Below are 110,395 nucleotides of genomic sequence, written 5' to 3' on the forward strand. Positions count from 1 at the left end.
CTTCAACGTCTCCGCCCGTCGGCCGCTGACTGCCAGCACCAGCGGCCCGGCGGCGCGCATCTCGGCCAGCCGTTCCGCCGCCAGCGTCTCGACCGAGGCCAGGATCAGGCCGCCCACCGCGACCGGCAGGCCGACGCGCAGGTCGGCCCGCGCGCGGGCGGCCAGTTCGGCGGGCGTGGGCGACAGCATGGCCCGGATCTCCTGTAACAATCGGAACCGCGGCGCGGCCCCGGTGCTTCACATATGAAACAAATCGCCGCTTGGCGACACGTCGGCGTGAGTCGGGTGCCAAATCGCTTTGAAACGACGCAGGCCGCGCGGACACTCGGGCAAATGGCTTCAACTTCCGGGGGACACCATGGCCACCACAAAGAAGATCCTGCTCGTCGACGACGACGACGACCTGCGCGATGCCCTGTCCGAGCAACTGGTGATGACCGAGGAGTTCGACGTCTTCGAGGCCGATTCCGGCGCCTCGGGCATGAGCCGCGCAAAGGAGCAGCTCTACGACCTCATCGTCCTCGATGTCGGCCTGCCCGACACCGACGGGCGCGAACTTTGCCGCCTGATGCGGAAGCAGGGGGTGAAATGCCCCATCGTGATGCTGACGGGCCACGATTCCGACAGCGACACGATCCTGGGGCTGGACGCTGGGGCGAACGATTACATCGCCAAGCCGTTCAAGTTTCCCGTGCTGCTCGCGCGTATCCGCTCGCAGCTTCGCACGCACGAGCAGTCGGAGGACGCGGTGTTCCAGCTCGGGCCCTATACCTTCAAGCCGTCGATGAAGGTGCTGCTGACCGAGGACGACAGGAAGATCCGCCTGACCGAGAAGGAGACGAACATCCTCAAGTTCCTCTACCGCTCGAACGACGGCACGGTGCCGCGCGATGTCCTGCTGCACGAGGTCTGGGGCTACAACGCGGGCGTGACCACCCACACGCTCGAGACGCATATCTACCGCCTGCGCCAGAAGATCGAGCCTGACCCGTCCAACGCGCGTCTTCTGGTGACGGAATCGGGGGGGTACCGCCTGATGGCGTGACGTTCCGGGCACATCCGTCGATGAAAACGTGTCGCGCCGTCCGTTAACCTTACGTTAACCTTCGTCGCGCATTATCGTTAGCATACCGGCGCATCTGCGGGACGACACAGATGCAACCTCCCTGTTGGACTTGCCCGGGCCTCCGTGCCCGGGTGTCTTTTGTCCGGCGAAAGCCGCACCGGGTGGGTGCATTGACTCGGGCGCGAAATGCCATAGCCCTCGACCGGCCGAGACAAGCCCCGAGGATCGACGCCATGCCCTTCACCCTCGCCACCTGGAACATCAATTCAGTCCGCCTGCGCGAGGATCTCGTGGCCCGCTTCCTGCGCGAGGAAGGGCCCGACGTTTTGTGCCTTCAGGAGTGCAAGTCGCCGGTCGACAAGATCCCGCGCGACCAGTTCGCGGACCTGGGCTATCCGCACATGGTCGCGCGGGGGCAGAAGGGTTACAACGGTGTGGCGATCCTGTCGAAACTGCCACTGGAGGAGGCGGGCGCCGAGGATCATGCCGACCTCGGCCACGCCCGCCATATCGCCGCGCGGCTGGAAAACGGCGTCGTCGTCCACAACTTCTATGTGCCCGCCGGCGGCGACATTCCCGACCGCGAGGCGAACGTGAAGTTCGGGCAGAAGCTCGACTACCTGACCGCGATGCGCGACGCCTTCCACGCCGACCGGCCGGCCCGGTCGATCCTGGTGGGCGACCTGAACATCGCCCCGCGCGAGGACGACGTCTGGGATCATCGCAAGCTCCTGAAAATCGTCAGCCATACCCCGGTCGAGGTGGAGCATCTGGCGCAGATGCAGGACGCAGGCGCCTGGGTCGACATCACGCGGCAGGACATTCCCACGGGCAATCTCTACAGCTGGTGGTCCTATCGCTCGCCCGACTGGGACGCGGCGGACAAGGGGCGCAGGCTCGACCACGTCTGGGCCACCGGGGACATCGCGGGTGCCGCCCATTCCAGCCGCGTGCTGCGGCACGTGCGTGGCTGGGAGAAGCCGTCGGACCATGCGCCGGTGCTGGCGACCTTCGACCTGTAGCACCCTTGGAAAACGCCGCCGCGGCGCGCATATGACACGCCAGCAGACGAAAGGTGCCCCATGCTCGAACTCGGCCAGTCCCAGCCCGCCCCCGCCTCCGACCTTATCCGCGACGTCACCGAGGCCGATTTCATGGCCCAGGTGGTCGAGGCGTCGATGACGGTTCCGATGATCGTCGATTTCTGGGCCCCCTGGTGCGGCCCCTGCAAGACGCTCGGCCCGCAGTTGGAAGCAGCCGTGACCGACGCGGGCGGCAAGGTGCGGATGGCCAAGGTCAACGTCGATCAGGCCCAGCAGATCGCCGCGCAGCTTCGCATCCAGTCGATCCCCACCGTCTACGCCTTCTGGCAGGGCCAGCCGGTCGACGGATTCCAGGGCGCCGTCAGCCAGCCGGAGATCCGGGATTTCGTCACCCGCGTCGCCGCCATGGGCGGTGCGGAGGACGACGGCGGCCTGGCCGAGGCCGTCGCCGCCGCCGAGGAGATGCTGGCCAACGGCGAGGCGGTGGATGCCGCGCAGACCTTCGCCGCCGTCTTGGGCGAGGAGCCGGAGAATGCCGCCGCCTATGCCGGACTGGTCCGCGCGCATGTCGCGCTGGATGAAGTCGATCAGGCCGATGCGCTGATCGCCGCCGCGCCCGAGGCCGTCGCCGCCGCCCCTGAGATGGAGGCCGCGAAGGCGCAGGTCGCGCTGGCGCGTCAGGCCGCGAACGCCGGACCGGTGGCGGACCTTCTGCAGATGGTGGAAGCGGATCCGGCGAACCATCAGGCCCGCTTCGACCTGGCCGCGGCGCTTCAGGCGACCGGCGATACCGAAGGCGCGGTCGAGCAACTGCTGGAGCTGTTCCGCCGCGACCGCGAGTGGAACGACGGCGCCGCGCGCGCGCAGTTGTTCACGATCTTCGATGCGTTGAAGCCACAGGATCCGATCGCGTTGAAGGGGCGTCGCAGGTTGTCGTCGATGATCTTTGCCTGATCGCCCGCGCGGCCTAGATCGATGAAGATGTACCGCATATCGGACATGCCCCGAACGATCCCGGTCTTCCCGTTGCCCGGAGCGCTGCTGCTGCCTCGGGCGCGGCTCCCGCTGCACATCTTCGAGCCACGCTACCTCCAGATGATCGACGATTGCCTGAAGACGGAACATCGCCTGATCGGCATGATCCAGCCGCGGGCGCAGAAATCCTCGTCGGGACGCGCCATGCAGGCCATCGGCTGCGCCGGACGCCTGACCCAGATCAGCGAGACCGAGGATCGCCGCTACATGATCACCCTGTCGGGCGTCTGCCGGTACCGCATTACGCGCGAGGTGTCGGGCTTCCAGCCGTACCTTCAGGCCGACGTGTCCTGGGACGGGTTCGAGCGGGACCTGGGGCGCACCGAGAAGGACGAGGCGTTCGACCGCCCGGCCTTTCTGGATCTGCTGCACCGCTACTTCGAATCCCAGAGCCTCTCGACCGATTGGGACAGCCTGAAGGACGCGGAGGAGGAGCTTCTCATCAACTCCCTGTCCATGCTCTGCCCCTTCGACCCCGAGGAAAAGCAGGCGCTGCTCGAGGCGCCGTCGCTGGCAACCCGCCGGGAAACCGTCGTCACCCTGATGGAGTTCGCCATGCGTGGCGGCGCGGGCGAGGAGATATTGCAATGACCGACAAGAGCACGGAGCCGTCGCACGACCGGCGGATGCTGGAATCGCTGGTCTGCCCGCGGACGCACGGTCCGCTCAGCTACGATGCGGAGGCGCAGGAACTGGTGTCGAAGTCGGCTCGCCTCGCCTATCCCATCCGCGGCGGCATCCCGATCATGCTGGTGGACGAGGCGCGCAAGCTCGACTGACTTTCGCGTTCAGCCCCGCATCAGGTCGGGCAGGTCGCCTGTCAGGCCCGCCGCCTCCCGGATGAAGCGCCTACGCGCGCCGGGCCAGGCCGAGATCGCACCCATTCCCACGTCCCTCGCCAGCCGCAGGGCCGGATTGTCGTTCGAGAACAGCCGGTTCACCGCATCCGTCGCGAACCCCATCATGCCGGTGTCGAAGCGGCGCCAACGCTGATACCGGGCCAGAACATCCGGCGCGCCGGGGTCTTCGCCCCGCGCGCGTGCATGGTCGAGCACATGCGCCAACGCCGCCACGTCCTTGACGCCGAGGTTCAGCCCCTGCCCCGCGATGGGGTGGATGCCATGCGCCGCATCACCCACGAGGGCGATGAGCGGCGCCGTGAAGGCATCGGCCAGCGTCAGGTTCAGCGGATAGGTATAGCGCGCGCCGGTCAGCGCGATCTGCCCCAGGAAGCTGCCGAAGCGGGGCCGCAGCACGTCGAGGTAGTCGTCGTCGGAGAGGGCGTTCAACTCGGCGGCGACCTCGGGCGTCTCGGTCCAGACGATGCTGGAGCGGTTGCCGCGGAGCGGAAGGATGGCGAGCGGGCCGGGGGGCATGAAGAACTGATGCGCGATGCCATGATGCGGCAGATCGTGCGAGAGCGCGCAGACCAGCGCCGTCTGGCCATAGTCGCGCCCCACCCGCCGGATGCCGGCGCGCTGCGCCACGCCGCTGTCGCGTCCGTCGCAGCCCAAGAGCACCCTGCCGGTCAGGTCGGACCCGGCGGCGACGCGAACGGAGGCCCCTTCGACCGACTGGTCGGTCACGGCCACGCCGAAACGCATGTCGATGCGGTCCGAGGCGTCGCAGGCGGCCAGCAGCGCGGGCCGCAGGTGCCGGTCCTCGATCATCTGGCCCATGAAGGGCTCACCGATCTCGGCCGCATCGAAAGCCAGATGCAGGGGTGAGGCCCCTTCGCCCGCACGGCCGTCGCTGGCGCGGATTCCGGTGATCGGCTGCGCCACATCGGCCAGCGCACCCCAGAGACCCAGCCCCTGGAGGACGCGGACGGAGCCGAGCGCCATGGCGTAAGCGCGGCCATCGAACGCCGCGTCGTCGAAAGCGGCACGCGGGCGGGCGTCCAGCACGATGCTGGTCAGCCCCGCGCGGGCGAGGGCGAGGGCGGTCAGGGGGCCCGTCAGCCCGCCGCCGACGATAAGGGCGTCTGCATCCATGGCGCCAGATATGACCGTCCGGGCGCCATTGTCCAACGCCACGGCCATCTCTAGCGTGGCCCGCGACGAAATGCCGGAGGATGCGATGCGGGACTGGGTGTGGAAAAGCGCGGGCGACCTGGGGCGCGGCATCGCGGCGGGCGACATCGATCCGGAGGCGCTGTGCGATACCTTCCTGTCGGCCATCGCGGACAATCCGCACCGCGACGCCATCTATGCCCGCACCACCGACGACCGCGCCCGGGCCGAGGCCGCGGCGGCGGCAAGGCGCGCGCGGGCCGGGAACCGTCGCGGCCCCCTCGACGGCGTGCCGATCAGCTGGAAGGACCTGTTCGACAGCGCGGGCGTCGCGACCGAGGCGGGGAGCGCGCTTCTGAAAGGCCGGGTGCCGCAGGACGATGCGGCCGTGCTGGCGGCGGCCACGATGGGCGGCGCCGTCTGTCTGGGCAAGACCCACATGAGCGAGTTGGCCTTCTCCGGCCTCGGACTGAACCCGATCACCGCGACACCGCCAAACGTCCGCGACGCGGACCGTGTGCCGGGCGGATCATCGTCCGGGGCGGCGGCTTCGGTGGCCTTCGGGCTGGCGCCCCTGGCCATCGGGTCCGACACGGGGGGGTCGGTCCGCAACCCCGCCGCCTGGAACGATCTCGTGGGCCTCAAGACCACGCTGGGCCGCCTGCCGTCGCGCGGCACCGTCCCCCTGGTCGAGACGATGGACACCATCGGCCCTTTGGCTCGCACAGTCGAGGACGCGGCGCTGGCCCTGGCCTTGATGGAGGGCGGACACGCGGCGGACCTGACGGGCGCCACGCTGCGCGGCGCGCGCCTTCTGATCCTCGCCGACTATGCCGACAGCAGCCGCGACGCCCCCCGCGCGGCCTTCGAACATGCGGTGAAACGGTTCCGCGACGGGGGCGCGCACGTCGAACGGGCGGAACTGGACCCCGTGAAACAGGCAATGGATCTGACACCGCTCCTGTTCGCGCCCGAGGGATATGCCATCTGGCGCCGCCGGATCGAGGAGGCGCCGCATCTGATGTATCCGCGCATCCTCGCCCGCTTCCGGCAGGGGCGCGACGCCTTGGCCGCCGACGTGCTGGACGCGCATCGCAAGCGTGCGGCCGCGGAGGCCGAGTATCTCGAGCGGACGGCAGGCTACGACGCGGTGATCCTGCCCACGTCGGCCATCCTGCCGCCCGACCGTGCGCGCCTCGAATCGGATGACGACTACTACGTCTCCGAGAACCTGATGGCTCTGCGGAACACCCGCGTCGGCAACGTGCTGGGGCTCTGCGGCCTGACGCTGCCCACGGGCGTGCCCATGTGCGGCGTAATGGCGCTGGCCCCGCCGATGCAGGAGGAACGGCTGCTTCGGCTGGGCGCGGCAATGGAACTCGCGCTGGCCTGAAAGCCACACATCGCGCCAGTGCGCCCTTTTCGTTGGACCCTGGGCCGATCCCTTTGCTATCGTAGCCGAAATGGGGCCGTCAGAGCACCCGGATCGAGGCTACAGGCATGAATTACCCGCAGCGGTTCTCCGAGCTGCCCGAATATGCGTTCCCGCGCCTGCGGACGCTGCTGGGGGAGTCCGAGCCCGGCGGCAATCCGCCCATCCAGATGACCATCGGCGACCCGCGCCATGCGCCCCCCGATTTCGTCGGCCCGGTGATCGCGGAACATGCCGCGGGCTTCATGCCCTATCCACCCAACGACGGCACGCCGGAACTGCTGTCGGCCTGCGCCGGCTGGCTGAAGCGGCGCTACGACCACGATGCCGACCCGGAGCGGGAGATCCTGGTGCTGAACGGCACGCGGGAAGGGCTCTACAACGCCTCCATGGCGCTCTGTCCCGAGGCGAAGAACGGTCGGCAGCCGGTCATCCTGACGCCCAATCCTTTCTATCAGGTCTATGCCGTCGCCTCCCTGTCGGTGGGGGCCGAGCCGCGGTATGTCAACGCGACCGAAGCCACGGGCTTCCTGCCCGATTTCACGGCACTCGACGCGGACCTGCTGGACCGCACGGCCATTCTCTACGTCTGCTCGCCCGCGAACCCGCAGGGGGCCTGCGCCACGATGGCCTACTGGTCGGCGCTTCTGGCGCTGGCCGAGAAGCACGATTTCACCATCTTCGCCGACGAATGCTATGCCGAGATCTACCGCGGCGAGCCCCCCGTGGGCGTGCTGGAGGCCGTGCGCGCGACGGGCGCCGACCCCGAACGCGCGGTCGCGTTCCACTCCCTGTCGAAGCGGTCGAACCTGGCCGGGTTGCGCTCCGGCTTTGCGGTCTCCGGGCCCGGCAACATCGCCCGCATGAAGCAGCTTCGCGCCTATGCAGGCGCGCCGCTTCCCCTGCCGTTGCAGATGGCCGCAGCACGGGTCTGGGCCGAGGATACCCATGTGGAGGAGAACCGCAGGCTCTATGCCGAGAAGTTCGCCGCCGCCGCCCGCATCCTGCCCGACCAGCGCATCCCCGAAGCGGGGTTCTTCCTTTGGCTGCCCGTCCCCCCGGCGGTGGGCGACGGGGAACAGGCCGCGCTGAAGCTCTGGCGCGAGGCGGGCATCAAGGTGCTACCGGGCGCCTATCTGGCGCGCACCACCGAAGCCGGGAACCCCGGCGCAGACTTCATTCGCGTGGCCCTCGTCGGCCCGCTGGACGAGACGATCGACGGCCTGACCCGGCTGCGCGATTGTCTCTACACGTAAGAGGACCCCCGATGGCGTATCAGGTGCGACAACGCGACCCCCTGCTGGACAGCAACCTCCAGATCAGCCTCGCCCGCCGGGGACGCGAGGGGCTGGGCGTGCTGATGGTGGTGCTGGGCGCGGTCGTGGCTGTGATGCTGCTCAGCTATCATCCCGACGATCCGAACTGGCTGGCCGCGACGGACGCTCCGCCGCACAACTGGCTGGGCGTCTTCGGCGCCTCGCTGGCCGCGCCGCTCTACCTGATCCTTGGCAAGGGCGCCTTGGGCATTGCGGCCGCGCTGGCGGTCTGGGGGTTGCGCTTCGCGCTGCATGCCGGATCGGAGCGGGCCCTGCCGCGCGTGCTGTTCGTGCCGGGATGGGTTCTGATCCTGTCGCTCTACTGCGCCTCGATGGTGCCGGGGCCGGAGTGGACGCACGACTTCGGCCTGGGCGGCCTGTTCGGCGACACCGCCATGGGCGCGCTGCTGTCGATCCTGCCGATCCACGCGGCCGTGGGGCTCAAGCTCCTGTCGCTGCTGATCGCGGGCGGGGCTGTCGCGTCGGGCGCCTGGGTGCTGGGCTTCACGCGTGAGGATCTGGCGCGGGGGATGGTCCTGTTCCTGCACGGGCTGGGCAATGCGATGCACATCGGGCGGCTGGCCACCGGCACCGCCGCGCGCGGTGCCGCGGTCGGCACCCGGCGCAGCGCGGAGGCCTTGCGTCAGGCCCGTGCCGCGCGAGCGGCCCGCGCGGCCCCCGAGGACGGCGACCTGCCCGACGAGGAGGACGCCGCCCCCCGGCGCAGCCTGATGTCCTGGCTGCCCCAGCGTAGCATGACCGATCCGCTCGACGAGGACGACGAAGCCTATGACCGCGACGATGCCCCGGACGAGGATCGCGTTCGCGCCCGGATCGCCAGCGCCGTCCGCTCCCGCGTGCGCCGCGCGACGATCACCGCGGCGCTGACCCCTGCGCCGGCCATGCCCCGAAGTGACGCCGCACGTGTCGAACCTGTCCTGACAGGCGCCACCGCGCGACCGGAGCCCGCCGAAGCCGAGGACGAGATGCTCATCGAACCGGCGGCCCCCGCGCCGCGGACCGTGGTGCAGCCCGCGGCGCGGCCTGCAGCCCCGTCGCGCCAGGCGCGGGCCGAGGCGCAGCCGACCCTGAACTTCACCGAAACCGCGTCGTCCTACGAAATGCCGCCTCTGTCGCTGCTCACCGATCCCTCCACCGTGGAACGCCATCACCTCTCCGACACGGCGCTGGAACAGAACGCCCGGATGCTCGAATCCGTGCTCGACGACTATGGCGTGAAGGGCGAGATCACGTCGGTCCGCCCAGGCCCCGTCGTGACCATGTACGAGTTGGAGCCCGCCGCCGGCCTGAAGGCGTCGCGGGTGATCGGCCTGGCCGATGACATCGCGCGGTCCATGTCGGCCCTGTCGGCCCGTGTGTCGACCGTGCCCGGCCGCACCGTCATCGGCATCGAACTGCCAAACGAGCGGCGCGAGAAGGTCGTCCTGCGCGAGATCCTGTCGGCCCGCGAATTCGGCGACAGCAGCCAGTCTCTGCCGCTGGCCCTGGGCAAGGACATCGGCGGCGCGCCCGTGGTGGCGAACCTGGCCAAGATGCCCCACCTGCTGATCGCGGGGACGACCGGGTCGGGCAAGTCCGTGGCGATCAACACGATGATCCTGTCGCTGCTCTACCGCCTGTCGCCGGAAGACTGCCGGATGATCATGATCGATCCGAAGATGCTGGAACTGTCGGTCTACGACGGAATCCCGCACCTCCTGTCCCCCGTCGTCACCGACCCCAAGAAGGCGGTCGTGGCGCTGAAATGGGTCGTGGGCGAGATGGAGGAACGCTATCGCAAGATGTCGCGCATGGGCGTCCGCAACATCGAAGGCTACAATGGCCGGGTGAAGGATGCGCTGTCGAAGGGCGAATTGTTCAGCCGCACCGTCCAGACCGGCTTCGACGACGACACCGGGGAACCCGTCTTCGAGACGGAGGAGACGGTACCCGTCAAGCTGCCCTACATCGTCGTCGTCGTGGACGAGATGGCCGACCTGATGATGGTCGCGGGCAAGGAGATCGAAGCCTGCATCCAGCGCCTCGCGCAGATGGCGCGGGCGAGCGGAATCCACCTCGTCATGGCGACGCAGCGGCCCTCGGTCGACGTCATCACCGGCACGATCAAGGCGAACTTCCCGACCCGCATCTCCTTCCACGTCACCTCCAAGATCGACAGCCGCACCATCCTGGGCGAGATGGGCGCCGAACAGCTTCTGGGCATGGGCGACATGCTCTACATGGCCGGGGGGTCCAAAATCACGCGCATCCACGGGCCCTTCTGTTCGGACGAGGAGGTCGAGGAGATCGTCAACCACCTCAAGTCCTTCGGGCCGCCCGACTATGCCGCCTCGGTCCTCGACGGGCCGGACGACGATTCGGCCTCCGACATCGACGCGGTGCTGGGCCTTACCGGCGGCAATACCGGGGGTGAGGATGCGCTCTACGATCAGGCCGTGGCCATCGTCGCGCGGGATCGCAAGTGCTCCACCTCCTACATCCAGCGCAAGCTGGGCATCGGCTACAACAAGGCCGCGCGCCTGGTGGAGCAGATGGAGGAGAACGGCGCCGTCACCGCCGCCAACCACGTCGGCAAGCGCGACATCCTGCTGCCCGATCCGAACGGCTGAGGCGCACCGGGCGGGCGGGGGTGGTGCCCTGACGTTGTGCGGCCCCCTGCCCGCAAGGAACCGCCTGACGGGTCCGCGACATTGGATAACGCGGGGCATTTCGGCAGACGGTGCCTATATGTCCCCGAAGATCCACGATCGGAAAGACCGCCTGATGCACAGCTTCGTCCCCGCCTTCGTCCTTGCCGTAACCATCGCCGCGCCCGCCGTCGCGCAGATCCCGGTGAACGAGATCAGCCGATATCTCAACAGCTTCACCACCGCGCGCGCCGATTTCACGCAGGTGAACGGCGACGGCTCGATCTCGACGGGTGAGCTGTCGATCCGGCGGCCGGGCCGCGCGCGTTTCGACTATGCCGCGCCCAACGACGGCCTCGTGATCGCCGGCGGCGGGCAGGTCGCCGTCTTCGACCCGGTCAGCAACACCCCGCCCGAGCAGTACCCGCTGTCGCAGACGCCCCTGTCGCTCATCCTGGCCGAGAACGTGAACCTGGGCCGGTCGGGCATGTTGGTGCGCCACGGCGGCGACAACACGCAGACCTCGGTGACGCTGCAGGATCCGCAGCATCCGGAATACGGCAATATCCAGCTGGTCTTCACGCCCAACCCCACGACGCTGCGCCAGTGGGTCATCACCGACGATGCGGGGGCGCAGACCACGGTGATCCTGGGCGACATGCAGACGGGGGCGAACCTGGGCGGCGGCCTGTTCAACATCCCGCAGGAGATGCAGCGCCGCGGCATGTCGAACTGACCGGCGTCAGAGCGTCGCGGCGAGCCGCACCCCCTGGTCGATGGCGCGCTTCGCGTCCAGCTCGGCGGCGACATCCGCGCCGCCGATGACGTGGCAGGGCACGCCCGCCGCCTCCAGCGCATCGGCCAGCGACCGTTCCGACACCTGACCCGCGCAGAGCACCACGGTATCCGCCTCGATCAGCATGGGTGCGCCCTCGCCGTCGCGCACCAGCAGCCCCTCCGGCGTGATCTTTTCATAGGCGACGCCGCCCAGCATCCGGACATCCTTCATCCGAAGGCCGGCGCGGTGGATCCAGCCGGTCGTCTTCCCCAGCCGCTTGCCCGGAGCCTCGGCCTTGCGTTGCAGCAGGGTCACGGCCCGGGCCGGGCGGTCGGGTCGCGGACCCTCGGGCGACAGGCCGCCGCGATGCGCCTCCGGGTCCGACACGCCCCAGTCGCGCATCCATTCCAGCAGGTTTTCCGTCGCGGAATGTCCGTCGTGGACAAGGTAATCCGACACGTCGAAGCCGATCCCTCCCGCGCCCACGACGGCCACACGCGGCCCCACGGCCCCATCGTCCCGCAGCACATCGACGTAGCTCAGCACGTTGGCGCCGTCCTGTCCGGGGATGGCGGGGTCGCGCGGGACGACACCGGTGGCGACGACCACCTCGTCGAAGCCGGTGAGCATCTCGACGGTCGCCTCGGTATCGAGGCGCAGGTCGACGGCCACCTCCTCCAGCATCCGGGCGTACCAGTCGACGAAGCCGATGAACTCCTCCTTGCCGGGAATGACCTTCGCCATGTTGAGCTGCCCGCCGATCCGGTCGGCACGGTCGAACAGGGTGACGCGGTGGCCGCGTTCCGCCGCCGTGATCGCGGTGGAGAGGCCGGCGGGACCGGCCCCCACGACGGCGATCCTGCGGGGCGTGTCGGCAGGGGCGATGACAAGCTCCGTCTCGTGGCAGGCGCGGGGGTTGACGAGGCAGGTGCTGATCTTGCCTGCGAACGTATGATCGAGGCAGGCCTGGTTGCAGGCGATGCAGGGCGCGATGGTCTCGGCCCGCCCCGCGGCCGCCTTGGCGACGAAATGCGGGTCGGCGAGGAACGGCCGCGCCATCGACACGAGGTCGGCGCAGCCATCCGCCAGCACCCCCTCGGCCACGTCGGGCATGTTGATCCGGTTCGACGTGACCAGCGGGATGCCGACCTTGCCCATCAGCTTCTTCGTGACCCAGGCGAAGGCCGCGCGGGGAACCGAGGTGGCGATGGTGGGGATCCGCGCCTCGTGCCAGCCGATCCCGGTGTTGATGATGCTGGCCCCCGCCGCCTCCACCGCCCGGGCAAGCTGCACCACCTCGGCGTGGGTGGAGCCGTCGGGGATCAGGTCGATCATCGACAGGCGGTAGATCAGGATGAAGTCGGCGCCCACCGCCTCGCGGCAGCGGCGCACCACCTCGACCGGCAGCCGCATCCGGTTCTCGTAGCTGCCACCCCAGCGATCGGAGCGCTTGTTGGTGTGGGTGACGAGGAACTGGTTCAGGAAATACCCTTCGGACCCCATGATCTCGACGCCGTCGTATCCGGCCTCGCGGGCACGCGCAGCGGCGGTGACGATGTCGGCGATCTGCCGCTCGATCCCCTCCTCGTCCAGCTCCTTCGGGACGAAAGGGGAAATGGGCGACTTGATCGGGCTCGGCGCCACGCATTCGGGGCCGTAGGCATATCGCCCGGCGTGCAGGATCTGCATGGCGATCAACCCGCTGGCATCGTGCACGCGGTCGGTGACGATGCGGTGGTTGGCGATGTCGCCGTCCGAGAACAGACCCGCCGCGCCGGGAAACACCCCGCCCTCGCGGTTGGGCGCCATGCCGCCCGTGACCATCAGGCCGACGCCGCCGCGCGCGCGCTCGGCGTAGAACTCGGCCACGCGGTTCCAGTCGCCCGTCTCCTCCAGCCCCGTATGCATGGACCCCATGATGACCCGGTTGGGCAAGGTCACATGCCCGAGGTCGAGCGGGGCCAGCAGATGCGGATAGGCGGTCATGGGGGTCTCCTCACTCGGGCGCGGCCCGCAGCGTCGGACAAGCCGCCCCCTCTCGCAAGGGCAGGCGTCCCGTGTCGTTGCGTCGCGGCGGTCAGGGCGTGGCGGGCACCATCGCCTTGATCGCCGCGACATGGGGGGCCGTGCCGGGCGCCAGGTCCCGTGCGGCGGCGACCGGATCCTCTGCGATCCGGTCGATCAGACCGAAGGCCAGCGCCTCTGCGGCGTCGAGCTTCGCACCTCCCGCCAACAGCAGCTTGGCCCGCGCGGGTCCGACCAGTGCCGCGAGGCGCAGGGGGTCCGACGGTTGCGGCAGGAACCCGAGCCGCGCGACCGGATAGAAGAACGACGCGCCCGACACGGCGATCCGGATGTCGCAGGCCAGCGCCATGCCCATCGCCCCGCCCGCCAGCGTGCCGTTGAGCGCGGCCACCGTGAGGCAGGGCAAGGCCGCGATGGCGCCCGACAGATCCTCCCAGAGCGGAGAGGTGGCGAGGCCCGCGCGCGCCTCGTCCAGATCGGCGCCGGCGCTGAAGACGCGGCTGCCTGCGCCCGTCAGGATCAGAAGGCGCAGGTCCTCCGCCCCGGATACATGGCCGATCAGGTCCGACAGCATGGCGCCCGTCAGCGAATTCGCCCGGTCGGGGCGGTCGATGGTCAGCAGAAGCGCGTCGCCGTCCCGGGCGGCCCGGATCACCGCCGCACCCTCAGGCCAGGCCGATGCGGGCGCGCAGCCCCTCGTCGCGCAGCGAAAGCTCGGTGCCGCGCAGGTCGTCCGCCTCCGGCCCGCACATCCAGACCAGCGTGCGGGCCACCCATTCGGGCGGGATGTGGTCCGACCAGTCGAGTTCCGCGACCGGGCCCACGCCGCTCTGCTTGATTTCGCGCTGCATCTGCGTGGCCACCGTGCCCGGCGACAGGCCCATGACGCGCAGGAACTCGCCGTTTTCGGCGTGCAGCGCCTCGGTCAGCATCTTCGCGCCGGCCTTGGATGCGCAATAGGCCGACCAGCCCGGCAGCGCGCGCGAGGCGGCGCCGGAGCTAATGGTGATGACGGTTCCCGACCCTTGCGACAGCATCTGCGGCAGGGCCGCGCGGATGCCGTGGTAGACGCCCTTGAGGTTCACGTCGACGGCCGTGCTCCAGGCGTCGGGGTCGGTGTCGGAGAGTTGCGCGATGGGCTCGATCACGCCGGCGTTGTTCACCACGACGTCGAGCGATCCGAAGGTTCCGACGGTCGCATCCACCGCGCGCGCCATTTCGGACCAGCGGGCGACATCGCAGGGGATGGCCAGCGCGCGGTCGCCGATGTCTCCGGCCAGGTCGGCGATGGCATCGGTGCTGCGCGCCAGAAGCGCGACGCGTGCGCCTTCGGCCGCGAAGGCCCGCGCGGCGCTTTCGCCGATCCCGCGCGAGGCGCCTGTGATCAGTACGGTCTTTCCATCAAGATGAGACATGGTCTTCCCCCCGTTGACCCCGGGGTCGGGGTCCGATTTGGTGTCGGCAACCATGTTAGAGGAACCGATCACATGCTGAAACCAGCCATTGCGGGTGCCTGCGCCCTGCTGCTGACCACTGCGCCCGCGGCCTGGGCGGAAATCGACGCACCGACGATCTGGTCCGACTGGCAGGAGGTGTCCTCCAGCTTCGGCGCGAGCCTGTCCGCCGCCTCCGAGGATTACTCGAACGGGACGCTGACCCTGACCGACGTCTCCGTCGAGACGACGATGGGCGACGTCACGAGCACCACATCCTACGGCACGATCGCGATGGTCGAACGCGACGACGGCACGGTCAGCATCGAATTGCCCGAGGTCATCGAATCCACCGGCACGACCGTCGACGAAGGGGTCGACGTCGAACAGAAGATGACGATCACCAGCGACAACCTCTCGACCATCGTGCGCGAGGAGGACGGCGTTCGCACCTACGACATATCGGCCGACGCCTATACCATGACCATGACGCAGGAAGGCGTGGAGGACGCCCCTCCGACCGAGGTGACGATGCGCCTGGCCGACCTCGTGTCCGAATACAATTCCGGATTGGGCGATGACGGCCGGGGTTTCGACCAGACGGCCACCGCCACCGAATTCGAAATGGCCATCGCGGTCGAGGCCCAGGGGGAAGACCAGGAGCCGGTGACGATCACCTATGTGATGAAGGACATCACCTCGGAAGCGGAGGGCAGCTATGGCGAGATGCCCGAAGGTCCGGTCGAGACGCTGTCTGACATCAATGCCACCTATTCCGGCGTCATCCGCCACGACGGCAGCGTGCTGACCGTCGCGGGGGCGAACCCGCAGGGCGACTTCTCGGTCGACGGCACCTCCGAGAACGGGCTGATCGAATTCTCGCTGGGCGAGGACAGCATCGCCTACACCCTCAGCTCGACGGGCGGCAACGTGGTCGCGGCCGTGCCGACCTTCCCCGTGCCGATCAATTTCTCGATGGAGGAGCTGACGACCGCTTTCACCATTCCCTTCGGCGAGATCGGCAGCGAAAAGCCCTTCGGAATGAAGCTCGCCTACCGCGACATCGAGATCGACGACGCGCTCTGGGCATTGTTCGACCCGACCGGGCAACTGCCGCGCGATCCGGCGACGCTGGTCGTCGACCTGACGGGTTCGGCCAATCTGACAGCCGACATCTTCGGCGACCCGGAGGCCGTGGCCGCGATGGAGGGGCCGCCGATGGAGGTGACGGAACTCGTGATCGACGAACTCCTGCTGAAGCTCGCGGGGGCCACGCTGACGGGATCGGGCGACCTCGACTTCCCCAACCCCTCGGCTGAGGTGCCGGAGCCTGTGGGCACGGTCGACCTGGCGCTCGATGGAGGATTCGCACTGGTCGACAAGCTCGTGGCCCTCGGGTTCATTCCGACCGAACAGGCGGCCTTCGTCAAGGGGATGGCGGGCGCCGTGGCGACGAAGACGGGCGACGACCGGCTGGAATCGACCATTGAGTTCACGCCCGGCGGCGGCATCACCGCGAACGGCACGCCCCTGCGCTAGCGGCAGAACGAAGGCGCCCCCGACGCGGGCGCGCCCGGCCCGGCCTTGTGGGGCCGGGCTCCGAGGGCTACCTGCGGGAGCGACGCCCCGAGGACGAGCACCCCATGACCGATCTTTCGCATCTGACCGAGACGCTTCTGCACGTCGCTCGCAAGGCTGGGGCCGACGCGGCGGATGCCATCGCAATCGACGGCGCCTCGGTCTCGGTCGACGTACTGAAAGGGCGGCTCGAACATGCGGAACGCTCCGAAGGGGTGGAAGTCGGCCTGCGCGTCCTGATCGGGCGGCGGCAGGCCTGCGTCTCGGCATCGGACACCGGTCGGCAGACCATGGAACAGATGGCCGAACGCGCCGTCGCCATGGCGCGCGAGGCACCCGAAGACCCGCACGCCGGACTGGCCGACCCAAGCGAACTGGCGCGCGACTGGGACATCGACGCGCTCGACCTCGTGGACGACAGCGCCCCGCTCGACCCGGCGGCGCTTCAGGACATGGCCGCGCGGGCGGAGGCCGCGGTGTTGGCCGTGCGCGGTGTGGCGCAGGTCGGATCGGCCGGGGCGGGCTACGGCGACCGCCGGGTGCATCTGGCCGCGACGAACGGGTTTTCCGGCGGCTACCGGCGGACGGGCACGTCGCTGTCCTGCGTGGCCATCACCGGCGAGGGCACGGGGATGGAGCGGGATTACTACGGCGACAGCCGCGTCCACCGCGCCGACCTCGACACGCCCGAGGACGTGGGCCGCATCGCCGGCGAGCGCACCGTGGCGCGGCTGGGCGCGACCAAGCCGCCGACGGGGGCCTTTCCGGTCGTCTATGACGAACGGGTGGCCGGGCAGTTGGTCGGGCACCTGCTGAGCGCCATCAACGGCAGCGCCGTCGCCCGCGGCGCGACCTTCCTGCGCGACGCGCTTGGCCAGCCCGTCCTGCCCGCGGGTCTTTCGCTCATCGAAGACCCGACGCTGCCACGCATTTCGGGCAGCCGGCCCTTCGATGGCGAGGGGCTGCCCACGGCGCCGCGCGACCTCGTGACGGACGGCGTGTTGCAGGGCTGGGTGCTGGATTTGTCGACCGCGCGCAAGCTGGGAATGGACAGCACCGCCAACGCCTCGCGCGGGACGTCCGCGCCGCCGCAGCCGTCGGCGGGCAACGTGCGTCTGACGCCGGGCGACGCCAGCCGCGAGGAGCTGCTCGCGCGGATGGGAACGGGGCTGCTCATCACCTCCATGATCGGCTCCTCCATCAATCCGACGACGGGCGACTATTCGCGCGGAGCCTCGGGCTTCTGGGTCGAGGGCGGGCATATCGTGCGACCGGTCAACGAATGCACCGTCGCGGGCAACCTGCGCGAGATGCTGATGACCCTGGTGCCCGCCAACGACGCGCGCCTCCACGTCGGCCGCCAGGTTCCGTCGCTGCTGGTCGAGGGGCTGACGATTGCCGGCGGATGACCTGACGCTGCTGGCTGATGCGGCACTGGCGGCGGGCGCCATCGCGCGGCGGCATTTCGGCAACGGACCGCAGACCTGGGACAAGGGCCTGGGCCAGGGCCCCGTGACCGAGGCCGACCTGGAAATCGACGCCATGCTGCGCGACACGCTGACAGGGGCGCGCCCCGACTACGGCTGGCTGTCGGAGGAGACGACCGACGGCCCCGGCCGCCTGACCCGCGACCGGGTCTTCATCATCGACCCCATCGACGGCACCCGCGCCTTCATCAACGGCGAGGCGAACTTCAGCCATTCGCTCGCCGTGGTCGAACGCGGACGCCCGGTGGCCGCCGCGGTCTACCTGCCGATGAAGGACCGCCTGTATCTTGCTGCCGCCGGACGGGGCGCCACCCGGAACGGTGCCGCCATTGCGCCTTCCGGGAAGGTGACGCTCGACGGGGCCACGGTCCTGGGGTCGAAGTCCAACTTCAACGACGTCTTCTGGCACGGCGGCCGCCCTCCGGTCAGGCCGCAGTTCCGGTCCTCGCTGGCTTACCGCCTCGCGCTGGCGGCGGAGGGGCGTTTCGACGCCATGATCACGCTGCGCGACGCGTGGGAGTGGGACATCGCCGCCGGTGCCCTGCTGGTGGCCGAGGCCGGGGGCACCATCGTCGACCGGCGCGGCGGGCCGCTGCGGTTCAACAACGCGCGGCCCCTGCTGGACGGGGTCGTCGCCGGCACGCCGGGTGTCGCCCGCGCGATCCTGGACAGGCTTGTCTGAGGTTCACGCCGGGCGCGCGACGCGGTAAGGCACCCGCGACAGTCAACAGGAGGTCCCCATGGTCCAACGCCTTCACCTCGTCTTCGGGGGCGAGCTGGTCAATCCCGGCTCGACCCAGTTCGCGGACGTCGACGCCATCGACATCATCGGCATGTATCCTGATTACGCCAGCGCCTACGACGCCTGGAAGGGGGCGGCGCAGCGCACCGTGGACGACGCCCACATGCGGTATTTCATTGCCCATATCCACCGCCTGCGCGACGAGGAATCCGCCGCCTCGCCCACCGAGGAGCTGGGCTGACGGCCATGGCCCGCCCCCCCCTTCTGGGAGGATATTTCCTGCTGACGGGACGCGAATCCTTCGGTGAACGGATGCTGCGGCGCAGGCTCGCGCGCGGCAAGGAAGACCCCGCGCGCTTGGACGAGCGGCGCGGCATCGCCTCGGTCGCGCGGTCCGACGGGCCGCTGCTGTGGCTGCACGGCGCGAGCGTGGGCGAATCCGTATCGCTCCTCGAGATGATCCGCAGGATCGGCGAGGAACGCCCCGACCTGTCATTCCTGCTGACGACAGGCACCGTGACCTCGGCGCAGGTGCTGGCCGACCGGTTGCCGGCGCGCTGTGTGCACCAGTTCGTGCCCCTTGATATCCGGCCCTGGATGCAGCGGTTCCTCGACCATTGGCAACCCGATCTGGTGGTGCTGGCCGAGGGGGAGATCTGGCCCGTCCTTCTGGACGAGACGGCGCAGCGCGGCATCAGGGTGGCGATGATCAACGCGCGCATGACCGGCCGCGCGCATCGACGCTGGCGGCTCGCGCGACGCACGGCCGCAGCCCTGCTGGCCGGGATCGCCCGCGTGCAGGCGCAGGACAAGGTGACGGGCAATCGCCTGATCTCGCTCGGCCTGCCGCCCGAGCGCCTCGAAGTGACGGGAACGCTCAAGGAAGGCTCCGCCGCCCTGCCCCACGACGAGAACGAGCGTCTGCGACTGGCCGGTGCCTTGGGGGGGCGGCCCTGCTGGCTCGCCGCCTCCACGCACGATGGCGAGGAGGTGATGGCAGCCGAGGCCCATTCGCAGGCGATGCGGTCGTGGCACAAGCTGCTACTGATCATCGCGCCCCGCCACCCCGAACGCGGCCCCGCCATCGCCGCCGACCTGCGCGCCCGCGGCGACCGGGTGGCGCTGCGGTCGGCGGGCGAGGAGATCACCCCCGAGACACGCATCTACGTGGCCGATACCATGGGCGAGATGGGCCTCTGGTATCGTCTCTGCTCGGTCAGCTTCGTCGGCGGCTCCCTCGTGCCCATCGGCGGCCACAACCCGTTCGAACCCGCGGCTCTGGGCAGCGCCATCCTGCACGGCCCCCATGTCGACAATTTCGCCGATATCTATTCGCGCCTGTCGTCCAACCAGGCCGCGCTCACGATCAAGGAAGCGACGTTCGGATCCTCGGTGGCAAGCGTTCTCGAACCTGACGAGGCGGCGCGCATGGCCCATGCCGCCTGGACGGTCTGTTCCGAAGGGGCGGACGTGACGGAGCAGGCGATGGACCTGCTGATGGCGATGCTCGACAGGGTCGACTGATGCGCGCGCCCGCCTTCTGGTCGCGCCCGCCGGGCCTTCTGTCGGTGCTGCTGTCCCCCTTGGGCGCGATCTATGCGGCCGCCACGGCGCGGCGCGTCGCGCGGGTCGGGGTGCGGGTCGGCGTGCCGGTGATCTGCGTGGGCAACCTGACTGCCGGGGGCACGGGCAAGACGCCCACCGTCATCGCGCTGGCCGAGCGTCTGTCGGCCCGCGGGGTCGCCGCGCATGTGGTCACGCGCGGCCACGGCGGGAGGCTGGAGGGGCCGGCGCGGGTCGATCCGGCGATCCAGGAGGCGGGCGATGTGGGGGATGAGCCGCTGCTGCTGGCGGCCTTCACGCCCACCTGGGTCGCCCGCGATCGGGCTGCGGGGGCACGGGCGGCGGTCGCGGCGGGAGCGCGAGCGGTCCTTCTGGACGACGGATTCCAAAACCCCGCGCTGGTCAAGGACCTGTCCATCGTGGTGGTGGACGCGGGCGCGGGGTTCGGCAACGGGCGCGTCCTGCCCGCCGGGCCGTTGCGCGAACCCGTGGCCGCGGGTCTTGCGCGCGCCGACATGACCCTGACCATCGGCGACGGGCGCGTCGATCTGCCGGAGTCGCCCACGCGCCTGCACGGGCGGCTGGAGCCGCTGGCGACGGGGATGGACTGGCAGGGCCTGCCGGTCTTCGCCTTCGCGGGCATCGGGCGGCCGGGCAAGTTCTTCGACACCCTACGCGATCTGGGCGCCGACATCCGGGGAACCGAGGCGCTGGCAGACCATCAGCCGCTGACGCCCGCCTTGCTGCGGCGCCTGGGCGACAGGGCCGCGCGACTGTCGGCGCAGCCTGTCACGACCGAGAAGGACGCCGTGCGCCTGCCCCCGGCGCTGCGCGGTCGGGTGATGACGGTGCCCGTCCGCCTGCGGCTGGACGATTGGGCCCCGCTCGACGCGGCGCTCGACCGGCTCGGGCTCTGACACGAGAAAGGCCGCCCGCGAGTAGCGGACGACCCTTTCGCGAATGCCGAACGTCTCAGCTCGCCTCGTCGACCAATGCACCGATCTGGGCGAGGCTCAGCGAGCCGGTGTGCAACTGGCCGTCGATCAGGAAGGAGGGCGTGGCCCGGATGTTGTCGCGCGCGGCATTGGCTTCGTACCAGGCGACCAGATCGGACGCCATGTCGGCATCGGCGAGGCAGGTGTCGAGCTGTTCCTGCGACAGTCCGGCCTGCGCGCCGATGCGCTTCAGGCTGTCGGCCACGACCGCCGGGTCGCCCTGTCGTGCCCAGTCGCCCAGCGTCGAGAACAGCACGTCGGCCACGCCCATGTAGCGGTCCGGCCCCGCGCAGCGCGCGACCATGGACGCCCAGAGGCCGTAGCGGTCGAAATAGACCTCGCGGAAGGTGAACTGCACCTTGCCCGTGTCGATATAGTCGCGCTTGAACGGCTTGAACGTCTCGGCGTGGAAGCTGGCGCAATGGGGGCAGGTGAAGCTCGCGTATTCCACGACCTTCACCGGCGCATCGTCGGACCCCAGCACGATGTCCTGGATCGCCTCGCCGGAGCCCTGCGCGTTCGCCGCGCCCAGACGCGCCAGTCCGGGGGCGTTATCGCGGCCGGACAGGCCATAGCCACCCGCCGCGACCAACCCGAGGGCGGTCAATGTCAGGGCCTTGCGTCGTGTGATCATCGGAATCTCCTGTCGGGCGCCGGGTCAGGCGCGTTGCTTCGATATGATGTTGGCGGCCAGCCGTTCAAGCGACTGGCGCAGCCCTTCGTCGCCCACGTCCTGCGTCGTGGCGCGGGCGCGGGCCTGCACTTCGGGCGAGGGCTCCGGGCGGGTGGTCGGCCGGGCCTCGAACGCGACCTGACCTTCGGCAAAGCCGGTGGGCGCCGTCTGGGTGATGTCGATGCGGCTGATCGCGCGATAGCCGTAGCAGGCGTTCACCTGCTCGATGATCCGAGGCAGGCGCATCTGCAGGATCGGCGCATGCGCCCCGGTGGTCAGCAGCGTCAGCACCGCGCCGAAGCCGCCGCGCGGAAAGCCCACGCGGACAGGGCGGCAGATGGCGGCGACGTCGGCGCCCGCGATCTCGGCCCAATGCGTCAGCAGCCTTGTCTCGGCAAAGCCGCGCTTTTCGCCCAGGCGTCGGATGTCCCTTTCCACGAGGGTCGACACGCGGCGCGCGGCTTTGCGAAAACGGGTCATGGCGGGCGGGGTTCCTTCGCTTGCCCGCGCATCCTACATCACGGGGGGCGACAGGGAACAGGGGCGACCTCAAGGATGCGTGATCCACGGACCGAGCGGCTGGCCGCATGGTACGGCGCCAATGCCCGCGACCTGCCGTGGCGGGTGCCGCCGGGCGATCCGACGCCGCCCGACCCCTATCGCGTCTGGCTGTCCGAGGTGATGCTGCAACAGACGACGGTGGCGGCCGTGCGGGACTATTTCGCGCGGTTCACGACGCTCTGGCCCACCGTGCACGATCTCGCGGCGGCCGAGGATGCGGCGGTGATGGCCGCATGGGCGGGTCTCGGATACTATGCCCGCGCCCGGAACCTGCTCAAATGCGCGCGGGCCGTGGTGTCGGACCACGGCGGGCGCTTTCCCGACACCGAGGCGGCGCTCCTGACCCTGCCCGGCATCGGCCCCTATACCGCCGCCGCCATCGCCGCCATTGCCTTCGGGCGGCCCGCCGTGGTCGTCGACGGCAACGTGGAGCGGGTGATGGCCCGGCTGGGCGCAATCCAGACGCCGCTGCCGGCCGCGAAGCCCGAAATCCGCGCGCTGGCCGCCTGCCTGACGCCCGAGGTGCTGCCCGGCGATCACGCGCAGGCGGTGATGGACCTTGGCGCGACCCTTTGCACCCCGCGCAAGCCGACCTGCATGCTCTGCCCGCTGGCGGACGGTTGCGAGGGCCGCAGGCTGGGCGTCGCCGAAAGCCTGCCGCGCAAGGCGCCCAAGGTGCCGAAGCCCGAACGCTCGGGGTTCGTCTATCTTGCGCGGCTGGGCGATCTCTGGCTGGTCGAGACGCGGCCCGCCAAGGGTCTTTTGGGCGGGATGCTGGCCTTTCCGACGTCCGACTGGGGTGCCCACCCCGCCTCCGACCCGCCCTTCGACGCCCCGTGGCGCGAGGTCGGGCAGGTTCGCCACACCTTCACCCACTTCCACCTGACCCTGACGGTCATGACGGCGGAGACCCGCGCAAACCCCGACCGGGGCAACTTCGCCCCCCTCGACCCCGATGCCCTGCCCACCCTGTTCGGCAAGGCCCACGCCCTCGTGACGCAGGGTTCTGCCGCCACCGCTTGAGCGGACGGCCCACGGTGCGGTAACATCCGGTGCAATCCGGGAAAGATCGCCATGACCATCACGACCATCCCCGACGATCAGGTCCGCAGGCCGCTGGCCGCCCTGCCGTTCTGGATATCGTTGACGATGATCCCCGTCGTCTGGACCGGCGCCCTGCTGGGCGGTCTCTGGGTCATCGCGACGCCGGTCTACGCCTGGGTGATCTACGGCCTTCTCGACCTGCTCGCCGGGCAGGACGAGCGGAACGCCGACCCTCTGATGGATCGCTCCGGGCTGGGCTGGTACCGCGCCATCACGCTGGTCTGGGCGCCGGTGCAGTTCGTGACGCTCTTCGCGTTGATCTGGTACGTCACCCGCGCCGACCATCTGTCCCCTTTGGAGATGTGGGGGCTGTTCTTCGGCATGGGCGTCGTGTCGGGCACCATCGGCATCAACTATTCCCACGAGTTGATGCATCAGCGACAGCGGATCGACCGCTGGATGTCGGACATCCTGCTCGCCATGGTCCTCTATTCCCATTTCCGCTCGGAACACCTGCTGGTGCATCACCGCTATGTCGCGACGCCCCGCGATCCGGCGACGGCCCGTTATAACGAGGGCTTCCACCGTTTCTTTCCACGCGTGCTGCGGCAATCGCCTGTCTCGGCCTGGCGGGCCGAGGCCGCGATGCTGGCGCGCAGGGGTCTGCCGCCCGCGCATCGGTCCAACCCGTTCTGGCGCTATGGCCTGCTGCAACTGGTCATGCTGGGACTGGCCCTTGCGATTGGCGGCTGGATCGGGCTCGTCCTGTTCCTCGTTCAGGCCTTCACGGCGATCTGGCAACTGGAGCTGGTGAACTACGTCGAACACTACGGGCTGACGCGGCGGTATCTGGGCGATGGCAAGTATGAGCCCGTGCGTCCGCATCATTCGTGGAACAGCGCGCACAGGATGTCGAACTGGCTGCTCATCAACCTGCAGCGCCATTCGGACCACCACTACAAGCCCGACCGGCCGTTCCCCCTGCTCCAGACCTATTCGGATGCCGAGGCGCCGCAGCTTCCCACGGGGTATTCCGCGATGACGGCCGCGGCGATGATCCCGCCCCTCTGGCGCCGGATGATGAACCCCAAGGTGCGGGCGTGGCGCCGGCAGCATTATCCCGACATCACCGACTGGTCGGCCTACAAGACGGCATCGAATCCCGCGCCGCGCTAGGTCCGGGACGTCTTGCGGCCCTTGCCTCGGATCAGACGCCAGAGATAGGTGCCCACCAGCGCCCCGATGACCACCCATGTCACGGGGTCGAGCCAGCCCGACACCTTGTCATATTGCGATTGCAGGACATAGCCCAGCCAGGCCAGCGCCGCCGTCCAGAGCGCGCTGCCCGCCGTGCTGTATGCGAGGAAGGGCAGCATGGGCATCCGCGCCACCCCCGCGGGGACCGAGATGAAGGTCCGCACGCCGGGAATCATCCGCCCGAAGAACACCGCCGCACCGCCGTGCCGCTGGAACCAGCCGGTCGCGCGGTCGATGTCGCTGCCGTCGATGGTCAGCCAGCGGCCGTGCCGGTCGGCGAAGCGGTGCAGCCGGTCCGACCCGACCTTGAGCCCGATCCAGTACCACAAAAGCGCGCCGGCCACCGACCCCGCCGTGCCCGCCACGATCGCAACCCACAGGACCATGTCGCCCCGCGCCGCCGAGAACCCGGCAAGCGGCATCACCAGTTCCGAGGGGATGGGCGGAAAGACGTTTTCGAAGAACATCAGGAACGTGACGGCGAACCAGCCGCCCGTGCCCATGGCGTCCACGATGAAATCGAACATGCCGTCCCCCTTCGCTTCCCACGCAACGCGGCGGGGCGGGGATCAGTTTCTCTTGCGCAGGTCGTCGAAGGCCCGAAGGTCGCCGATCAGCGCCTCCATCCGGTCCACGGGGATCATGTTCGGCCCGTCCGAGGGGGCGTTGTCGGGGTCCTCATGCGTCTCGATGAACAGGGCCGACACACCCACGGCGCAGGCCGCGCGCGCCAGAACGGGCGCGAATTCGCGTTGCCCGCCCGACGTGGTGCCCTGCCCCCCGGGTTGCTGCACCGAATGGGTGGCGTCGAAGACCGTGGGATAGCCGGTGCGTTCCATGATCGGCAGGCCGCGGAAATCGCTGACCAGGGTGTTGTAGCCGAAGCTCGTCCCCCGGTCGCAGAGAAGGATGTTCCCGTTTCCGGTGCTCGCCACCTTGGCGGCCACGTTCTCCATGTCCCAGGGGGCGAGGAACTGGCCCTTCTTGATGTTGATGGCCCGACCCGTCCGCCCCGCCGCCAGCAGAAGGTCGGTCTGGCGCGACAGGAAGGCGGGGATCTGCAGCACGTCGCAGACCTCGGCCGCGGGGGCGCAATGGTCGGGCAGATGCACGTCGGTCAGGACGGGACAGCCGAACTCGGTACGAACGGCGTCGAGAATGCGCAGGCCCTCCTCCATCCCGAGCCCCCGCTGGGTGCCGATGGAGGAGCGGTTGGCCTTGTCGTAGCTCGCCTTGAAGATGAAGCGCGTCCCGGTGGGGGCGCAGGCCGCCGCGATCCGCTCGGCCATCATCCGGGCGTGGTCCAGCGACTCGAGCTGGCACGGCCCGGTGATGAGCGCGAAAGGGTTCATCCCGCCCACCGGGATATCGCCGATGGTGACGGTACGGGTCTCGATGGGGTCCATGGTCAGCCCTCCCGGAGCACGGCTTCGATGCGGGGCACATCCGCCGGATTGTTGAGTTCCCAGAACACCCGGCCCCGCGCCTCGACCTCGACGCAGGCGACGCGGGCGCCGTTTTCAAGAAAGCGCAGCTGTTCCAGCCCCTCGCGCCGTTCCAGCTCGCCCTCGGGCCAGCGGGCATAGGCGCGCAGCGCGTCGGGGCGATAGGCGTAGACGCCGACATGGTGGAACACCGGGACCGGGTCCGGCACCTTGGCCGGATCGATCCAGGGGATGACTTCCTTTGAGAAATAGAGGCCGTGCAGGTTCCGGTCGAAGACGGCGGTGGTGCCGCCGACGCGGCCCGCCTTCCGATCCTCGATGAACATGTCGTAGGTGCGCCGGTCGCAGCGCAGCACGGGCGTCGCCACGGCGGCGTCCGGGTCGCGGGCCATGCGGTCTATCAGCGCCTCGACGAACCAGGGCGGCGTCAGGGGCGCGTCGCCCTGAAGGTTCACGATCAGGTCGGCCTCCACCTGCGCCAGCGCCTCGGCGCAGCGTTCGGTGCCGTTCGCCGCCTCGGGCGAGGTCATCAGGACCGATGCACCGAAACCCTCCGCCGCGTCGCGAATGCGCGCATCGTCGGTCGCGACATGGATGGCGTCGATGCCCCGCACCTGCTGCGCCGCCTCCCAGGTCATGCGGATCAACGATTTCACGCTTCCGTCCTTCTGGCGCAATTCGGCCAGCGGCTTGCCCGGATAGCGGGTGGAGGCGTGGCGGGCGGGGATCAGAAGGATTGTTTTCATGCGACACCTGCCCGCAGAAGGTCGTGGATGTGCAGGATGCCGACGGGCGCGCGCCCCTCGCAGACCACCAGCACGTTGATCTTGCGCTCGTTCATCACGGCAAGCGCGCTGGCGGCCAGCATGTCGGGTGCCGCCGTGACCGGATCGCGCGTCGCCACGTCGCGCGCATGCCGGTCCAGCAGGCCCACCATGTTGCGCCGCAGGTCGCCGTCGGTGATGACGCCAAGCAGGTCGCCGCCGTCGACAACCGCGGCGATCCCGAAACCGCCCGACGTCATGGTCAGCAGCGCCTCGGACATGGGCGTGTCCGCGGCGACCAGCGGCAGCCCGTCGCGGTGCATGATCTGCGACACCCGGGCCATCTGCGCGCCCAGCTTGCCGCCGGGATGGAAGACGCTGAAATCCTCGGCCCGGAAATTTCGCCGCCGCAGGAGCGCCACGGCCAGCGCGTCGCCCATTCCCAGCGTGAGGGTGGTGGAGGTCGTGGGCACCATGCCGATGCCACAGGCCTCCGGCAGATGCGGCAGGGTCAGGCGGTGATCCGCCGTCTGCATCAGAGTCGAGCCTTCGCGCGACGACAGCCCGACCAGCGGTACGCCGAAGCGGCGGGTGTGGGCGACGATGTCGCGCAACTCCGTCGTCTCGCCCGAGTTCGAGATGGCCAACACCACGTCGCCGTCGCCGATCATCCCCAGGTCGCCGTGGCTCGCCTCCGCCGGGTGGACGAACAGCGCGCGCGTGCCGGTCGAGGCCAGCGTCGCGGCGATCTTGCGCGCGATGTGCCCCGATTTGCCGATTCCGGTGACGATGACGCGGCCGGTGGCGGCGGCGATAAGATCGACCACCGCGTCGAAATCCGCGGGCATTGCGTCCGCCAGCGTCCGCAGCGCCGCGGCTTCGGTGCGAAGGACCTCGCGGCCGGTATCGAGTGCGTCGCTCATGGCCCCGCAGATAGGCGGTGGCGCGATGACGCGCAACTAGAGGGTGATCGCGCGGTCGGGTGGCACCAGCGCATTGATCCGCGCCACCTGGCGCGGCAAGCAGCGGGTCAGGAAGTCGTATTCCGCCACCACATGCGTCCGGGCCGCCGGTCCCAGATGCGCGTGGCGCGGGGGGTCGGCCAGCACCTCGATCACCTGTGCCGCCAGCGCGGCGGGGTCGAGGAAATCGACCAGCAGGCCGGTTTCGCCATGCGTCACCACCTCGCGCACGGGGGGCACGTCGCTGGCCACGATCGTCGCCTCCATCGCCATGGCTTCGAGCAGCGACCAGGACAGCACGAAGGGCATGGTCAGGTAGATGTGACAGCGGCTGATCTGCACGACGCGGCGGAAATCGGCATAGGGCACCTGTCCGAGGAAATGGACCCGGTCCCAGTCGACCAGATGGCCGACCTCCCGCTCCAGTTCCGCGCGGAAGCCGCCTTCGGCCTGGCTGGCGCGGCCATAGCTGGTGCCGGAGCCGCCGACGATCAGGACGCGCGCCCGGGGCCGCGCCCGCTGGATCGCCGGCAGGGCGCGCATCAGGATGTGGAATCCGCGCGTGCGTTCCATGTTGCGGGCAACGTATGTGAAGATCTCGCCCCCGCGGTCGATGCGCCCCACCCGGCCGAGGTTCAGCGTGACGTCGGGGTCGGGGCCCAGCCGGTCGGTGCGGATGCCGTCGTGACAGACGTCGATCCGGTCACGGAAGGAGGCGGGGAAGGTGTCGCGCTGCCACCGCGTGGGGGAAATGCCCCGGTCGACCGCCTCGATGGCGCTGTTCGGCACGGCGTTGCGCGCGGCCAGAAGGAAGGGCGTCGCCTCCGACGGCGGGTCCTCCGGGTCGAAGCCCACGGGGCCGCCCTCGGCCCGGTAGTAGTATTCGAAGAACCCGAGCACCGGCACCTGGGGCAGCACCTGCTTCATGAACAGAAGCTCGCCCCAGCCTGTGTGACCCAGGATGATGTCGGGCACGAAGCCCTCGTCGCGCAGCGCCGCCGCCGCTCGCGCCGCGCCGTAGCCGTTGCCTGCCGCCTCCTCCCAGGGGCGCGACAGGCCATAGGCGTCGGCGGCAGGCTGCCGGTGGGGGCGATAGACGACCTTGCGGACGCCTGGCAGGTCGGGAAAGTCCCGACGCTGCGTCAGGAAGACAAGCTCGTGCGTCCCCTGCGAAGCCAGCCAGTCCAGCAGTTCGCGATACTGGCCGGGCATGTTCTGGTGGACGAGGAGGATCTTCACCGACGGTCCCGTGCGTCAGCGGCCCACCGCGTCATATCCGGTGAAGCCCGCCGCCTCGGCATCGGCGCGCGAATAGATGTTGCGCAGGTCGGCCATCCGGGGCGTCGCCATCACCTCGGACAGGCGCTTGAGGTCGAGGGCGCGGAACTCGTTCCACTCCGTCAAAAGGACGATCAGGTCGGCATCCCGCGCGGCCTCGTAGGGGTCGTCGAGCCATTCGACGCCTGGCAGCAGCGCCTCCCCCTCCCGCAGGCCCTCCGGGTCGACGACCCGGACCCGCGCGCCGCCGCCCACCATCGCGGGCACGATCGTCAACGACGGCGCTTCGCGCATGTCGTCGGTGTTGGGCTTGAAGGTCACGCCCAGCACGACCACCGTCTTGCGGTTGAAACTGCCATCGCAAAGATCGCGCAGCTTCTCGACCATCCGGCCCTTGATCGATTCATTGACCTGCATGACCGTCTCGGTGATCCGCATGGGCGTGGCGTGATCCTGTCCGATCCGCGCGAGCGCGGCGGTGTCCTTGGGAAAGCACGACCCCCCATAGCCGGGCCCCGCATGCAGGAACTTGTTGCCGATGCGGCCGTCCAGCCCCATCCCCCGCGCCACCGTCTTGACGTCGGCGCCGACCCGTTCGCAGAGGGCCGCGACCTCGTTGATGAAGGTGATCTTGGTCGCCAGAAAGGCGTTCGCCGCGTATTTGATCATCTCGGCCGACTCCAGGTCGGTCGTCATGATCGGAAAGTCCCGCAGATAGAGCGGGCGGTAGATGTCGGACATGACCTGCGCCGCGCGGTCCGACTCGACTCCCACGACGACGCGGTCGGGGCGCATGAAATCGTCGATGGCCGCGCCTTCGCGCAGGAACTCGGGGTTCGAGGCCACGTCGAACTCGGCGTCGGGGGCCGCGGCGCGGACGGCCTCGGCCACCTTGCGGTTGGTACCCACGGGGACGGTCGATTTCGTCACGATCACCGCATATCCGGTCAGGGCCTGGGCGATCTCGGTCGCGGCATCCATCACATAGGTCAGGTCCGCGTGGCCGTCGCCCCGCCGCGTCGGCGTGCCCACGGCGATGAAGACGGCCTCCGCGCCCGCGACGGCCTTCTTCAGGTCCGTCGTGAAGGACAGCCGTCCCCCGGCCACGTTGCGGTTCATGAGGTCGTCGAGACCCGGCTCGAAGATGGGAACCTCGCCTGCGTCGAGACGGGCGATCTTGGCGGGATCGCGGTCCACGCAGATCACATCGTGGCCGAAGTCCGAGAAGCAGACCCCCGATACGAGGCCCACATAGCCGGTGCCGATCATCGCGATACGCATTGCAGACCTCTCAATCCTGTCGATCGGCGGGCTTTTCGCCCCTGCGCCGGCCCGGCGCAAGGGCGGGTTGCGCGATAGATCAGCCCTGTGCCTCGGGCGCGCCGATGACAAGCCTCACGTCCGTCAGCCCCTCGATCCTGCCGGTCAGGACATCGCCCGGTATCACCGGGCCCACGCCCGCTGGCGTCCCCGTCAGGATCAGGTCGCCGGGGGCCAGGTGATAGAAGCGCGACAGGTCCGCCACGATGGCCGGGACGTCGTGGATCATGTCCGACAACCGGGCGTCCTGCCGGACCGCGCCGTTCACGGACAGATGGATGCGGCGGTCGCCCGGCAGGCCGAAGTCGGCCGCCCGCGTCAGGGGGGCGAGGATGGCCGATCCTTCGACGTCCTTGCCCAGATCCCAGGGGCGACGCTTGTCCTTGGCCCGCGCCTGCAGGTCGCGCCGCGTCATGTCGAGACCGCATCCATAGCCGAAGATCACCCGCTCCGCCTGCGCGGGCCCGATGCGGAAGGCCGGCGCGCCGATGGCCACGGCCAGTTCCATCTCGTGATGATAGTCGTCCGTCTGGGGCGGATAGGGCACCGTCGAGCCCGAGGGGGCCAAAGCGAAGGGCGACTTGGTGAAGTAGAACGGCGCCTCGCGGTCCACCTCGTTGCCCATCTCGGCGGCGTGGGCGGCATAGTTCCGGCCCACGCAGAAGATGCGGACGACGGGGAACACGTCGCCGCTGCCGGTCACGGCCAAGCGCGGCAGGGCGGGCGGGTCGAAAAGGTCGGGCATGGCGGTCCTTGGATGCGGCGATCAGATGCAATTGTCGGCGCGGTACCAGTCGACGAAGGCGCGCACGCCCTCCTCGATCGGGGTGCGGGGAAGCGGCCGCCCCAGCAGTTCGGCCAGCAGCGTCGTGTCGGCCCAGGTCGCGGGGACGTCGCCGGGCTGCATCTCCATCAGGTTGCGGCGGGCCGTGCGGCCGGTCGCGGCTTCGATTGCGGCGATGAAGCGGTCGAGTTCTACCGTCTCGCCGTTGCCGATGTTGACGATCCGATGGGGCGCTACCGGCGAAAGGCTGTCGCGGTCCGACACCGGCGCATCGCCAGGCGGAACGGCGATCAGATCGACGATCCCGCGCACCAGATCGCCCACATAGGTGAAGTCGCGGCGCATCCTGCCGTGGTTGTAGACGTCGATGGGCTCATCGCGCAGGATCGCGCGCGTGAAGCGGAACAGGGCCATGTCGGGCCGCCCCCAGGGACCGTAGACGGTGAAGAACCGGAACATGGTGATCGGCAGGCCGTAGAGATGCGCATAACTGTGCGCCATCGCCTCGTTCGCCTTCTTGGTGGCGGCATAGAAAGACATCTGCGCGTCCGTCTTCATCGTCTCGCGGTAGGGCATGTCGGTGCCCGCGCCATAGACCGACGACGTGGAGGCCAACAGCATGTGCGCGGGCGGATGGGCGCGCCCTGCCTCCAGCAGTTCGTGGGTGCCGACGAGGTTGGCATGAACGTAGTCGCGCGGCGCGTCGATGGAATGGCGCACCCCGGCTTGCGCGGCGAGGTGGATGACGGCCTCGGGTCGATGTTCGCCAATGAGCTCGGTCAGAAGGCCCGGTGTCGCGATATCGTCGATCACCGGAGTGAAACCGCGCCCGAGCCGCTCGTGCCGGCGGCGTTTCAGCTCGGGATCGTAGTAATTTGACAGGTTGTCGATGCCGACGACGTTCCACCCCTCCGCGAGAAGCAGGTCGCAGAGGTGATAGCCGATGAAACCGGCCGATCCGGTGACGAGTGCAGTGCCCATGCGACCGTGGTGTCGCAAGGGGAACGGCCTGTCAAATGCGGACTTCGGTCGGTCTCAGCCTTCCGCGGCGGGTGCCATCGTCGGCACACCTGTGGACGTCGCCGGCACCTGCGCGTCGCCCATCACCTTGCGCGAGATTGCATCGACCGCGATGGAGGCATCGCCAGCCGCCATCCCGCGTCGCAGGGCGTGGAGGATCTCGGCCACCTCGAACTCGGAGAGCCCCGCTTCCCGGAGCCGGAAGATCTTGCGATGCGCGGTGGGTTTCTCGGAGCCGTCGAAGAACAGCTCCTCGTGGAGCTTCTCGCCGTCGCGCAGGCCGATGAACTCGATCCCGATATCACCCTGGGGGTTCGCTTCGGATTGAAGGGAATAGCCCGCCGCCTCGATGGCCTGAACCGCCAGATCCTGGATGCGGACAGGGTCGCCCATGTCGAGGACGAAGACCTCCCCCCCCTCGGCCATCGACCCGGCCCGCAGGACGAGCCGCGCCGCCTCGGCGATGGTCATGAAGTACCGCGTCACATGGGGATGCGTCACGGTGACGGGCCCGCCGCGACGGATCTGATCGTTGAAGATCGGCACGACCGATCCGGAGGAGCCGAGGACATTGCCGAACCGCACCATCGACAGGACTGGTCCGCCCTGTGGCACGCGACTGGCGATATCCTGTACCACGAGTTCCGCCATCCGCTTCGACGCCCCCATGATCCCGCGCGGGCGGACGGCCTTGTCGGAGGACACGAGGATGAAGCGGTCCACCCCCGCCTCGACCGCCGCCTTGGCCAGCGTCTGGGTGCCGAGGACGTTGTTCGCAAGACCCGCCAGCGGATTGAGCTGCACCAGCGTGACGTGCTTGTAGGCCGCGGCGTGAACGACGACCTGCACCCGCGCATCGGCCATCACCTGCCGGACCTGACGCGGATCGGTGACCGACCCGAGGATGGGCACCAGTTCCACGCCGTTCTCGGTCGCCTGCGCCAGCAGATCCCGGTGCACGGTGAACAGGGCGACCTCGCTCAGCTCGAACAGCACAAGCCGGCGGGGACGGCATTCCAGCAGCTGCCGGCACAATTCGGACCCGATGGACCCCCCCGCGCCCGAAACCATGACCGACTTGTCGCGGTAGGAGTCGGAGCCTTCGGACAGGGGCGTCTTCACCTCGTCCCGGCCGAGGAACATCTTCGGGCGCAACGTCTCGAGCCGGTCGATGAGCGCCTCGGTCCCGATGAGTTGCGAGAAGGACGGCAGCGACTGTACCTCCAGCCCCAACCGGCGCAGCCTGCGGACGATCTGCGCCTGCCTGGGCGGGCTGAGCGAGGGTGCGGCCAGAAGGACGCGGTCGATGCGCCTGCGGGCGGCGATCTCGGCTATCCGGGCAGGGGAATGAACCGGCAGTCCCGCAATGGTCAGTCCCTGCAGCGCCGGGTTGTCGTCCACGAAGGCCACGGGCTCGATCTCACCGTGGCTGCGGAAGGCGTGGGCCAGCTGCATCCCCGTGGTGCCGGCGCCGTAGATCAGCACGCGCGTCATCGGCGCCCGGCGGCGATAGGCAGCCGTCACCACCCGAAGAAGGATGACGCGCGACACGGTAATCGCCAGAAACAGCGTCGTCGCGAAACCAGCCGGCACGGCGACCGGAAGCGCCAGCCCGAAGACCCATGACAGGACCGACGCCCCGGCCGCGAGCAGCATCGCGAAGGAGGCGGTCCGCAGGATGGCATGGCCATCGAATTCCGCAAGCCGCAGCGCGGGAACGCCCAGAACCATCAGCAGCCCGGCGGCGACCGTGACGACATAAGGTACGGAGACGGCCAGCAGGGCCGGGACGGGCGGCGACCCCGCGGGCAAGGGGCCGGTCGCCAAGGCAAGGGCCAAGGTCGAGACCACGAAGCAGAGGTCGAGCGCGAGGAAGACGCCGTACTTCTGCCGTCTTGTCAGGGACATCAAGAAGACGTCCCCGAAATACCCCCGCTTCGATTTCATTTTCGTCCGTTCCCCGACATCTTGTCCGTTCGCCAGGGCAAAACCGGGCCCAATGCCCGACGTCCCGATCCGTGATTCGGACCATCGGGGCGATATCCTTAAGAACTGGTTAAGGTCTCGGACGGACGGACGATTTTCCCGCTGCGTCTCCCGGCATGCATGGCCGCGGGGACCACGGACCACCCGGCCGCCGGGTCACTACAGGCGTGCCGCCAGAATCCGGCCCGTGCCTTCGCGCCAGTCGGGTCTCTCGATGCCGAACGCCGCCCGTAGCGCGGAGCAGTCCATCCGCGAATTGGCCGGCCGCGCCGCGGGCGCGGGCCAGGCGGAGGCGGGGATGCCCTCGACCGTACAGCACATTCCCGCGGCCTCGAAGATGCCGCGCGCGAAATCGGCCCAGCTGACGTCCGGCGTGCCTGCGAAATGGTGGATGCCCGACGGCGCGCCGTCCCGCAGCGCGTCCTGAACCTTCAGGCAGGCGGCGGCGATGGCGTCAGCGGGGGTCGGTCCGCCGATCTGATCCGCGACCACGGTCAACCGCTCGCGCTCCGCACCGAGACGCAGCATCGTGAGCAGGAAGTTCCGGCCGTGACCGGAGAAGACCCAGCTCGTCCGCAGGATGACATGGGCACACCCCTCAGCGACAACGGCTTTTTCCCCCGCCAGCTTGGACCGTCCATAGGCGCCCAGCGGCGCGGTCGCGTCGTCGGGCGACCAGGGTGCGTCGCCGGACCCGTCGAAGACGTAGTCAGTGGAGATGTGGACCAGCGGGATGCCCAGATCGGCGCAGGCGCGCGCCATCTCACCCGGGGCGGCACCATTGATGCGGGTGGCGGCCTCCTCCTCGGCCTCCGCCGCGTCCACGTCGGTCCAGGCAGCGGCGTTGATGACGGCGGCGGGCCGGATCGCACGGATCGCGGCGTCGCAGGCCCCGGGCACCGACAGGTCGGCTTCGGTGCGGCCCAGACAGCGGACATCGTCCGACGCCGCGGCCAGTTCGCGGGCGACCTGCCCCGTCCGCCCGAAAACAAGGATCATGCCGTGACCCCCAGCCGGGCGCCGACGCCGTCGCGGTCCAGAAGCGGGCGCCACCAGTTCTCGTTGTCGAGATACCAGCGCACCGTCCGCTCCAGCCCTTGCTCCAGCGTGACCGAGGGGCGCCAGCCCAGTTCGGCGCGGATGCGCGAGGGGTCGATGGCATAGCGGGCATCATGGCCCGGACGGTCGGTCACGAATTCAATCAGCCGGTCATGGGGCGCACCTTCGGGATGCATCCGGTCCAGCAGGCCGCAGATCGTTCGGATGAGGTCGATGTTGCGCGCCTCGTTCTCGCCGCCGATGTTGTAGCTTCGGCCGAGTTCGCCGTTTTGCAGGACGCAGAGCAGGGCATCGGCATGATCCTCCACGAACAGCCAGTCGCGCACGTTCTCGCCCGCGCCGTAGACCGGGATCGGCTTGCCGTGGAGCGCATTCAGGATGACAACTGGCACCAGCTTTTCGGGGAAATGGAACGGTCCGTAGTTGTTCGAGCAGTTCGACAGGACCACCGGCAGGCCGTAGGTCTCGCCCCAGGCGCGGACCAGATGGTCGCTGGCGGCCTTGCTGGCGGAATAGGGGCTGCGCGGATCGTAGGGCGTGTCTTCGGTGAACATGCCCGTGGGGCCGAGCGAGCCGAACACCTCGTCGGTCGAGACGTGGTGGAAGCGGAAGCCGTCGGGCTTGCCGGCCTTCGTCCAATACGCGCGGGCCGCCTCCAGCAGAGTGTAGGTTCCGGTCACGTTGGTCTGGATGAAGGCGCCGGGACCGTCGATCGAGCGGTCCACGTGGCTTTCGGCGGCAAGGTGCATCACCGCGTCCGGGGCATGGTCGGCGAAGACGGCATCCATCGCGGCGCGGTCGGTGATGTCGGCCTGCACGAAGGCATAGCCGGGCGCATCCGCGACCGAGGCCACGTTGTCGAGGTTCGCCGCATAGGTCAGCGCGTCGAGGTTCACCACCTCGAACCCGTCGCGCACCGCCTGCCGAACCACCGCCGAACCGATGAAGCCCGCACCCCCCGTCACCAGGATCTTCATGCCGTCGTCTCCATCTCGAAGGGGCTGTCGAAGTGGTCGAGCGTCGGTGCCTCCGCGTCCTTGGCCGACAGGATCGGCGCGCCGTCGAACCGCCAGTCGATCCCGCAGCCGTCCCATCGCAGCGCGCCCTCGGTCTCGGGCGCGTAGAAATCGGTGCATTTGTAGACGATCTCGGTGCCCGGTTCGCGCGTCAGGAAGCCGTGGGCGAACCCCGCCGGAACCCAGAGCATCCGGCCGTTGTCGGCGCTCAGCTCCGCGCCGAACCAGCGGCCATATGTGGTCGACCCCCGGCGGATGTCGACGGCCACGTCGAACAGCGCACCGCGCCCGCATCGCACCAGCTTGCCCTGCGCGTGCGGCGGCGCCTGGAAATGCAAGCCCCGGATCGTGCCGGGCTTTTCCGAAAGGGAATGGTTGTCCTGCACGAAGGTCGCGTCGATGCCGATCTCTGCGAAGGTCCGCGCGTTCCACGTCTCGGCAAAGAAGCCGCGCTGGTCGCCAAAACGGCGCGGCGTCAACAGCTTGAGCCCCGAAAGTCCAGTATCCTCGATGTGCATGCGCGTTCCCCGGCCGGTGTCCGCGCTCTCCCTATCGGGGGTGGGGTCAGAAGCGCAACCGGTCGGCGTGCGTGGCCCCGACGGCATCGGTCGCGGCGATCAGCCGTTCGGCGATCCCCGCCTCCGACAGGGCGTGACCGGCGAAGGGCGCGACGTCCAGCGTGGCAGTGGGCCAACCCTCCACCAGCAGATGCGCGGAGCGGGGCGGGCAGATCATGTCGTAGCGGCCCTGCACGACGTGGCCGGGCACATCCGCGATGCGCTGCAGGTTGTCGCGGATCCAGCCGTCGTGTTCGAGAAAGCCGCTGTTGACGAAATAGTGGTTCTCCAGCCGCGCGAAGGCGCGCGCGTATTCGGCGGCAGGCTCCCCCGACCGGCCCTGCGATCCGACCGAGGCCAGCGCGTTTTCCCAGGCCGCCCAGGCGCGGGCGAAGCGGATCTGCTGGTGCGGGGGCGAATCGAACAGGCGGCGGTGGTAGGCCGCGATCGGGTCGCCCCGCTCCTCCGCCGGCAGCAGGTCGAGAAAACGCTCCCACTGCTCGGGCCAGAAGACACCCGCGCCGCCGCCGTAGAACCAGTCGAGTTCCCGGCGCTCCATCAGGAAGACGCCGCGCAGGAACAGATGCGCCGCCCGGTCCGGGTGCGTGATGGCATAGACCAGCGCCAGCGTCGCGCCCCAGCTCCCGCCGAAGACGGCCCAGCGGTCGATGCCCAGAAGGGTGCGGATACGCTCGATATCGTCCACCAGATGCCAGGTCGTGTTGTCGGCCACGCTGGCATGGGGCCGCGACCGTCCGCAGCCGCGCTGGTCGAACAGGACGACGCGCCAGATGGCGGGGTCGAAGAACCGGCGCATCATCGGGCTGCATCCGCCCCCGGGACCGCCGTGCAGAACGACGACCGGAAGGCCGTCGGGGTTGCCGCATTGCTCGACATAAAGGTGATGGCCCTGCCCCACGTCGACCGTGCGCTGGTCGAAGGGGTCCAGGGGGGGATAGAGCGCGCGGGCGGGCGTTTGATGCGGGTGTCGATCCATTTCGAACCTATATAGTCTGGCAAGGCGCGGTCGCCATCGGTTTCCGCGCCGCCCCGAACCACAGCCGGAGAGAGCCATGACGACGACCATCGACGACGCCGAAATCGCGAAATTCCAGGCGATGGCCGCCGAGTGGTGGGACCCGGAGGGCAAGTTCAAGCCGCTGCACATGCTCAACCCCTGCCGGCTCGACTACATCACGACGCAGATCGCGGGGGAGTTCGACCGCGACCTGCGCACCGACCGGCCGTTCGCGGGCCTCCGCATCCTCGACATCGGCTGCGGCGGGGGGTTGCTGTCGGAGCCGATGGCGCGGCTCGGGGCCGAGGTGGTGGGCGTCGATGCGGCCGAGCGCAACATCCCCGTTGCGCAAGCCCATGCCATGCAATCGGGGCTGGAGATCGACTATCGCCACACCAGCGCCGAGGCCCTGATCGAGACGGGCGAGCCGCCTTTCGATGTCGTGCTCAACATGGAAGTGGTGGAGCATGTGTCCGACCCGCTGGCCTATCTGACGGCTTGCCAGCGGCTTCTGCGGCCCGGTGGGCTGATGATCTGCTCGACGCTGAACCGGAACCCGAAAAGCTATGTCATGGCGATCATCGGGGCCGAACACGTCATGCGCTGGCTGCCCAAGGGCACGCACGACTGGTCGAAGTTCATCACCCCGGACGAGCTTTTCACCCTGTTGGGCAAGGCGGGGCTGGACCCGGTGGACCGGATGGGCTTCGTCTTCAACCCCATCGCCTGGACGTGGCGCCTGTCGGAGCGCGACCTGTCGGTCAACTATGTCACCGCCAGCGTGAAACCTCAGACGCCGTAGCGCGCCATGAAGGTCTCGACCGCGCCGTCGATGACGCGGCGGCGCTCGGCCTCGGTCGCGGATTTGCGGATGCCGAACACGAGCTCGGGAAACAGGCTCGCCTTGCAGAGCTCGGCGAACTGATCGGCAGCCAGCTCGAAATCTTCTATGGCCAGCGTGCCCTGCGTCACGGCGTCGCGCAGGTATGCGACCATCCGCGCCCGCAGAAGGCCCGGCCCGGTGTCGTAGAACTGTCGTCCGAGGTCGGGGAATCGGTCCGCCTCGGCCACGAACATCCGGAAGATCGACTGCCCGAAATCCGACAGGAAGAAGGCGAGCATCCGCTCGGCCGCGGCGCGCAGGACTTCGGCCGGGGCGCTGTGGCCGGCGGTGATGGCCTCCGCCTCGTCCATCTGCAGGCAGCATTCGGACCGCGCCACTTCGATGAACAGTACGCGCTTGTCGGGGAAATAGCTGTAGAGCGTGGCCTTTGATACGCCCGCCGCGCGGGCGATCGCATCGACGCTGGCCCCGTCGAACCCCTCGGCCATGAAGACATGCCGGGCGCCTTCGAGCACCTGGTCGAACTTCCGGCCCTTCTTGATCGGCGTGGCGTCAGTCATGGTCCGGTCCCCCCGTTCCGAGATATAGAGATGGGGAAAATCGGCACAAGCATGGGCTGCGCAGGGAACCGCGGGCGGAAAACTCGCCGAAAACCGCCCGCGGGACCGCGCCGCCCGCGAGGGGACGACCGCCGCGGCCATGACCTGACCCTGCGCCCTTTGCGCCAGACGCGCAATTCGCGGAAGATCGCCGTCGGCGCCCGGTCGCCCGGGCTTGCGCGCAATCCTGCCAAGGGTATCGTCGCTGCCATGATACCCGGCTTCTCCACCCGCCGCCGTTTCCGCGACCTCTCCGAACAGGAGGTTCTCGCCCTGGCCATTTCGTCGGAGGAGGACGACGCCCGTATCTATCGCCTCTATGCCCAGCGTCTACGGGAGGATTTTCCCGAGACGGCCGCCCTGTTCGAGGAGATGGGTGCCGAGGAGGACGAGCATCGCCGGCGCCTGATCGACCTGCACGCCGCGCGCTTCGGCGACGTGATCCCCCTGATCCGGCGCGAACACGTCGCGGGCTTTCCCGCGCGGCGCCCCGTCTGGCTGGTCGAGAACCTGGGGCTGGAGCGCATTCGCGCCGAGGTGGCCGGCATGGAGCAGGATGCGCAGCGGTTCTATGAAAGTGCCGCCGCCCGCGCGTCCGACCCGGCCATCCGCAAGCTTCTGGGCGATCTTGCCGCCGCCGAGGCCGCGCACGAAGCCCTGGCTCAGCGGACGAGCGAGGCCATCCCCGAAAGCAGTCGACAGGTCGAGGAGGACCGCGCCAAGCGTCAGTTCCTCCTTACCTGGGTGCAGCCCGGGCTTGCGGGACTGATGGACGGATCGGTATCGACGCTGGCGCCCATCTTCGCCACGGCCTTCGCCACGCAGCACACCTGGACGACGTTCCTCGTGGGCCTCGCGGCCTCCGTCGGGGCGGGCATCTCCATGGGCTTCACCGAGGCCGCGAGCGACGACGGGGAGCTGTCGGGCCGCGGCAGCCCGGTCAAGCGCGGCCTGTCGTCGGGCGTGATGACCACGGTCGGCGGCCTGGGGCACGCCCTCCCCTATCTCATCCCGCACTTCTGGACGGCGACGACGATCGCGCTGATCGTCGTGGTGGTCGAACTCTGGGCCATCGCCTGGATCCAGAACCGCTTCATGGGCACGGCCTTCTGGCGGGCGTCGCTGCAGGTGGTGGCGGGCGGCGCGCTGGTGCTGGCGGCGGGCATCCTGATCGGATCGGGATGACCGCGCCCCTCCGTTCGCGATGCACAGGGTAGCGCGTCGCCATGCTGGCCATCTTTCTGAAGACGCTGCCCTTCTTCGCCCTGATCGCGCTCGGCTACGGTGCGGGGCGGACGCGGTTCTTCACGCCAGAGGCGACGGCCTATCTCACGAAGTTCGTCTTCTGGTTCGCCCTCTCGGCGATGCTGTTCAACTTCGCCGCGAACCTCTCGCTGGCGCAGGTCTTCGACCCCCGCTTCATCGCCGCCTACCTTCTGGGCACGGGCGCCGTCTATCTGATCGCCACCGGCGCCGGCCTCGCGCGCGGCCTGTCGGTCGCGGAATGCGCGGTCGAGGCGCAGGTCGCCGTCATCGGCAACGTGGGATTCCTCGGCATCCCCATGTTCGTCCTGCTGCTCGGGCCCGCATCCGCCGGGCCGATGCTGATGGTTCTGGCCACGGACCTCATCGTCTTCTCGTCGCTCATCGTCATCCTCATCACCGGGTCGCGCGACGGGCGGGTGACGTGGCGGACGCTCAGAACCGTGGGCCTGGGGCTTCTGGGCAACCCCATGATCGTGTCTATCGTGCTGGGCATCGCCTGGTCCTCCACCGGCCGCGACCTCTGGCCGCCGGTGGCGGAGTTCATGGCGATCCTCGGCGCCGCCGCCACCCCCGGCGCGCTGTTCGCCATCGGTGCGTCGCTGGCAGGCAAATCCGCGGAACGCCTGTCGGTCGCGGGCTGGCTGAGCTTTTGCAAGCTGGTGTTGCACCCGGCCGCGGTGGCGCTGACCGCCCTCGTCATCCTGCCCGTGGCCGACCCCTTCGCGGCAACGGTGATGATTTCGGCGGCGGCGTTGCCGGTCGCGGGGAATGTGTACATGCTGGCGCAACATTACGGGGTGGCGCCGCAGCGGGTCTCGGCCGCCATCCTCGTCTCGACCGCCGTGTCGATCGTCACCGTGTCGGTCGTCATCGGCCTGCTTGCTGGGGGAACCTGAATGAAGACCGTATCCGAGAACCGCTGCTTCGGCGGCACGCAGGGCGTCTATGTCCACTCGTCCGAGGCGACGGGGACCGACATGACCTTCGCCCTTTTCCACCCCGGCATTCCGGGCGCGCCGGTCCTGTGGTACCTGTCGGGCCTGACGTGCACGCATGAGAACGCCATGACCAAGGCGGGGCTGCAGGCCTGGGCGGCCGAAGCCGGCGTGGCCGTGGTCTTCCCCGACACCAGCCCCCGCGGCGAGGACGTGCCCGATGGCGACGACTTCGACATGGGCCAGGGCGCGGGCTTCTACGTGGATGCCATCCAGGGCGAATGGGCAAAGCACTTCCACATGGAGACCTATGTCCTGTCGGACCTCCCCGAGACGCTTTTCGCCGCCTTCGATCTCGACGAGGACCGCCAGTCGATCACCGGGCACAGCATGGGCGGGCACGGCGCGCTGACGCTCGCGCTGCGGCATCCGGGCCGATTCCGGTCGGTGTCGGCCTTTGCGCCCATCTGCAACCCGTCGCAGAGCGACTGGGGCAAGACACAGCTCGCGGCCTATACCGGCGACGCGGCGGCGCATGATGCAACGGTCCTGCTGCGCGGCGGCGCCGACCTGCCGCCCTGCCTGATCGACACGGGCACCTCGGACCAGTTCTACGACAAGCTGGGCACGGATGCCTTCGCCGCCGCGCTGGCCGAAAGACGAACGCCGGCGCAGCTGCGCCTGCAGAAAGGCTACGACCACAGCTATTTCTTCGTCTCGACCTTCGCGCCCGAGCACGTGGCCTTTCACGCGGAATGGCTGATGTGACCGTCCGCGGCGTCATCTTCGACATCGGCAACGTCCTCATCGAATGGCAGCCGGAGCGGTTTTACGACCGCACCGTGGGCGAGGCGCGGCGGCGCGAGATGTTCGCCGCCGTCGACCTTCACGCGATGAACGACCGCATCGACCTGGGCCAGGGCTTCCGCGACATCGTCCACGAGACGGCCGCCGCCTTTCCCGCCTTCGCCACGGAAATCCGGATGTGGCACGACAACTGGCTCGACCTCGCCGCGCCGGTCATCGACCGATCGGTCCGGCTGATGCGTGCGCTGCGGGCGCGGGGGGTGCCCGTCCATGCGCTCACCAACTTCGGGATCGAGACGTTTGCACTGGCGCGCGGTCATTTCGATTTCCTCGACGAGTTCGACCGGCCGTTCGTCTCGGGCCATCTGGGCGTCATCAAGCCGGACGAGGCCATCTACCGGTTGGTGGAGGAGGATCTTGGCCTGACGGGCGATGCGATCCTGTTCACCGACGACCGGGCCGCCAACGTCGACGCCGCCGGCGCGCGCGGCTGGCGCACGCATCTGTTCGACACCCCGCAGGGATGGGCCGACCGTCTGGTCGCCGAGGGCCTGCTGAGCGAAAGGGAAGCCGCATGACCATCCGCACCATCGGACCGGAGGCCGAACGCCATCTCGACTGGATGGACCTGACGCGCGCCATCGCCGCCGGCCACGACCTTCCGCGCGCCGAGATCGACGACACCTTCCTCTACCGCGGGTCCGACACGATGCTGTCGCGCGCGGCCTGGATCGACGGGCTGGGGGCGCTGGTCAAGACCGCGATGATCTTTCCGGGCAACAAGGACCACGGAAAGCCCGCCGTGGTCGGGGGCGTGTCGCTGTTCTCCGACGACGACGGCACGCTTTCCGCGATGATCGACTTCGGGCTCGTGACCAAGTGGAAGACCGCGGGCGACAGCCTTCTGGCCGCGACGCGCCTGGCTCGGCCCGACAGCCGCCGCATCCTGATCGTGGGCAGCGGCGCCGTGGCGCGGTCGCTGCACGAGGCCTATTCGGCCGCCTTTCCGGACGCGGCCTTCACCGTCTGGTCGCGCACCGAGGACACCGCCCGCGCCTTCGCCCGCGACCTCGGCATCGACCACGCGCCCGATCTGGCGACTGCGGTCGGCGCGGCCGACATCGTCACCTGCGCCACCATGACGACGGAGCCGATCCTGCGGGGCGAATGGCTGCGCCCCGGCCAGCACATCGACCTGATCGGCGCGTACCGCCCCGACATGCGGGAGGCCGACGACGATGTCCTGCGCCGCTCCACGATCTTCGTCGACGCCCGCGCCACGACGCTCGATCACATCGGGGAGCTGAAGATCCCGCTGGCGTCGGGTGCCATCGCGCGCGACGACGTGGTGGCCGACTACTACGACGGGGACGCCATGGCCCGCACCTCCGACGGGCAGATCACGCTGTTCAAGAACGGCGGCGGCGCGCATCTCGACCTGATGACCGCGCGCTACATCCTCGACGCGGTGGATGGCGCCGTCGGCTAGAGCAGGCCTTCGGACCGGAACGACACTTCCGCCGCCTTGCCGATGATGAGGTGGTCGTGAAGCACGATGCCCAGGATCTGCGCCGCATCGCGGATGGCATGGGTCATCGTCACATCCGCCTCCGACGGGGTGGGGTCGCCGGAAGGATGGTTGTGCACCAGGATCAGCGCCGAGGCGTTCAGCGCCAGCGCGCGTTTCACCACTTCGCGCGGATAGACGGGGACGTGATCAACCGTCCCCTCGGCCAGTTCCTCGTCGGCGATCAACACGTTCTTGCGGTCGAGATAGAGCACCCGGAACCGCTCCACGCCCTGATGGGCCATGGCCGTCCGCAGATACTCCAGAAGCTGTGACCAGGACGACAGGACCGGCCGCTTGATGACGCGGGCGCGCGCCATGCGATGGCCCAGCGCCTCCATGATCTTGAGCTGCTCGACCACGGCCTGCCCCGCCCCCGGCACCTCGGCCAGGCGGTCGGGCGGGGCAGCCATGACGCTGTTGAGATCGCCGAAGGTCCGCAGCAGCCGCTTCGCCAGGGGCTTCACGTCCCCGCGCGGAAGCGCCCGGAACAGCAGAAGTTCCAGCAGTTCGTAGTCCGGCATCGCCTCGGCCCCGCCCTGCATGAACCGCGCCCGCAGGCGGGAGCGGTGGTTCAGGCGGGGATCGGGTTCGTCGACCGCAGTGACGAAAGAAGGAACGGCGACGGCGGCAGCAAACAGGTCTGCCATCGGCGCTTCGTGAAAGGCATGGGAATCGGACGGGGCATTGCTCATGCCCCCATCTCGCCCGACCGGCGTTAATCGGGGGTTAAGCGGCCCACGTCGGATGGAACCGCCCGGCGGGCGACAGGGTGAAGATCTCGGCGCCCGTCGCCGTCACGCCGATGGAATGCTCGAACTGTGCCGACAGCGACTTGTCGCGGGTGACGGCCGTCCAGTCGTCGGCCAGCACCTTGGTCTCGGGCCGCCCGAGGTTGATCATCGGCTCGATGGTGAAGAACATCCCCTCCTCCAGCACCGGTCCGGCGCCCGCGCGACCGTAGTGCAGCACGTTGGGCGGCGCATGGAACACCCGGCCCAGCCCGTGCCCGCAGAAGTCGCGCACCACCGACATGCGGTGCCCCTCGGCATAGGCCTGGATGGCGTGGCCGATGTCGCCGAAGGTGTTGCCGGGCTTCACGGCCTCGATCCCCTTCATAAGCGCGTCATGCGTCACCTGGATCAGCCGCTCCGCCTTGCGGGAACGGGTGCCGGCGACGAACATCCGCGAGGTGTCGCCGAACCAGCCGTCGACGATCACGGTCACGTCGATGTTCAGGATGTCCCCGTCCTTGAGGACCTTGTCGCCGGGGATGCCATGGCAGACCACATGGTTCACGCTGATGCAGGACGCATGCTGATACCCCTTGTAGCCGATGGTGGCCGAGGTCGCCCCCGCCTCCCCTACCCAGTCGGTGATGAGCCGGTCGAGCTCCCCCGTCGTGGCCCCGGGCACGATACGGTCGGCGATGCGGTCGAGGATCTCGGCCGCCAGCCGCCCGGCCGCATGCATGCCCGCGAAATCCGCGTCCTCGTGAATGCGAATGCCGTCCCGCGTCAACCTGCCGCGATGTTCGTCCATGACCTGTCTCCGTCTCCTGGGGGCGCACATAATCCGCCCGCGCGCAATTATCCACCGTCGAACGGCAGGGGGGCAGATGCGCGCACGCCCTGCGTGTCGATTTCGGTCGAGAGGCAGATCACTTCCACCCCCGCGGCGCGGGCGGCGTCGAAGGCGCGGGCATAGGCCGGGTCGATGTCCGCGGCCACCGCAACCCGTGCGCAGTCGGTCCGCTGCACGACGAAGATCAGGACAGCGCGATGCCCCTTCCCGACCATCCGGGCCAGTTCCTCCATGTGCCGTGCGCCGCGCCGGGTCACGCAATCGGGGAACTCGGCGAGGTCGCCCTGCCGCCGCAGATGGCAGTTCTTGACCTCCACATAGGTATCGCGGCCCTCGCCCGTCAGCAGGAAATCGACGCGGCTGGCTTCGCCATACGGCACCTCGGCGCGCACGTCATGGCCGGTCAGCCCGTCGATCCGCCCCTCGCGCAGCGCCTCGACCACGACGCGGTTCGGAACGCCCGTGTCGATCCCGGCCATGTGTCCGGCGCCCAGATCGACCAGACGCCAGCCGTAATCCAGCTTGCGTCGCGGGTCGTCGTTCGGCTCCAGCCAGATGCGCGCGCCGGGGCCGGCAAGGCCCGTCATCGCGCCGGGGTTCGGGCAATGCGCCGTCACCTCCGTCCCGTCGTCCAGTCGCGCCTCCGCGAGGAAACGCTTGTAGCGGCGGAGCAGGGTCGCGGGGACGAGCGGTGTGGCGAAGCGCATGGACCCGCCCTATACCCACCCCAGCCAAGGAGACCAAGATGCCGAACCCCACCGCCGCCATGCTCGTCATCGGGGACGAGATCCTGTCGGGCCGCACCCGCGACGCGAACATGCACCATCTGGCGGGAGAGCTGACCAGGGCGGGGATCGCCCTGTCCGAGGTCCGCATCGTCAGCGACGATCACGACGCCATCGTCGCCGCCCTGAACGCGCTGCGCGGCGCATGGGACACGGTCTTCACCTCGGGCGGCATCGGACCCACCCACGACGACATCACCGCCGACGCGGTGGGCGCTGCTTTCGGCGTTCGGGTCGAGGTGCGCGACGATGCCCGCGCCCTGCTGGCCGCGCACTACGGACGCTCGGGGCAGGAGCTGAACGCCGCCCGCCTGCGGATGGCGCGCATCCCCGAGGGGGCCACGCTGATCGACAACCCGGTCTCGGTCGCGCCGGGGTTCACGCTGGGCAACGTGCACGTCATGGCGGGCGTGCCGGCCGTGTTCCAGGCAATGGTGGCGACCGTCCTGCCGACGCTGACCGGGGGCGATCCGGTCCTGTCCACCTCGACCCGCATCGACCGGGGGGAAGGCGACGTGGCGGGGCCGCTGGGCGACCTGGCGCGCGACTATGCCGACCTGTCGATCGGCAGCTATCCGTTCCAGAAGGACGGCGTCTTCGGCACCAATGTGGTCATCCGGGGGCAAGACCGCGCCCGCGTCGACGAGGCCACCGCGCAGCTTGCGAAATTGCTGCCGTGACCGATTGGCTCGGGGTCATCGACGCCTGCTGGCCCGCCGAACGCACGGTCACGGCCGGGCCCTGGCGGCTGCGCGTGACGCCGGGCGGCGGCGGGCGCGTCAACGCCATCTCGGGCGACGGGGACGACATCGACCTCGCCGAACGCACGGCGCGCGATCTGGGGCAGCGGCCAAGCTTCATCGTTCTGCCGGGGCAGGACAGGCTCGACGCGGCGCTTGCCGAACGGGGCTACGGTATCACGGATGCGGTCGATATCCTGACGATTCCGGTGACGACGCTGGCCGTGGGGGTCATGCCCTATGCCACCGCCTTCACCATCTGGCCGCCCCTGCAGATCATGCGCGACATCTGGGCCGAGGGCGGGCACGTCGGCTCGGTGCGCCAGGCGGTCATGATGCGGGCGGCGCGGCCTGCCGGCATCCTCGCGCGGGTGGACGATCGCGCCGCGGGGGCCGCCTTCGTCGCGGCGCATGGCCACGTGGCGCTCCTGTCGGCGGTCGAGGTTCTGGCGCGGCACCGACGCAAAGGCCTCGCGGGCACCATCCTCACGGCCGCGGCCCATTGGGCGCGGGCGCAGGGCTGCACCGAGGTCGCGCTGGTCGTCGAACGCGGCAACGTGCCGGCCCGCACCGCCTATGCTTCCCACGGGATGAAATGTGTCGCAGGCTATCACTATCGCCGCCCCCCGGAGGAGCCATGACCGACCCCACCGCCCTGAACCTGCCGCAAGCCGACCCGCTGCCTGCCGAGACGCAGCGGTATTTCGACATCTGCACGGAAAAGCTGGGCTTCGTGCCCAACGTCCTGCGAGCCTATGCCTTCGACGTGGCCAAGCTCGACGCCTTCACGGGCATGTACAACGACCTGATGCTGGCGCCCTCGGGCCTTTCCAAGCTGGAGCGCGAGATGGTCGCCGTGACAGTCAGCGCCGAGAACCGCTGCTTCTACTGCCTCGTGGCGCATGGGGCGGCGGTGCGGCAGCTGTCGGGCGATCCGGCCCTGGGCGAGATGATCGCGATGAACTACCGCGTGGCGCCGATCACGCCGCGCCAGCGCGCGATGCTGGATTTCGCCGTGCTGATGACGCGCGCCTCGGCCACCGTGTCCGAAGCGGACCGGCAGGGCCTGCGCGACCACGGCCTGTCCGAACGCGATATCTTCGACCTGGTCGCGGTGGCGGGGTTCTTCAACATGTCGAACCGCGTCGCCTCCGCCATCGCCATGCAACCGAACCCCGAGTACCACGCCCAGGCGCGCGGCCCACAGGGGTGATCCGCGCGGTCCTGATGGGGCTTGCACTGACAGGTGCGGCCCAGGCGGACGGGCTGGTGCCGCCAGAGCGGGCGACCGTCACCCTGTCGGACACGCGGTCGCTGGGCAGCCACCGCATCGCGACCGGTCCCTTCGACGGCACGCTCCCCTCCGTCACGGCCGAAGGGACGGTGACGCGGCGCATCTGGCGGCAACCCCTGGCCGAGACGACGCTGAAGGCGCTCGCACCCCTGCGCGCCCAGCTCAAGCGGGATGGCTGGACGGAGGTCTTCGAGTGCGTCACCCGCGTCTGCGGCGGCTTCGACTTCCGGTTCGAGATCGACGTCGCCCCAGCGCCCGAGATGTTCGTCGACCTGGCCGACTTCCGCTATCTGGCCGCGCGCAAGGGCGACGCCTGGACAACCGTCCTCGTCAGCCGGTCGGGCGAGCTGGGTTACGTCCAGACCACGCGCGTCGACCCCGGCTCGGCAGTCGTGCCGGAGATGGCGGTCGCGACGCCTGGTCCGGCGCCTTCCGACGTAGCAGCCGCGCTCGCGGTGCGGGGCCGCGCGATCCTGCCCGATCTCGACTTTCCCACCGGCACGACGTCGCTGCCGCGGAACGACTATCCCTCGCTCGCCGAACTGGCCTCCTATCTCGAAGCGAACCCCGACGTCCGCGTGGCCCTCGTGGGCCATACCGACGCGACCGGCAGCGCGGCGGGCAACCTCGCCGTGTCGAAACAGCGCGCGGAAAGCGTCCGCGCCCTTCTGACCGGCCGCCACGGCATCGCGCCGGGCCGGGTGGAGGCTTCGGGCGTGGGCTACCTCGCGCCAATCGCGCGCAACGACACCGAGACCGGACGACAGGCGAACCGGCGGGTCGAGGTGGTGATCATCTCGACCGAGTGACGGCCGCCTACCAGCCGCCGGGGCCCTTCTCGCGGAAGCTGTCGACGAGGAAGTCGATGAAGGCGCGCACCTTGGGCTGCGTGTAGCGGCCCGGCGGATAGACGGCGTAGATACCCTGCGTCTCCGGGGCGAGGCCTTCGATCGCGGGGATGAGGCGGCCGTCCTTCATCGCGTCGGCATAGAGGAAATCGGGCAGGAAGGCGATGCCCAGCCCGTTGATCGCCGCGTTGAGCAGCGACTGCCCGTCGTTCACCGTCAGCCAGCCCGCCGAACGCACCTGCCGCTTCTCGCCCGAGGGCGCCGTCAGTTTCCAGACCGATCCGTTGGCCTGGTTGGAGTAGTGCAGCAGCTTGTGTTCGTTGAGGTCGTCGATCCGCTGGGGGCGGCCGTATTCCTCCAGGTAGGCAGGTGAGGCGATCATCTGCTTGTGCGTCTCGGCCAGCTTGCGGGCGCGCAGGCTGCTGTCCTCAAGATCGCCGATGCGGACGGCCAGATCGAACCCTTCGGAAATGAGTTCGACGTAGCGGTTGTTGAGCACCATGTTGACCGTGATGTCGGGGTATTCGTGCAGGAACCCGCCCAGGATCGGCGACAGGTGGTTCACCCCGAAGTCCGTGGCCACCGAGACGCGCAGCATCCCCGACGGCGCCGATTGCATCGAGGTGACGAGCGCATCCGCCTCGCCCGCGTCGTTGAGGACGCGACGTGCCCGGTCGTAATAGGCCAGCCCGATCTCCGTGGGCGACACCCGACGTGTCGTGCGGTTGAGAAGCCGCGCGCCGAGGCGGGTCTCGAGCGCGGACACATGCTTGGAGACGGCAGACTTGGAAATCCCCAGCTTCTTCGCGGCATCCGTGAAGCCGCCCTGGTCCACGACCGTGGCGAAGGCTTCCATTTCTGACAGTCGATCCATGGCGGCAGACCCTCCGGAGGGATTTAAGGTGGCCTCGATCAATGCTGTCGGATTGCGGCATCTCCGTGCCTTGGTTGGGTCAATGACGGGATGGTTTCGGGATTTAACCGGGGCAGGAAACACCGGAATTCCCTATCCGCAGGCGGATCGCCGCGGTCATGGGCCCGTCAGTCGCCGTTCACATGGCGCCGGAACGCGGTCTTCAGAATGCCCACTTCGGCGCGCAAGGCGTCCAGTTCGGCGCGCATGTCCTCCGGCGCGCCGAGGCCCGTAACGATGGTGACGCTGTCCAGCATATCGCCCTCGGGGGTGCGGATCGCCACGGTCCACGTCCCGTCCGTCAGCGGCGCAGGACCCATCTCGCCCTCGACCTGCCAGCCGCCCTCGGCGGCGGAGGCCGTCAGGTTGCCCAGCACCTCGTCACCCATCGCCATCTCGAGCGCAGGCGGCTCTCCCTCGCCCGTCAGAAGACCACGATAGACCCCGGATGCGACGGTGATGCGGTTCAAGGTCCAGGCGGTCATGGCGGTCCTTTCTAGATGTCGGCGCGCGGACGGCGGGTCAGCGTCAGATCGTCGATCGTGACCTGCGTCATCTCGGGCCGCTCGATGATCAAGTCGATCCAGGCCGACTCGAGCTTTGCGGGCTTCAGGTCGTGGAACCCCAGGTCGAACTCCGCGCGCAGCGGATCGCCGGGCCGGTCGCCCGGCTGCAACTGGCTGATGAGTTGTTCGGTGTTCGGCCCCTGCCGGATGTTGAGGCGCACGAACGCCTCGGTGGGACGCTCCGTCCGCAGGCGGGCCGAGACGATGACGATATGCGAACGCCGAAGGCCCTGCGCCGCCTCCTGCGGCAGGTCGATGGCCAGCGACAGGAACGAGCCGTGGAACCCCAGGACGTCCATCGACAAGGCGAAGGGCGCCCTTGCCCCGGCGGACGTCCTGCGATGCTGGTGCAGGGTGATCTCGGCCATCGGACAGTCGTGGAACAGCGTCACGCCCTGGGCCAGCCGTGTGCCGTCGAGTGCGCCCGCGACCGATACGGGCGACAGCGCGGCGGCCCAGGGATCCGGCCGCCAGGCCCAGTCGCATTGCGGCGGGCATTCCATGCCATCGCCCGCCCCCAGCAGGCGGCGGTCGGCCGCCCGCGTGACATAGCCGGCGGAAACGGCCAGGGCTCGCGCCGCAGGGGCCAGCCGCGCGAGGTCGGCGAGCGGTATCGCGCCCCCGTCGCGCGCCGCCCGGCGCCACCGCCGAAGCGAGCGGCGGGACCGCAGGCCGTCGATGAGTCCGGGGGGATCCTCGGCCATGCTCCGCCTCAGAGGTCCATGTAGACGTGGGATTCGCCCTGGCCGCCCGGATGGGTGCAGGCGCCCTTCTGGGCCGAGCCGACGAGTTGCGCGTATTTCCACAGCGCGCCCGATGAATACATCGTCTTGCGCGGTCCGGACCAGTCCTCGCGCCGCGCCTCCAGTTCCGCGTCCGACAGATCGACCGAGATCGTCCCCTCGACCGCATTCAGCGTGATGACGTCGCCGTCCCGCACCAGCGCGATGGGGCCGCCATGCGCCGCTTCCGGGCCGACGTGGCCCACGCAGAAGCCCCGCGTCGCGCCCGAGAAACGCCCGTCGGTGATGAGCGCGACCTTCTTGCCCATGCCCTGCCCCGACAGCGCCGCCGTGGTGGCCAGCATCTCGCGCATGCCCGGGCCGCCGGCAGGGCCCTCGTTCCGGATGACGATGACCTCGCCCTCCTCGTACTTGCGCGCCTTGACGGCCTCGAAGGCGTCCTCCTCGCATTCGAAGACACGGGCGGGGCCGGTAAAGACCTGATGCCGCGCCTCCATTCCCGCGACCTTCACGATGGCCCCCTCGGGCGCCAGGTTGCCGATCAGGCCGACGACGCCGCCGGTCGCGGTGATCGGGGTCGAGACCGGGTGGATCACCTTGCCGTCCGCTTCCAGCGTCACGCGGTCCAACTCCTCGCCCATGGAATGGCCGGTGGCGGTCATGCAGTCCTCGTGGATCAGGCCTGCCTTGCGGAGTTCCTTCATCACCACGGGCACGCCCCCCGCCTCGTAGAGATCCTTGGCGACATAGGCGCCGCCGGGCTTCAGATCGACGAAATAGGGCGTGTCGCGGAAGATGTCGCAGACGTCCTGCAGCGTGAACTCGATCCCCGCCTCATGGGCGATGGCCGGCAGGTGCAGGCCCGCGTTGGTGGACCCGCCGGTGCAGGCGACGACGCGCGCCGCGTTCTCCAGCGACTTGCGTGTGACGATGTCGCGGGCGCGGATGTCGCGCTCGATCAGGCGCATCACCGCCTCGCCCGAGGCGATGCAGTACTGGTCGCGCGACTCGTAAGGCGCCGGCGCGCCGGACGAATTGGGCAGCGCGAGGCCGATGGCCTCGGACACGCAGGCCATGGTGTTGGCGGTGAACTGGCCGCCGCAGGCGCCCGCGCTCGGGCAGGCGACGCGCTCCAGGATTTCCAATTCGGCATCCGACATGTTGCCGGCCTGATGCTGGCCCACCGCTTCGAACACGTCCTGGACGGTCACGTCCTTGCCGTTGAGGCGCCCCGGCAGGATCGACCCGCCGTAGATGAAGACCGAGGGCGTGTTCAGCCGCACCATCGCCATCATCATCCCCGGCAGCGACTTGTCGCAACCCGCAAGGCCCACGATGGCGTCGTAGCAATGCCCCCGCATCGTCAGCTCGACCGTGTCGGCGATGGCATCGCGCGACGCCAGCGACGACCGCATTCCCTCGTGCCCCATGGCGATGCCGTCGGTCACGGTGATCGTCGTGAACTCCCGCGGCGTCCCGTTCGCCTGCTTGACGCCCAGCTTGACGGCCTGTGCCTGCCGGTTGAGGGCGATGTTGCAGGGCGCGGCCTCGTTCCAGCAGGTCGCGACGCCGACGAAGGGCTGGTGGATGTCCTCGTCGCCCAGCCCCATCGCGTAGAGGTACGACCGATGCGGCGCACGCGACGGACCTTCGGTCACGTGACGGCTCGGCAGCTTAGACTTGTCGGTGGGGGCCTTCAGCATGGCGGCGGTTCCTTCCTGTCCCTTTGGCCAACGGGGATAGACGCCGCGTCCCCACTGGACAAGGAGCCTTGTCGGCACGCGCGCGCGATTGCCGGCCGGACATCGGGCGTCTAGGATCGCGCAAAAGCGGATGAGGCAGCGCATGTGGACCGTCGAATTCGAGCGTTTCGTCGCTCCTGCCCGGTTCCGACCGCAGATCTGGCGCCTGTTCCTGGGCATCGTGCTGACCGTGGCGATCTATGCGGTCGGGATCATGGCGCTGCTGCTGGCGGTCTGGTCGCTGGCGGGGACGGCCGGCCTGATGGGGTGGATGCAGAACATCGCGGCGGCGGACACGCCCACCTCGGTCCTGCTGATGCTGGCGACCTTCGGCGGGATGTTCGCGGGGCCGCTGGTCGTGGCGCGCCTGCTGCACCGGCGCCCGGCGGCCTCGGTCCTGGGGAATGGCGTGCTGCGCGGGTTCGTCATGGCCGCCGCGATCACGGTCGCGGTCTTCGCCGCAGCCCTCCTCCTGATGCCGCCGGGGTTCCCGCTGGTGCCCAACACGCCGCTGCCGATGTTTCTCAGCTTCCTGCCGCTGGCGCTTCTCGGACTCCTCGTCCAGACCGGCGCCGAGGAGGTGCTGTTCCGCGGCTACCTCCAAGGCCAGCTCGCCGCACGCTTCCGCAGCCCCCTCGTCTGGATGCTGGTCCCCGCGCTGATCTTCGGCAGCCTGCACTACGATCCCGTCACCGCGGGGTCGAATGCCATCTGGCTGGTCGCGGTGGCGACGCTGTTCGGGCTGCTCGCCGCCGACCTCACGCGGGTGACGGGCAACATCGGCGCCGCCTGGGGACTGCACTTCGTCAACAATGCGACGGCCATCCTGATCGTGGCGCTGGACGGGTCGCTGTCGGGCCTCGCGCTCTACGTCACGCCCTTCGATGCGGCCGACGTGGGCACGCTGCGCCCGCTGATCGTGCAGGACGCGTTGACCACGGTGATCGTCTGGGCCTGCATCCGCCTCTGGCTGGCCCGGCGGGCTACGCGGGCCGCGGCCTGACCCGCGTGGGCACGGAATTGCATCCGGCGGCGCCAGTGGCTATCCCCTCAGCCAAACGCGGGGTAAGCACATGAACTGGATCTCGAACTACGTCCGGCCCAAGATCAACTCGCTGTTCTCGCGGCGCGAGGTGCCCGAGAACCTGTGGACCAAGTGCGACGAATGCGGGACGATGCTGTTCCACCGTGAACTGCGCGACAACCTGAACGTCTGCACCAATTGCGGGCACCACATGTACATCGCCCCCCGGGCGCGGTTCGATGCCCTGTTCGACGGCGGCATCTTCACCGAAGTGACGGTCCCGAAACCCATCGAGGATCCGCTCAGGTTCCGCGACCAGAAGCGCTATCCCGACCGCCTGAAGGCCGCGCAGAAGTCGAGCGGCGAGGCCGAGGCCATGCTGGTGGCCGAGGGCGAGATCCACCGCACCCCCGTCGTCGCCGCCGCGCAGGATTTCGGCTTCATGGCCGGGTCCATGGGCATGGCCGTTGGCAACGCGATCATCGCCGCCGCCGAACGCGCCGTGGCGCTGCACCGGCCGCTGATCCTGTTCTCGGCCGCGGGCGGCGCGCGGATGCAGGAGGGGATACTGTCGCTGATGCAGATGCCGCGCACGACAGTGGCGGTCGAGATGCTCAAGGAGGCGGGGCTGCCCTATGTCGTCGTGTTGACCCATCCGACCACGGGTGGCGTCACGGCGAGCTATGCGATGCTGGGCGACGTGCAGATCGCCGAGCCGGGTGCGCTGATCTGCTTCGCCGGGCCGCGCGTGATCGAGCAGACCATCCGCGAAACGCTGCCCGAGGGGTTCCAGCGGGCGGAATACCTTCTCGACCACGGGATGCTCGACCGGGTGACGCCGCGCGGCGAACTGCGCGACGAACTGGCCACCATCCTGCGGATGCTGACGGGCCAGGGACCGATCGTGCACGGCGAACTGCCCGCCCCCGTCGTGGCCGAGGTCGCGATCGCTCCCGCCCCCGAGGCGCAGCCGGAAGATGCGAAGTGACCGAGGGGTCGGACGTCGTCCTGCAAAGGCTGATGTCGCTGCATCCCAAGGTGATCGACCTGGTGCTCGACCGGGTTCACCGCCTGCTGGGGGCGCTGGATCACCCCGAACGGGCCATCCCGCCCGTGGTCCACATCGCAGGCACCAACGGCAAGGGATCGACGCTCGCCATGATCCGCGCCGGGCTGGAGGGGGCGGGCGATACCGTCCATGCCTATACCTCGCCGCATCTGGCCCGCTTCCACGAACGCATCCGCGTGGCGGGCGACCTGATCGCGGAGGACGAGCTGTCGGCCCTGCTGACGGAATGCGAGCAGGCGAACGGCGACGCACCCGTCACCTATTTCGAGATCACGACCTGCGCCGCCTTCCTGGCCTTCGCGCGCACCCCCGCCGACTGGACCCTGCTGGAGGTCGGGCTGGGCGGACGGCTCGATGCGACCAACGTCGTCGATCCGGCGCTCTGCGTGATCACGCCCGTGTCCATAGATCACGAGGGGTTCCTGGGCGACACGCTGGCCGCCATCGCGGGCGAGAAGGCTGGCATCCTGAAACGCGGGGTGCCCTGCGTCGTGGGCCCGCAAGACGACGCGGCGCTCGAGGTCATCGAACGGCAGGCCGCGCGGCTGGGCGCACCGCTCCACGTCCACGGCCAGCACTGGCATGTGGCCGAGGAAGCCGGCCGCCTGATCTTCCAGGACGAGACCGGGCTGATGGACCTGCCCCTGCCGCGGCTGATCGGCCGGCACCAGGCGCACAATGCCGGCGCCGCCATAGCCGCGCTGCGCCTTCTGGACCGTGCCGCCGGGGCCGAGGCCGCGATGACGCGTGCCGAATGGCCCGCCCGCCTGCAACGGCTTCGATCGGGGCCGCTGGTCGATGCGGCGGGCGGCGCCGAACTCTGGCTCGACGGCGGGCACAATCCTGCCGCCGGGGCCGCGCTGGCCGAGGCGCTGACCCGCCTGCCGCCCGCTCCGCTGCACCTGATCTGCGGAATGCTCAACACCAAGGACGCCACCGGCTACATGGCGCCGCTCGCGCCGCTGGCAGACGACCTGCACGCCGTCTCGATCCCCGGCGAGACGAACACGCTGACGGCCGCCGAGACCGTCGCCGCCGCGACGCGCGCGGGTCTGTCCGCATCGGAGGCCGGTTCCGTCGCGCAGGCCATCGCCACCGTCACCGCCCGGGCACCCGACGCCCGCATCCTGATCTGCGGGTCGCTCTATCTTGCCGGCCATGTCCTGAGGGAAAACGCATGATCCGCCTCGCGCTCCTCGTTGCCGCCCTGGCCACCCCGGCGCAGGCGGCGACCCACGCCTTCTGCTGGACCGGCGCGAACGGCTACCGGATCGAAGGGCACATCGGCTACCCGGACGACATCCGCGGCATCGTGACCGAAGACAGCGTCACCTCCTTCGGCATCACCGGCTGGCACGACGACCGGCGGCTGGGGCAATGGTCGCTCAAGGACCGGAAGCCCGACACCTCGTTCACCCTCCGCTTCGACACGCGCACGCTGTCGTTTCCCATGGGCGGCTACCGCGAGAACGGCACCTATCAGGAATGGAACGCCAACGGATTCGCCGACGACTGCGGCGATCCGGGCTTCGGCTTCAACGGCGGCAACCGGGCGCAGGACGTCTGCGTCGACGGCGTCTTCATCGAAGAATCGGGCATCACCCCCGACACCCCGCTCGCCGTCTCGCCCGATGCGGCGAACCCCTGCGGGCCGCTCATCATGTCGTCGCTGGCCCTGCCCCGGCGTCGCCTGTGACACCCGAAGCCTTCGCCGCCCGGCATCCCCGCCTCTACCGTCTGTCGTCCGCAGGCAGCCTCGACGGCATCCGGCGGCATGGGCTCCTGACCGCGCGCAGCCTTGCCCGGCTGGCGGGGCAGGAATTGCCCGATACCCGCCGTCCCCGCGCGATTGACCTGACCCTGGCAGACGGCACGTCGGTACGGATCACCGACAATGCGCCCCTGTCCGAGAAGCGGCTGGCCGGCGTGCTGGACGACGCGCTGACGCCGGCGGACTGGCTTGGCATGCTGAACGTGCGTGTGTTCTTCTGGCCCACGAAGCGGCATGGCGCGGGCAACCTGAAGGCCCGCAGGCGACACGGCTACGCCAGCGAATGGCACGTCTTCGACACCCTCCGCCTGCTTGCGCCGGTGTGGGACCGGGCCGAGATCGCGCCGTTCAATTCGGGCGCGACCGTCCATGTGCCGCCCCGCCGGGGGCTGGGCACCTTCGCGCCGCTCGACGGGCTGGACTTTGAGGACTGGCGTGGAAGGCGTCGGCAGGCGGGCGCGGTGAAGAGGCTCGACTCCGTTGCCGAAGTCACCGTCCGGGGCGACCTTTCCCATGCCGCCGCAGCGCTGGTCGAGGTCTCGCCCACCTGAGGCCAACATCCATGAAGTGGAGTCCGAGACCGGCTGACCTGCAGTCCTCGGATGACCGTCACGCGCGCCACCCGGACGCCGGCATCCTTTCGACCGCCGAAGCGGCCGCTATAGGGGGCTGCCTGCTGTATGCTGCGCGGGACGTAGGGGACAGCCGGCGGCGGCGGCGATAAGGGAGGCAGACCGCAGGGTCCGCGTTACGGACATTCCGCGGAAGTCGAGTTCGATCTGTGGGTCTACCTGTTACCACTGGATGGAGGACGACAGGACGGGTGAGAAGACCTTCAGCAAGCGAACCCAAGCCTCCGAAACCGGCGAAGAAACCTCATCCGACCGCTACCCGTCGGAGATGTGGATCAGGCCGGCGAGCAAGGAGCATGAGAAACGTAAGCACATCTTCTCGGCAGCGGGGCCGTTCGCCGTTTCCGCCACTTTCGCCGAAATCCGCCGGCGCCACGACATGGGGCGGAACAGGCTCTATCCGGTCAAGCTGTTCACGGAGGAACGCAGGACGCCTTACGAAAGCGAGTATTTCTTCCCGAACCTCGGCGAGCAGAAAAGCGGCTTCGCCCCGGAACGGTCGAAGAACTTTGAAGACGACCTGACGAACGACAAAGCGATGCTGCAAGATCCCGAGCACGGAAACATCGGCGTCACGGCGAACGTGCTTTCCGGCGTGGATTTATGGATGGACCCGACGTTCTTCACCGCGACGTTTTCCGTGGGCGCCTCGGCGGAAGCACTGAACCGCGCGAAAGACGTTCCATAGCCGGGGCACGAAGGAGGGCGTGTCGCTTGCCCGCTGTGAGATTGTCGGAGGGCGCGCCTGATGGCTGGCGTCCTCAACTCCTTAGGACATCCGAAACGCCGTCTGTAGAACGGGCATCGACCCTGACGCCACGGGCAACAAGGTCGGGCTTGCCAATAACGCCGAGACCTCGTCCAACGCGCCGTCTGCCGCATCAAGGACTTTCCAGCGCATCGCCACCCGCTGCGACAACCCAGCCGCAACCTGCGCCGCCGCCATTCGCCGAGAGGCTATGGGCCCTGGCCCGCCGACGCGTCCTTGCCCCAATCCTCGGCCTGCATCTCGCGCAGGCGGCTCGCGGTCCGCTCGAACTCGAAGACGTCGGTGCCCGACAGGTCCTCCGGCTCGGCCTCGGCCGACACGATCAGCTTGACCCCCGCCTCGTAGAGCGCGTCGATCAGCGTGACGAAGCGGCGCGTCTCGTTGTGGTGGGCGCGGTCCAGCCGTGGAACGTCAGTCAGGATCAGCACCCGCACCGCCCGCGCCAGTGCCAGATAATCGCCCGCCCCGAGCGGCCGGCCGCATAGGTCGGCGAAGGACGCCCGCGCAACCCCCGATGCGAAATCCTCCAGCCGCAGGTCGCGGCCCTTGACCCGGAGCGTCAGCCCCTCCGACCGGCCGCCCGACAGGCGGGCCCAGACGTCATCCAATGCGCCGCCGCCCACGAAGTATCGCGTCTCCCCTGTCAGGCGGTCCTGCCGCCAGTCGCGCGGCGAGGCCAGTTCGTGCACAATCATCCGCTCCTTCACCATCTCGATGAAGGGCAGGAACAGCGCCCTGTTCAGCCCGTCCTTGTAGAGGTCGTCGGGCCGCCGGTTCGACGTCGTGACCACATGCACGCCCCCCGCGAACAGCTTGTCGAACAGGCGGGCCACGACCATGGCGTCGGTGATGTCGGTGATCTGCATCTCGTCGAAGCAAAGCACGCGGGTATCGGCGATCACCGCCTCGGCCACGGGGCCCACCACGTCGGTCTGCCCGGCCGCGCGGGCGCGGTGCATCCCGTCGTGGATCTCCTGCATGAATGCGTGGAAGTGGACGCGGCGCGACGGCACCGGCGCGGCTTCGTGGAACAGGTCCATCAACATCGACTTGCCGCGCCCGACGCCCCCCCACAGATAACACCCCATCGACCCCTCGGGGGCTTTGCGCCGCCCGAACAGGCCGCGCCGGTCCGGCTCCGCCAGCTTGGCGCGGATCGTCTCGAGCGGCGCCAGCGCGGCCTCCTGCGCGGGGTCGGGGGTGATGCGCCCCTTGGCCACGCGGGCCGCGTAGAGTTCCTGCAATGTCATTCCCGCACCTAGCCCCGCTGCCGCGTGCAGTTCAACGCCCCCGGCCCCGTCGCGGCGCCTTTGTGCCCCCGCGTCACATGAAGGATTGTTTTTGCGACCGATGCCGTCATCCTGTCGCCATTCACGACGGGAGAGAGATCATGCGTATTGCCCTGACCCTATCGCTGTTGCTGGCCCTGCCGGCCCAGGCCCAGATCGCCACCGACGCCGTCACGCCCGAAGGCGCGACCGGCACGGCGACCGAGGCCCGCGCCCCGGTGGAGGCGGAGAACTGGATGATCACCGCCGCCAATCCGCTGGCCGTCGAGGCCGGTGCCCGCGTCCTGCGCGAGGGGGGCACGGCGGCCGACGCCATGGTCGCGGTGCAGACCGTGCTGGGGCTGGTCGAGCCGCAGTCCTCGGGTCTGGGCGGCGGCGCCTTCCTCGTCTGGTACGACGCCGCCACGGGTGAGCTCACGACGCTCGACGGGCGGGAGACCGCGCCGATGGCCGCGACGCCCAAGCTGTTCCTCAAGGACGACGGCACGCCGATGGAGTTCTTCGACGCGGTCGTCGGCGGCCTGTCGGTCGGCACCCCCGGTACGCCGATGCTGCTGGAGGAGGCGCACCGCCGCTGGGGCCGCACCGCCTGGTCCACGCTCTTCGACGACGCCATAGGCCTCGCCGAAGACGGGTTCGCGGTTTCGCCACGCCTCGCCGCGCTGGTGGCCGAGGATGCGGACAAGCTGTCGGTCTCCGATGCCACGGCCGCCTATTTCCTGCCGGACGGACAGGCCATCGCCGAAGGCTCGACCCTCAAGAACGCCGCCTATGCCGAGACGCTCCGCAAGCTGGCGCGCGACGGCACCGATGCCTTCTATTCCGGCGAGGTGGCCGAGGGGATCGTGGCGACGGTGCGGGGCGCGGCGCAGCCGGGTGTCCTGACGCTCGACGACCTGACCGCCTATGACGTGGTGGAGCGCGAGGCCGTCTGCGCGCCCTATCGCGAGGCCGAGGTCTGCGGCATGGGCCCGCCCTCGTCCGGCGCGCTGACCGTGGGGCAGATCCTGGGGCTGATCGAGCCCTACGACATCGGCGCCATGGGTCCCGACAGCGCGGAGGCCTGGCGGATCATCGGCGACGCCTCCCGCCTCGCCTTTGCGGACCGGGGCCGCTACATGGCCGACAGCGACTATGTTCCGGTGCCTGTCAGCGGGCTTCTGGACCCCGCCTATCTGGCGGAACGGGCGGATCTTCTGTCGGGCGACGACAGCCTGCCCGAGGTCAGCGCCGGAACGCCGCCCTGGGATCACGCGATGCTCCTGAGCGACGACCGGAGCATCGAACTGCCGTCGACCTCGCACATCTCCATCGTGGATGCGGACGGCAATGCCCTGTCGATGACGACGACCATCGAGAACGGCTTCGGATCGCGGTTGCTGGCGCCGGGCGGGTTCCTCCTCAACAACGAACTGACGGACTTCAGCTTCGAGACGCATGAGGACGGGCGGCCCGTCGCCAACCGGGTCGAGCCGGGCAAGCGGCCCCGGTCTTCCATGGCGCCGACCATCGTGATGCGCGACGACAAGCCCGTCCTCGTGGTGGGCAGCCCCGGCGGCAGCAGGATCATCGGTTATGTCGCCAAGACCATCATCGCCCACATGGACTGGGACATGGACGTGCAGGCCGCCATCGCGCTGCCCAACATGGTCAACCGCTTCGGTACCTTCGATCTGGAGGAAGGGACATCCGCCGCGGACATGGCCGGAGCCTTGCAGCAGCTTGGGTTCGAGACCGAGGTGCGCGACCTGACCTCCGGCCTCCATGTCATAGCCCTGGGCGAGACGCTCACCGGCGGCGCCGACCCGCGGCGCGAGGGTGTGGCCATCGGCGAGTAATCCGCCCGTCGTTCAACCTTCGGGCGGGGTGCAATCCCCGCCCGACAGGCAGGCTTCGGCGGCGGCGATGGTCTCGGGTCGCGCGGCCAGGGCGAAGGCGGGGCACGGGCCTTCCACGAGCACGTTCTCCTCGCCCCGGCGCTCGATGAACGCGAGAACCCGGTCGAGCGGGACGCCCCCGCACCACGCCCCCGCGCATTCCACCTGCACCGTCAGCGGAAACGCCGCGTCCTCGGTGAAGCCGTCCGCCGCCGCCAGCTTGCCGTCGAAGCGCGCCTTGACGGAATAGCCCTGCCGCGCGTTCGGGTCGCTGCCGGTGGAGGGAACCTTCTCCCCCGGCAGAAGCCGGATGCGGCCGACCGCCAGCACGTATTGCGCGTCCGATTCGCTCGCCGTGGCAAAGCTTCGCTGGACGCTGGGCCGAAGACACGACAGGGCGTTCGCCTGCCCGGCCATGGCGGTGGAGATGAGGGCAGCGAGGATCAGGCGGCGCATGGATGTCTCCGGTGAAAGGGCGCAGGGCTCACAGCAGGTCGAACCCCCGCAGGACGGCGGCATAGATGTCGCGCTTGAAGGGCACGATGGCGGCCAGCACCTCGGGGCCGGAAAGCCAGGCCCAGCGTGAGAACTCGCGGACATGGGCGTCGAGGTCCACGGCATCGTCCGGCCCGTCGTAGACCATGTGAAACCAGTGCTGCTCCTGCCCGCGGTAGCGCCCCTTCCAGAGTTTGCCCGCCAGGTCGGCAGGCAGGTCATAGCGCAGCGGCTCGGGCAGCGCGGCGCGCAGGGTGACGGATCCGGGCGACAGGCCCGTCTCCTCGGTCAGTTCGCGCAGGGCGGCGTCGCGGGGCGTCTCCCCCGCGTCGATCCCGCCCTGCGGCATCTGCCAGGCACCGGGCCGGTCCAGCCGCTCGCCCACCCAGACCAGCCCCGAAGGGTTGGTCAGGCAGACACCCGCGCAGGGGCGCCAGGGCAGGCTGGCGATCTCCGGGGTCATGGGCGCCGTCTTGGTTTCGGTCACTTCGGCTCGATGGCCGTCAGGCCTTTCAGGATGTCGATGGCATAGGCCATCTGGTAGTCCTCCTCGCGCAGCTTTGCGGCATCCTCCGCGTCCGCCTGCTCCTTGCGGATCTGCTCCTGCTCGTCGGGCGACAGGCTGTCGTTGGTCAGCGCGCCGCGCAGGCTCGACTCGGTGCGGGTCGGGCGGGCGGTCTCTTCCGCCGTCTCCTCGGCGTCCGGCAACTCACGCGGCGGTTGGACCACGACGATGTCGGGGCTGATCCCGAGGTTCTGGATCGACCGGCCCGAGGGTGTGTAGTAGCGCGCCGTCGTCAGGCGGATCGCGCCGTCGCCCTGCACCGGCATGATGGTCTGCACGCTGCCCTTGCCAAAGGACTTGGTGCCCACGACCACCGCACGGCGATGATCCTGAAGCGCGCCGGCCACGATCTCGGAGGCCGAGGCCGACCCGCCGTTGATGAGCACCACCATGGGAAGGCCGTCGATGATGTCGCCGTCTTCCGCGTTGAAGCGGTCACCGTCCTCGGCGTTGCGCGACCGGGTCGAGACGATCTCTCCCTGTTCGAGGAAATCGTCCGCCAGATCCACGCCCGCCGTTAGCAGGCCGCCGGGGTTGTTGCGCAGGTCCAGCACGACGCCGTTCACGTTCTCCAACCCGCCCATCTCGGCCACGACCTCCTCGAAGCCCTCATGGACGTTGGGGACGGTCTGGTCGTTGAAGGTCGACACGCGGATGACCACGCTGTTGCCCTCGCGGCGGACACGTGCGGCGGTCAGCTTGATCGTGTCGCGGGTGATGGTGATGTCGAGCGGCTCCTCCAGCCCCTCGCGCAGGATGGTGACGACGATGTCCGACCCCACGGGGCCGCGCATCAGTTCGACCGCTTCCTCCAGCGTGAAGCCCAGGATGCTCTCGCCGTCGACGGCGGTGATGTAGTCGCCCGCCTCGACCCCGGCTTCGAAGGCGGGGGTGCCGTCCATAGGGGTGATGACCTTGACGTAGCCATCCTCCTGCGTGACCTCTATGCCGAGGCCGCCGAATTCGCCGCGGGTGTCGACCTGCATGTCCTCGAAATCGCGCGGCGGCAGGTAGGAGCTGTGCGGGTCGAGCGAGGTGAGCATCCCGTTGATCGCGGCCTCGATCAGGTCGCCCTCGTCGACTTCCTCGACGTACTGGTTGCGGATCCGCTCGAAGACGATCCCGAACAGGTCGAGCTGTTCGTAGACGGAGGCCTTCCCGGCCTCCTGCGCGAGAAGCGGACCCGCCAGCTGGGTCGTGGCGAGAATCCCCGCCAGGATGCCGCCCCCGGCGGCCATCGCAAGCTTGTTCATGTCGTTTCCCTATTCGATGGCGAACCAGGTCGCCGGGTCCACGGGCCTGCCGCCCTGTCTCAGTTCGATATAAAGCGTCTCGGAACGCGATGCGCCACCGCCGCCGACCGTCCCGAGCAGAAAATCCACCGCATCGGGCGCCGCACCGCCCATCAGCCCCAGCGGCGCACCGGGTGCCAGGATCTCCGCCTGACGTGCGTAGACCTCGTCGAGCCCTGCGAACACCAGCAAAGTGGCCGGTTCGGGCTCGAGGATGATCACATTGCCGTAATCGAGGAGCGGGCCGGCATATCGCACCGTGCCCGCCGCGGGGGCCGTGACGATCGCGGCGGGCGGCACGGCCAACACGAGACCCGGCCGCGCGATCCCCGCCGCGTCCGCCTCATCGAACCCGTGCAGAAGCGTCCCGGCCGCCGGTGCGGGCAGCGGCAGGGTCAGTTCGGTCTCCTCCGTCCCCGGCAGGGTGCCGAGACCGTCGGCGAAGGCCTCCAGCGTGTCCACCCGGCCCAGGAGCGCGGCGATGCGCGCGCCGTCGTCGGTCATGCGCGCGGGCAGGTCGGTGCGCTCCGCGATGGCCTCGGACAGGGCGACGCGGGCCTCCTGCACTCCGGCCAGGCCTTCCTCCAGGCTATCGGCAGCCGATTCCTGCAACAGCCGCAGGTCGCGAAGGTCGGCCAATGCCACCCGCAATTCGTCGGCCCGTGCGTCGAGCGCGGGGGTCACCTCGGCCAGCATCATCGACGCGCGCGCGGTGCCGAGCGGCCCCGACGGATGCAGCAGCAGAAGCGGCCCCGGCGCGCGTTCCATCGCCTGCAACGCGGCGATGAGCCGGGCGACCTCCGCCTCGCGCGCGCTGAGAACCGCCGTCAGCGAGCTTTCGCGCCGCGCCACCTGTCGCAACCCGTCGCGCAGCGCCGACAGCCCGTCCTCATAGGCGCGGATCACGGCCGTCAAGGCGGCCACGCGGTCCGACGCGCCGCCCGCCTCGTCCAGTTGTCGCGCGGCGGTGGCGAGCTTCCCCGCCGCCAGCCGCGCCCCCTCGGAGGCGGTCTGCGCGGCGGCGGGCAGCGACAGGCACACGAGGATCGGAATGGCCCGCAGGATCATGCGATCAGGCTCTCGCCCGTCATCTCGATGGGCTTCTCCACCCCCATCAGCTCCAGCAGCGTAGGCGCCAGATCGCCCAGCGTCCCGTCGTTCAGCCGCGTCCCCTCGGGCGCGCCGTAGAGGATCACGGGCACGGGGTTGGTCGTATGCGCGGTGTGCGGCTTGCCGGTCTCCGCATCCACCATCGTCTCGCAGTTGCCGTGGTCGGCGCAGACGATCATCGCGCCATCGGTCCCTTCCAAAGCTGTAAGCACGCGACCCAGGCCTGTGTCGACCGCCTCGCAGGCGCGGGCAGCGGCCTGCAGATCGCCGGTGTGGCCCACCATGTCGGGGTTGGCATAGTTCACCACGATCAGGTCGTAGCCCTTCTCGATCGCGGCGACGAAATGGTCCGTCACCTCGACCGACGACATCTCGGGTTGCAGGTCATAGGTGGCGACATCGGGGGACTTCGGCATGTGCCGGTCCTCGCCCTCCTCCGGCTCCTCGACGCCGCCGTTCAGGAAGAAGGTGACGTGGGGGTATTTCTCGGTTTCGGCGCAATGGAACTGCGTCAGACCCTTCAGCGCCACCCAATGCCCCAAGGTGTTAGGGACGGTCTGCTTGGGAAAGACCGTGGACATGTAGGCATCGTGCGCCTCGGAATAATCGACCATGCCCAGCATGTGCAACGCGGGCCGGCCCCGCGTCTCGAAATCGTCGAAATCGGGGTCGGCCAGGGCCGCCAGGATCTCGCGCGCGCGGTCGGCGCGGAAGTTCAGGCAGAACAGGCCGTCGCCATCGCGCATCCCCTCGTAGTCGCCGATGACCGTGGCGTGGATGAACTCGTCGCTCTCGCCGCGCGCCCGCGCCTCCGCCAGCGCGGCGTGTACATCGGGCACATGCTCGCCCTCGCCCCACGTCATCGCAGCCCAGGCGCGCTGCACGCGGTCCCAGCGGTTGTCGCGGTCCATCGCGTAGTAGCGCCCGGTCAGCGTGGCGACCGTGGCGCCTTCGGGCAGGCCGTCGAGCAGCCGGTTCAAGAAGCCTTCCGCGGAATTGGGCGGCACGTCGCGGCCGTCGGTGATCGCATGGACGACGACCGGCACGCCGGCCTCCGTCAGCACGCGGGCAGCGGCGAGCAGGTGATCGATGTGGCCGTGCACGCCGCCGTCCGAGATCACCCCCATCAGGTGCGCCCGGCCGCCACCGTCCCGCAGCGCGCGGATCCAGTCCGTCAGCGCGCGTTCCTTGGCGAAGGTGCCTTCCTCGATGGACCTGTTGATGAGGCCGAGGTCCATCCACACCGTGCGCCCTGCGCCGATGTTCATGTGCCCCACCTCGGAATTGCCCATCTGCCCTTCCGGCAGGCCCACCGCGGGGCCGAAGGTCGTCAGCGTGGCATGGGGGCAGGTCGCCATCAGGCGGTCGAAGTTCGGCGTGTCGGCCACGTCGGGCGCGGATTGCTCGGGCCGGTCCGAGACGCCCCAACCGTCCAGGATGCACAGCACAACGGGTTTCTTCTTCATGGTCTTCCCTTCGCCTCGGTTCCTGCGGGCTTCAGACCCGATGATAGGGGCTGCCCGCAAGGATGGAAGCCGCGCGGTAGAGCTGTTCGGCCAGCATGACGCGCACCAGCATATGCGGCCAGACCATCGCGCCGAAGCCGATGGCAAGGTCGGCCCGCGCGCGCAGGCCCGCGTCCAGCCCGTCCGCGCCGCCGATCACGAAGGCCACGTCGCACGCGCCGTCGCGCCAGTCGCCGATGCGGGCCGCGAAATCGGGCGATGTCATCTGTTTTCCGCGTTCGTCGCAGAGAACCATTGCCGCGCCGGGGGCCAGGGCACGGTCGATGACCGCAGCCTCGGGACCCATCCCGCCCTTCGCCTCGACCTCCACTATCGACACGGGCGGCAGGCCGACGCCCCGCCCGACCTTGGCGAACCGGTCGAGATAATCGTCGACGAGAGCGCGTTCCGGCCCCTTGCGGAGACGGCCCACGGCGATGAGCTGCAACTTCACCTCAGATGGGACGGGCGGCTTGCGCGGCCGACGGGTCCTGCCACATCTTCTCGAGCTGATAGAACTCCCGCACCTCGGGGCGGAAGATGTGAACGATGACGTCGCCCGCGTCGAGCAGCACCCAGTCGCCCTGGGTCTTGCCCTCGGTCCGGGCGGTGCGGCCCAGCGTGTCCTTGAGTCTTTCGGACAGCTTCTCGGCGATCGACGTGACCTGCCGGGTCGACCGGCCCGAGCAGACCACCATGTGATCGGCCACGGACGACTTGCCGCGCAGGTCGATCTGCACAATGTCCTCGGCCTTGTCTTCATCGAGCGAGTTCAGGATGAGCGCGAGCGTGGCGTCGCTGGCCCTCTGGTCCCCCGGCGCGCGCGGAGCGTCGGCCGCATGGGAAGGTGTGGTATCGGCAGTCAGTGCCCGATCCTCCGGGATGTGGGGTCGCGCGCGGAGCACGACACCTGAAAAGTCTAGCACCGGGGACCATCCCCGGCAACGCATCAGGGGCCATGTGGGCATCCCGCTGCCCATCGTCAATGCGCCCCCGTCAGTCGCCCGGCGTCTGCGGACCGGCCGCATCAGCCAGCACACGCACCTCGCGCTGTGGGAAGGGAATGGAGATGCCCGCCTCCCTGAATGCGTCCCAGAGGGCCAGGTAGACGTTGCCGCGAATGTTCGTGAGGCCCTGCGTCGGATCCGCGATCCAGAACCGCAGGATGTAATCCACAGACGAGTCGCCGAAACCGACGATGTGACAGACGGGCGGCGTCGATTTCAGCACGCGCGGCGTGTCGACCGCTGCTTCTATGGCGACCTTGCGGACCAGATGCGGGTCGTCGCCGTAGGCCGTGCCGAAGAAGATGTCGAGGCGCACGAAGCTGTTCGAATGGGACCAGTTCACCACCTGCCCGGTGATGAGATCCTCGTTCGGGATCAGATATTCCTTGCCGTCGCGCGTGGTGATCGACACGTAGCGGGCTGTCAGCGAGTTGATCCATCCGAAGGTGTCGCCGATCGTTATGACGTCGCCGGGCTTGATCGACTTGTCGAGCAGGATGATGAACCCCGAAACAAGGTTCGACACCACCTTTTGCAGGCCGAAGCCGAGGCCCACGCCGATCGCGCCCGACAGGACCGCAAGCCCCGTGAGGTCGAACCCCACCGCCTTGAGCCCCAGGAAGAACGCGCCGACGTAGAGAACGATCTGGACCAGCTTGACGACGAGGACCCGCATCGAAGGGCTGATGTCCTCGTTCTTCGAGATACGGCTGGCCGTGGTGCGCGCCAGAACGCGGGCGCCCGCGAACAGGACGCCGATGGCCACCAACGCCGTGACGATGCCAAGGGCCGAGACGCGAAAGGTCCCGAACTCGATGGCCAGGTCGTTCAGAAGCTGCCGTGTCTCGTCGAGGACGCCGAGGTAGAACAGCGTGACATAGATCCACAGTCCCCAGGTCACGATCTTGCGCAAGAACGGGTTGCGCACCAGGCGCGCGACGAAGCTGACCACCATCCAGGCCGTGCCCATGGTCGCGGCAAGGCCTATAAGATAGCTGCGCGAGGGCCATGTCACCTCGCGCATCACGAGGAACACGGCCCAGCCCAGCAGGGCGAAGATCACCAGTCCCAGCCGGTTGCGCACGATCACAAGCCAGCGAAGCTGCCATTTCGGACGGCCGGTCTGGTTCCGCATCCAGCGCGTCATCGCGTCGCCCGCCAAGCGCCGTAGCACCCAGGCGAGCAGCACCAGGCCGAGGATGATGAAGCACTGCCACAGCTTCCACCCCGGCTGCAGCATGTCGGCCACCATCCCCGACGCCTGCGCCCAGAGGCTCAGGAGTTCGTCGCGCAGGGGGATCGTTTCGAGGATGTCGTCTTCCATGCGCCACTTTCGCGCGCGCAGCGGGCCTTGGCAATTACCCCGACAAGGGACCTGAGTTCTGCGGTTCGCCCAGTCGCGACGCCAGGATCGCGCGCAGGCGGCGTTTCACGACGGGCGCGCCCGGCCTGATCTCCAGCGCCTTGCGAAGAAGGAAGGCCTGCTCCCCCCGGCTTACCCGCGCGCCCGTCTCGTGCTTGTCCGCCAGCGTCCAGAAGGTGTCGAACTCCTCCTGCTTCGCCGATGGCGTGGCCATGCGCCGCATCTCCCGTGCGATGGCGGTGGCGATGACCGACAGCTGCTCGGCATCCAGCGTCGCGGGCATGGATCGCGGGTCCGCCGGTTCGGGAGCGATCAGCCTCAGCCTCTCGTCCGCGGGCAGGCGGGCGTTGATGCGGGCCAACGGGCCGGCCCATGCCGCGGACAGTTCGGCCACGACCTCGGGCGACAGCGACACCCTGTCGGCCGGGACGCGTGGCAGACCGTCGACCAGGGCATCGGCCACACCGCGGGCAAGCGACCCCGCCCCGCTTTGCACGAGGGCGCGGAGGAACGATCGCTCCCCTGCGGCGAGCGACCGGTTGACCGGCCGGTCCCCGACCGTGGAACCCATGAGGAACCTGTCGGGGTCGGCGAGGGGAAGCGTGCCGAGGAACGTCGCGAGCAGGTCGGGGCTGCGCGAATAGTTCCGCAGCACGACCGGCACACCAAAGTGGTCGAGCCCGTCGAGAAGATCCGCCGCCTGTTCCAGAACCCGGCTTTTCCCCGCGTGGGACTCCGGCGTCGCAGGCAGGCGTCCCCGTTTCAGCGCCTGGTCATAGCTCGACAGCACATGGTCGAACGGGTCGCGCAGGAACATCACCACCGTCAGAGCATGGGCACGGGCAAGGTCGGCGAAGGGCGCAGGATCCGACCCGACCTTGTGGAAGACGGTCTCGTTCGAGAACAGGACGACGTTCTGACGGCTTTCCGCCATGCGCCGGTGGATGGCCTGCACCCAGTCCGCCCCCATCGCCAGGTTTCCTAACATGGTGTCGCCGCGGGTGGCCCGCTCCTCCGCTTCCGACGACAACGGCGGATAGTCGATCCCCGCCGCCGCAAGCCGGTCGCGGTTGGCGGACAGGAAGCTCTGGATGGCCGAACTGCCCGTCTTGCCATGACCGATATGGAGGATCAGGCGCCGGCGGTCGCCCGCGCCGGCGGGCGTCATCAATAGGCCCCGTGGCAGTGCTTGAATTTCTTGCCCGACCCGCAGGGGCAAGGTTCGTTCCGGCCGGGGTTGCCCCAGGTCGAGGGGTTGTCGGCCACGAAGCCCGGCGCCGCGCCATCCGCCGCAGCTGTCGGCTGATCGACCGGCTGCGGCGTGCCGGCTGCGGCGGTGGCGCGCTGCTGGGCGATCATCTGCTCGATCATCGCCTTGCGCTCCTCCTCCGACAGGGGCCGGACGCGGGCGAGCTTGCGCGTAACGTCGCTGCGAAGGCTGTCGAGCATCGACTCGAACAGCTGGAAGCCTTCGGTCTTGTATTCGTTCAGCGGGTCCCGCTGCGCGTAGCCGCGGAACCCCACCACCGACCGCAGGTGTTCGAGCGTCAGAAGATGCTCACGCCACTTGCCGTCGATGGTCTGGAGCAGGAACTGCTTTTCGATCTGGCGCATCTGCTCGGCCCCGAAGGCCTCCGCCTTCTCGGCCATCAGCTTGTCGCTCGCCTCGTAGAGACGTTCGCGCACGACCTCCTGATCCACGCCCTCCTCGTCGGCCCAGTCGATGACGGGCACGTCGATGCCCAGCGTGTCGAGCGCGGCCGCATAGAGCCCGCGCGCGTTCCATTGGTCGGCGTAGGACTTCGGCGGCAGGTATTCGTCCACCAGATCATCGACGACCTGATGGCGCATGTCCTGCGCGATCTCGCCGATGTCCTCGGCTTCCATGATCTCCAGCCGCTGCTCGAAGACGGCCTTGCGCTGGTCGTTCATCACGTCGTCGAACTTCAGAAGCTGCTTGCGGATGTCGAAGTTGCGCCCCTCGACCTTGGCCTGCGCACGCTCCAGCGACTTGTTCACCCAAGGGTGGATGATCGCCTCGCCTTCCTTCATGCCCAGGGTATTCAGCACCTTTTCCAGCCGTTCCGATCCGAAGATCCGCATCAAGTCGTCGTCGAGCGACAGGAAAAACACCGACCGCCCCGGATCGCCCTGACGGCCCGACCGGCCGCGCAGCTGGTTGTCGATGCGCCGGCTCTCGTGACGTTCCGTGGCCAGGACGAACAGCCCGCCCGCCTCCTTGACCTTCTCCTTGTCGGCGGCAACCTCCGCCTCGATCCGCGCGCGGGCCTCGTCGGGGTCTGCATCGGGGTCGGCGGCCAGCGCCTCCAGCACCTTCATCTCGACGTTGCCGCCCAGCTGGATGTCGGTGCCGCGGCCGGCCATGTTGGTGGCGATGGTGATGGCGGCGGGCTTGCCCGCGTCGGCCACGATCTGGGCTTCCTGTTCGTGCTGGCGGGCGTTCAGGACGTTGTGCGGCAGGCCCTCCTTCTGCAGAAGCTGCGACAGCATCTCGGACTTCTCGATCGAGGTGGTGCCGACGAGGACCGGCTGGCCCTTCTCGTGCGCCTTGCGGATCTCGGCCACGATGGCGGCGGTCTTCTCGGCGGCGGTGCGATAGACCTGATCGTGCTCGTCGGCGCGCGCGATGGGCCGGTTCGTCGGCACCTCGACCACGCCGAGACCATAGATCGACGCGAATTCCTCGGCTTCCGTCGCGGCCGTGCCGGTCATCCCCGACAGCTTGGAATAAAGGCGGAAATAGTTCTGGAACGTCACCGAGGCGAGCGTCACGTTCTCGGGCTGGATCGACACGCCCTCCTTCGCCTCGATGGCCTGATGCAACCCGTCCGACAGGCGACGCCCGGCCATCATGCGGCCGGTGAACTCGTCGATCAGCACGACCTCGTCGTTGCGCACGATGTAGTTCTGGTCCTTCTGGAACAGCTTGTGCGCGCGCAGACCCTGGTTGACGTGATGGACGATGGTGGTCGATTCCGGGTCGTAGAGCGACTGCCCCTCGGGCAGGATACCGGCCATGACCAGACGCTGCTCCAGCCACTCGTTGCCCTCGTCGGTGAAGGTGACGGAACGCTGCTTCTCGTCCTTGGTGTAATGTTCCTCGGTGATCTCGGGAATGAGGCGGTCCACTTGCAGATAGAGGTCGCTGCGGTCCTCCGACGGGCCGGAGATGATCAGCGGCGTGCGCGCTTCGTCGATCAGGATGCTGTCCACCTCGTCCACGATGGCGTAGTTGTGACCGCGCTGAACCATCTCCTCGCGCGTGGCGCGCATGTTGTCGCGCAGGTAGTCGAAGCCCAGCTCGTTGTTGGTCGCATAGGTGATGTCGGCCTGATATGCTGCGCGCTTCTCCTCCTCCGGCTGCTGAGGGACGACGACGCCCGTGGTCAGGCCAAGCGCGGAATAGACGTTCGACATCCACTCCGCATCGCGCCGCGCCAGATAGTCGTTGACGGTGACGACATGCACGCCCTTGCCGGCCAGCGCGTTCAGATAGGCCGGGAAGGTGGCGACCAGGGTCTTGCCCTCGCCCGTCTTCATCTCGGCGATGTTGCCCTGATGCAGGAAGATCCCGCCCAGAAGCTGCGTGTCGAAGGCGCGCAGGCCCAAGGCACGGCGCGCCGCCTCGCGGCAGTTGGCGAAGGCCTCGGGCAGCAGGTCGTCGAGCGATTCCCCGCCTTCCGCCCGCGCCTTGAGAGCGAGCGTCCGTTCCTTGATCTCATCATCGGTCAGCTTCTGGAACTCCGGCTCCAGCGCATTGACCCGCTCGACCAGCTTCAGCGTGGCCTTGACCCTGCGGTCGTTCGGCGTGCCGAAGACCTTCTTCGCGATAGCACCCAGTCCCAGCATGTCCGTCCCTCGGCTCGCACCCTTGCCGACCATCGAAAGGCCCCATATCACAAGGGGGAAATCACGGGCGGGCGCGGTGAAAAATATCCTCGCCGCACTTAAGACCCGCCCCGACGGGTGTCAACGAACGCACCCCGGGACGCCTGACAACATCGGTCCCTGCGACCGGAAAGGACCAAGATGACACGACTTCTGACCGGGGCCGCGCTGGCCCTCGCCCTCTCGGCCCCCGCTTTCGCGCAGGACGCCGCTGACGGGGCCGCCAAGCCCGATGCCTCGACCGTGCTGGCCACCGTCAACGGAACCGACATCACGCTAGGCAACCTCATCGCGCTGCGCGGGCGGCTTCCCGCGCAATACCTCGAACTGCCGGACGACCTTCTGTACCAGGGAATGCTCGACCAGATCATCCAGCAGCAGGTCCTGTCCGACACCGCGCGCGAGGATCTGTCTCGCGCCGACGAGATCGGCCTCGAGAACGAGACGCGCGCCTTCCTCGCCGGACGTGTGCTGGAGCGTCTGACGGCCGAGCCCGTGGACGATGCCGCGGTGCAGGCCGCCTATGACGAGATCTACGGCAACGCCGAACCCGCCACCGAATACAACGCCAGCCACATCCTGGTCGAGACCGAGGAAGCCGCGCAGGAGATCGCCGGGAAGATCGCGGAGGGCGCAGATTTCGCCGAGCTCGCGCAGGAGGAGTCGACCGGCCCCACCGGCCCGAACGGCGGCCAGCTCGGCTGGTTCGGCCCCGGCATGATGGTCCCCGAGTTCGAGGAGGCCGTGAAGGGCATGGAGGCAGGCGAGGTCAGCGATCCGGTGCAGACCCAGTTCGGCTGGCACGTCATCCGCCTCAACGAGGTGCGGGAGCAGGAAGTCCCCGCCCTCGACGACGTGCGCCCGGAGCTGGAGGACGTGGCCCGCAACGCGCTGGTCGAAGCCGAGGTGGAGCGCCTGACCGAGGCCGCCCAGGTTGAGCGGACCGAGGTCGAGATCGACCCCGCCCGCATCCGCGACACCGACCTTCTGGAGAACTGAGCGATGGGGAAGTCCGGCAAGAAGGACAAGGTGAAGGGCCCGAAGAAGAAGCACCTGAGGGCCCGCATCGCCGAGCTGGAGGCTGAGCTTGCGGCGCCGAAAGGCCCGCTGGTGTCGCCCCTGGCCCCCGCCTTCCCGGACCTTCCCGCCATCGACGGCGTCCGCTTCGCCACGGCCGAGGCGGGCGTCAAATACGCCGGTCGCACCGACGTCATGCTGGCCGAGATCGCGCAGGGCAGCGCCATCGCCGGGGTCTTCACCACCTCGGCCACGCGGTCGGGGGCCGTCCTCGACTGTCAGGAAAAGCTGAAGAAGAGGGGCGCCTCGGGCGGTTGGGCCATCCTCGTGAACTCCGGCAATTCCAACGCCTTCACCGGGGCGGCGGGGGCCGAGTCCGTCACCGCCATCTGCACCGGTGTCAGCCATGCGCTCGGTATCCCGGCCAGCCGCGTCCTCACCTCCTCCACCGGGGTGATCGGCCAGCCGTTGCCCCATGACCGCATTGTCGCGGCGCTTGACGGGCTGGCCTCGCGGCTGGCGCCCGAGGGCATCGCCGACGCCGCCCGGGCCATCATGACGACCGACACCTTCCCGAAGGGATCGACGCGCACGGTGGATGTCGACGGCACCACCGTCACCATCGCGGGCATCGCCAAGGGGTCGGGCATGATCGCGCCCGACATGGCGACGATGCTGGCCTATGTCTTCACCGACGCGAAGGTCGCCGACCGGGCGCTGCAGACCATGCTGCCGGACCTGACGAAACGCACGTTCAACGCGGTGACGGTGGACAGCGACACCTCGACCTCCGACACGCTGGTCGTCGCGGCGACGGGTCGCGCCGGGAACGAGGAGATCGCCTCGGCCCGAACCCGGGGCGGCCGCGCCTTCCGCGACGCCCTGCACGAGGTGCTGCAGGATCTGGCGCTGCAACTGGTGATGGACGGCGAGGGCGCGACGAAGCTGGTCGAGGTCTGCGTGACGGGGGCCGCAAACGCGCTCGACGCCCGCCGCGTCGCGTCCGCCATCGCCAACAGCCCGCTGGTCAAGACCGCCATCGCGGGCGAAGACCCGAACTGGGGCCGAGTCGTCATGGCGGTGGGAAAGTCCGGCGCGCGGGCCGACCGCGACCGCCTGACGATCCGCTTCGGCGACATCCTCGTGGCAGAAAAGGGCCAGGTCTCTCCGGACTACACCGAGGAGTCCGGCGCGGCCTACATGAAGCGCGACCGGATCACCCTGTCGGTCGATCTGGGGCTGGGCGAGGCCTCCGATACCATGTGGACCTGCGATCTGACCTGCCGCTACATCGAGATCAACGCCGATTACCGGTCCTGACGCGATGAAGACGGTTCTGGTGTCGGCGGTCGCGCTGATCGACGCGGACGGTCGCGTCCTTCTGACGCAACGCCCCGAGGGGAAGTCGATGGCCGGCCTGTGGGAGTTTCCGGGCGGTAAGGTCGAACCCGGCGAGACGCCCGAAGCCGCCCTGATCCGCGAGTTGCAGGAGGAGCTGGGCATCGACACCTGGGCGTCCTGCCTCGCCCCGCTGACCTTCGCGTCGCACGCCTATGACGACTTCCATCTGCTCATGCCGCTGTTCGCCTGCCGTCGCTGGCAGGGACAACCGCGCGCGTGCGAGGGGCAAGCCCTGAAATGGGTTCGAGCGGGCGACCTGCGCGATTACCCCATGCCCCCTGCCGACATCCCGCTCATCCCTGTCCTGCGCGACTGGTTGTGACTTTCGAGGCAGCGTTTACGATTTAGAAACGAATCGGCTCATAAAGTTCTTTGTCCCCGCGGACCGCCGCCTAATGTGGAACCACGGGCAGAACAGGGAAGGAAACAAGATGCGGAAAACCATCGTCATAGGGGCGCATCTGTCGGTTCAGGGCACACTCGTGAAAATGCTGACCGACGGACTTGCACAGGTCCGCGCCGGTGGCAGGGTGTTTACCGGTCGGCTGATCGGCGGCTGACCCGACCGGCTTAGATCCAGCCGGCCAGGTTGTCCGTCAGCACGTCGGACAGCGCGTCGAGATGCGCCTCGTCGTCGTTCAGGCAGGGGATGTAGGCAAAGCTCTCTCCGCCGGCATGCTCGAAACTCTCGCGGATTTCTTCATTGATCTCCTCGAGCGTTTCGATGCAATCCGCGGAAAAGGCGGGCGCGATCACCGCGATGCGCTTCTTGCCCGCCTGCGCCAGCCGTGCGACCTCCTCGACCGTATAGGGCTTGAGCCATTCCTCCGGTCCGAAGCGCGACTGGAAGGTCGTGACGATCCGGTCCTCCGACCAGCCCAGCCGCTCGCGCAGCAGGCGCGTCGTCTTCTGGCACTGGCAGTGATATGGATCGCCTTCGAGCAGGTAGCGCCTGGGCACCCCGTGGTACGAACAGACCAGGATGTCCGGCTCGACCTCCGCCGCCGACCACGCCCGCTCGACCGATGCCGCGAGCGCGTCGATATACCGGCTGTCCTCGAAATAGGCGGGCACGGTGCGCGACGCGGGCTGCCACTTGAGCTTCATCAACCCGCGGAAGAACTGGTCGTTGGCGGTCGCAGTCGTGGCGCCCGCGTATTGCGGATAGAGCGGGAAGAACACGATCCGGTCGCAGCCCGCCTCCTGCATCGCCCGCACCCGGTCGATGGTCGCGGGCTTGCCGTAGCGCATGGCATAATCGACCATGACCCGATCCCCGAACCGCTCCTTCATGCGCGCCGCGATCCCGGCCGTCTGCGCCTTGGTGATCGTCGCAAGGGGGCTTTCGCCCGCCTCGTGGTTCCAGATCGACTTGTAGTTGGCCCCCGACCGGAACGGCCGCGACGTCAGGATGACGCCTTGAAGCAGCGGCTGCCAGAGGAAGGGCGAATAGTCGATCACGCGCCGGTCCGACAGGAACTCGTTCAGGTATCGCCGCATCGGCCAATAGCCATATCCATCGGGCGTGCCCAGGTTCGCCAGAAGGATGCCGACCTTGCCCATCCGCACCTTCGGATGATCGGCCGGAGCGTGGGGCAGCGGCGTATGGCCCATGTCTTTCATTCGTTTTCCTCGTTCATTCCGCCCGGTCCTTCCGGCACGCCCAGCGCATCGGCGAGGCGGACCTGCGCCGACCCGGGCCGCAGCGGTTTCGGTTGGGTCTCTGACGGGGCCCAGCCGGTCAGGAAGACCGTCTGGAACGTCGCGCGAATGCCGTCCCCGTCGGGGAAGGCATCGGCGTAGATACGGGCCGCGCGTGCGAACAGATCGCGGGGCGGCGTGCGACGGTGTCGCGCGGCGAGCGCGTTCGTCTCGCCCATGGCCCGAAGGTCACGCACCAGATGCCGCAGATCGCGGTAACGCACGTCCAGGGTCGTCACATCCGCCACCGGCAACGCCAGCCCCGCCCGCCCGAGCAATCCACCCAGGTCGCGGATCTCACCCATGGGTGCCACGCGAGGCGACAGGCCGCCCGTGACCTCGGCTTCGGCCTGGCCAAGCGCCGCACGCAATTCCGTCAGCGTCTCGCCCCCCGGGGTGGCGACCAGCAGCAGCCCGTCCTCCACCAGCGCGCGGCGGCACTGGATCAACTGGCCCACGGGGTCGTCGGCCCAGTGCAGGCACATCGCATGGACGATCAGGTCGTGCGCGCCGGGCGACAGGTCCAGCACCTCCCCTTCGGGGACCAGCGTCGCCCCCGGCAAGGCGTCCTGCCACAGGTCCGGGTGCGCTGACACGACGGCGGGCCGCGTAAACCTTCTGTTAACGTCTTTGAGCCTTTCCTGCACTTCGTCGATGGCGGCTTCCTGCAGGAACCAGGCGCTGCCGTCGGCGCGGGCGCGGTGAAGGCCGAGGGCCGTGCGATCTGTCAGGGGCGGCTGGGACATGCCGGGGGACTTAGGCCATGCAGACCACCTTGCAAAGGGCCGCGGGCGCGCTGCGGCAGGCGCTCTATCCCGCGACCTGCATGATGTGCGACGCCCGCGTGCAGGAGGATGCCGACGGCGGCGGCCTCTGCCCGGCCTGCTGGGCCGACACGCCGTTCCTGTCGGGGGCCTGCTGCGACCTCTGCGGCACGCCGCTGCCCGGGCAGGACGACGGACCGATCCACTGCGACGACTGCATGACGCTGGCGCGGCCTTGGGACGAGGGACGCGCGGCGCTGGCCTATGCGGGCACGGCCCGGCGGCTGGTGCTGGCGCTCAAGCACGGCGACCGGACGGAACTGGCGCGCGGGGCGGGGGGCTGGATGCACCGGCGTGCGCGCGGCCTTCTGACGGCCGAGACGGTCTTCGTCCCCGTGCCCGTCCACCGCTGGCGGCTGCTGCGGCGGCGCTACAACCAGGCGGCGCTGCTGGCCGCCGACGTCGCGCGGCGGGCGGGCGGGACCTTCGCCCCCACGACGCTTGTCCGCCATCGCCGGACGCCCAGTCAGGACCACCGCTCGGTCGCCGACCGTTTCGCCAACGTGGCCGGCGCCATCCGCCCCGGCCCGCGCGCCGATGTCGCGGGGCGCCATGTGGCGCTGGTGGACGACGTGATGACCTCGGGCGCCACGCTTGCCGCCTGTGCCGACGTCCTGCGGCAGGCCGGGGCCGCGCGGATCACCGTGCTGATCGTTGCGCGCGTTGCGAAGGACCGCTGACGGCCTATAAGGCGGCATCAGCCGTGCAAGGGAGGGCCGCGCCATGCAACCCGTCGAGATCTATACCCAACCCCGATGCGGCTTCTGCACGGCGGCTTTGAGACTGCTGGCATCGAAGGGCGCCGCCGTCACCGAGCACGACGTCAGCCGCACCCCCGGCAAGCGCGCCGAGATGATGCAACGGGCGAACGGCCGCCGCACCACGCCGCAGATCTTCATTGGCCCGACCCATGTGGGCGGCTGCGACGACCTGTTCGCGCTGGAAGACGCGGGCAAGCTCGACGCGCTGCTGCGCGGCTGAACGGATGCGCACCGCGCTGCTGCAACTCAATGCCACCGACGATCCGGCGGCGAACCTGACGGTCACGCTCGACCTGCTTGCCGAAGGCGCCGCGCGCGGGGCGGACATCGTGCTGACGCCGGAGGTGACGAACTGTCTCTCCTCCGACCGGGCGCATCAGAAGTCGGTCCTGCGACCCGAGGCGCGCGATCCGACCCTGGCGGCCATTCGAGCCGCTGCGGCCGAGCATGGCGTCTGGGTCCTGATCGGCAGCCTGGCGCTGCACACGGCCGACCCGCAGGGACGCTTCGCCAACCGGTCGTTCCTGATCGGCCCCGAGGGCACGATCGTCGCGCGCTACGACAAGATCCACATGTTCGACGTGACCGTGACCGAGTCCGAGACCTACCGCGAATCCGCAGGCTACCGCCCCGGCAGCCGCGCAACGCTGGCCACGACCCCCTGGGGCGGGCTGGGCATGACGATCTGCTACGACATCCGGTTTCCCGCGCTCTATCGCCGTCTGGCGCAGGCGGGCGCCGACGTCCTTACGGTGCCCTCGGCCTTCTCGCCGGTCACGGGCGCCGCACATTGGGAGGTGCTGCTGCGCGCCCGCGCGATCGAGACGGGCTGCTTCGTCCTGGCTCCCGCCCAGACCGGCACCCATGCGTCGACCGTGGGCCACGCCCGAAAGACCTGGGGCCATTCGATGGTGGTGAACCCCTGGGGCGAGGTGCTGCTCGACGCGGGCACCGAACCGGGGGTGTTCCTCGTCGACGTCGACCCGACCGAGGTCGCCCGCGCCCGGACGCGCATTCCGTCCCTGTCGGCCGATCCGGGCTGGGAAGGGCCATGAGCGACGATGCCGACCGGCTGGCCGTCGCGCTGTTCAGCGAGATGCTGACCGCCGATCAGCTGGTCCGTGCCCGGCTCAGCCGCGCCCTGCCTCGCGGGATGGAACTGTCGCATTTCACCGTGCTGAACCACCTGGCCCAAACGCAGGCGGAGCGGAGCCCGACCGAACTGGCGCGCATCTTCCACCTGACGCGCGGGGCCATGACCAACACGCTGGCCAAGCTCGAATGGGCCGGGCACATCCACATCCGCCCCGACTGGGACGATGCCCGGCGCAAGCGCGTGGCCATCAGCCCCTCGGGCATGGCCGCGCGGGAGGCGGCGCTGGCCGCGATCCGGCCCATCATGGCCCAGGCCGTGCGCGAGATCGGCGAGACGCGCACCCGCGCCGCGATCCCCGTCCTGCGCGAGATCCGCATCCGCTTCGGCGCGCCCGAGGACGACGGCTGAACCCCGTCAGTCGCGCCGCCTGACCATGAGCTGATTGCCCTCCTTGCGGGTCTCCAGCCGCTTGATATCGCCGATCAGTTCGGACAGCTTGCGCTTGCCATAGGTCCGTGTGTCGAAATCCGGCACCGCCGCCATGATCTGGCTGCCCAAGGCACCCAGCGGAAACCAGTCGTCATCCTGGTCCAGCCGTTCCATCGCGCGCAGGATCAGGGGCAGCGCGTCCTGGGGCTGCTTCTTGGTGGGGCGCGTGCTTTGCGGCGCGGCGGGTTCGTCCACCAGGTTCTCGATCAGGATGAAGCGGTTGCAGACGTTCCGCAGGCTTTCCGGCGCCTTGCCCTCGCCGATGCCGATGACGTCCAGCCCCTCCTCGCGGATGCGGCTGGCGAGGCGGGTGAAGTCGCTGTCGGAGCTGACGAGGACGAAGCCGTCGAACCGCCCGCCATGCAGGATATCCATGGCGTCGATGACGAGGCCGATGTCGCTGGCGTTCTTGCCCTTGGTGTTGGCCGTCTCCTGGTGCGCCACCAGTCCCAGCTCCAGCACCTTGTCGGCCCAGTTCCGCAGGTGCCCGCCGGACCAGTCGCCATAGACGCGGCGCAAGGCAGGCTCTCCCAGCCCGGTGATCTCCTTGAGGATCGGGTCGGCGTATTTGGCGGGAATGTTGTCGGCGTCGATCAGGACGGCGAGGAGGGGACGGTCGCGGTTGGCCATGTGTCGTTCCTTGTCTCGGGACGCCGGTCCCGGTGCGGACGGCGCGGGCGCCGTCGGTGTCGGCTTGCAATCGCCCGGACGGGGGTCGATGTTCAACCCATGAGACCGATCTTCGCGCTTCCCGTCCTCGCCCTCCTCGCCGCCTGCCGGACGGATGCGGCCGAGCCGCCCGATGGCTGCGGCGCGGGCCACCTTCAGTCCTTCGTCGGTCAAGCCCTGGCCGATGTCACGCTGCCCGCCGACCGTACGACGCGCGTCGTGCGACCGGACCAGGCCGTCACGCTCGACCACCGGCCCGACCGACTGAACGTCCTGCTGGACGACGGCGACCGGATCGAACGGGTCTACTGCGGCTAGGCCGGCAGGGGGCCGCCCGCCTCGATCATCCTCAAGTGCAGGTCCGCCAGCTCGGCGTCCTTGCCGGCGGTCAGCGCGGCCATGACGCGGCCATCCTTGACATAGCGGGCAAGGAACGGCCCCTCCTCCGGATCGCCGTCGAACAGGATGTCGTCCCACTCCTTCGCATGGCCCAGATAGCGATACTGCCGCCCGAGCGCCGTCCAGAAGAACGGGATGTCGGGCGCGGCGTCGGCCTGACCCAACATCGCATGCGCCGCGCGGATCCCGTGCTGACGCGCGACGCGCCAGTGCTCGATCCGAGCGGCACCGAAGGGCGTCGGCGCATGGGCGCAATCGCCGCCGACGAACACGCCGTCCAACCCCGGCACCGAGAGGTCCGGCCCGACGCGGACGCCGCCGTCATCTTCGAGCGGCAGACCTTCCAGACCCTTCGTCGCCGGATGCACGCCCACCGCCAGCAGGACGAGATCGGCCTCGACCGGCGCGTGACCCGACAGGTCCACGCCCGTCACGCGACCCTCGCCCGCAAGGCCCGTGACCTTGGCGCCGGTCAGGAACCGGACGCCCTTCTCCTCATGCTCCGCCATGACCTGACGACCCACGCGCTCGCCCAGGATGCGGGCCAGGGCGACCTCCTCCCGCATGACGACCGTCACCTCCAGCCCGCGCTTGGCCAGCGAAAGCGCCCCTTCCAGCCCGATGAACCCGCCGCCGATCAGCGCGACCTTGCGCGCGCCCCGCGCAGCGGCGACCAGCGCCTCGGCCTCCGCCGCCGATCGCAGCGTGTGGACGCCCTCGAGGTCGATCCCCGGCAGGTCGGGCCGGTTCGGCACGCCGCCCGGCGCGATCAGGAGGGCGTCGAAGGCCCGCCGCGTACCGTCCGACATCACGACCTGCCCCGCCTCGACCGACGCGACCGTTCCGTCGATCAGGACGATGTCGCGATCCGCCATGGCCTCGCGCCCGGTCAGGGTCAGATCGTCCACCGATTTGCTTCCGACAAGGACCGCTTTGGACAGCATCGTCCGGTCGTAAGGGGGGCCGTCGGGGCCGATCATCTCGACCGCGCCCTCGAACCCCTCCTCGCGAAGGGTCAGGGCGCAGTTGTCCGCGGTGGCTCCGCTGCCCACGATGACGAATCGCCGCGGATCGGCGGACTGCCGCGCATGGGCAGGGGTCACATGCGGGTCGCCGTCGTCGAGATCGACCGTCACGCGCCCCTCCGCCACCGTCACGTCGTAGCGCCGCAGATCCGCGTGACCGGGCGGCTGCGCCTGGCGACCGGTGCGGGCGTCGAAACAGGCATGGTGGAAGGCGCACATCAGCCGCCCGTCCCGCACCACGCCCTTCTTCAGCGGCAGACCCAGATGAGGGCAGAGGTGCGCGAGGGCCGTCACCTCCTCCCCCTGTCGGATCAGAATGACGGGCGCGTCCCCCGGCTGATACGGGGTGCCTTCGGGAATGTCGGTCAGGGCGATGTCGATCTGCGGCATGGGCTGTCCTTTCGGAGGGGTCGGGGATCAATCCCCCGGGACGCTTGCATGTTCCCGGCGGCTCCCCTATATCCCTCGTTGACAGCGGCGGCCTTCGGGCCCCACCGGAAATTCCAACGGGCCGCGGGCCCGTTTTTTTGTATCTGCAAGGTTCGATGCCAGATCTGATTGCCAAGACTGCGATGGACAAGCGCCTCGCCGCACTGCTGACCCCCGTGATCGAGGACATGGGGTATGAACTCGTGCGCCTGCGGCTCATGTCGGGCAAGGTCGCGACGTTGCAGATCATGGCCGACCGTCCCGAAGGCGGGATCGAGGTGGACGACTGCGGCGACATCTCGACCGCGGTGTCTGCCCTGCTCGACGTCGAGGATCCCATCGCCGACGAATACACGCTGGAAGTGGGCAGCCCCGGCATCGACCGGCCGCTGACCCGCCTCAAGGATTTCGACGCCTGGGAGGGGTTCGAGGCCCGGGTGGAGACCGAGAACCTGATCGACGGGCAGCGCCGCTTCAAGGGCACGTTGCGCGGCACGGAGGACGACGAGATCCTCATCGAGATCGAGCAGGGCACCGAGACGCCCACCATCGGGCTCAAATTCGACTGGCTCGCCGACGCCAAGCTGATCCTTACGGATGACCTCATCCGTGAAGTGCTGAAATCGCGCAAGGACAAGGGCCAGATCGACGAGGCCCGGTTCGACGAAGTGAAAACATTCATGGACGGCGAGGAAGACTGAACCCATGGCCATCACATCCGCCAACCAGCTGGAACTCCTCCAGATTGCCGACGCGGTCGCCCGCGAGAAGATGATCGACCCCAAGCTGGTCATCGAGGCGATGGAGGAGAGCCTCGCCCGGGCCGCCAAGTCGCGCTACGGCGCGGACATGGACATCCGCGTGTCCATCGACCGCAAGACCGGCCGCGCCACCTTCACCCGCGTCCGCACCGTGGTCGAGGACGACCTGATCGAGAACGAGAAGGCCGAGCTGACCGTCGCGCAGGCGAAGCAGTATCTGGAAGACCCCAAGGTCGGCGACACCATCGTCGACGAGGTTCCGCCCGTGGACATGGGCCGCATCGCCGCGCAGTCGGCCAAGCAGGTCATCATCCAGAAGGTCCGCGAAGCCGAGCGCGACAAGCAGTTCGAGGAATACCAGGACCGCGTCGGCACCATCGTCAACGTGCAGGTCAAGCGCGAGGAATACGGCAACGTCATCGTCGACCTGAACCCCGGCGAGGGCGTGCTGCGCCGCAACGACAAGATCGGGCGCGAAGCCTATCGCCCCGGCGACCGCATCCGCGTCTATATCAGGGACGTCCGGCGCGAGGTGCGTGGCCCGCAGGTCTTCCTGTCGCGCACCGCCAACGAGTTCATGGTCGAGCTGTTCCGCATGGAAGTGCCGGAAATCTATGACGGCGTGATCGAGATCAAGGCCTGCGCCCGCGATCCGGGAAGCCGTGCCAAGATCGCGGTCATCAGCTATGACAGCAGCATCGACCCCGTGGGCGCCTGCGTCGGCATGCGCGGCAGCCGTGTGCAGGCCGTCGTGAACGAGCTTCAGGGCGAGAAGATCGACATCATCCCGTGGAACGACGATGCGGCGACCTTCCTCGTGAACGCGCTGCAACCGGCCGAGGTCACGAAGGTCGTCATCGACGAGGAAGCCGAGCGCATCGAGGTCGTCGTGCCGGAGGAGCAGCTGTCGCTGGCCATCGGCCGCCGCGGCCAGAACGTGCGTCTGGCGTCGCAACTGACCGGGCTCGACATCGACATCCTCACCGAGGAGGAGGAATCCAAGCGTCGTCAGGCCGAGTTCGAGGAGCGGACCAAGCTGTTCATGGACACGCTGGACCTGGACGAGTTCTTCGCCCAGCTTCTGGTCTCCGAAGGCTTCACCAACTTGGAGGAGGTCGCCTACGTCGAGGTGGACGAGCTTCTGGTCATCGACGGCGTGGACGAGGAGACGGCTTCCGAGCTTCAGGCCCGGGCCCGCGACTTCATCGAGGCGCAGAACGCCAAGGCGATGGAAGCCGCGCGCGAGGCGGGTCTGGCCGACGATCTGGCCAGCTTCGAGGGTCTCACGCCCCAGATGCTCGAGGCGCTGACCGCCGACGGCATCAAGACGCTGGAGGATTTCGCCACCTGCGCCGATTGGGAGCTGGCCGGCGGCTGGACCGTCGAGAACGGCGAGCGCAAGAAGGACGACGGCCTGCTGGAGCAGTTCGACGTCTCGCTGGAGGAAGCGCAGGACATGATCATGACGGCCCGCGTGATGCTGGGCTGGGTCTCGCCCGAGGACGTCGTCGGCACCCCCGACGAGGAAACCGTCGAACAGCCAGAGGAGGCCGGGGCGTGATCGCCCCGGATCGTTCCCCTGACGCGCGGCGGCAGAGACAAAATCCGCGACGAGCCTGATCGTCGCTGCATCGTCACCGGAGAGACGGGACCGAAGGCGGGGCTGATCCGCTTCGTCACCGGCCCCGACGACACGGTCTTCCCCGACCTTGCGGCAAAGCTGCCGGGACGGGGAATCTACGTGACGTCGACGCGAGAGGCCTTGGAAAAGGCCATCGCGAAGCGCATGTTCTCCAAAGGCGCCAAACGGCAGGTCCGCATTCCCGACGATCTGATCGATCTGGTCGAGGCGGGGCTGCTGCGGCGCCTCCAGGACGCAATCGCCATCGGCCGCAAGGCGGGCAAGTCGATCGCAGGCTACGAGAAGGTCAAGATCATGCTCGACCGGGGCGAAGCGCAGGTGCTTTTGCAGGCGAGCGACGGGTCGGAACGTGGCAAGGGCAGGCTGTCGACGCCCGAGGGCGGAAAATGGATCGGCTTCCTGACCGCGGATGAATTGGGACAGGCCTTCGGCCGCGACCGTGTGATCCATGCGGCCGTGGCGGCTGGAACCTTGGCCCGGCGTATTGTAGAGGAGGCCGCAAGGCTTCAAGGCTTCAGACAAGTTGACGGCGGCACTCCGGCTGCCGAGAAGGACATTGGGAACGCATGAGCGATCAGGACGGAAAGAAACCCCTCGGCCTCGGAGGCGGCGCCCGTAGCGGCACCGTCAAGCAAAGCTTCGCCCGAGGGCGCACCAACAACGTCGTGGTGGAGACCAAGCGCAAGCGCATCGCCGTGCCCAAGCCGGGCGCGCAGTCCGCGGCTGCGGTCAACGCGCAGGGCGGCCGGTCCACCGGCGGCACCACCGATGCCGAAATGGAGCGTCGTCTCAAGGCGTTGCAGATGGCAAAGGCCCGTGAGGCCGAGGATACCGAGCGCCGCGCCCGCGAGGAAAAGGAGCGCGAGGATGAACGCGCCCGCCGCCGTGCCGACATCGAGGCCAAGGAGCGCGAGGAGCGCGAGCGCGTCGAACTGGCCCGTCAGCGCGCCGAGGAAGACGAACGCCGCCAGCGCGAGGCCACCGAGGCGCGGACGCGTCCGGCGGAGCCCACGCCCGCCGAGCCGACCGCGGCCGAACAGCCCCGCCAACGCAACCTGGGCCCCGACGCCCGGCCCGGCCGGTCCGATGGACCGCGCAAGCGCGACGACGATTCGGGCAAGCCCCGCACCGGCGACCGCCGCTCCGGCAAGCTGACGCTGAACCAGGCGCTGGCCGGCGGAGAAGGCGGCCGTCAGCGCAGCCTCGCCTCCATGCGTCGCAAGCAGGAGCGGCAGCGCAAGGGCGGCGGCAACGTCGTGCAGGAAAAGGTGATGCGCGAAGTGCGCCTGCCCGAAACCATCGTGGTGTCGGAACTGGCCAACCGCATGTCCGAGCGCGTGGCCGCCGTGGTCAAGGCGCTGATGCAGAACGGCATGATGGTCACGCAGAACGAGGTTCTGGACGCCGACACGGCGGAGCTCATCATCGAGGAATTCGGCCACACCGTCGTCCGCGTGTCGGATTCGGACGTGGAGCAGGTCATCGACGTGATCGAGGACAAGCCCGAGAGCCTGGTGGATCGCGCGCCGGTCATCACCATCATGGGCCACGTCGACCACGGCAAGACCTCGCTACTGGACGCGATCCGCAAGACCAAGGTCGCGCCGGGCGAAGCGGGCGGCATCACCCAGCACATCGGCGCCTATCAGGTCGAGGCCGGGGGCAAGCCCCTCACCTTCCTCGACACGCCGGGTCATGCCGCGTTCACGTCGATGCGGGCCCGTGGCGCGCAGGTGACGGACATCGTGGTCCTGGTGGTGGCGGCCGACGATCAGGTCATGCCCCAGACGATCGAAGCCATCGCCCACGCGAAGGCCGCCGAGGTTCCGATCATCGTGGCGATCAACAAGATGGACCGACCCGGCGCGAACCCGCAGAAAGTCCGCACCGACCTTCTGCAGCACGAGATCGTCGTCGAGGAGATGTCGGGCGACGTGCAGGACGTCGAGGTATCGGCCAAGACCGGCGACGGCATCGACAAGCTGCTGGAGGCCATCGCGATCCAGGCCGAGATCCTGGAACTGAAGGCCAACCCCGCCCGCGCCGCCCAGGGCACGGTGGTCGAGGCCAAGCTCGACGTGGGCCGCGGTCCTGTCGCCACCGTTCTCGTGCAGAACGGTACGCTTCGCCGCGGCGACATCTTCGTCGTGGGCGAACAGTGGGGCAAGGTCCGCGCGCTGGTCGATGACCAGGGCCAGCGCGTCGATGAGGCGGGTCCGTCCTTCCCGGTCGAGGTGCTGGGTCTGAACGGCACGCCGGGGGCGGGCGACATCCTCAACGTCGTCGCCACCGAGGCGCAGGCGCGCGAGATCGCGGAGTATCGCGAATCGGCTGCCAAGGACAAGCGCGCCGCCGCGGGCGCCGCCACGACGCTCGATCAGATGATGGCCAAGGCCCGCGACGACAAGGACGTCTCGGAACTGCCGCTCGTGATCAAGGCGGATGTCCGCGGCTCGGCCGAGGCGATCCATCAGGCGCTGGAGCAGATCGGCAACGAGGAGGTGCGCGTGCGCATTCTGCACTCGGGCGTCGGCGCCATCACGGAAAGCGACATCACCCTGGCGGAGGCGTCCAATGCCCCGGTCATCGGTTTCAACGTGCGTGCCAACGCGCCGGCGCGGGCCGCTGCCAACCAGAAGACCGTCGAGATCCGCTACTATTCGGTGATCTACGACCTTCTGGACGACATCAAGCAGGCCGCCTCCGGCCTCCTGTCGGCCGAGATCAGGGAGACCTTCATCGGCTACGCCGAAATCCGCGAAGTCTTCCGTGTCACCGGCGTGGGCAACGTCGCGGGTTGCCTCGTGACCGAAGGCGTGGCCCGCCGGTCCGCGGGTGTGCGCCTGCTGCGCGACGACGTCGTGATCCACGAGGGCACGCTCAAGACGCTCAAGCGGTTCAAGGACGAGGTGCGGGAAGTGCAGTCCGGTCAGGAATGCGGCATGGCATTCGAGCGCTATGACGACATCCGCAAAGGCGACATCATCGAGATCTTCGAGCGCGAGGAGGTCGAGCGCACGCTCGACTGATCCCCTCGGGTCGAGGATCCGGCATGAAAACGGGGGCCTTCGGGCCCTCGTTTTGCGTTCTGGACCGGGATCTCAGCGCGGCGGGCGGGCGCTGAAGATCGGATGGGGTCGAGGGCCGGCCGGTGCCGAGGAGGGGCGGACCGGACCAATGATCCGGGGCTCCGCCCGAGCGGGTGCCTCTGCCTTCGGAGCAGGCGGAACTGCGCGGGGGGCCGCCAGTGGGCTCCGCGGCCGGGCCATGGTCGGCATCGCGGGGATGTCATCATCCTCGACCGTTGCCATGGCTTCCTCGGGCTGCGCCTGCGGCGACATCGCGGGCTTCGGGGCCGATGCTGTTTCGTCGGCAGCGCGGCGGGCGGCAATCTCAAGCATCCGATGCGTCATGTCGGCGGTGTCCATGGCGGCGCGCGTCTGCTGCGCCATCATCACCGAGAACAAGCCGAAGAACGCGACCCCGAGGCCCGGCATCGATGCTCCGATGCGGGCCGACAGGTCGACCGCATCCGTCGAGCCGCCCAGTCCCGGCATGACCCCCTGGACGAATCCGGCCGCGGCCAGAAGCAGTCCGACGGCCGCGATGCCCCATCCGAGGTTCGAAAAGACGACCGCGATGCCGCGCCCCGCCGCGTAGGTTTTCCTGAAGTCGGTCATTCATGCTCTCCGGCGATGTCGGAGCCGTCTTTGCACCGCTCGCCCCTATTGCCCAACAAAAAAGACCGGCCACGTGGGGCCGGTCCTGTTTCTGCCGATCCGCGATGCGGATCAGGACAGCTTTTCGTCCTTGTAGCCCTTGACCGGGGCCCAGATCCGCTTGTTCGTCAGGTAAAGCAGCACCGAAAGCACCGCCAGCATGATGACCGCGATGAAGCCCATCTGCTTGCGCGCGGCGAGCTTGGGTTCGGCTGTCCACATCAGGAAGGCGGCGACATCCTTTGCCTCGCTCTCGATGTCGGAGGGGGCGCCGTCGTCGAACTCCACGTCGTCGCCATAGAGGGGCGGCGCCATGCTGATCCAGCCGCCGGGGAAGGCCGTGTTCTCGTAGAGGATCGTGCCCGCCTGTTCCATTTCCTCGCCGGTATAGCTCGTCATGAGAGAGGCGATGTATTCCGGCCCGCCGGTGCCGCGCAGAAGCTGGTTGATTCCCAGGTTCAGGGGCCCGTGGAAGCCCGCGCGTGCCTTCGCCATCAGCGACAGGTCGGGTGCGCCGGCTGCGGTGACTTCCGGAAAGTTGTCGGTGACGTCGGCGGTCCGGTACTCGTATTCGCCGATGTCCTCGTTCAGGCGGTAGACTTCCATCTCGCTGGCGAAGGCTTTTGCCTGCTCCTCCGAGAACCCCGGTCCGCCGTCATCGGAAAGGGTCCGGATCGGCACGAACTTGAGGCCGTGGCACCCCGCGCAGACCTGCGAATAGACCTTGAGCCCGCGCTGGAGCTGCGTCTGGTCGTAGGTGCCGAACGGTCCCTCGAACGGGAACTCGTAGTCTGTGATCGTCTGGTGGCCGGTCTCGGCCGCCGCGGCCGGAATCGCGATGGCGACGACGAGGGCGGCGGCGGTGATGACTTTAGACAGCATCTGTCCTTCTCCTTATTCGGCCGGGCCGGCGGCTTTTTCGCCGGGCAGTCGCATGCCGGTCGCCCCGTCGCCGTAATGGGCGACGAAGTCTTCCTCGATGGTGGCGGGGCGGGCTTCCGGCTTCTCGATCACGCCGAGCAGCGGGAGGATCACCAGGAAATAGGCGAACCAGTAGGCCGAAGCGAAAAGCGCCATCGACGCCCAAGGCTCCTCGGCAGGCATCGAGCCGAGCCACATCAGCACGAAGAAGTCGAACACCAGAAGCCAGAACCACCACTTGAACATCGGGCGATATCGGCCCGACCGGACCGACGAGGTGTCGAGCCAGGGAGCCAGCGCCATGACGATGATCGCGCCGAACATCGCGATCACGCCGAAGAACTTGGCGTCCACGATGCCGCCCGTGATCCAGTTGGCAGCGATGACGACCCAGACGTCGGCGGTGAAGGCACGAAGAATCGCGTAGAACGGCAGGAAATACCATTCCGGCACGATATGCGCGGGCGTCGAGAGGGCATTCGCCTCGATGTAGTTGTCGGGGTGGCCTAGGTAGTTGGGCATGAAGCCCACGATCGCGAAGAACCCGAGCAGGATCACGGCGAGCGCGAACAGGTCCTTGATGACGAAATAGGGCCAGAACGGCAGCGTGTCCTTCTTGGCCTCCTCCTTCGACGTGCGGCGCACCTCGACCCCGGTGGGGTTGTTGTTGCCGGTCGAGTGGAACGACCAGATGTGCACGATCGTCAGGCCCAGGATCAGGAAGGGGAACAGGTAGTGCAGCGAGAAGAAGCGGTTGAGCGTCGCGTTGTCGACCGCCGGTCCGCCCAGCAGCCAGGACTGGATCGACTCGCCCACCCATGGCACGGCGCCGAACAGGCCGGTGATGACCGTGGCGCCCCAGAACGACATCTGCCCCCAGGGCAGGACGTAGCCCATGAAGGCCGTGCCCATCATCAACAGGTAGATGACGATGCCGATGATCCAGGTGATCTCGCGCGGGGCCTTGTAGGACCCGTAGTAGAGGTTGCGGAAGATGTGCGCATAGACCGCCACGAAGAACAGCGACGCGCCGTTCGCGTGGATGTAGCGCAGCGCCCAGCCCCCGTTCACGTTGCGCATGATGTGTTCCACCGACGCGAAGGCGAGGTCCACGTTCGGCGTGTAGTGCATGACCAGGACGATGCCGGTCACGATCTGCAGGACCAGCGTGAAGGTGAGGACGATGCCCCAGATCCACATCCAGTTCAGGTTCTTCGGCGTCGGGATCATCAACGTGTTGTACAGCAGCCCGATGATCGGAATGCGACGCTCGACCCAACGCTCGGCGGTGGAGCCGGGTTGGTAATGGTCGTGGGGAATGCCAGCCATCTTCGTGCCTCCTCAGCCCAGTTTGATCGTGAATTCGTCGGTGAACGATGCCACCGGCACCGGCAGGTTGGTCGGCGCCGGGCCGCGGCGGATGCGGCCGGACTTGTCGTAGTGGGATCCGTGGCAAGGGCAGAACCAGCCGCCGAAATCGCCCGCTTCGTTCAGGGGGACGCAGCCCAGGTGCGTGCAGACGCCGATCATCACCAGCCATTCGCCCGTCTGGGCATCGCCGTCGTCGAAGCCCGGCAGGGCGCGGTTCTCGTCCAGCGCGGGTGCGTCGCCGGGAATGTTGGCGTTCTCGGCCAGCGGGTCGGGCAGGTCCGACAGCTCGACCGTGCGGGCCTCGGCGATGTCTTCCTCGGTGCGGCGGCGGATGAAGACCGGCTTGCCCAGCCACTTCACCGTGAGCTGCGTCCCCGGCTCGACCCCCGAGACGTCGACATCGATCGACGCCAGCGCCTGCACGTCGGCCGACGGGTTCATCTGGTTGACCAGCGGCCAGACGGCCGCGCCGGTCACGACGACGCCGACCCCGGCCGTCGCGTAGTAGAGGAAGTCGCGGCGGGTGCCCGCGTGATCGTCTGCGTGTGACACGAAGCCATCTCCCGGTGTGGTGTCGGCCGTGCGAGGGCCGGTCATTGAAACGCCTGAGCGGACACCGGAGTCGCCACCGGGCCGCGTCCAGCCCCCCCTTAGCGCATCGTCAGGGGCAAGTTCCAGCGGACAAACGCGCACAGGTGGCGGGTTTTTGTCACAGGTCGCGGTCCATGTCGCGGTGCGGGATACCTGCGTCGTCATAGGTCGGGCCCCGCGCGACGAACCCCAACCGCGCATAGAACCCCATGGCGTGCGTCTGCGCCCCCAGCGTCGCGCGTCGCAGGCCACTGGCGCGCAGCTCGTCCATCACATGCCGCATCAGCGCCGCCCCGACACCGGTGCCCCGCGCCCGCGGCAGGACGGCGACGCGCTGGATCTTGGCCGTATCGCCCATGACCCGTACCCGAAGCGTGGCCACCGGGCCTTCTTCGTCGGTGGCCAGCCAATGCAGGCAGGCATCGTCCATCCCGTCGATTTCCTCCGCCGGGGTGACGCCCTGCTCGCCCACGAAGACCTCGGTGCGAATGGCGAAGGGCGCGGTCAGGTCGGTGACCTGCGCGATCCTCATGCGGGACGGGTCGCCGTCATGGCGGGCCGGGCGGCGAACCGCTCCTCCCAGGCGGCAAGCGTCGGGCGCCCCTCGCGCCAGTTGCGGTCCGACAGCCGCAGGTCGAGGTATCCCAGCGCGCAGCCCACCGCGATCTGCGCCATGTTGAGCGGCCCCTCCAGAAGCGGCATCGACCGGCCCTCCAGCGCGTCGAGGCTGCGGGCGATCTTGGTCCATTGCGCATCGAACCACTCGGACCAGTGCAGGGCCTCGGGGCGCAGGCGCTTCTCGTAGGTGATGGCGACCGCAGATTCCATCATCGCGTCGGCGTTGGCCTCGATGCTCAGAACCTCCCACAGACGCCCCTCGGGATAGAGCCCGGCCTTGCCCCGCGCATCGAGAAACCGGCAGATCACACGGCTGTCGTGGATGGCGGGGCCGTCGTCGCGTACCAGCACCGGGATCTTGCCCGACGGGTTGGCCGCGTTCAGCGCGGGCTCCCCGCCCATGGGATTCGCGGTCACGTCGCGCACGTCGACGTCCTCCTGCCCGGTCTCGATCAGGACGACGCGGCACTTGCGCGCGAAGGGCGAGGCGGGGGAGCTGTAGAGCTGCATCACGGGTCTCCGGGTTGATGTCAGGCGCAGCAAACCAGCAAAGCGCGCCCGGCGCTAGGGGATCGGCGGCGGCGAGAGGTTCAGCACGCCCATCGTCTCGAACCCGGTCAGCACCGCGTCCACGGCGATGGTCGCGAGCACGATGCCCATGATACGGCTGATGACGCTGGCCCCCGTCGTCCCGATCAGCCGCTGGATACGCGTCGCCGCCAGCAGGAGCATCAGCGTGAAGACCAGCACCACCGCCAGCAGAAGCGCCGTCCATGCCTGCTCGCCGATCGACTGGCGGTGGTTGTCGGTCAGGATCACCACGGCGAGCATCGCGCCGGGCGAGGCGATGGAAGGCATCGCCATCGGAAACACCGCGCTCGTCATCGGATCGCCCGTCGCCGCCCCGATCTCGGCCGTGGGCTTCGAATCGCCGAAGACCATCGTCATGGCAAAGAGGAACAGCACGATCCCCCCCGCGATCTGGAAACTGCCGAGTTGCAGACCCAGCGCCTCCAGCACGAACTGCCCGCCGATAAGGAAGGCAAACAGCACCAGCGCGGCGATCAGCACCGCCCGGATGGCGAACCGCCGGTGCAGGGCGGGCGGAACCGAGGCCGTGGCGAACAGGAACACCGGGATCGACCCGACGGGGTCGATCACCACGAACAGCGTGATGAGTTCGCGCTGCAGCCCCACCCAGTCCATCGCCCCCGCCTTTTCATCATGACACCCCGTCCGATGCCGCAGGCCGCCCCGCGACGCAAGTCCGGGGTCCGGCCCTCAGTCGGCGCCCATCGCCCGCATCAGCGCGGCCAACTGCCCCGCATCGGGGCGCAACCCTGCTGCGGCCAGCGCATCGGCGGCGCGTTCCCGAACGTCGGCCGGCGTGTTCTGGCCCAGCTTGAAGGTCGATTCGAAACCCGAAACCCCGCAGGCGGAACGGCAGGATCCGCCGCATCATCCGGTCGCGGACCTCCGGCGTCGTCTTGGCCGGCGTCCAGGGCGTCTTGGGGCACAACCGCTTCTCCATGTCCGCGCTCTGCCGGTCCAGCATGTCGCGCATCGCCGTGTCCGGCAGGCAGGTCAGCGTGCCGCGCAGGTGGACGGCGACATAGTTCCAGGTCGGCAACTGGTCGGGCACCTCGTACCAGTCGGCGGGACGTAGGCGTCGGGCCCGGCGACGGCCACCACGGGCGCCCCTTCCGAAAGCCGCGCGATGGAGTTCGAGCGGACGAGGTGCAAATCCAGCGAGTCACCTTCGGGCGACAGCAGCACCGGCACATGCGCGATCAGCGGCCCGTCCGAGCCGGCGACGGTCAGCATGCCGAAGGCCGGTCGCGCACGAAGGCAAGGACCCGCGCCTCGGACGGGACGCGGAAGGCAGGGCTAGGGTGCATGGGCGCATTTTCCCTTGTGGTATTGGCACCGGGCTTGCCGGAACGGGGCGGCCCGCGCAATCTGCGATCCATGGTCGCCTCCTCGCCCGCGCCGACGTCAGGGTCCACCGCTTCGGGGGTCGGCCTGCGGCTTGCTGCGGTCGGGTTCGCCACCGGGCTGGGGTTCTGCATCCACGGCGCCGCGGACCACGCGCGGACGGGGCAGATCGTCTTCCTGCGGTCCGCGCTGTCGATCCCCTTCCTCCTCGTCTGGGCGGCGGCGATGGCCCCGGTTGCCGACTGGCGCCCCCGCGCACCCCGCAAGCATCTGGTCCGAGGCGTTGCGGGCGGGCTGTCGATGGTGCTCAACTTCTACGCGCTCGGGCAACTGCCGGTCAGCAACGCGCAGGCGCTGTCCTATCTCGCACCCGTCCTGTCCATCCCGGCGGCGGTGATCCTGCTGGGCGAGCGGCTGTCGCGGCGGACGGTGATCGCGGTGGCGTTGGGCTTCGCGGGAATGATCGCAATGCTCTATACGGCGATCGACCGTCCGGGGTGGGGCCTCGGCCAACTGACGGGGGTGATGGCGGGGATCGCCTCGGCCGGGATCATGGCGCTCGTCCGCGTCCATATCAAGGCGATGACGGCGACCGAGACGACCATCTCCATCGCGCTCTCCTTCGCCGTGGTGACGACCTGCCTCGGCGCGGTGGCGGTCGCGGTCACGGGCTGGGTGCCGATGACGCCCGTGCTCTGGGCCTGGATGCTGGGGGCGGGCGCGCTCGGGGCGGCGACGCATGTCACCGCCACGGCCGCCGTCGCGCGGGCGCCGGTCTCGACGCTGGCACCCTTCGACTATGCCGGCCTCGTCTTCGCCGTCGTGCTGGAGTTCGCGCTCTACTCCGTGCTGCCGGGCCCCTGGGGGTGGCTCGGGATCGGGCTCATCATGGCGGCAGGCCTTCTGACGGCCTGGACCGGGCGGCCCATCGCGGCCGGCCTGCGCCTGCGGTAAGGGGCGCGCATCCGGTGCGCGCCCCTCGTGGTCAGGGAAGAAGCACGCGGTCGATCACGTGGATCACCCCGTTCGACGCCTGAACGTCCGCCGTCACGACCGTGACGCCCTCGACCGTCACGCCGTCGCCGCGCCCGTTCACCTGCAACGGGGCACCGTTGACCGTGGGCAGCCGACCGCTGGTGCCCGCCAGTGCCGAGGCCGGGTAGTTCTCGGGCACGACGTGATACGTCAGGACGGACACGAGCTGGTCCTTGTTCTCGGGCAGAAGCAGCGTCTCGACCGTGCCTTCCGGCAATGCGGCGAAGGCCTCGTCCGTGGGCGCGAAGACGGTGAAGGGCCCCGGCCCCTTCAGCGTATCGACCAGGTCGGCAGCCTCGACCGCGGCCAGAAGCGTGGTGAAGGATCCCGCTTCCGTCGCGGTCTCGACGATGTCATCCGGGCCGGTGTCGCTCGCGGTGACGCAGCCCGACAGCGCGGCGAGCGCGATGGCCCCGGCGGCCAGAAGGTGACGGCGGTTGATGATGTCGATCATGGTTTCGAATCTCCCTGTCTCGATCTCGCCGCTTGACGCGACGACACCCAGACTACGCGGCCCGGCGCGGATCGGACCACTTCGGATCGCCCGCAACGCGTCAGGCGGCAAGCAGCCGCGCACCCCCGACCGCGCGGATGCGCGCGGGCACGACCTGTCCCTCCGCCCGGTCCGCGTCGAACAGCACCTCGGCAAATTGCGCCGTTCGGCCCATGCGGGGCGTCTCCATCAGCACGCGATGGTCGCGGCCCACCTGCGCCGCCAGATGCCGCGCCACCGCCGCCTCGCCCGCCGCCCGCAAGCGCGCGGCGCGGTCGCGGATCAGGCCGCCATCCACGGCGGGCATCTTTGCGGCCGGCGTGCCCTGACGCGCGGAATAGGGAAAGACATGCAGCCAGGTCAGGTCGCAGTCCTCGATCAGGCGCAGGCTGTCGGCGAAATGCGCCTCGGTCTCGGTCGGGAAGCCCGCGATGATGTCGGCGCCGAAGGTCATGTCGGGCCGCAGGCGCCGCGCCTCCTGCGCGAACCGGATGGCGTCGCCGCGCAGGTGGCGCCGCTTCATCCGCTTCAGGATCAGGTCCGCCCCGTGCTGCAGCGACAGGTGCAGATGCGGCATCAGCCGCTCCTCCTCGGCGATGGCGCGCATCAGGGCCTCGTCCACCTCGATACTGTCGATGGAGCTGATCCGCAGGCGCGGCACCCGCGTCAGCCGAAGGATGCGCCCCACCAGATCGCCCAGGCGCGGCTTGCCCGGCAGGTCCGCGCCCCAACTCGTCAGGTCCACGCCAGTCAGCACGATCTCGTTGAAGCCGCGATCCACCAGGCGCGCCACCTGTTCGACCACGACACCCGCCGGAACCGACCGGCTGTTGCCGCGCCCGTATGGGATGATGCAGAATGTGCAACGGTGGTCGCAGCCGTTCTGGACCTGCACATAGGCCCGGCTGCGCGTGCCGAACCCGTCGATCAGGTGCCCCGCCGTCTCGCGTACGGACATGATGTCGTCCACCTGCACGGCCTCCGTCCCGCCGGTGGCGAGGCCCGCCCAGGTGCCGGCGCGCATCTTCTCGGCATTGCCGATCACCACGTCCACCTCCGGCATGGCGGCGAAACTGTCGGGGTCGGTCTGGGCCGCGCATCCGGTGACGATCATGCGCGCGCCGGGGTTGTCGCGGCGCAGGCGGCGGATGTCCTGGCGCGCCTTGCGGACGGCCTCCGCCGTGACGGCGCAGGTGTTGACGATGACGGCATCCTCGAGCCCCGCCCGGGTGGCGAGGTCGCGCATCGCCTCCGCTTCATAGGCGTTGAGGCGGCAGCCGTGGTTCGACAGGACGGGCGGCTTCATCGCCAGACCCCGTCGAAGACATGCGCGGTGGGGCCGGTCATCCAGACCCCGTCGTCGCGCCAGTCGATGTCGATGGTGCCCCCATCGAGATCCACCCGCACCGCCCGCCCCGTCAGGCCCCGGCGCGCCGCCGCCACAGCCGCGGCGCAGGAACTGGACCCGGACGCCAGCGTCAGCCCCGCGCCCCGCTCCCAGACCCGCATCCGCAAATGATCGGGTCCCGCCACATGCGCCACCTGCACGTTGGTGCGTTCGGGAAACAGGGGGTGCGTTTCGTGCGCCGGGCCGAAGGCGGCCATATCCACTGCCTCCGCATCCTCGACGAAGAAGGTGCAGTGCGGGTTGCCCATGCCGGTGGCCACCGGATCGCCCGGAATGGGCAGGTGCAGCGTGTTCACCTCCCGCGCCAACGGAACCTCCTGCCAGGTCAGGAGCGGCGCGCCCATGTTGACCGAGGTGAGCCCCCCGCCCGCATCCCGCGCCGACAGGAGCCCCCGCTCCGTCCGCAGGCTGAGGGCGGAGACACCCCGCCGCGCCATCTCCCACCCGGCGATGCAGCGGGTCGCGTTGCCGCAGGCGCCGGCCGTGCTGCCGTCGGCATTCCAGAACCGAAGCTCCAGGTCGGCATCGGTCCCGTCGCGGATGACGGCCAGTTGGTCGAATCCCACGCCCCGATGCCGATCGCCCATGGCGCGCGCCAGCCCCGCATCGACCCGGTCGGGTGCTGTGCGTTCGTCCACGACGACGAAATCGTTGCCGAGCCCGTGCATCTTCATGAACGGCAGGCCGCTTCGGGGGGAATCCATCATGCGCGGCCAGATACGCCCGGCCCGCAACTTTTGAAAGCCCCTGCCTTGACGCGGTGCGGCCGCCTCGGTAACAGCCGCCCGTGGTGGGAGCCGGTAGCTCAGCTGGTAGAGCAACTGACTTTTAATCAGTAGGTCCAGGGTTCGAGCCCCTGCCGGCTCACCATTTTTCTGGTGTAAAGCGTCAGACGGTCGTTTCAATTGCGGCGCCGAGCTTTGAATTCCGGTCACGAAGCCTTTCAATCGGCGCCCGAACGAGACGGCGGGGCCAAGAAGGCGCCCGGACCGACGGTTGACGGTGTTCCGACGCCTGGGTCGGTCTTGGAGCCAGTTCGCCGGCAGATCGGCACCCCGTCGCGCCTTCGCTTCCCTAAGGGTCGGCAAAAGAAAACTCCGATGCCGATATCTGGAGTTGGAGTTTCCCCGGTTTCTTGGACAGTCAACCGGTCGGGAAGGCTCTGTTGCACAAATCGCCTGAGGGATTCATCTCGTGAATCCAGCGTGGTAGCTGGGAGGCATGAGCAGACCTGCACCCCCAATCTACAGGACCAGGAACTGGCCAGCCTACAATGAAGCGGTCAAGCGCCGGGGCTCGCTGACGATCTGGTTCGACCCTGAGATGAGCTGGGATGGCGCGCCGACGGGCAGGCATGGGCGCCAGCAGAGCTACTGCGACGCCGCTATTCAGACGTGCCTCTCGATGAAGGTGCTTTTCGGGATGGCGCTCCGGCAGACAACCGGGTTCGTCGGAAGTCTGCTGCGACTGGCTGGCCCTGACTGGACGGTGCCCGACTTCAGCACGCTGTCGCGCCGTCAGAAAACCTTGGCCGTCAGCGTCCCCTACCGCGGTTCCAAGGGTCCGTTGCACCTGCTGATCCCCTCTCGGGACATCCCTGCGTGATGTCCTGCCGGGCGAGGGACAGCACCGGCATCAAGGTCGAGGGCGAAGGCGAAGGCGAATGGCACGCCCGCAAGCATGGCGGTCCCAAACGGTGCGTCTGGCGCAAGATCCATCTCGGAATTGATGAGGAAACACTGGAGGTCCGCGCTGTCGAGATCACCGGGAGCCACATTGGTAATGCCCTAGTGCTACCCGACTTGCTCGGTCAGATCCCGGCGGACGAGGAGGTCGGCAGCGTCACCGTCGACGGTGCCTACGATACACGTAAATGCCACGACGCCATCGCTGACCGCGGTGCCCATGCCGTGATCCCGCCCCGCAAGAACGCGAAGCCCTGAAAGACCATCACCGCGGGAGCCGTGGCGCGAAACGAGGCCCTGCGCGCGGCGAAATACCTGGGGCGCGCGCCCTGGCGACGATGGAGCGGATACCACCGCCGGAGCCGTGCCGAAACGAAGATGCACTGTATGAAACTGCTGGGCCAGAGGCGCTTGGCGCGGGATTTCGACCGACAGGTCGCCGAGCTCCAGGTCCGCATCGCCGTCCTCAATGGCTCCACCGCGCTTGGCATATCTGTAACGGAAGCCGTGGGATAAGTCCGTCCGGGGAAAGGGGACCCTCGGACATCAGAGGTTTTGTGCAACAGAGCCCACGGGGAACGCAGATGGCAATACTGTGGCTAATCGTGCTGGGGGATACGTGGACTGAATATGTAAACGTGTTTACTCATCCAAAAAAACGCTCGAGGCGCAATGCATACAATTGCGGTGTGCGATGTTGTTCGAATTATAGGTCGCGTCATCGGCTCAATTTCCGTAGGTCGGCTCCGTGTGCCCGTTCCGTCTGTTCAGGATCGATACGATCTGGTGATTGCCGGTATGGCCCCGTTCGAGGTGCTGAGAAGACGTCTCCTGACGGCCCCACTCATGGTCCTGACTGGACGCTGCCGCACTGGGCGGCGTAACCGGTTCATCGAACGCGTCGTGCCAGGAAAGGACTGGACGCGAGCGTCGACCAATATCGCCGCGTTTCTGCCGTTCCAGGCACCGGTCCTGTCTCACGCTGTTCATCGCGGGGGCGAGCCTGCCTGAGGCTTTGACCGCAATCTGATCGGCCGTTCCATTCATGATGCTGCTGGCCGGTCCGTTGGAACTTTCCCACGATCACGTCCATCCGGCGTTCGGTGAACCTTGCAAAAGCCCCAGTCGATGGTGGGGTCTCGTCCTCTTTCACGGTCGGTACCGTCGAAGCTGTCGAGCCGCTGGGCGCACAGTTCGGCGCAATCGATCCGTTGCCCGTTCCACCCGTGCCGCGCAAAGCCCTGTTCGGTCAGCGGTGCCCGGTCGAGGGCGACGCCCGGCAGAAAATCCGTGCTCGGCAGCACGACGACAACCACCCCGACCGCGTTACGCCCTCGGGAACATCTCACCGGCCGAGCTTGTGGCAAGGAGAAGCCAGGAAATGCGCGCCGCATGGCCCCGCACATCACTGCTCGAACCCTTCGTCGATCCAAAGGAAAGACAGAGATGACCCCAAGATGAAACGACCGGTGTGGACGGCAGACGGACGGGTTTCCCGGCCGGCGTGTCTGCAGTCAATCGCACATCGACGAAGGCGATCCGATGACCGATCGCCGTCTGGCACGACATCGACGCCGACACCTCTGTCAGAGACGCGCTTATACGGTGATGCCGGGTGTCAAACCGGCCCGGCCTCCGCCTCGCGGAACGTCACGAGACGGCAGGTCCGCTCGTCCCACAGTGTGAGCTTGACGCTTCTGAAGCTCTCGAGCAGCGTTATCCGCCCGATATCCGCCAGCTCCGGGTTGTCGGTCAGGACCTGCGGCAGACGGTAGAAGGGAATGCGGCTCGACAGGTGATGGACGTGGTGGATGCCGATGTTGCCGGTGATCCAGCGCAGGACATCCGGAAGCACATAGTTCGAACTGCCGTGAAGGGCCGCGTGTCCGAACTCCCAGGTGTCGCTTCCGGCCCAGTGCGTCTCCTCGAACTGGTGCTGAACGTAGAACAGCCAGACCCCGGCGGTCGCGGCCATGAGCGTGATCGGCAGTTGGACGAGCAGGAAGGGCACGGGCCCCATCAACCACGACAGAAGGATGACCGGTATCGCGATTCCGAGATTGGTCGCCAGCGTCGAGACCCAGGGCAGCGCCCCGGATCGCATCAGCCCCAGGGGCACCCGGTACTGGCAAAGGAAGACCCAAGCAGGCCCGAGCCCGAACATCACCGCCGGATGGCGATAGAGCCGGTAGCGCAAGCGGCCCCACCAGGACCGCATCCGGTACTCCTCGACCGTCAGCGTATCGAGGTCGCCGATTCCGCGCCTGTCGAGATTACCAGCCGAAGCGTGGTGGATGGCATGGGTGCGGCGCCAGTAGTCGTAGGGCGTGAAGGTGAGCACGCCGAGGACACGTCCGGTCCAGTCGTTGGCCCGGCGGTTCGGAAACAGGGCGCCATGCCCGCAATCGTGCTGAAGGACGAAAAGGCGCAGCAGGAAACCGGCCGCCGGCACGGTGAGCACCAGCCCCCACCAATGGCCATGCATGACCGTCCAGGCGGCCAAGGCCCAGAGCGCGGCAAAGGGTATCGCCGTGACTGCGATCTCGAAGATGCTGCGAAGGACGCGGGGGCGGTGATACCGCGCCAGAAGCTTCGACCAAGCCTTGGGATTGCGCGAATGCCCCTCCGCCGTGCCGTCCGGCGCCATCTGCTGCGCCACCACTAGGCCTCGCCCGCGCGGACGGGGAGTGGCTGGATGGGTCCGCGCGACGGCGCATCGATGAGGCGCCGCCCCGCACCGCCCGAATGTCCCAGCCCCGCCGCACCGGAGTGCTGACCGGCGCGGCCCGGACGCGCCACGGCGGCGACCCCGACGCATGTCGCGAAGCCCGCGGCAGGATGGGGTAGTGGATCGAGGGCCTTCATGTCGTTATCCTTTCGAAACGGGAACGGGCGAGGACCTGCCCCGTCGTGATCGCACCCTTGGGAGATGTTCGCCGGCCGATCCCGTCGAGCGCCCTCGTCGTTGCGCGGCATCGGCGTAGTCACCGTTCCGGTCGTCTTCCGCCTTATGTGGGCGGCCTGAACGGGAGGTGCAATCCTCAATCGAAAAGTCAACAGGCAGCACAACCTCCGGACCCTCCCGGTCGTGCAGGCCGCGGCCCGTCTGGTGGAAGTTGCGAACGCTGCAGGCGGACGCAGATCCGGCTTTCAGTTTTCAAAGGCCCTTCGATGGGGGAAGTCGCCTTCTTCGAGATAGGCAGCCTCCTCCGGCGTCGAGGGGCGGCCGAGGATCCGGTTGCGGTGAGGGTGGCGACCGAACGCGGCGATCACCTGTCTCACGTCGCGGGCCTGCCGGACGAGCGACCGGTAGATCGGTTGCAGATGCTCCGGGGCGTCCGCCGCGATCTCCTCGCGCAGGGCGATCAGCAAGTCGACGCGGTCGAGGTGATCGGGTCCTTCGCAATGTCCGAGGGGCAGCCCGAGAACGACCTTGAACCACGGCGTGGGGAGCGCGGCGTAGTGGCCGTTCGTCAGCCCCTCCATCGCGATCCCCAGCGCCGCGGGGTCCTGTGCGAAGGCACGCGCGCTTCCCTGCCAGACCGACCGCGAGAACTGGTCGAGCAGGATGACGAGGGCGAGCCTGCCATCGGGATCGGATACCCAGGCATCCAGATCGCCCGCGGCCGCATCCGCCGTCACGCCCGAGAACCGCTTCGTGATGGCGTCGTGAGCGCCGCCGCGCATCCGCCAGAACCAGTGCTCCCGATGGGCGTCCGCATCGATCCGGAGCGAACGGCCCTCGGGGAACCAGAATTCCAGAACCGTCCGCCAGGCCGGGTCATCGGATCTTCGGGTCATGTTCTGCCTTCCCGGAAACGGTCATTTCGGATTGCCGGCTGGACCCGCGGCTCGTGCCACCGCCGCGACCGTCACCGGTCGAGGAAGGGATAGTCGATGTAGCCTTCCTCACCGCCGCCATAGAACGTGTCCTTGTCCTGTTCGTTCAAGGCAGCGCCGCGGCGGAAGCGTTCCGGCAGGTCGGGGTTGGCGATGAACGGGCGTCCGAAGGAGATGGCATCCGCCTGACCCGCCTCGATGGCCCCGGCCGCCGCCGTGGCGTCGTAGCCGCCGTTGCCGATGTAGATGCCGTCATGGCGGGCGCGCAGGCGCCGCAGCATCGCGCGGTCCTCCTCCGACGTGTCGTCGACGCCCGAGAACCCCTCCACGAGGTGCAGATAGGCCAGCTTCCGGGCGGACAGCATGTCGATCACCCCGGCAAAGAGGGCCTCCGGATCGCTGTCCGACATGTCGTTGGCCTCGCCCAGGGGCGAGAGGCGGACCCCGATGCGCGCAGGGTCGAAGACCTCGGAGACCCGGTCCAGCACCTCCGACAGCAGACGCATCCGGTTTTCGATGGCGCCGCCATAGTCGTCGTCGCGCCTGTTGACGCCGTCCTGAAGGAACTGATCCAGCAGATAGCCGTTCGCGGCATGCACTTCGACGCCGTCGAATCCCGCCGCCTTCGCGAAGCGCGCGGCCGTGCCGTAGTCGTCGATCGTCCGCGCGATCCCGTCCTTGTCCAGGGCCACCGGCTCCGAGCAATCCTCGAATCCGTTCGCGGTGAAGGTCTGCGCGTTCGCACGCACGGCACTGGAGGAGACCGGTTGCGCCCCTTCGGGCAGAAGCGACACATGGCTGATCCGACCCACGTGCCAGAGCTGCAGGACGATGCGCCCACCGGCTGCATGAACCGCATCCACGATCCGGGCCCATGCGTCGGCCTGTTTCTGCGTATGGATGCCGGGGGTGTCGATGTAACCCTTGCCCATCTCGCTGATCTGCGTGGCTTCGCTGATGATGAGGCCGGCGCTGGCCCGTTGGGCGTAATAGGTCTCGGCCATGGCCTTCGGCGTGCCGTCGGCTTCCGAGCGGTTGCGCGTCAGGGGCGCCATCAGGACCCGGTTGGGGAGCACGAGGTCGCCTGCGCGCAGCGGCTCGAACAGGATTGCGGTGTCGGTCATGAATGTGTTCCTTCGTTCCGTGATGTCGGTGTCGATCAGCTGGCGGGAGGGGTCATCGGGCCGGTCCGGGCGACGGCGGCGCGAAATCCCGGCTGCGCCTTGATGCGGTCCCAGTAGGCGGCGAGGACGGGGCGCTCCTGCAGGTGCCCCGTCAGGCCGAGAAGGGCGAGCATGTAGGACATCTGGATGTCGGCGAGCATCGGGGCCTCGCCCATCAGGAAGTCGCGGTCGGACAGCCGTCCTTCGATGTAGTCCAGATTGGCGGCAAGCTGCGCCTTCATCCTCGGGTCTTCCGGCGCCTCGTCCTTGCCCGCCATCCTGTCGAACACCGCCGACAGGATCGGCAGCGCGGCCGAGCTTTCGACGTAATCGAGCCATTCGCCATGTTCGAAGAAAGCCCGTGTTCCGGGTTCGGGCTCGAACCGGCCGTCGCCATGGGTGGCGTGGACATAGCGCAGGATGGCCGAGGATTCCGCGAGGACCATGCCATCGTCCTCGATCACCGGCGATTTGCCGAGGGGATGAACGGCCTTCAGGCTGTCGGGCGCACCGAACTCTTCGGTCCGGTCATAAAGGACAAGCTCGTGAGGGGTGTCCAGTTCCTGAAGAAGCCACTCCACCCGGATCGCGCGGGAATAGGCGAGACAATGCAGTTTCAGCATGATGTTTCCTTCGTATGGTAAGATCAGGCGCCGGGCGCATCCGACAGGTCGCGGCCCGTCGGCAGCCCGGACGGGGTCTTTTTGCAGATCTCGCGCAGCGCGGGTTTCAGCCCTTCCTCCAGGGTCGGATGGTAGAACGGCATCTCCAGAAGGTCGCTCGCGGTATCGCCGCGCTGGATGGCACGGATCAGCAGATGCGCCATGTGATCGGCGCCGGGGCAGAACAGCTCGGCCCCCGTCAGGCGCCCGTCGGGTGCCGCCCCGTAAAGGCGCACGAGCCCCTGCGCGCGCGCCTCGACCTTGGCGCGGCCCTGCTCGGCATAGGAAGCGCCGCCGACGATCGTCCCGTCGGTCGGTCCCTCGCCGAGGATGGCGAGCGGCGGATCGGTGAAGGTCAGGGTGAAGGGCGGCATGCGCTCGGGCGCGTCGACCGCGGGATACCGCGCCGCGTTGCGCCCCGCCACGGCGCCTTCGCTCGATGCCTCGTGAAGGACGGGCACATCCGCGTTCGCGTCGCCGGCGATGAAGACGGGCGCGTCGCCGCATCGCATCGTGGTGCGGTCGAAGACGGGCACGCCGTGGTCGTCGAGCTCCAGCCCGGCCGCATCGAGGCCGAGGCCATCGACATTCGGCGGACGGCCCGTGGCGACGAGAACGCGGTCGAAAAGACGCTCTCCTCCGGATGCGCCGGACCACGACAACCGGACGCGACCGTCCGCCGGTTCGGCCGAAACGTCGACGCCCAGGTGGAGCGACAGCTCGCCTCCGACGATCTTCGCCAGCACCGCCTGCACGTCGGGATCCTGCGCGCCGCCCAGGGTCTCGGACTGGTCGAACAGCGCCGTGTCGACCCCCAGCCGTGCCATGGCCTGCGCCAGTTCCAGCCCGATCGCGCCGCCGCCGACCACCGCAAGCGATCCCGGAAGGTCCTCCAGTTCGAACACGCTCTCGTTGGTGAGGGCGAGATCGCCGAGCCCCTCGAACGGCTCCGGCACGCTCGCATGGGAGCCGGTGGCGATCACGATCGCCCGCGCGCTCACCGTGTCGCCGTTGTCGAGAGCGAGCTCCGTCCGCGCCGTGAACCGCGCGCGGGCCATGATGCAGGTGCCGTCGGGCAGGTCGTCGAAGGAATCCCGCGTCGATTTCGCGAACTTGTCGCGCTCCTGCCGGACGCGGGCCATGACGGCGCGCCCGTCGACCGCGACATCCGACACCGATATGCCGAACACATCCGCTCCGCGCGCATCATGCGCGGCACCCGCCGCCGCGATGAGGAGCTTGGACGGCATGCACCCTGTCGTGGCACAGAGCGTGCCACGAAACGCCTCGTCGATCAGAAGGGTGCGCGCGCCCGCCCCGCGCGCGCTGCGTTCCGCGGCGATGCCGGCGGTCCCGGCCCCGATCACCGCGACGTCGGCGTCGTGATGCGTCACGACTTCGATCCGTTTTCCATGATGTAGATCGACTTGACGTTCACGAACTCCTTCATGCCGAAGCCACCATGCTCCCGCCCGTAGCCCGAGTTCTTCACACCGCCGAACGGCATGTTCGGGATGGCGATGTTGAACCCGTTGAGCGAGATCATGCCCGTATCGAACTGCTCCGCCGCCAGCTTGCGGGCATGGTCCTCGTCGCGGCAGAAGATCCCGCCGCCGAGGCCGTAGCGGCTGTCGTTGGCGATGCGCATGGCGTCCGCGTCGTCCTCGGCCCGGATGATCGAGGCGACGGGGCCGAAGAGCTCGTCGTCATAGGCGGGCTGGCCGGGCTTCACATCGACCAGCACGGTCGCGGGATAGTAGGCGCCCTTGCGGTCGGGCACCTCGCCCCCGACCACGGCCCGCGCGCCCTTCTCGACGCTTTCGTCCACCTGCGCCGCCAGCTTGTCGCGCAGATCGTCGCGCGCCATCGGGCCGAGGCCGGTTGCATCGTCCGTCGGATCGCCCATCCCGATGGCCTTCATCTTCTCGGCATAGCGCTCGACGAAGGCGTCGTGGTTCTTCGCCGTGACGATAAAGCGCTTGCCGTTCACGCAGGTCTGGCCGTTGTTGTAGATCCGCGCAGCCACGCAGGCATCGACGGCGACGTCGAGGTCCGCGTCGTCGAGGACGATGTAGGCGTCGTTTGACCCCAGTTCGAGCACGGTCTTCTTCAGCTGCTCCGCCGCCTTCTGACCCACGGTCCGGCCGGCGGTATCGCTGCCCGTCAGGGTCACGCCGCGCACCAGATCGTTCTCGATGATCAGATCGGACTGGTCGTGGTCGATGATGAGGACGGTGAACAGGTTCGCTGGCAGGCCCGCGCGCTCCATCAGATCGCGCAGGAACAGGCCCGACCCGGTGCAGTTCTCGGCATGCTTGAGAAGGATCCCGTTGCCGGCCATCAGGTTGGCGATGGCATAGCGCACGACCTGGTAGCAGGGGAAATTCCATGGCTGGATGCCGTAGATGACGCCCAGGGGCGCGTAATGGACGACGCCTTTGCCGCCGGGGATCTCGCGCTCCTCCTCGGCCAGCGCCTTGGGTCCGTTATCGGCGGTGAACTCGCAGATCTGGGTGCAGAGGTCGATCTCGTCGCGGCTGTCGCCGATCAGCTTGCCGACCTCGCGGGTCATGAGCTGGGCGAACTCCTCCTTGCTGTTCGCCAGTTCCTTGCCGATGGCGCGGATGATCCCGGCCCGCTCTTCGGCCGGGCGCTGCCGCCAGTCGAGAAACGCCTCGTGACACGCCTGCACGGCGTCTCGCGCCTCGTCGTTTGTCATGAGGGTGTAAGTCTCCAGAGTTTCCTCCGTCGCCGGGTTGATCGTGGTGATCTGGCTGGTCATGGATATCTCCGCACTGTCCGAAAGGATGTTCAGCGGGGACAACGCGGTCTTCGGGATCGGTGTTCCTTGCGAACAATCATCTTGTGCGCGATGCTTATCGAAGACATGATGCCGGACGCTCGTTCCGGGCGGCGCAAGTGCATGCCGATCCGCGCCGGAGCATCATCCCGGCTTCGGCCGGCAGGGCGCGGACAACCGAAGGGGCCGTCAAGTGACGACGAAGGAACATGCGGCGACCGATCTCGCGCTGGACCGGCAGCTCTGCTTTCCGCTTTACGCGGCATCCAACCTTCTGACCCGCCTCTACCGACAGGTTCTGGCGCCGCTCGATCTGACCTACCCGCAGTATCTCGTCATGCTGGTGCTTTGGGAAAGCTCCCCGCAGAGCATGGGCGGTCTCGGCGCGAAGCTGCACCTGGACAGCGGGACGCTCACCCCCCTCGTCAAGCGACTGGCGATCGCAGGTCTCGTCGAACGCACCCGAGATCCGGCCGACGAACGCCGGGTGCTGGTATCGCTGACCGACCGGGGAGATACACTCCGGACGATGGCCGCCGACGTGCCGCATCAGATGGTCGAAAGCCTGGCGATGGACCGGGGCGAACTCGAAGACCTGCGGGACATGTTGCAGCAGTTCGTTCAGGTCATGACGGCATCGGTCGCCGTAAAATCACCGGACGGTCGAACGCCCGACGGCTGTCGGCGGTCCGCCCGACCGGCATCCTGATCCTCCGCGGCCCGGCCCGCGTGGCCGGTTCGCTTGGCGATGGATTTCGCGGGCGACGCCCGCTAGGGGTGGATCCGACCTGTCAACGGAGCCGCACGCCATGTCCACAAGCCTGTTCGACCTGACCGGAAAGCGCGCCCTCGTCACCGGATCGTCGCAGGGCATCGGCCTCGCCCTCGCGCGCGGGATGGCCGAGGCGGGGGCCTCGCTGGTGCTGAACGGCCGCGGCGCGGACCGGCTGGAGGCGGCCGCGGCCACCCTGCGCGAGGCAGGCGCAAAGGTCGCCACCCTGCCCTTCGACGTCACCGACCACGAGGCCGCGCGCGCCGCCATTGACGGGTTCGAACGCGACACCGGCCCCATCGACATCCTGGTGAACAACGCGGGCATGCAGCACCGCACCCCGCTGGAGGACTTCCCCGCCGACGCCTTCGAGAAGCTGCTTCAGACCAACATCGCCTCGGTCTTCCACGTGGGTCAGGCGGTCGCGCGGCACATGATCGCGCGGGGGGCGGGCAAGATCGTCAACATCTGCTCGGTCCAGACGGCGCTGGCCCGCCCCGGCATCGCGCCCTACACCGCGACCAAGGGAGCGGTGGCGAACCTGACCAAGGGCATGGCGACCGATTGGGCGCGCCACGGGTTGCAGTGCAACGGGCTGGCGCCGGGTTACTTCGACACGCCGCTCAACAAGGCGCTGGTCGAGGATCCGAAGTTCAGCGACTGGCTCGCCAACCGCACTCCCGCCGGCCGCTGGGGCCGCGTCGAGGAACTGGTGGGTGCCTGCATCTTCCTGTCGTCGGAGGCGTCGAGCTTCGTCAACGGCACGGTCGTCTATGTCGACGGGGGCATCACCGCTTCGCTCTGACGGTCGGAACCCCGCCCCGCCCGCGCGTGTTCGCCCCGGACACCTCTGCGAAAAAGGGCCTGCGATGCGAACGACGCTGACGATCAACGGCGCGACCCATGACGTCGACGCCGATCCGCGCACGACGCTTCTGGACGCGCTGCGCAACCACCTCGGACTGACCGGCACGAAGAAGGGCTGCGACCACGGTCAATGCGGTGCCTGCACCGTCATCGCGGACGGCCGGCGCATCAACAGTTGCCTGACGCTGGCCTGCATGATGGACGGGGTCGAGATCACGACCATCGAGGGCCTGGGCGAACCCGGCGATCTGTTGCCGTTGCAGGACGCCTTCGTGCGCCACGACGGATACCAGTGCGGCTATTGCACGCCGGGGCAGATCTGTTCCGCCACCGCCATGCTGGACGAGGTGGCGCAGGGCTGGCCCAGCGTCGTCACCGACGACCTGACCGGCGACGCGTCGCTGACCGACGCGGAAATCGCGGAGCGGATGTCGGGCAATCTCTGCCGCTGCGCCGCCTATCCGAACATCGTCGACGCTATCAAGGATGCCGCGGACCGGACCGCGGACCAAAGGGAGGCCGCGGAATGACCCCCTTCGACTACGATCGCGCGACCGAGGTGACGCAGGCGATCGACGCCGGGCGTATCATCGCGGGCGGCACGAACCTTCTCGACCTGATGAAGCTGGGGGTCGAGACGCCGGACCGGCTGACCGACATCAACCGCCTGGACCTGAAGACCATCGAGGAACACCAGGGCGGGCTGCGGATCGGTGCGCTGGTCAGCAATTCCGACCTGGCCGCCGATGCCCGCGTGCGCCGCGACTGGCCCGTGCTGTCGCGCGCGCTACTCTCGGGGGCGAGCGGGCAACTCCGCAACATGGCGACGACCGGGGGGAACCTGCTGCAACGGACGCGGTGCTATTATTTCCAGGACGTCTCCTCGCCCTGCAACAAGCGCGATCCGGGATCGGGCTGCGCGGCGATGGGGGGTGCCACGCGGCTCCACGCCATCCTCGGCGGGTCCGAGCACTGCATCGCCACGCACCCGAGCGACATGGCCGTGGCCATGCAGGCGCTGGATGCCTCGGTCGAGATCGAGGGGCGCGACGGCGCCCGCACCGTGCCCCTGTCGCGCTTCTACCTGTTGCCCGGAGACCGGCCCGACATCGAGACGGAGCTCGAACCGGGCGAACTCATCACTGCCGTCACCCTGCCCCCGCCGCCGCCGGGGCGGCAGACCTATCGCAAGGTGCGCGACCGGGCGTCCTATGCCTTCGCGCTGGTCTCCGTCGCCGGGATCGTCGCCATGGAGGACGGCCGCATCGCCCAGGCCGCGCTGGCCTTCGGCGGCGTGGCCCCCCGCCCCTGGCGCGACCCGGAGGTGGAAACCGCCCTGGCCGGGCGAGAGCCCACGGCCGAGACCTTCGACGCCGCCGCCGACATCCTGTTGCGCGACGCGGAAGGCCATGGCGGCAACGACTTCAAGATCCCGCTGCTGCGCCGCACCCTGCGCGCGGTGCTGACCGACCTGACGACGGAGGGCTGAGCCAT

114 protein-coding genes, 1 tRNA gene and 2 pseudogenes (2 of these 117 running past the window's edge) are annotated in these 110,395 nt (G+C 68.7%); 56 read left to right on the top strand and 61 right to left on the bottom strand.

Annotation, left to right across the window (positions count from 1 at the left end; all coding sequences use genetic code 11):
• A protein-coding gene (ribA, locus tag JAN5088_RS06500) for a GTP cyclohydrolase II (RefSeq protein ID WP_055682004.1) crosses the window boundary here: on the bottom strand, positions 1-189 show its 5' portion. 858 nt of this gene lie to the left of the window's left edge; only the first 189 of its 1,047 coding nucleotides appear in the window; it begins with the start codon at positions 187-189; its stop codon lies off the left edge, out of view.
• Positions 190-358: 169 nt separating this feature from the next.
• On the opposite strand from ribA, the gene JAN5088_RS06505 reads away from it, so the two are divergent.
• From JAN5088_RS06505 to JAN5088_RS06525, 5 genes are all read left to right on the top strand, one after another.
• A complete protein-coding gene (locus JAN5088_RS06505) occupies positions 359-1,045 on the top strand; it encodes a response regulator transcription factor (protein WP_055682005.1) in 687 nt (228 codons plus the stop codon).
• 254 nt (positions 1,046-1,299) lie between these two features.
• Positions 1,300-2,088, top strand: a complete 789-nt coding sequence (locus JAN5088_RS06510; protein ID WP_055682006.1) for an exodeoxyribonuclease III — start codon at positions 1,300-1,302, stop codon at positions 2,086-2,088.
• Positions 2,089-2,148: 60 nt separating this feature from the next.
• Complete coding sequence (locus JAN5088_RS06515; RefSeq protein WP_055682007.1) at positions 2,149-3,063, top strand: tetratricopeptide repeat protein; 915 nt, start codon at positions 2,149-2,151, stop codon at positions 3,061-3,063.
• A gap of 27 nt (positions 3,064-3,090) precedes the next feature.
• Positions 3,091-3,735 (top strand): LON peptidase substrate-binding domain-containing protein, encoded by a 645-nt coding sequence (locus tag JAN5088_RS06520; RefSeq protein WP_055682243.1) that lies wholly within the window; start codon positions 3,091-3,093, stop codon positions 3,733-3,735.
• Positions 3,732-3,923 (top strand): Trm112 family protein, encoded by a 192-nt coding sequence (locus JAN5088_RS06525; protein WP_055682008.1) that lies wholly within the window; start codon positions 3,732-3,734, stop codon positions 3,921-3,923. Before JAN5088_RS06520 ends, JAN5088_RS06525 begins: the two co-directional genes overlap by 4 nt.
• Before the next feature lie 9 nt (positions 3,924-3,932).
• Here the strand turns inward: JAN5088_RS06525 and JAN5088_RS06530 are convergent, their stop codons facing one another.
• Positions 3,933-5,174, bottom strand: coding sequence for an FAD-dependent monooxygenase (locus JAN5088_RS06530; RefSeq protein ID WP_370736406.1), 1,242 nt, complete (start codon positions 5,172-5,174; stop codon positions 3,933-3,935).
• 49 nt (positions 5,175-5,223) lie between these two features.
• Between JAN5088_RS06530 and JAN5088_RS06535 the strand changes: the two genes are divergently transcribed.
• From JAN5088_RS06535 to JAN5088_RS06550, 4 genes are all read left to right on the top strand, one after another.
• Positions 5,224-6,549 (top strand): amidase, encoded by a 1,326-nt coding sequence (locus tag JAN5088_RS06535; protein WP_055682009.1) that lies wholly within the window; start codon positions 5,224-5,226, stop codon positions 6,547-6,549.
• A 107-nt stretch (positions 6,550-6,656) separates the two neighbouring features.
• Positions 6,657-7,844: an aminotransferase class I/II-fold pyridoxal phosphate-dependent enzyme gene (locus tag JAN5088_RS06540; RefSeq protein ID WP_055682010.1), complete on the top strand. Its 1,188-nt coding sequence runs from the start codon at positions 6,657-6,659 to the stop codon at positions 7,842-7,844.
• A gap of 11 nt (positions 7,845-7,855) precedes the next feature.
• Positions 7,856-10,534, top strand: coding sequence for a DNA translocase FtsK (locus JAN5088_RS06545; protein ID WP_055682011.1), 2,679 nt, complete (start codon positions 7,856-7,858; stop codon positions 10,532-10,534).
• A 154-nt stretch (positions 10,535-10,688) separates the two neighbouring features.
• A complete protein-coding gene (locus JAN5088_RS06550; RefSeq protein WP_055682012.1) occupies positions 10,689-11,288 on the top strand; it encodes a LolA family protein in 600 nt (199 codons plus the stop codon).
• 6 nt (positions 11,289-11,294) lie between these two features.
• On the opposite strand, the gene JAN5088_RS06555 is transcribed toward JAN5088_RS06550, so the two are convergent.
• From JAN5088_RS06555 to JAN5088_RS06565, 3 genes are all read right to left on the bottom strand, one after another.
• Positions 11,295-13,316 carry an NADPH-dependent 2,4-dienoyl-CoA reductase gene (locus JAN5088_RS06555; protein ID WP_055682013.1) on the bottom strand — a complete coding sequence of 674 codons (2,022 nt, stop codon included), beginning with the start codon at positions 13,314-13,316 and terminating at the stop codon, positions 11,295-11,297.
• 91 nt (positions 13,317-13,407) lie between these two features.
• A complete protein-coding gene (locus JAN5088_RS06560) occupies positions 13,408-14,010 on the bottom strand; it encodes an enoyl-CoA hydratase/isomerase family protein (protein ID WP_055682014.1) in 603 nt (200 codons plus the stop codon).
• 10 nt (positions 14,011-14,020) lie between these two features.
• Entirely contained in the window at positions 14,021-14,770 is a 750-nt protein-coding gene (locus tag JAN5088_RS06565) for an SDR family oxidoreductase (RefSeq protein ID WP_055682245.1), read from the bottom strand.
• Between the two features lie 72 nt (positions 14,771-14,842).
• Between JAN5088_RS06565 and JAN5088_RS06570 the strand changes: the two genes are divergently transcribed.
• From JAN5088_RS06570 to lpxK, 6 genes are all read left to right on the top strand, one after another.
• Positions 14,843-16,327, top strand: coding sequence for a hypothetical protein (locus JAN5088_RS06570; protein ID WP_055682015.1), 1,485 nt, complete (start codon positions 14,843-14,845; stop codon positions 16,325-16,327).
• A 104-nt stretch (positions 16,328-16,431) separates the two neighbouring features.
• Positions 16,432-17,775: a TldD/PmbA family protein gene (locus tag JAN5088_RS06575; RefSeq protein ID WP_055682016.1), complete on the top strand. Its 1,344-nt coding sequence runs from the start codon at positions 16,432-16,434 to the stop codon at positions 17,773-17,775.
• Positions 17,762-18,535: a 3'(2'),5'-bisphosphate nucleotidase CysQ gene (locus JAN5088_RS06580; RefSeq protein ID WP_055682017.1), complete on the top strand. Its 774-nt coding sequence runs from the start codon at positions 17,762-17,764 to the stop codon at positions 18,533-18,535. Before JAN5088_RS06575 ends, JAN5088_RS06580 begins: the two co-directional genes overlap by 14 nt.
• A gap of 58 nt (positions 18,536-18,593) precedes the next feature.
• Positions 18,594-18,836 (top strand): DUF4170 domain-containing protein, encoded by a 243-nt coding sequence (locus JAN5088_RS06585; protein WP_055682018.1) that lies wholly within the window; start codon positions 18,594-18,596, stop codon positions 18,834-18,836.
• Between the two features lie 5 nt (positions 18,837-18,841).
• Positions 18,842-20,119 (top strand): 3-deoxy-D-manno-octulosonic acid transferase, encoded by a 1,278-nt coding sequence (locus tag JAN5088_RS06590; protein ID WP_055682019.1) that lies wholly within the window; start codon positions 18,842-18,844, stop codon positions 20,117-20,119.
• A complete protein-coding gene (gene lpxK, locus JAN5088_RS06595; RefSeq protein WP_055682020.1) occupies positions 20,119-21,075 on the top strand; it encodes a tetraacyldisaccharide 4'-kinase in 957 nt (318 codons plus the stop codon). Before JAN5088_RS06590 ends, lpxK begins: the two co-directional genes overlap by 1 nt.
• A 55-nt stretch (positions 21,076-21,130) precedes the next feature.
• On the opposite strand, the gene JAN5088_RS06600 is transcribed toward lpxK, so the two are convergent.
• Positions 21,131-21,787, bottom strand: coding sequence for a DsbA family protein (locus tag JAN5088_RS06600; RefSeq protein ID WP_074962390.1), 657 nt, complete (start codon positions 21,785-21,787; stop codon positions 21,131-21,133).
• A gap of 24 nt (positions 21,788-21,811) precedes the next feature.
• Positions 21,812-22,306: a DUF721 domain-containing protein gene (locus JAN5088_RS06605; RefSeq protein WP_055682021.1), complete on the bottom strand. Its 495-nt coding sequence runs from the start codon at positions 22,304-22,306 to the stop codon at positions 21,812-21,814.
• A 75-nt stretch (positions 22,307-22,381) separates the two neighbouring features.
• Between JAN5088_RS06605 and JAN5088_RS06610 the strand changes: the two genes are divergently transcribed.
• Together JAN5088_RS06610 and JAN5088_RS06615 are read left to right on the top strand one after the other, a co-directional pair.
• Positions 22,382-23,410: an A/G-specific adenine glycosylase gene (locus tag JAN5088_RS06610; RefSeq protein WP_055682022.1), complete on the top strand. Its 1,029-nt coding sequence runs from the start codon at positions 22,382-22,384 to the stop codon at positions 23,408-23,410.
• Between the two features lie 51 nt (positions 23,411-23,461).
• Complete coding sequence (locus JAN5088_RS06615) at positions 23,462-24,607, top strand: alkane 1-monooxygenase (RefSeq protein ID WP_055682023.1); 1,146 nt, start codon at positions 23,462-23,464, stop codon at positions 24,605-24,607.
• On the opposite strand, the gene JAN5088_RS06620 is transcribed toward JAN5088_RS06615, so the two are convergent.
• The 13 genes from JAN5088_RS06620 to pip all read right to left on the bottom strand — a co-directional run bounded on the left by JAN5088_RS06620 (position 24,604) and on the right by pip (position 37,876).
• Entirely contained in the window at positions 24,604-25,215 is a 612-nt protein-coding gene (locus tag JAN5088_RS06620; protein WP_055682024.1) for a DedA family protein, read from the bottom strand. The two genes, JAN5088_RS06615 and JAN5088_RS06620, sit on opposite strands and share 4 nt — an antisense overlap.
• A 42-nt stretch (positions 25,216-25,257) precedes the next feature.
• Positions 25,258-26,094 carry a 3-deoxy-8-phosphooctulonate synthase gene (gene kdsA, locus JAN5088_RS06625; protein ID WP_055682025.1) on the bottom strand — a complete coding sequence of 279 codons (837 nt, stop codon included), beginning with the start codon at positions 26,092-26,094 and terminating at the stop codon, positions 25,258-25,260.
• Positions 26,095-26,096: 2 nt separating this feature from the next.
• Positions 26,097-26,879 carry a 3-deoxy-manno-octulosonate cytidylyltransferase gene (locus JAN5088_RS06630; RefSeq protein ID WP_055682026.1) on the bottom strand — a complete coding sequence of 261 codons (783 nt, stop codon included), beginning with the start codon at positions 26,877-26,879 and terminating at the stop codon, positions 26,097-26,099.
• On the bottom strand, positions 26,876-27,820 hold the full coding sequence (locus JAN5088_RS06635) for a KpsF/GutQ family sugar-phosphate isomerase (protein WP_055682027.1): 945 nt from the start codon (positions 27,818-27,820) through the stop codon (positions 26,876-26,878). Before JAN5088_RS06635 ends, JAN5088_RS06630 begins: the two co-directional genes overlap by 4 nt.
• 36 nt (positions 27,821-27,856) lie before the next feature.
• Positions 27,857-29,098 (bottom strand): glycosyltransferase family 4 protein, encoded by a 1,242-nt coding sequence (locus JAN5088_RS06640; RefSeq protein ID WP_055682028.1) that lies wholly within the window; start codon positions 29,096-29,098, stop codon positions 27,857-27,859.
• 15 nt (positions 29,099-29,113) lie between these two features.
• Entirely contained in the window at positions 29,114-30,418 is a 1,305-nt protein-coding gene (locus JAN5088_RS06645; protein ID WP_055682029.1) for a UDP-glucose dehydrogenase family protein, read from the bottom strand.
• 79 nt (positions 30,419-30,497) lie between these two features.
• The gene (locus tag JAN5088_RS06650; protein ID WP_055682030.1) at positions 30,498-31,202 is read right to left on the bottom strand and encodes a fumarylacetoacetate hydrolase family protein; all 705 of its coding nucleotides are present in this window, start codon (positions 31,200-31,202) and stop codon (positions 30,498-30,500) included.
• A 21-nt stretch (positions 31,203-31,223) separates the two neighbouring features.
• The gene (locus JAN5088_RS06655) at positions 31,224-32,222 is read right to left on the bottom strand and encodes an NAD-dependent epimerase/dehydratase family protein (protein WP_055682031.1); all 999 of its coding nucleotides are present in this window, start codon (positions 32,220-32,222) and stop codon (positions 31,224-31,226) included.
• Positions 32,223-32,276: 54 nt separating this feature from the next.
• Positions 32,277-34,169: a polysaccharide biosynthesis protein gene (locus JAN5088_RS06660; protein WP_143114571.1), complete on the bottom strand. Its 1,893-nt coding sequence runs from the start codon at positions 34,167-34,169 to the stop codon at positions 32,277-32,279.
• 237 nt (positions 34,170-34,406) lie between these two features.
• Positions 34,407-35,246, bottom strand: a complete 840-nt coding sequence (gene rfbD / locus JAN5088_RS06665; protein WP_055682033.1) for a dTDP-4-dehydrorhamnose reductase — start codon at positions 35,244-35,246, stop codon at positions 34,407-34,409.
• Positions 35,243-36,283: a dTDP-glucose 4,6-dehydratase gene (gene rfbB / locus JAN5088_RS06670; RefSeq protein WP_055682034.1), complete on the bottom strand. Its 1,041-nt coding sequence runs from the start codon at positions 36,281-36,283 to the stop codon at positions 35,243-35,245. The genes rfbD and rfbB overlap by 4 nt, the downstream gene beginning before the upstream one ends.
• Positions 36,280-36,840, bottom strand: a complete 561-nt coding sequence (rfbC, locus tag JAN5088_RS06675) for a dTDP-4-dehydrorhamnose 3,5-epimerase (RefSeq protein WP_055682035.1) — start codon at positions 36,838-36,840, stop codon at positions 36,280-36,282. Before rfbC ends, rfbB begins: the two co-directional genes overlap by 4 nt.
• A 46-nt stretch (positions 36,841-36,886) precedes the next feature.
• Positions 36,887-37,876 (bottom strand): prolyl aminopeptidase, encoded by a 990-nt coding sequence (gene pip / locus JAN5088_RS06680; protein ID WP_055682036.1) that lies wholly within the window; start codon positions 37,874-37,876, stop codon positions 36,887-36,889.
• Between the two features lie 76 nt (positions 37,877-37,952).
• Here pip and ubiG point away from each other — a divergent pair, with 76 nt between their 5' ends.
• Positions 37,953-38,699 carry a bifunctional 2-polyprenyl-6-hydroxyphenol methylase/3-demethylubiquinol 3-O-methyltransferase UbiG gene (gene ubiG, locus JAN5088_RS06685; RefSeq protein WP_055682037.1) on the top strand — a complete coding sequence of 249 codons (747 nt, stop codon included), beginning with the start codon at positions 37,953-37,955 and terminating at the stop codon, positions 38,697-38,699.
• Here the strand turns inward: ubiG and JAN5088_RS06690 are convergent.
• Positions 38,687-39,301: a TetR/AcrR family transcriptional regulator gene (locus JAN5088_RS06690; protein WP_055682247.1), complete on the bottom strand. Its 615-nt coding sequence runs from the start codon at positions 39,299-39,301 to the stop codon at positions 38,687-38,689. The two genes, ubiG and JAN5088_RS06690, sit on opposite strands and share 13 nt — an antisense overlap.
• 249 nt (positions 39,302-39,550) lie before the next feature.
• On the opposite strand from JAN5088_RS06690, the gene mbfA reads away from it, so the two are divergent.
• From mbfA to JAN5088_RS06715, 5 genes are read left to right on the top strand one after another with little or no spacing between them, the layout of a single operon-like run.
• Positions 39,551-40,525 carry an iron exporter MbfA gene (gene mbfA / locus JAN5088_RS06695; RefSeq protein WP_055682248.1) on the top strand — a complete coding sequence of 325 codons (975 nt, stop codon included), beginning with the start codon at positions 39,551-39,553 and terminating at the stop codon, positions 40,523-40,525.
• A gap of 41 nt (positions 40,526-40,566) precedes the next feature.
• A complete protein-coding gene (locus tag JAN5088_RS06700; RefSeq protein ID WP_055682038.1) occupies positions 40,567-41,502 on the top strand; it encodes an AEC family transporter in 936 nt (311 codons plus the stop codon).
• Positions 41,503-42,309: an S-formylglutathione hydrolase gene (fghA, locus tag JAN5088_RS06705; RefSeq protein ID WP_055682039.1), complete on the top strand. Its 807-nt coding sequence runs from the start codon at positions 41,503-41,505 to the stop codon at positions 42,307-42,309.
• Entirely contained in the window at positions 42,297-42,926 is a 630-nt protein-coding gene (locus JAN5088_RS06710) for an HAD family hydrolase (RefSeq protein ID WP_055682249.1), read from the top strand. The genes fghA and JAN5088_RS06710 overlap by 13 nt, the downstream gene beginning before the upstream one ends.
• Positions 42,923-43,837, top strand: a complete 915-nt coding sequence (locus JAN5088_RS06715; protein ID WP_055682040.1) for an ornithine cyclodeaminase family protein — start codon at positions 42,923-42,925, stop codon at positions 43,835-43,837. Before JAN5088_RS06710 ends, JAN5088_RS06715 begins: the two co-directional genes overlap by 4 nt.
• Here JAN5088_RS06715 and radC read toward each other — a convergent pair.
• The 3 genes from radC to sfsA all read right to left on the bottom strand — a co-directional run bounded on the left by radC (position 43,834) and on the right by sfsA (position 46,206).
• On the bottom strand, positions 43,834-44,565 hold the full coding sequence (gene radC / locus JAN5088_RS06720; RefSeq protein WP_233489732.1) for a RadC family protein: 732 nt from the start codon (positions 44,563-44,565) through the stop codon (positions 43,834-43,836). The genes JAN5088_RS06715 and radC overlap by 4 nt on opposite strands.
• A gap of 79 nt (positions 44,566-44,644) precedes the next feature.
• The gene (map, locus tag JAN5088_RS06725) at positions 44,645-45,457 is read right to left on the bottom strand and encodes a type I methionyl aminopeptidase (protein WP_055682042.1); all 813 of its coding nucleotides are present in this window, start codon (positions 45,455-45,457) and stop codon (positions 44,645-44,647) included.
• A 47-nt stretch (positions 45,458-45,504) separates the two neighbouring features.
• A complete protein-coding gene (gene sfsA, locus JAN5088_RS06730) occupies positions 45,505-46,206 on the bottom strand; it encodes a DNA/RNA nuclease SfsA (RefSeq protein ID WP_055682043.1) in 702 nt (233 codons plus the stop codon).
• Positions 46,207-46,244: 38 nt separating this feature from the next.
• Here sfsA and JAN5088_RS06735 point away from each other — a divergent pair, with 38 nt between their 5' ends.
• From JAN5088_RS06735 to JAN5088_RS06750, 4 genes are read left to right on the top strand one after another with little or no spacing between them, the layout of a single operon-like run.
• Positions 46,245-46,964, top strand: coding sequence for a competence/damage-inducible protein A (locus JAN5088_RS06735; RefSeq protein ID WP_055682044.1), 720 nt, complete (start codon positions 46,245-46,247; stop codon positions 46,962-46,964).
• Positions 46,961-47,665 (top strand): GNAT family N-acetyltransferase, encoded by a 705-nt coding sequence (locus tag JAN5088_RS06740; protein ID WP_055682045.1) that lies wholly within the window; start codon positions 46,961-46,963, stop codon positions 47,663-47,665. The genes JAN5088_RS06735 and JAN5088_RS06740 overlap by 4 nt, the downstream gene beginning before the upstream one ends.
• Complete coding sequence (locus JAN5088_RS06745; protein ID WP_055682046.1) at positions 47,662-48,237, top strand: peroxidase-related enzyme; 576 nt, start codon at positions 47,662-47,664, stop codon at positions 48,235-48,237. Before JAN5088_RS06740 ends, JAN5088_RS06745 begins: the two co-directional genes overlap by 4 nt.
• Positions 48,234-49,127: an OmpA family protein gene (locus tag JAN5088_RS06750; protein WP_055682047.1), complete on the top strand. Its 894-nt coding sequence runs from the start codon at positions 48,234-48,236 to the stop codon at positions 49,125-49,127. The genes JAN5088_RS06745 and JAN5088_RS06750 overlap by 4 nt, the downstream gene beginning before the upstream one ends.
• 7 nt (positions 49,128-49,134) lie before the next feature.
• Here the strand turns inward: JAN5088_RS06750 and JAN5088_RS06755 are convergent, their stop codons facing one another.
• The 4 genes from JAN5088_RS06755 to ilvD form a co-directional block, all read right to left on the bottom strand.
• Complete coding sequence (locus JAN5088_RS06755; RefSeq protein WP_055682048.1) at positions 49,135-50,040, bottom strand: LysR family transcriptional regulator; 906 nt, start codon at positions 50,038-50,040, stop codon at positions 49,135-49,137.
• Between the two features lie 167 nt (positions 50,041-50,207).
• Positions 50,208-50,564: a hypothetical protein gene (locus JAN5088_RS06760; RefSeq protein WP_055682049.1), complete on the bottom strand. Its 357-nt coding sequence runs from the start codon at positions 50,562-50,564 to the stop codon at positions 50,208-50,210.
• Positions 50,565-50,575: 11 nt separating this feature from the next.
• On the bottom strand, positions 50,576-51,349 hold the full coding sequence (locus JAN5088_RS06765; protein ID WP_055682050.1) for a DUF6478 family protein: 774 nt from the start codon (positions 51,347-51,349) through the stop codon (positions 50,576-50,578).
• Positions 51,350-51,357: 8 nt separating this feature from the next.
• The gene (gene ilvD / locus JAN5088_RS06770; RefSeq protein ID WP_055682051.1) at positions 51,358-53,091 is read right to left on the bottom strand and encodes a dihydroxy-acid dehydratase; all 1,734 of its coding nucleotides are present in this window, start codon (positions 53,089-53,091) and stop codon (positions 51,358-51,360) included.
• Between the two features lie 142 nt (positions 53,092-53,233).
• Between ilvD and JAN5088_RS06775 the strand changes: the two genes are divergently transcribed.
• The 6 genes from JAN5088_RS06775 (at position 53,234) to JAN5088_RS06800 (ending at position 58,314) form a co-directional block, all read left to right on the top strand.
• Positions 53,234-54,133, top strand: a complete 900-nt coding sequence (locus JAN5088_RS06775) for a CPBP family intramembrane glutamic endopeptidase (protein ID WP_055682052.1) — start codon at positions 53,234-53,236, stop codon at positions 54,131-54,133.
• A gap of 70 nt (positions 54,134-54,203) precedes the next feature.
• On the top strand, positions 54,204-55,142 hold the full coding sequence (gene accD, locus JAN5088_RS06780; protein ID WP_055682053.1) for an acetyl-CoA carboxylase, carboxyltransferase subunit beta: 939 nt from the start codon (positions 54,204-54,206) through the stop codon (positions 55,140-55,142).
• A gap of 32 nt (positions 55,143-55,174) precedes the next feature.
• On the top strand, positions 55,175-56,404 hold the full coding sequence (locus JAN5088_RS06785; protein ID WP_055682250.1) for a bifunctional folylpolyglutamate synthase/dihydrofolate synthase: 1,230 nt from the start codon (positions 55,175-55,177) through the stop codon (positions 56,402-56,404).
• Positions 56,401-56,919 (top strand): hypothetical protein, encoded by a 519-nt coding sequence (locus tag JAN5088_RS06790; protein ID WP_074962392.1) that lies wholly within the window; start codon positions 56,401-56,403, stop codon positions 56,917-56,919. The genes JAN5088_RS06785 and JAN5088_RS06790 overlap by 4 nt, the downstream gene beginning before the upstream one ends.
• The gene (locus tag JAN5088_RS06795; RefSeq protein ID WP_055682054.1) at positions 56,916-57,545 is read left to right on the top strand and encodes a DUF7002 family protein; all 630 of its coding nucleotides are present in this window, start codon (positions 56,916-56,918) and stop codon (positions 57,543-57,545) included. Before JAN5088_RS06790 ends, JAN5088_RS06795 begins: the two co-directional genes overlap by 4 nt.
• Positions 57,546-57,798: 253 nt before the next feature.
• The gene (locus JAN5088_RS06800; protein WP_055682055.1) at positions 57,799-58,314 is read left to right on the top strand and encodes a hypothetical protein; all 516 of its coding nucleotides are present in this window, start codon (positions 57,799-57,801) and stop codon (positions 58,312-58,314) included.
• Between the two features lie 269 nt (positions 58,315-58,583).
• On the opposite strand, the gene zapE is transcribed toward JAN5088_RS06800, so the two are convergent.
• Positions 58,584-59,645, bottom strand: coding sequence for a cell division protein ZapE (zapE, locus tag JAN5088_RS06805; RefSeq protein WP_055682056.1), 1,062 nt, complete (start codon positions 59,643-59,645; stop codon positions 58,584-58,586).
• Between the two features lie 140 nt (positions 59,646-59,785).
• On the opposite strand from zapE, the gene ggt reads away from it, so the two are divergent.
• Positions 59,786-61,522: a gamma-glutamyltransferase gene (ggt, locus tag JAN5088_RS06810; RefSeq protein WP_055682057.1), complete on the top strand. Its 1,737-nt coding sequence runs from the start codon at positions 59,786-59,788 to the stop codon at positions 61,520-61,522.
• Between the two features lie 12 nt (positions 61,523-61,534).
• Here the strand turns inward: ggt and JAN5088_RS06815 are convergent, their stop codons facing one another.
• The 10 genes from JAN5088_RS06815 to secA form a co-directional block, all read right to left on the bottom strand.
• On the bottom strand, positions 61,535-62,017 hold the full coding sequence (locus tag JAN5088_RS06815) for a hypothetical protein (protein WP_055682058.1): 483 nt from the start codon (positions 62,015-62,017) through the stop codon (positions 61,535-61,537).
• 28 nt (positions 62,018-62,045) lie between these two features.
• Entirely contained in the window at positions 62,046-62,519 is a 474-nt protein-coding gene (locus JAN5088_RS06820) for an RNA pyrophosphohydrolase (RefSeq protein WP_055682251.1), read from the bottom strand.
• Between the two features lie 20 nt (positions 62,520-62,539).
• Positions 62,540-63,874 (bottom strand): S41 family peptidase, encoded by a 1,335-nt coding sequence (locus JAN5088_RS06825; RefSeq protein ID WP_055682059.1) that lies wholly within the window; start codon positions 63,872-63,874, stop codon positions 62,540-62,542.
• A 9-nt stretch (positions 63,875-63,883) separates the two neighbouring features.
• Positions 63,884-64,981 (bottom strand): murein hydrolase activator EnvC family protein, encoded by a 1,098-nt coding sequence (locus JAN5088_RS06830; RefSeq protein ID WP_055682060.1) that lies wholly within the window; start codon positions 64,979-64,981, stop codon positions 63,884-63,886.
• On the bottom strand, positions 64,978-66,489 hold the full coding sequence (gpmI, locus tag JAN5088_RS06835; protein ID WP_055682061.1) for a 2,3-bisphosphoglycerate-independent phosphoglycerate mutase: 1,512 nt from the start codon (positions 66,487-66,489) through the stop codon (positions 64,978-64,980). The genes JAN5088_RS06830 and gpmI overlap by 4 nt, the downstream gene beginning before the upstream one ends.
• 31 nt (positions 66,490-66,520) lie before the next feature.
• The gene (gene rlmH / locus JAN5088_RS06840; protein WP_055682062.1) at positions 66,521-66,982 is read right to left on the bottom strand and encodes a 23S rRNA (pseudouridine(1915)-N(3))-methyltransferase RlmH; all 462 of its coding nucleotides are present in this window, start codon (positions 66,980-66,982) and stop codon (positions 66,521-66,523) included.
• 1 nt (position 66,983) lies between these two features.
• Positions 66,984-67,454, bottom strand: coding sequence for a ribosome silencing factor (gene rsfS, locus JAN5088_RS06845; protein WP_370736405.1), 471 nt, complete (start codon positions 67,452-67,454; stop codon positions 66,984-66,986).
• A gap of 70 nt (positions 67,455-67,524) precedes the next feature.
• Complete coding sequence (locus tag JAN5088_RS06850) at positions 67,525-68,859, bottom strand: mechanosensitive ion channel family protein (RefSeq protein ID WP_055682063.1); 1,335 nt, start codon at positions 68,857-68,859, stop codon at positions 67,525-67,527.
• 34 nt (positions 68,860-68,893) lie between these two features.
• Positions 68,894-70,066: a hypothetical protein gene (locus tag JAN5088_RS06855; protein ID WP_055682064.1), complete on the bottom strand. Its 1,173-nt coding sequence runs from the start codon at positions 70,064-70,066 to the stop codon at positions 68,894-68,896.
• Positions 70,066-72,768, bottom strand: coding sequence for a preprotein translocase subunit SecA (secA, locus tag JAN5088_RS06860; RefSeq protein ID WP_055682065.1), 2,703 nt, complete (start codon positions 72,766-72,768; stop codon positions 70,066-70,068). The genes JAN5088_RS06855 and secA overlap by 1 nt, the downstream gene beginning before the upstream one ends.
• Before the next feature lie 180 nt (positions 72,769-72,948).
• On the opposite strand from secA, the gene JAN5088_RS06865 reads away from it, so the two are divergent.
• The 4 genes from JAN5088_RS06865 (at position 72,949) to JAN5088_RS19410 (ending at position 75,785) form a co-directional block, all read left to right on the top strand.
• Positions 72,949-73,806, top strand: a complete 858-nt coding sequence (locus tag JAN5088_RS06865; protein WP_055682066.1) for a peptidylprolyl isomerase — start codon at positions 72,949-72,951, stop codon at positions 73,804-73,806.
• Positions 73,807-73,809: 3 nt separating this feature from the next.
• Positions 73,810-75,144 (top strand): bifunctional glutamate N-acetyltransferase/amino-acid acetyltransferase ArgJ, encoded by a 1,335-nt coding sequence (gene argJ / locus JAN5088_RS06870; protein WP_074962393.1) that lies wholly within the window; start codon positions 73,810-73,812, stop codon positions 75,142-75,144.
• Between the two features lie 4 nt (positions 75,145-75,148).
• Positions 75,149-75,547, top strand: coding sequence for an 8-oxo-dGTP diphosphatase MutT (gene mutT / locus JAN5088_RS06875; protein WP_055682067.1), 399 nt, complete (start codon positions 75,149-75,151; stop codon positions 75,545-75,547).
• A 109-nt stretch (positions 75,548-75,656) separates the two neighbouring features.
• Complete coding sequence (locus JAN5088_RS19410; RefSeq protein ID WP_267885369.1) at positions 75,657-75,785, top strand: hypothetical protein; 129 nt, start codon at positions 75,657-75,659, stop codon at positions 75,783-75,785.
• A 10-nt stretch (positions 75,786-75,795) separates the two neighbouring features.
• Here JAN5088_RS19410 and hemH read toward each other — a convergent pair whose 3' ends face one another.
• On the bottom strand, positions 75,796-76,848 hold the full coding sequence (gene hemH / locus JAN5088_RS06880) for a ferrochelatase (RefSeq protein ID WP_055682068.1): 1,053 nt from the start codon (positions 76,846-76,848) through the stop codon (positions 75,796-75,798).
• A complete protein-coding gene (locus JAN5088_RS06885; RefSeq protein ID WP_055682069.1) occupies positions 76,845-77,672 on the bottom strand; it encodes a methyltransferase domain-containing protein in 828 nt (275 codons plus the stop codon). Before JAN5088_RS06885 ends, hemH begins: the two co-directional genes overlap by 4 nt.
• Positions 77,673-77,689: 17 nt before the next feature.
• Between JAN5088_RS06885 and JAN5088_RS06890 the strand changes: the two genes are divergently transcribed.
• From JAN5088_RS06890 to JAN5088_RS06905, 4 genes are read left to right on the top strand one after another with little or no spacing between them, the layout of a single operon-like run.
• Positions 77,690-78,430 carry a ComF family protein gene (locus JAN5088_RS06890; protein WP_055682070.1) on the top strand — a complete coding sequence of 247 codons (741 nt, stop codon included), beginning with the start codon at positions 77,690-77,692 and terminating at the stop codon, positions 78,428-78,430.
• A 43-nt stretch (positions 78,431-78,473) separates the two neighbouring features.
• On the top strand, positions 78,474-78,731 hold the full coding sequence (gene grxC / locus JAN5088_RS06895) for a glutaredoxin 3 (protein WP_055682071.1): 258 nt from the start codon (positions 78,474-78,476) through the stop codon (positions 78,729-78,731).
• A 4-nt stretch (positions 78,732-78,735) separates the two neighbouring features.
• The gene (locus JAN5088_RS06900; protein WP_055682072.1) at positions 78,736-79,566 is read left to right on the top strand and encodes a carbon-nitrogen hydrolase family protein; all 831 of its coding nucleotides are present in this window, start codon (positions 78,736-78,738) and stop codon (positions 79,564-79,566) included.
• Entirely contained in the window at positions 79,563-80,015 is a 453-nt protein-coding gene (locus JAN5088_RS06905) for a MarR family winged helix-turn-helix transcriptional regulator (RefSeq protein ID WP_055682073.1), read from the top strand. Before JAN5088_RS06900 ends, JAN5088_RS06905 begins: the two co-directional genes overlap by 4 nt.
• 6 nt (positions 80,016-80,021) lie before the next feature.
• Here the strand turns inward: JAN5088_RS06905 and JAN5088_RS06910 are convergent, their stop codons facing one another.
• The gene (locus JAN5088_RS06910; RefSeq protein WP_055682074.1) at positions 80,022-80,726 is read right to left on the bottom strand and encodes an NYN domain-containing protein; all 705 of its coding nucleotides are present in this window, start codon (positions 80,724-80,726) and stop codon (positions 80,022-80,024) included.
• A 99-nt stretch (positions 80,727-80,825) separates the two neighbouring features.
• Here JAN5088_RS06910 and JAN5088_RS06915 point away from each other — a divergent pair, with 99 nt between their 5' ends.
• A complete protein-coding gene (locus JAN5088_RS06915) occupies positions 80,826-81,083 on the top strand; it encodes an I78 family peptidase inhibitor (protein WP_055682075.1) in 258 nt (85 codons plus the stop codon).
• Here JAN5088_RS06915 and JAN5088_RS06920 read toward each other — a convergent pair.
• Entirely contained in the window at positions 81,080-82,579 is a 1,500-nt protein-coding gene (locus JAN5088_RS06920; RefSeq protein WP_055682076.1) for an FAD-dependent oxidoreductase, read from the bottom strand. The two genes, JAN5088_RS06915 and JAN5088_RS06920, sit on opposite strands and share 4 nt — an antisense overlap.
• A gap of 155 nt (positions 82,580-82,734) precedes the next feature.
• Here JAN5088_RS06920 and rimP point away from each other — a divergent pair, with 155 nt between their 5' ends.
• Genes rimP through infB form a run of 4 tightly spaced genes read left to right on the top strand, consistent with a single transcriptional unit; the run spans position 82,735 to position 88,050 of the window.
• Entirely contained in the window at positions 82,735-83,319 is a 585-nt protein-coding gene (rimP, locus tag JAN5088_RS06925; protein WP_055682254.1) for a ribosome maturation factor RimP, read from the top strand.
• Between the two features lie 4 nt (positions 83,320-83,323).
• Positions 83,324-84,940: a transcription termination factor NusA gene (gene nusA / locus JAN5088_RS06930; RefSeq protein WP_055682077.1), complete on the top strand. Its 1,617-nt coding sequence runs from the start codon at positions 83,324-83,326 to the stop codon at positions 84,938-84,940.
• 18 nt (positions 84,941-84,958) lie between these two features.
• The gene (locus JAN5088_RS06935) at positions 84,959-85,591 is read left to right on the top strand and encodes an RNA-binding protein (protein ID WP_055682078.1); all 633 of its coding nucleotides are present in this window, start codon (positions 84,959-84,961) and stop codon (positions 85,589-85,591) included.
• Complete coding sequence (infB, locus tag JAN5088_RS06940) at positions 85,588-88,050, top strand: translation initiation factor IF-2 (protein ID WP_055682079.1); 2,463 nt, start codon at positions 85,588-85,590, stop codon at positions 88,048-88,050. The genes JAN5088_RS06935 and infB overlap by 4 nt, the downstream gene beginning before the upstream one ends.
• Before the next feature lie 72 nt (positions 88,051-88,122).
• Here infB and JAN5088_RS06945 read toward each other — a convergent pair whose 3' ends face one another.
• The 8 genes and pseudogenes from JAN5088_RS06945 to JAN5088_RS19530 form a co-directional block, all read right to left on the bottom strand.
• A complete protein-coding gene (locus JAN5088_RS06945) occupies positions 88,123-88,701 on the bottom strand; it encodes a hypothetical protein (protein ID WP_055682080.1) in 579 nt (192 codons plus the stop codon).
• A gap of 111 nt (positions 88,702-88,812) precedes the next feature.
• Positions 88,813-89,622, bottom strand: coding sequence for a cytochrome c1 (locus JAN5088_RS06950; RefSeq protein ID WP_055682081.1), 810 nt, complete (start codon positions 89,620-89,622; stop codon positions 88,813-88,815).
• Positions 89,623-89,634: 12 nt separating this feature from the next.
• Complete coding sequence (locus tag JAN5088_RS06955) at positions 89,635-90,990, bottom strand: cytochrome b (RefSeq protein WP_055682082.1); 1,356 nt, start codon at positions 90,988-90,990, stop codon at positions 89,635-89,637.
• Between the two features lie 12 nt (positions 90,991-91,002).
• Complete coding sequence (petA, locus tag JAN5088_RS06960; RefSeq protein ID WP_055682255.1) at positions 91,003-91,584, bottom strand: ubiquinol-cytochrome c reductase iron-sulfur subunit; 582 nt, start codon at positions 91,582-91,584, stop codon at positions 91,003-91,005.
• Between the two features lie 157 nt (positions 91,585-91,741).
• Positions 91,742-92,155, bottom strand: a complete 414-nt coding sequence (locus JAN5088_RS06965) for a GNAT family N-acetyltransferase (RefSeq protein ID WP_055682083.1) — start codon at positions 92,153-92,155, stop codon at positions 91,742-91,744.
• A complete protein-coding gene (locus JAN5088_RS06970) occupies positions 92,152-92,751 on the bottom strand; it encodes a glutathione S-transferase (RefSeq protein ID WP_055682084.1) in 600 nt (199 codons plus the stop codon). Before JAN5088_RS06970 ends, JAN5088_RS06965 begins: the two co-directional genes overlap by 4 nt.
• A gap of 54 nt (positions 92,752-92,805) precedes the next feature.
• Entirely contained in the window at positions 92,806-93,447 is a 642-nt protein-coding gene (locus tag JAN5088_RS06975) for a MarC family protein (RefSeq protein WP_055682085.1), read from the bottom strand.
• 16 nt (positions 93,448-93,463) lie between these two features.
• A pseudogene (locus JAN5088_RS19530) lies at positions 93,464-94,065 on the bottom strand (FMN-binding negative transcriptional regulator).
• Between the two features lie 72 nt (positions 94,066-94,137).
• On the opposite strand from JAN5088_RS19530, the gene JAN5088_RS06980 reads away from it, so the two are divergent.
• Positions 94,138-95,130 (top strand): DMT family transporter, encoded by a 993-nt coding sequence (locus tag JAN5088_RS06980; RefSeq protein WP_082429851.1) that lies wholly within the window; start codon positions 94,138-94,140, stop codon positions 95,128-95,130.
• Positions 95,131-95,161: 31 nt separating this feature from the next.
• On the opposite strand, the gene JAN5088_RS06985 is transcribed toward JAN5088_RS06980, so the two are convergent.
• From JAN5088_RS06985 to dapF, 3 genes are all read right to left on the bottom strand, one after another.
• Positions 95,162-95,665, bottom strand: a complete 504-nt coding sequence (locus tag JAN5088_RS06985) for a fasciclin domain-containing protein (protein ID WP_055682087.1) — start codon at positions 95,663-95,665, stop codon at positions 95,162-95,164.
• A gap of 100 nt (positions 95,666-95,765) precedes the next feature.
• Positions 95,766-97,010, bottom strand: coding sequence for a tRNA (N(6)-L-threonylcarbamoyladenosine(37)-C(2))-methylthiotransferase MtaB (mtaB, locus tag JAN5088_RS06990; protein WP_055682088.1), 1,245 nt, complete (start codon positions 97,008-97,010; stop codon positions 95,766-95,768).
• Positions 97,007-97,819: a diaminopimelate epimerase gene (gene dapF / locus JAN5088_RS06995; RefSeq protein WP_055682089.1), complete on the bottom strand. Its 813-nt coding sequence runs from the start codon at positions 97,817-97,819 to the stop codon at positions 97,007-97,009. Before dapF ends, mtaB begins: the two co-directional genes overlap by 4 nt.
• Before the next feature lie 87 nt (positions 97,820-97,906).
• Here dapF and JAN5088_RS07000 point away from each other — a divergent pair.
• The 3 genes and pseudogenes from JAN5088_RS07000 to alaE all read left to right on the top strand — a co-directional run bounded on the left by JAN5088_RS07000 (position 97,907) and on the right by alaE (position 99,808).
• Positions 97,907-97,982, top strand: a tRNA-Lys gene (locus JAN5088_RS07000).
• A 351-nt stretch (positions 97,983-98,333) separates the two neighbouring features.
• Positions 98,334-99,313, top strand: a pseudogene (locus JAN5088_RS18200) (IS5 family transposase).
• Between the two features lie 156 nt (positions 99,314-99,469).
• Positions 99,470-99,808, top strand: a complete 339-nt coding sequence (alaE, locus tag JAN5088_RS19640) for an L-alanine exporter AlaE (RefSeq protein WP_082429852.1) — start codon at positions 99,470-99,472, stop codon at positions 99,806-99,808.
• Between the two features lie 607 nt (positions 99,809-100,415).
• Here alaE and JAN5088_RS07020 read toward each other — a convergent pair.
• The 7 genes from JAN5088_RS07020 to JAN5088_RS07050 form a co-directional block, all read right to left on the bottom strand.
• Complete coding sequence (locus JAN5088_RS07020; protein ID WP_306455457.1) at positions 100,416-101,456, bottom strand: fatty acid desaturase; 1,041 nt, start codon at positions 101,454-101,456, stop codon at positions 100,416-100,418.
• 2 nt (positions 101,457-101,458) lie between these two features.
• Positions 101,459-101,662, bottom strand: a complete 204-nt coding sequence (locus JAN5088_RS07025; RefSeq protein WP_055682093.1) for a hypothetical protein — start codon at positions 101,660-101,662, stop codon at positions 101,459-101,461.
• A gap of 285 nt (positions 101,663-101,947) precedes the next feature.
• Positions 101,948-102,598 (bottom strand): DUF924 family protein, encoded by a 651-nt coding sequence (locus JAN5088_RS07030; RefSeq protein WP_055682094.1) that lies wholly within the window; start codon positions 102,596-102,598, stop codon positions 101,948-101,950.
• A 71-nt stretch (positions 102,599-102,669) separates the two neighbouring features.
• On the bottom strand, positions 102,670-103,761 hold the full coding sequence (locus tag JAN5088_RS07035; protein WP_055682095.1) for an alkene reductase: 1,092 nt from the start codon (positions 103,759-103,761) through the stop codon (positions 102,670-102,672).
• Between the two features lie 35 nt (positions 103,762-103,796).
• Positions 103,797-104,423, bottom strand: coding sequence for a glutathione S-transferase family protein (locus JAN5088_RS07040; RefSeq protein ID WP_055682096.1), 627 nt, complete (start codon positions 104,421-104,423; stop codon positions 103,797-103,799).
• Positions 104,424-104,446: 23 nt separating this feature from the next.
• Complete coding sequence (locus JAN5088_RS07045; RefSeq protein ID WP_055682097.1) at positions 104,447-105,856, bottom strand: dihydrolipoyl dehydrogenase; 1,410 nt, start codon at positions 105,854-105,856, stop codon at positions 104,447-104,449.
• On the bottom strand, positions 105,853-107,244 hold the full coding sequence (locus JAN5088_RS07050) for an NAD-dependent succinate-semialdehyde dehydrogenase (RefSeq protein WP_055682257.1): 1,392 nt from the start codon (positions 107,242-107,244) through the stop codon (positions 105,853-105,855). Before JAN5088_RS07050 ends, JAN5088_RS07045 begins: the two co-directional genes overlap by 4 nt.
• A 211-nt stretch (positions 107,245-107,455) precedes the next feature.
• On the opposite strand from JAN5088_RS07050, the gene JAN5088_RS19540 reads away from it, so the two are divergent.
• From JAN5088_RS19540 to JAN5088_RS07075, 5 genes are all read left to right on the top strand, one after another.
• Positions 107,456-107,971, top strand: coding sequence for a MarR family winged helix-turn-helix transcriptional regulator (locus tag JAN5088_RS19540; RefSeq protein ID WP_055682098.1), 516 nt, complete (start codon positions 107,456-107,458; stop codon positions 107,969-107,971).
• A gap of 100 nt (positions 107,972-108,071) precedes the next feature.
• Entirely contained in the window at positions 108,072-108,839 is a 768-nt protein-coding gene (locus JAN5088_RS07060; RefSeq protein ID WP_055682099.1) for an SDR family oxidoreductase, read from the top strand.
• A 64-nt stretch (positions 108,840-108,903) separates the two neighbouring features.
• Complete coding sequence (locus JAN5088_RS07065; protein WP_074962399.1) at positions 108,904-109,431, top strand: 2Fe-2S iron-sulfur cluster-binding protein; 528 nt, start codon at positions 108,904-108,906, stop codon at positions 109,429-109,431.
• On the top strand, positions 109,428-110,390 hold the full coding sequence (locus tag JAN5088_RS07070) for an FAD binding domain-containing protein (RefSeq protein WP_055682101.1): 963 nt from the start codon (positions 109,428-109,430) through the stop codon (positions 110,388-110,390). Before JAN5088_RS07065 ends, JAN5088_RS07070 begins: the two co-directional genes overlap by 4 nt.
• Before the next feature lie 3 nt (positions 110,391-110,393).
• A protein-coding gene (locus JAN5088_RS07075; protein ID WP_055682102.1) for a xanthine dehydrogenase family protein molybdopterin-binding subunit crosses the window boundary here: on the top strand, positions 110,394-110,395 show a 2-nt sliver of it. It continues 2,188 nt past the right edge of the window; a 2-nt sliver of its 2,190-nt coding sequence is all that appears in the window; the start codon is cut by the window's right edge — 2 of its three bases fall inside, at positions 110,394-110,395; its stop codon lies beyond the right edge, outside the window.

It is taken from the genome of Jannaschia rubra, assembly GCF_001403735.1.
GTDB lineage: Bacteria > Pseudomonadota > Alphaproteobacteria > Rhodobacterales > Rhodobacteraceae > Jannaschia > Jannaschia rubra.

Excerpts from the sequence above, each read along its gene's own strand:
- kdsA (WP_055682025.1), bottom strand. The coding sequence starts at position 26,094 with ATGGACCCCATCGAGACCCGTACCGTCACCATCGGCGATATCCCGGTG.
- JAN5088_RS06745 (WP_055682046.1), top strand. The coding sequence starts at position 47,662 with ATGACCGACCCCACCGCCCTGAACCTGCCGCAAGCCGACCCGCTGCCT.
- JAN5088_RS06570 (WP_055682015.1), top strand. The coding sequence starts at position 14,843 with ATGCTGAAACCAGCCATTGCGGGTGCCTGCGCCCTGCTGCTGACCACT.
- JAN5088_RS06905 (WP_055682073.1), top strand. The coding sequence starts at position 79,563 with ATGAGCGACGATGCCGACCGGCTGGCCGTCGCGCTGTTCAGCGAGATG.
- rimP (WP_055682254.1), top strand. The coding sequence starts at position 82,735 with ATGCCAGATCTGATTGCCAAGACTGCGATGGACAAGCGCCTCGCCGCA.
- JAN5088_RS06920 (WP_055682076.1), bottom strand. The coding sequence starts at position 82,579 with ATGCCGCAGATCGACATCGCCCTGACCGACATTCCCGAAGGCACCCCG.
- grxC (WP_055682071.1), top strand. The coding sequence starts at position 78,474 with ATGCAACCCGTCGAGATCTATACCCAACCCCGATGCGGCTTCTGCACG.
- JAN5088_RS06950 (WP_055682081.1), bottom strand. The coding sequence starts at position 89,622 with ATGCTGTCTAAAGTCATCACCGCCGCCGCCCTCGTCGTCGCCATCGCG.
- JAN5088_RS06765 (WP_055682050.1), bottom strand. The coding sequence starts at position 51,349 with ATGGCCGAGGATCCCCCCGGACTCATCGACGGCCTGCGGTCCCGCCGC.
- JAN5088_RS06820 (WP_055682251.1), bottom strand. The coding sequence starts at position 62,519 with ATGACCCCGGAGATCGCCAGCCTGCCCTGGCGCCCCTGCGCGGGTGTC.
- nusA (WP_055682077.1), top strand. The coding sequence starts at position 83,324 with ATGGCCATCACATCCGCCAACCAGCTGGAACTCCTCCAGATTGCCGAC.
- accD (WP_055682053.1), top strand. The coding sequence starts at position 54,204 with ATGAACTGGATCTCGAACTACGTCCGGCCCAAGATCAACTCGCTGTTC.
- JAN5088_RS06815 (WP_055682058.1), bottom strand. The coding sequence starts at position 62,017 with ATGCGCCGCCTGATCCTCGCTGCCCTCATCTCCACCGCCATGGCCGGG.
- JAN5088_RS06980 (WP_082429851.1), top strand. The coding sequence starts at position 94,138 with ATGGGCGCATTTTCCCTTGTGGTATTGGCACCGGGCTTGCCGGAACGG.
- JAN5088_RS06510 (WP_055682006.1), top strand. The coding sequence starts at position 1,300 with ATGCCCTTCACCCTCGCCACCTGGAACATCAATTCAGTCCGCCTGCGC.
- pip (WP_055682036.1), bottom strand. The coding sequence starts at position 37,876 with ATGGATCGACACCCGCATCAAACGCCCGCCCGCGCGCTCTATCCCCCC.
- JAN5088_RS07035 (WP_055682095.1), bottom strand. The coding sequence starts at position 103,761 with ATGACCGACACCGCAATCCTGTTCGAGCCGCTGCGCGCAGGCGACCTC.
- JAN5088_RS07060 (WP_055682099.1), top strand. The coding sequence starts at position 108,072 with ATGTCCACAAGCCTGTTCGACCTGACCGGAAAGCGCGCCCTCGTCACC.
- JAN5088_RS06650 (WP_055682030.1), bottom strand. The coding sequence starts at position 31,202 with ATGCCCGACCTTTTCGACCCGCCCGCCCTGCCGCGCTTGGCCGTGACC.
- JAN5088_RS06855 (WP_055682064.1), bottom strand. The coding sequence starts at position 70,066 with ATGACGCCCGCCGGCGCGGGCGACCGCCGGCGCCTGATCCTCCATATC.
- JAN5088_RS06975 (WP_055682085.1), bottom strand. The coding sequence starts at position 93,447 with ATGGACTGGGTGGGGCTGCAGCGCGAACTCATCACGCTGTTCGTGGTG.
- lpxK (WP_055682020.1), top strand. The coding sequence starts at position 20,119 with ATGCGCGCGCCCGCCTTCTGGTCGCGCCCGCCGGGCCTTCTGTCGGTG.
- JAN5088_RS06505 (WP_055682005.1), top strand. The coding sequence starts at position 359 with ATGGCCACCACAAAGAAGATCCTGCTCGTCGACGACGACGACGACCTG.
- JAN5088_RS06850 (WP_055682063.1), bottom strand. The coding sequence starts at position 68,859 with ATGGAAGACGACATCCTCGAAACGATCCCCCTGCGCGACGAACTCCTG.
- JAN5088_RS06945 (WP_055682080.1), bottom strand. The coding sequence starts at position 88,701 with ATGACCGACTTCAGGAAAACCTACGCGGCGGGGCGCGGCATCGCGGTC.
- ggt (WP_055682057.1), top strand. The coding sequence starts at position 59,786 with ATGCGTATTGCCCTGACCCTATCGCTGTTGCTGGCCCTGCCGGCCCAG.
- JAN5088_RS06985 (WP_055682087.1), bottom strand. The coding sequence starts at position 95,665 with ATGATCGACATCATCAACCGCCGTCACCTTCTGGCCGCCGGGGCCATC.
- JAN5088_RS06540 (WP_055682010.1), top strand. The coding sequence starts at position 6,657 with ATGAATTACCCGCAGCGGTTCTCCGAGCTGCCCGAATATGCGTTCCCG.
- JAN5088_RS06615 (WP_055682023.1), top strand. The coding sequence starts at position 23,462 with ATGACCATCACGACCATCCCCGACGATCAGGTCCGCAGGCCGCTGGCC.
- JAN5088_RS06645 (WP_055682029.1), bottom strand. The coding sequence starts at position 30,418 with ATGCGTATCGCGATGATCGGCACCGGCTATGTGGGCCTCGTATCGGGG.
- radC (WP_233489732.1), bottom strand. The coding sequence starts at position 44,565 with ATGGCAGACCTGTTTGCTGCCGCCGTCGCCGTTCCTTCTTTCGTCACT.
- JAN5088_RS06525 (WP_055682008.1), top strand. The coding sequence starts at position 3,732 with ATGACCGACAAGAGCACGGAGCCGTCGCACGACCGGCGGATGCTGGAA.
- JAN5088_RS06790 (WP_074962392.1), top strand. The coding sequence starts at position 56,401 with ATGATCCGCCTCGCGCTCCTCGTTGCCGCCCTGGCCACCCCGGCGCAG.
- JAN5088_RS06965 (WP_055682083.1), bottom strand. The coding sequence starts at position 92,155 with ATGAGGATCGCGCAGGTCACCGACCTGACCGCGCCCTTCGCCATTCGC.
- infB (WP_055682079.1), top strand. The coding sequence starts at position 85,588 with ATGAGCGATCAGGACGGAAAGAAACCCCTCGGCCTCGGAGGCGGCGCC.
- JAN5088_RS06970 (WP_055682084.1), bottom strand. The coding sequence starts at position 92,751 with ATGCAGCTCTACAGCTCCCCCGCCTCGCCCTTCGCGCGCAAGTGCCGC.
- argJ (WP_074962393.1), top strand. The coding sequence starts at position 73,810 with ATGGGGAAGTCCGGCAAGAAGGACAAGGTGAAGGGCCCGAAGAAGAAG.
- JAN5088_RS06545 (WP_055682011.1), top strand. The coding sequence starts at position 7,856 with ATGGCGTATCAGGTGCGACAACGCGACCCCCTGCTGGACAGCAACCTC.
- JAN5088_RS06955 (WP_055682082.1), bottom strand. The coding sequence starts at position 90,990 with ATGGCTGGCATTCCCCACGACCATTACCAACCCGGCTCCACCGCCGAG.
- fghA (WP_055682039.1), top strand. The coding sequence starts at position 41,503 with ATGAAGACCGTATCCGAGAACCGCTGCTTCGGCGGCACGCAGGGCGTC.
- JAN5088_RS06585 (WP_055682018.1), top strand. The coding sequence starts at position 18,594 with ATGGTCCAACGCCTTCACCTCGTCTTCGGGGGCGAGCTGGTCAATCCC.
- mutT (WP_055682067.1), top strand. The coding sequence starts at position 75,149 with ATGAAGACGGTTCTGGTGTCGGCGGTCGCGCTGATCGACGCGGACGGT.
- gpmI (WP_055682061.1), bottom strand. The coding sequence starts at position 66,489 with ATGAAGAAGAAACCCGTTGTGCTGTGCATCCTGGACGGTTGGGGCGTC.
- hemH (WP_055682068.1), bottom strand. The coding sequence starts at position 76,848 with ATGAAAGACATGGGCCATACGCCGCTGCCCCACGCTCCGGCCGATCAT.
- JAN5088_RS07030 (WP_055682094.1), bottom strand. The coding sequence starts at position 102,598 with ATGACCCGAAGATCCGATGACCCGGCCTGGCGGACGGTTCTGGAATTC.
- JAN5088_RS06605 (WP_055682021.1), bottom strand. The coding sequence starts at position 22,306 with ATGACCCGTTTTCGCAAAGCCGCGCGCCGCGTGTCGACCCTCGTGGAA.
- JAN5088_RS07040 (WP_055682096.1), bottom strand. The coding sequence starts at position 104,423 with ATGCTGAAACTGCATTGTCTCGCCTATTCCCGCGCGATCCGGGTGGAG.
- JAN5088_RS06660 (WP_143114571.1), bottom strand. The coding sequence starts at position 34,169 with ATGTCCCTGACAAGACGGCAGAAGTACGGCGTCTTCCTCGCGCTCGAC.
- map (WP_055682042.1), bottom strand. The coding sequence starts at position 45,457 with ATGGACGAACATCGCGGCAGGTTGACGCGGGACGGCATTCGCATTCAC.
- JAN5088_RS06655 (WP_055682031.1), bottom strand. The coding sequence starts at position 32,222 with ATGGGCACTGCACTCGTCACCGGATCGGCCGGTTTCATCGGCTATCAC.
- JAN5088_RS06515 (WP_055682007.1), top strand. The coding sequence starts at position 2,149 with ATGCTCGAACTCGGCCAGTCCCAGCCCGCCCCCGCCTCCGACCTTATC.
- JAN5088_RS06690 (WP_055682247.1), bottom strand. The coding sequence starts at position 39,301 with ATGACTGACGCCACGCCGATCAAGAAGGGCCGGAAGTTCGACCAGGTG.
- JAN5088_RS06630 (WP_055682026.1), bottom strand. The coding sequence starts at position 26,879 with ATGAAAACAATCCTTCTGATCCCCGCCCGCCACGCCTCCACCCGCTAT.
- JAN5088_RS06565 (WP_055682245.1), bottom strand. The coding sequence starts at position 14,770 with ATGTCTCATCTTGATGGAAAGACCGTACTGATCACAGGCGCCTCGCGC.
- JAN5088_RS06900 (WP_055682072.1), top strand. The coding sequence starts at position 78,736 with ATGCGCACCGCGCTGCTGCAACTCAATGCCACCGACGATCCGGCGGCG.
- mtaB (WP_055682088.1), bottom strand. The coding sequence starts at position 97,010 with ATGAAGCCGCCCGTCCTGTCGAACCACGGCTGCCGCCTCAACGCCTAT.
- JAN5088_RS06825 (WP_055682059.1), bottom strand. The coding sequence starts at position 63,874 with ATGAACAAGCTTGCGATGGCCGCCGGGGGCGGCATCCTGGCGGGGATT.
- ubiG (WP_055682037.1), top strand. The coding sequence starts at position 37,953 with ATGACGACGACCATCGACGACGCCGAAATCGCGAAATTCCAGGCGATG.
- JAN5088_RS06785 (WP_055682250.1), top strand. The coding sequence starts at position 55,175 with ATGTCGCTGCATCCCAAGGTGATCGACCTGGTGCTCGACCGGGTTCAC.
- dapF (WP_055682089.1), bottom strand. The coding sequence starts at position 97,819 with ATGATGGATTCCCCCCGAAGCGGCCTGCCGTTCATGAAGATGCACGGG.
- JAN5088_RS06915 (WP_055682075.1), top strand. The coding sequence starts at position 80,826 with ATGAGACCGATCTTCGCGCTTCCCGTCCTCGCCCTCCTCGCCGCCTGC.
- JAN5088_RS07070 (WP_055682101.1), top strand. The coding sequence starts at position 109,428 with ATGACCCCCTTCGACTACGATCGCGCGACCGAGGTGACGCAGGCGATC.
- JAN5088_RS06775 (WP_055682052.1), top strand. The coding sequence starts at position 53,234 with ATGTGGACCGTCGAATTCGAGCGTTTCGTCGCTCCTGCCCGGTTCCGA.
- JAN5088_RS06575 (WP_055682016.1), top strand. The coding sequence starts at position 16,432 with ATGACCGATCTTTCGCATCTGACCGAGACGCTTCTGCACGTCGCTCGC.
- JAN5088_RS06635 (WP_055682027.1), bottom strand. The coding sequence starts at position 27,820 with ATGAGCGACGCACTCGATACCGGCCGCGAGGTCCTTCGCACCGAAGCC.
- JAN5088_RS06890 (WP_055682070.1), top strand. The coding sequence starts at position 77,690 with ATGCAGACCACCTTGCAAAGGGCCGCGGGCGCGCTGCGGCAGGCGCTC.
- JAN5088_RS06620 (WP_055682024.1), bottom strand. The coding sequence starts at position 25,215 with ATGTTCGATTTCATCGTGGACGCCATGGGCACGGGCGGCTGGTTCGCC.
- JAN5088_RS06535 (WP_055682009.1), top strand. The coding sequence starts at position 5,224 with ATGCGGGACTGGGTGTGGAAAAGCGCGGGCGACCTGGGGCGCGGCATC.
- rfbB (WP_055682034.1), bottom strand. The coding sequence starts at position 36,283 with ATGAAGATCCTGGTGACGGGGGGTGCGGGCTTCATCGGTTCGGCGGTG.
- mbfA (WP_055682248.1), top strand. The coding sequence starts at position 39,551 with ATGATACCCGGCTTCTCCACCCGCCGCCGTTTCCGCGACCTCTCCGAA.
- sfsA (WP_055682043.1), bottom strand. The coding sequence starts at position 46,206 with ATGCGCTTCGCCACACCGCTCGTCCCCGCGACCCTGCTCCGCCGCTAC.
- ilvD (WP_055682051.1), bottom strand. The coding sequence starts at position 53,091 with ATGCTGAAGGCCCCCACCGACAAGTCTAAGCTGCCGAGCCGTCACGTG.
- JAN5088_RS06910 (WP_055682074.1), bottom strand. The coding sequence starts at position 80,726 with ATGGCCAACCGCGACCGTCCCCTCCTCGCCGTCCTGATCGACGCCGAC.
- JAN5088_RS06590 (WP_055682019.1), top strand. The coding sequence starts at position 18,842 with ATGGCCCGCCCCCCCCTTCTGGGAGGATATTTCCTGCTGACGGGACGC.
- JAN5088_RS06520 (WP_055682243.1), top strand. The coding sequence starts at position 3,091 with ATGTACCGCATATCGGACATGCCCCGAACGATCCCGGTCTTCCCGTTG.
- JAN5088_RS06555 (WP_055682013.1), bottom strand. The coding sequence starts at position 13,316 with ATGACCGCCTATCCGCATCTGCTGGCCCCGCTCGACCTCGGGCATGTG.
- JAN5088_RS06700 (WP_055682038.1), top strand. The coding sequence starts at position 40,567 with ATGCTGGCCATCTTTCTGAAGACGCTGCCCTTCTTCGCCCTGATCGCG.
- rfbC (WP_055682035.1), bottom strand. The coding sequence starts at position 36,840 with ATGCACATCGAGGATACTGGACTTTCGGGGCTCAAGCTGTTGACGCCG.
- JAN5088_RS07065 (WP_074962399.1), top strand. The coding sequence starts at position 108,904 with ATGCGAACGACGCTGACGATCAACGGCGCGACCCATGACGTCGACGCC.
- JAN5088_RS06715 (WP_055682040.1), top strand. The coding sequence starts at position 42,923 with ATGACCATCCGCACCATCGGACCGGAGGCCGAACGCCATCTCGACTGG.
- JAN5088_RS06755 (WP_055682048.1), bottom strand. The coding sequence starts at position 50,040 with ATGGATCGACTGTCAGAAATGGAAGCCTTCGCCACGGTCGTGGACCAG.
- JAN5088_RS06550 (WP_055682012.1), top strand. The coding sequence starts at position 10,689 with ATGCACAGCTTCGTCCCCGCCTTCGTCCTTGCCGTAACCATCGCCGCG.
- JAN5088_RS06600 (WP_074962390.1), bottom strand. The coding sequence starts at position 21,787 with ATGATCACACGACGCAAGGCCCTGACATTGACCGCCCTCGGGTTGGTC.
- alaE (WP_082429852.1), top strand. The coding sequence starts at position 99,470 with ATGCATACAATTGCGGTGTGCGATGTTGTTCGAATTATAGGTCGCGTC.
- secA (WP_055682065.1), bottom strand. The coding sequence starts at position 72,768 with ATGCTGGGACTGGGTGCTATCGCGAAGAAGGTCTTCGGCACGCCGAAC.
- JAN5088_RS06830 (WP_055682060.1), bottom strand. The coding sequence starts at position 64,981 with ATGATCCTGCGGGCCATTCCGATCCTCGTGTGCCTGTCGCTGCCCGCC.
- JAN5088_RS07025 (WP_055682093.1), bottom strand. The coding sequence starts at position 101,662 with ATGAAGGCCCTCGATCCACTACCCCATCCTGCCGCGGGCTTCGCGACA.
- JAN5088_RS07050 (WP_055682257.1), bottom strand. The coding sequence starts at position 107,244 with ATGACCAGCCAGATCACCACGATCAACCCGGCGACGGAGGAAACTCTG.
- JAN5088_RS06865 (WP_055682066.1), top strand. The coding sequence starts at position 72,949 with ATGACACGACTTCTGACCGGGGCCGCGCTGGCCCTCGCCCTCTCGGCC.
- JAN5088_RS19410 (WP_267885369.1), top strand. The coding sequence starts at position 75,657 with ATGCGGAAAACCATCGTCATAGGGGCGCATCTGTCGGTTCAGGGCACA.
- JAN5088_RS06885 (WP_055682069.1), bottom strand. The coding sequence starts at position 77,672 with ATGTCCCAGCCGCCCCTGACAGATCGCACGGCCCTCGGCCTTCACCGC.
- rfbD (WP_055682033.1), bottom strand. The coding sequence starts at position 35,246 with ATGATCCTTGTTTTCGGGCGGACGGGGCAGGTCGCCCGCGAACTGGCC.
- JAN5088_RS06760 (WP_055682049.1), bottom strand. The coding sequence starts at position 50,564 with ATGACCGCCTGGACCTTGAACCGCATCACCGTCGCATCCGGGGTCTAT.
- JAN5088_RS06610 (WP_055682022.1), top strand. The coding sequence starts at position 22,382 with ATGCGTGATCCACGGACCGAGCGGCTGGCCGCATGGTACGGCGCCAAT.
- zapE (WP_055682056.1), bottom strand. The coding sequence starts at position 59,645 with ATGACATTGCAGGAACTCTACGCGGCCCGCGTGGCCAAGGGGCGCATC.
- JAN5088_RS06800 (WP_055682055.1), top strand. The coding sequence starts at position 57,799 with ATGGAGGACGACAGGACGGGTGAGAAGACCTTCAGCAAGCGAACCCAA.
- JAN5088_RS06710 (WP_055682249.1), top strand. The coding sequence starts at position 42,297 with ATGGCTGATGTGACCGTCCGCGGCGTCATCTTCGACATCGGCAACGTC.
- JAN5088_RS06735 (WP_055682044.1), top strand. The coding sequence starts at position 46,245 with ATGCCGAACCCCACCGCCGCCATGCTCGTCATCGGGGACGAGATCCTG.